This window comes from Gaetbulibacter sp. NE (genome assembly GCF_025548475.1).
Classification (GTDB): Bacteria; Bacteroidota; Bacteroidia; order Flavobacteriales; family Flavobacteriaceae; genus Gaetbulibacter_B; species Gaetbulibacter_B jejuensis.
In genome coordinates this window covers 57,672-173,014 of the sequence record NZ_JAOQHY010000003.1, presented here as the reverse complement: position 1 = coordinate 173,014, position 115,343 = coordinate 57,672, and the positions used below count along the sequence as shown (strand labels likewise).

The window sequence follows — 115,343 nt, the reverse complement described above, 5'->3', positions numbered from 1 at the left end:
TTGTTTACTAAACTGAAAATCCAATCTATTTACTCCACCATAGTAAATGTTATTGTTTATTTCAGATGAATAATTAGTAGTATTTAATAAGGCTTCATGACCTTTTCTGTTTAAAGAAATATGTTGCTCTTCTTCGTTGAAGAATATGGAAAGTTTATCAATTAATCGGTTAATTTGAATATCTCCAAACCCAAAATAACCTTGATAATTTAAGGTGTAACCCAAAAGATGATGTCTAGATTTTATATCATTATCTCTAACAATAGCTAAAATATTATGCTCTAAAACACTTAGGCCACTTTTTGAATCAGGAAAACGCTCTAAATGCGCTTTTAAGCAATTGCTTAAATATTTAAACGATGATTTTTTGGTGATGTAAGGCTTTAATAGGTTGTGGTCTTTACCACAATAGGTTTTCCATACAGTTGTTGCCAAATCTAAATCCTCTTCAGAAAGCTTTATTTTATTTTTATAGTGGTTTAAAAGCTGGCTTTGTGTAAGCTCTGGCAATCCTTTGAGGCTTTTTTCGCCTTCAATTCTACCAGAACATACTAAATACACAGGAAGATTAATTTGTTTTTGTTTGATTAAGCTTATTACAGCAACAAGGTTGATATGGCAGAATAAATCGTATTCAAACCAAAGGACAATTTCTTTGTAGGTATCAGCATTATTGAGCTTGTTGATGTCTTCAAAGAATTTTTCATCATGAAAATCTAGATTATACACATCGTTAAAAAAGTCTTTTCTGATTTTTAAATACTCTTTAGCATCGATACGCTCAGTAGTTGGACCTTCGCAAAGCATTTCATCCCAAGTTAAAATATCACCTTGTATTGAGAGTTCTAATAACCTTTCGGTTAGGCTATCTCCATTTGTAATATGCAATGTTTCCATAATTATCCGCCTACACGTTTTACAGCAAATCCCTTGTCTTTAAGTATTTGCATTATTTTATCTCTATAGTCGCCTTGAATAATGATTTTATCATCTTTAAAACTACCACCAACACTCAATTTGGTTTTAAGTTCTTTTGCAAGTGCTTTAAAATCTTCGGTAGCTCCAGTATAACCTTCTAAGATAGTAATAGGTTTACCTTTTCGCTTTTCGTATTTACAAATTATAGGATCGTCCTGCATCCATAGTCCATCTGCATCGTCATTGGTGTCATCAGACGCTTCTGGGACATGGTCTGGAAAAAGGTTTTTAAGTTGGTCTTGTAAGTCCATTTATTAATTTTCAGTACGCAGTTGTTGGTTATTTTTTAATTAAACCTAGTTCAACTAAACGCTCATGAAGGAATTCTCCAGCTGAGATATCATCATACAGTTTTGGATGGTCTTCGTCAATACAACTCTCCAATACGTCTAATCTCATTTCACTTACAGGATGCATAAAAAATGGAATAGAATAACGTGATGTTCCCCAAAGTTCTTTTGGTGGATTGATAACTCTATGGATAGTAGATTTTAATTTGTTGTTAGTGTGACGCGACAACATATCTCCAACATTAATCATTAATTCATCAGGTTCTGCAATGGCGTCAATCCATTCACCTTTATGATTTTGTACTTGTAGTCCTCGTCCTTGAGCTCCCATTAATAATGTAATAAGGTTAATATCACCATGAGCAGCAGCTCTAACAGCTTCTTTTGGCTCTTCTTTAATAGGAGGATAGTGGATAGGTCTTAAAATAGAATTTCCGTTGTGGATGTATTGGTCAAAATAGGTTTCTTCTAAATCTAAATGAAGTGCAAGCGCTCTTAAAACATATCTAGCTGTTTTTTCTAGCATTCTATAGGCTTCTTTACCAATTTCATTGAATTTAGGCAATTCTTCTACAGTCACATTACTTGGATATTCTTCTTCAAGTTTCGGGTTGTCTTCAACATATTGTCCAAAATGCCAAAACTCTTTTAAGTCACCTTCTTTTTTTCCTTTAGCACTTTCTTTACCAAAAGACACATAACCTCTTTGACCTCCAATTCCAGGAATTTCATATTTCTGTTTAGTGTCAACTGGTAAGTCAAAAAAGTTTTTTACTTCTTTATATAGGTTGTCAACTAGTTTATCATCTAAAAAATGACCTTTCAATGCTACAAAGCCTATTTCTTCATAAGCCTTACCAATTTCTTTAATAAATTTTTGTTTTCTATCAGGATCTCCAGAAATAAAATCTTCGAGATTTACACTAGGTATTGAATTCATTGTTTGTATTTTTAAGTAGTAATAATACAAAAATAACGAAAACATCGCTAAAATTTCACTTCTTTGATTGGTTGTTAAAAAAAATCCTGCTTAGATATAAATCTTTCAATTTTTAGTTACTTTTGAAATACGAATGAAAAATGACAAAATGCTAACTTCATCAAAAAGCAATATTACTTACGACAAAAAGAATTTAGACTCTAAAATACTTTTACAACTTTACGCTAACATGCTAAAACCACGCATGGTAGAAGAAAAAATGCTTATCCTTTTACGACAAGGTAAAATTTCAAAGTGGTTTTCAGGAATTGGACAAGAAGCTATTTCTGTTGGTGTTACAATGGCTCTTAACAAAAAAGAGTATATTTTACCAATGCATAGAAATTTAGGTGTATTTACAACCCGAAAAGTACCTTTAAACAGATTGTTTAGCCAATGGCAAGGTAAAGCCAATGGTTTTACTAAAGGAAGAGATAGGTCGTTTCATTTTGGAACGCAAGAGTATAATATTGTAGGGATGATTTCGCATTTAGGTCCTCAACTAGGAGTTGCAGATGGTATTGCACTTGCAAGCGTACTGAAACACAAAAACCAAGTAACAGCAGTATTTACTGGTGAAGGCGGAACTAGCGAAGGTGATTTTCATGAAGCTTTAAACGTGGCCTCTGTGTGGCACTTGCCTGTTATTTTTTGTATTGAAAATAATGGTTACGGACTTTCAACTCCAACAGACGAGCAATACAACTGTAAAGATTTAGCAGATAGAGGTAAAGGCTACGGAATGGAGTCGTTTATTATAGATGGAAACAATGTTGTTGATGTTTATAGTAAAATTTCAAAGCTAGCTGAAAGCATAAGAAAACGACCAAGACCAATTTTAGTGGAATTTAAAACCTTTAGAATGCGTGGTCATGAAGAAGCTAGTGGTACAAAGTATGTTCCTGAGCAATTAATGACTGAATGGGCTAAAAAAGATCCTGTACGAAATTTTGAAGTTTACTTAAAGGAACAAAAAATACTTACTGAAAAAGAGGACACTATTTTACGTGATAATATTCTTAACGAAATAAACGAAAACTTACAGTTAGCTTACGATGAAGAAGAGATTATTCCAAGCGTAACTAATGAGTTAAATGATTTATTTAAACCTTTTAATTATCAGAAAGTTAATCCTAGTAGTAAAACTAACGAATTACGATTTATCGATGCTATTTCTGAAGGTTTAAAACAGTCTATGCAACGCCATAAAGATTTAGTAATTATGGGTCAAGATATTGCTGAATATGGTGGTGTATTTAAAATTACTGAAGGCTTCGTAGAAGAGTTTGGAAACGACAGAGTAAGAAATACGCCTATTTGTGAATCGGCAATTGTTGAAGCAGGAATGGGACTGTCTATTGCAGGTATGAAAGCAGTTGTAGAGATGCAGTTTGCTGATTTTGTTAGTTCTGGATTTAACCCAATAGTTAATTATTTAGCTAAATCGTATTACCGTTGGAACCAAAATGCCGATGTTGTTGTAAGAATGCCTTGTGGTGCTGGTGTTGCTGCTGGTCCTTTCCACTCGCAAACCAATGAAGCTTGGTTTACAAAAACACCAGGTTTAAAAGTAGTATATCCAGCGTTTCCTTATGATGCCAAAGGTTTATTGGCAACAGCAATTAATGATCCAAATCCTGTATTGTATTTTGAGCACAAAGCTTTATACAGAAGTATACGACAAGATGTGCCAAAGGATTATTACACACTACCATTTGGTAAAGCGTCATTGCTAAAAGAAGGAAATACAGTAACCATAATTACTTATGGAGCAGGAGTACATTGGGCTTTAGAAACTCTAGATAAAAATCCTGATATACAAGCAGATTTATTAGATTTAAGAACTTTACAACCTTTAGACACTGAAGCTATATTTAATTCAGTTAGAAAAACAGGAAAAGCCATTATCTTACAAGAAGATTCGCTATTTGGTGGAATAGCAAGTGATATTTCAGCACTGATAATGGAAGAGTGTTTTGAGACTTTAGATGCTCCTGTTAAACGAGTTGCGAGCTTAGAAACACCAATACCTTTTGTAAAGCAATTGGAAGATCAGTACTTAGCTAAAGGTAGATTTGAAACGGTTTTAAAAGAGTTGCTTGAGTATTAACTTCCTTTTTGTTGTATCTTAGTCATTATGATGCAACAAAATACTTTTAAGTTATTCAGTGTTTTTTGTGTGATTTTCTGTTTGTCTTGCAACGAAAAAGAAGTTGCTACTCACGAATGGAAAACACTCAAAGTAACAGCTACAGCTTATAATTCTTTTGAGTATCAAACCAATACCAATCCACATATTACTGCTTTTGGAGATAGCCTAAAACCAGGTTATAAATACATTGCTGTTTCAAGAGATTTGTTAGCTTTAGGGTTGGAGCACAATACACCTGTTACCATCGAAGGTCTTGACGGATTGTATCTTGTAAAAGACAAAATGAACCGTCGTTGGCGAAACAGGATAGATATTTACATGGGAACAGATGTAAAAGCTGCCAAAGAATGGGGACGAAAAAAAGTAACTATTAGCTATCAGGTTGAAATAGAAAAAGATTCTATTTCGTCACAGCCTCTGAAAGAATAAAAGGATACGCTTTTTTTACTGCTGCAATATCTTCATCAGTTACTGTTATTGCAGTTTTACCTAATACATCTTTTGTGTATACTTCTCTTAATTCATAATAAGCTTTAGTAAGTTCATCTTGTACTGAAATGTAAAAGTTATAGGAGGTAAGCTTATCATTCTGCAAAGAAATTACAGCTTTTTTAGGATTGTCAGATAAAAACGATAGTCCTTTTCCGTTGCAATACGTACAACTATCATCTCCATTATTATCTAAAAAAGATTTAGCAATATCTTTTAGTTCTGGTAAAGTAACTAACTCATCTTCAACAAAGATTTCGTCTTTACTGTTTAAAACAATCCTTAAAATGTTTCGTTCGTTAATGGGTTCGCTGCATTCAGTGTTTGGCGGACAAGGCTTAGGCAATTTTCGGTTAATACCTTTATCCATTGATATGGTTGTGGTTACCAAAAAGAAAATTAATAATAAAAATGCGATGTCAGCCATAGAACCAGCATTTACTTGTGGCGAATTGTGTCTTGAAGTTCTCATAATAAAAGGATTAGAAGTTTTACTAGTCCTCTCAAAAACAATACCATAAAATTTTGTTAAAAAGAAAAACCAGCATGATCAAGATTCATACTGGTTTTTCTAACTCGCTAATTGATTGATGATTTCTTTTATCGTAGCGTCTCCAAGTCGTCGTCGCTACTGTGTGTTGTGTCGATAATTTTTGATAAAGTTTTCATGATTGATTGATGGTTTTGATTGATGAAATTAAGACTGTTTGAATTAGCTTCTAAAACGTCTTTTACTGTTCCAAGAATTACTTCTTGTGTTCTCTAAAGTTCCGCTTAATTGATTTGTGTTTAAAGTTCTCATAATATTTTGTTTTAAATGATTGATGTTTATACCTAATAGACGAGCATTTTTAATTTTTGTTACAGTACTATGTATAACAAAGTAATAAATTAACAAATTTTAACGTTTAAACAAATAACTATCAAACGAATAGAGTAGAGGTGCCTAACTTAATGTAAACCAATTTTGTGAAAATCTTTTTAATAAATGTTGAAAGATTACTGCGTTATAACCTTATAAAACCTTAGTTTTGTACGAATTTTTTAAGAGGGAGATTTATTTATGTCTGAGACGCTACAAGCAGCAAAAGAACAAGAGAGTAAAAAACGGTTATACGATTATCAATTAAATGACTTAAATCGCATTTTTGATGTGATGGATAAGTCGCCAGATAACTATAATTTATTGTATCAATTGCCAACTGGTGGAGGAAAAACAGTAGTGTTTTCTGAAATTGTGCGTCGCTACATTAAAAATCACAACAAAAAAGTAGTAATACTTACACATCGAATTGAGCTTTGTAAGCAAACCTCTAAAATGCTTTCTGGATTTAATGTTAAAAACAAAATCATTAACAGTAAAGTAAAAGATTTACCAGACCAAGACCAGTACAAGTGTTTTGTTGCAATGGTAGAAACTTTAAATAACAGACTTAATGATGACAAGCTAAAGCTTGAAGATATAGGTTTAGTGGTTATTGACGAGGCACATTACAATTCCTTTAGGAAGTTATTTAAGTTTTTTGATAAGTGCTTTATTCTTGGAGTAACAGCAACACCTTTAAGTTCTAATATTAAATTGCCAATGAAGGACAATTATCAAGAACTTATTGTTGGTGATGATATTGCGACACTTATTAAAAACGGATTTTTAGCAGATGCTGAAGTATATAATTATGATGTTGCCTTAAATACTTTAAAAATTGGTATTAATGGTGATTACACTGTAAAATCATCAGAAGCACTATATACTAATTCCATCATGCAGAGTAAATTGCTGCATGCTTACGAAGAAATGTCAAAAGGAAAAAAGACATTAATCTTTAATAACGGAATTAATACTTCTAAAGAAGTGTATTATGTGTTTAAAAGAGCTGGTTACAATGTTCGACACCTAGATAATACAAATACTAAGCAAGAACGTAAAGAGATTTTAAAGTGGTTTAAAAACACACCTGACGGGATTTTAACTTCTGTAAGTATCTTAACCACAGGGTTTGATGAACCTTCAGTTGAAACAGTAATTTTAAATAGAGCAACACGTTCGTTGACGCTTTATTTTCAAATGATTGGTCGTGGTTCTCGTATTTTTGGAGATAAAAAAACATTCATGGTTTTAGATTTAGGGAACAATGCCATTAGGTTTGGACCATGGAATCAACCTGTTGATTGGCAACACATTTTTAAATATCCAGACCTATATTTAGAAAATATTAGAAACGACGAAGATATCGAGCGAGATTTTGTTTACGTTATGCCAGATGTAGTAAAAGCTCGTTTTAAAGGTGCTAAAATGACTGACTTTGACATTAAACAAGTGTATAAAGAAGTTATTCAAGAAGGTCAAAAATCTATTGTTGCTATTGAGCGTTCTATTGAGCAACATTCGCAAATGTGTATTGAAAGCAGTGAGGATGTTTTTGAAGCTAGAGCATTAACCAAGCTACTTCAAGACGATATTGCTTACCGCATAAAACAATACTCATATTGTATAATGAACAGCACGCAAAACTATAAAGATTGGCTAATGGAAGAGTACAACCGTAAGCTACGCTTAAGTTTTAATGGTAAGTTTTAACTCTTTTTTAAAATTTATCTTATTAAAAGTCGTTATTTTCGAAAATAGGTATAGTTTTTGATTTTTAGAGATAAACCCATTTATCATATGCCCAAAGTGAATCTTAAATTAGTAATAGCTTTATGTATGTTGTTCTCGTTTCAGCTTAATGCACAAGTTGATAACCAGAAGAAATCAATACCTATTCCTGCTGAAGAAACCAAGAAAAAAGATTCGTTACCTCATGATTTAAAGATAAAACCAAACGAGAAGGCATCCATTACCAAAGGCGAAAAGCACATTAGTGGAATTCCGTATAAAAGTAAAGTTGAAGTTAAAGAGTTGAAAAACGAGTTTTCAATGATTGACGACAATAAACTTTTAAATCCTGGAACCATTTTTGAAAAACGCTGGAACAAAACAGCAGTTGACCAAGCGATAAAACCAGCTTCAATGGATGATGTCTTTTTAGGTGATTTTAGGGTTAACGGAAAATTTGTAAACATCATTTGTCGAGACCACCAGTTTCCTGATGGAGACAGAGTAAGAGTTTATGTTAACGACGACATTATTATTCCAAGTTTAGTATTGACTTCTAATTATAAATCTTTTAATATTCCTCTAGTTGAAGGGTTTAACAAAGTCGTGTTTTTAGCGCTAAACCAAGGAGAATCTGGTCCAAATACTGCAGAATTTCAGGTTTATGATGATAAAGGTAATTTAGTATCTTCAAAACAATGGAACTTACTCACAGGCGTTAAAGCTACAATTGTTGTTACCAAAGAAGCTGAAGAGTAAACTTATACCAAACTATTCATTTCTTTAACTTCTCCATAATCAAGTCCTTCAAGCGTTATAGCTCCAATTCTAACTCTAACTAATCGTAGCGTAGGAAAACCAACTGCAGCAGTCATCTTTCTTACTTGTCTAAATTTACCTTCTGTTATAGTTATTGAAATCCATGAGGTTTTACCATGTCTGTCATCACGTATATTTTTACCTCTTTCAGGAAAACCAGGCACTTCAATTAGTTTATAAGCCTTACAGGGTTTGGTAGTATAAGTGTCTTTTTTGTGACTCAAGTCGACACCTTTTTTAAGTTGCTCTAGCGCGTCGTTAGTAATATCTCCATCAACTTGTACATAATATTCTTTTTCAACAGCTGTACTAGTTATTGTATAACTAATTTGTCCATCAGTAGTTAAGAGTAACAACCCTTCTGAATCTTTATCTAATCTACCAACAGCCATAGTACCTTTAGGAAAATCATATAGTTCTCCTAAAAACTTTTTCTTCTGTTCATGTTTTGCATTACTCATAAACTGACTAAGGTAACCATACGGTTTAAATAACTTATAGTGAAAATGTTTAACTGTATCCGAAGACATCTAATATTTTTTTTAAAAACTTATTGCTGAAATCTATTAATAAATTTATAAGATTAAAACAGGTATTCGCTTTTATTTTTTATAAATTCACTAACCAAAAATTTAAAGTTATTTTCTTCATGAAAAAATCAACCATTTTAATGATTGTTGGCTTGAGTTTAGGCTTACAATTTACGCATGCCCAAAAGAACAAAAAAGAAGACAAACAGCCACTTGACGAAATTACTATAAGTGGATTAAAATGGAGGAATATAGGACCTTCATTAACTTCTGGTAGAATATCAGATATTGCTGTAAATCCTAATAATCCTTTTGAATACTATGTAGCTTCATCTTCTGGTGGTGTATGGAAAACTACTAATGCTGGTAACCATTACACACCAATTTTTGATGGTCAAGGGTCTTATTCTATAGGTTGCGTTACCATTGATCCTAACAATACTAATGTGATTTGGGTTGGTACTGGAGAGAATAACAACCAAAGATCTGTATCTTATGGTGATGGTGTTTACAAGTCTATTGATGGAGGTCAAAGCTGGAAACACATGGGATTAAAAAACTCTGAACACATTGGTAAAATTATTGTGCATCCAGACGATTCTAACATTATTTACGTGGCTGCAATTGGTCCGCTTTGGAGTAAAGGAGGAGACAGAGGTTTATACAAGTCTACCGATGGTGGTGAAAATTGGGAAGCTGTGCTTACTATTGACGAACATACTGGTGTTACCGATTTAGTAATGGACCCAAGAGATCCTGATGTGCTTTATGCAGCAACACTTCAAAGAAGAAGACACGTTTATACCTATGTTGGTGGTGGTCCAGGATCTGGATTACACAAAACTACTGATGGTGGAAAAACATGGCAAAAAGTTGAAAACGGATTACCTAAAACTGAATTAGGACGTATTGGTTTAGCTATTTCTCCTGCAAACCCTGAAATTATTTATGCTATTGTTGAAGCTGCTGAAGGTAAAAGCGGATTCTTCAAATCTACAAATCGAGGTGCAAGCTGGGAAAAGCAATCCAACCACGTTACAAGCGGAAACTATTATCAAGAAATTATAGCTGACCCAATAGATGAGAACACAGTGTACTCTATGGATACTTGGATGAGTGCAACTAGAGATGGAGGTAAAACCTTTAATATGGTTGGTGAAGTGACTAAGCACGTTGATAACCATAGTATTTGGATTGACCCTAACGATAACAAGCACTGGCTTGTAGGTTGTGATGGCGGAATTTACGAAACCTTTGATGCTGCCAACAACTGGGATTTTAAAGAAAATCTTCCTGTAACACAGTTTTACAAAGTAGCAGTTGATAATGCTGAACCTTTTTATAATGTGTATGGTGGAACCCAAGATAACTTTAGTCTTGGAGGACCATCAAGAGTAGTTACAGATCATGGTATTACAAATTTTGATTGGTTTATCACTAATGGAGGAGATGGTTTTGAATCTCAAATAGACCCTTACAATCCAGATTTAGTATATGCACAATCACAATATGGGTTTTTAGTACGATACGATAAAAAGAGTGGTGAAATTGTTGGTATTCAACCTAAAGAGCGTGAAAACGAAAATGCATACCGTTGGAATTGGGATGCTCCATTAGCAGTAAGCAAACATGCTAAAGGTCGTGTGTATTTTGCAGCTAATAAAGTGTTCAGATCTAACGACTATGGAAATAGCTGGGAAGTTTTAGGAGATGATTTAACGCAACAAATTGACAGAAATACATTAAAAGTGTATGATAGAGTAGTGAGTATGGACGCAGTTGCTAAAAATGGTTCAACATCACCTTACGGAACTATAGTTGCATTGTCTGAATCTCCAATTGATGAAAACCTTATTGCTATTGGTACTGACGATGGTTTAATCCAAATCACTGAAGATGGTGGTCGCACATGGCGAAAAGTATCTAACATTTCAGGAGCGCCAAAGCAGTCTTATGTCAACAATGTGTATTTATCAAGACATGATGCAAATGTTATATATGCTGCATTCAATCATCATAAATATGGCGATTTTAAGCCTTATATATTTAGATCAAACGACAAAGGAAAAACATGGTTTAGCATAAGCAATAACTTACCAGAACGTGGTAGCGTGTATGCTATTGAAGAAGATCATGTTAACAGCAATTTGATTTTTTGTGGTACGGAGTTTTCAGCATATTTCTCTCCAGATGGTGGTAAACGTTGGAAAAAACTAGCTAACGGACTACCTACTATTGCTGTTAGAGATATTGCAATTCAAGAACGTGAAAACGATTTGGTACTTGGTACTTTTGGTCGTGGATTTTATGTGTTAGATGATTATTCGTCACTTAGAGAAGTAAAAAATAGCACACCAACTGAAACTGCTACCATCTACCCAATACGCGATGCTTATATGTGGGAAAAGAGTTTACCTTTAGGCTTACCAGGAAAAGCATTTCAAGGAGATAACTTTTTTAGCGCTCCAAACTTAGGTCCTGAAGTTATGATAACCTATTATTATAACGACGATTACAAATCTTTAGAAGACCAAAGAAAAGCGAAGGAGAAGAAACTTATTGAGTCAAATAGCAACACACCTTATCCTACATACAGCGAGTTAAAAGCTGAACGTGATGAAATGGAAGTACAGCTTGTATTCACTATTAAAGATGAAATGGGTAATGTAGTAAAGAAAGAGTTTGTAGCTCCAAGCAAAGGATTGCAACGTTTTCACTGGGATTTGAGATACACACTACAAGACCCAATTAATTTTAATAGTTCCGATTTTTACAATCCTTGGGCAAATAAAGACGAAGGTACTTTAGTACAACCTGGTAATTATACTGTTGACATGCAACTGTATAAAGATGGAGAAATGACTAGCTTAGTTAACCCTGTAACTTTTAAGGTTAAGCCTTTAAATAATACTATTTTACCTGCAGAAGACCGAGCGTCTAAAGTTGCTTTTCAAAAGCAGATTTCTCAATTGGAATCAGACTTAGGAACTTGCCAAAGTATGATGAGTGAAATGAACAACAAAATAAGATATATGAAGAAAGCTGTTAAACGTTCAGAATTACCTTTTGCGCAATTAACCGCTTCAATTAATGCTATAGAAAAGAACTTAGAAACGATTAGCACTAGCCTTTATGGAGATAGTGTAAAATCTAAGTTAGATATTGACCAGTTATTAAGTCCTGCAAACCGATTAGGAACCATAAGTTATGAGCAAAAGTATTCAACATCAACACCTACTGAAACTCACAAAACAAGCTATACAATTGCAAAAAAACAAATTGATGCTATAAAGAAACAGTTAGAAGTGATTTACAATGTTGATATTAAAAAACTTGAAGAGCAACTCATAAAATCAGGAGCTCCATATACTCCTGGTCGTGGTTACGAAAACGAAGACTAAAACTTAAATTTCAATGTCAGATAAAATCGTTACTGTTTCGCAAAAAGTAAACACTTCAATTGAACGTGTTTGGAAAGCAATAACACATAAAGACCAGATGAAAAACTGGTATTTTGAACTTGAAGAGTTTTTACCTGAAAAAGGGTTTAAATTTGAATTTATAGGTTATGGACACACAGGTGAGCAATTTAATCACCTGTGTGAAATTACCGAAGTTATTCCTTTAAAGAAGCTACAGTATAGTTGGGAGTATAAAGGTTATGTAGGGAAGTCCTTTGTAACGTTTTATTTAGACGAAAATGCAAAATCTACTACAATTACTGTAACGCATGAAGGTATTGAAACGTTTCCTGATCATCCAGATTTTGACAAATCTAATTTTACTGGAGGCTGGAAACACATTATTAAAAAATCATTATATAACTATTTAACTAAATAAAGTTACCGAACACATTAAATGAGCCAACCTAAAAGCAAATTACTCATTGTATTGGCGTTCTTTTCTATATACGTCATTTGGGGATCTACCTATTTACTTAACAAAATTGCAGTAATGGAGTTACCTCCATTTATGCTAGCGTCAATTAGATTTACAGTTGCAGGCATCTTAATTTTTGGGATTGCAAAAACTATGGGTATCTCTATAAAAATAACCAAAAAGCAACTGCTTAATACAATGGTTGCTGGCTTTTTGTTTCTAACTTTTGGAAATGGAGTAGTGGTTTGGGCTTTAAAATATGTAGATAGTGGTTTTGCAGCTTTAGAAATTTCAGCACAACCTTTGGTTATTCTTATTTTAATGAGAGTTTTACAAGGCAAAAAAATACAACCTATGTCATTAATAGGTGTTGCTCTAGGTATTGTTGGTATTTACCTTTTAGTAAGTCAAAAACAAATTATAGCTAAAGAAAACTCCATATTAGGTATGATTATGATTTTTGCTTGTATGCTAAGTTGGGCTTATGGTAGTTTGTTTGTAGGTAAAGCCGATTTACCAAACAATTATTTTATAAATACAGGTTATCAAATGTTTACTGGTGGCATTATGCTTTTCATTGCTAGTTTAGCTTTTGGAGAAAGGTGGTCCACACCTAATGTTTGGAGTTTAGATGTCCAAATATCTATGGTATTGCTTATTCTATTTGGAAGTATTGTTGCGTTTACCTCGTTTAATTATTTATTAAAAGCCGTATCTCCTGAAAAAGTAGCGACATCTACTTATGTGAATCCAATAGTTGCGTTGTTTTTAGGATGGTATTTTTTAGATGAAGCTATCACAGTTCAATCATTATTAGCAGCTGTAATATTACTTACAGGAGTGTACTTTATCAATACCAAAAAGAAACTTGTTCTATTTTCTAGATTCAATAGAAAGCAAGTGTAATTAATAGCACACATTGTTTTTAAGAGTTATGGTATTCAGTTCATTCCAGATGCTATCATCAAAAGACTTTGGTGAAAACCTAAAAAGGAGTAGAGTAGTATTCTTGTCTTTACAGTAATGCTCTTCTACAGTGACATTTAATGTTATTATTTCTTTAGTTTTTAAACGGTCAAATGTTTTTAGTTTTCCTTTATAACTTGTCTTGGTTTTAACTAATAATACATTAGTTTTTAATATACCATTGTCAACATTTCCATTTGTGTTCATAGCCATTAAGCCATCAAAATAAAGCTGTAAATCATTTTCCAAAGTATGCTCATTAATGTCAATTTCACCTTCTATATGCCAAACAAAAGCATAAGACCAAAACGTAGGACTATCTTTAGTTCCCCAACCTTTTGGAAATTGAGCTTCTTCAAAACCTGAATATGGAATATCCTGAGCAAAACCAATAGGAAACTTAAATACTTCCTTAGCCCAAGTGCTATCTGTTACCAAAAGATTTTGATGCGTTTCATCTTGAGCGCTAACTAGTGTAGTTATTAAAATTGCAAAGCATATTAATAAATGTTTCATTTTGTTTCAGTGAGTTTTAGAGTATAGTCTTTAACGGTATCTATGTTATTCAAATAATCATCAATAGGTTGCATTAGTGTAATATCAGGCAATATTCCAGTAGTATCAGGTAATGTTTTAACAGCAACTCTACTTGCTGTATTAGCGACATAGTATTCTAGTTTTGTGTTTTTCAGCCTACATACTGTTTGTCCTGCTGTACAAAGCTGATTAGAGCCTAATTCTTCTCCTACTATAGTTCCTAAGCTCAACTCTTTTGCTAAAGCCATAAAATGGCCTGTTGTTGATTTTCCGTTTCCGTCAATCATAAAATACAAGTTACCTTTAAAGGTATTGGAAACTGGTTGGTGAATTTCATGTTCTAAGGAATGCACAGAGTTTACAAAGTATTTAAAAGGAGCCTTCACTAAATGCTTCAATAAGTAAATACTAGACTCCGCAGAACCACCTCCATTTAAACGTAAGTCAATAACTAAGTTTTCAATGTTTCTGCTTTCAATCCTTTTAAAACTAGAATCTATAAAATCCTTAAACTCCTGAAGGTTATTCCATGGGTAATAGTTAAACGAACTAATAGTCATAAGTGCAGTAGCTGTATTATCATAAAACTCTAAACACAAATTAGCTTCACATGATGTAATTGAATTATCTCTGTAAGGCGCCTTAAAATCTTTTGCTTTGTTTAGTATAATTGGATTCTCATTGCCTTTAATAGTAATCGTATACGTTTTAGGAAAACTAAGTGCATACGGAATAAGTTCAGTAGACCAACTATTAAAGAAATGCTTCTTGGTAGTCTCTGTATATCCTTGTGATTCAATATGTTTATAGATGTCGTTAATAAGTTTTGAAACTGTTATACCATTAATACTCAGTAGTTCGTCTTTTGGTTTTACCATATCAGAATTGCTCATTGCATCTACCACATAGAGTTTATCGTTTACCCAACGTGTTTGCAATGGAAAAATAAGGCTAACATCCTTTAGCATTTCACTCTCTTGCCAAAATCCTCCCAATGTAGTATGTGAACAATTGATACTTGCTATAATTTCACTACAATGCCATATAAACTGACCATAAGTAGTTTGTGGTGTTATCAGTGCCTTTTTTTGATTGATAATAGCCCAAAAGTCTTCTTTAGAAATAAACTTAAGCGCATTAGGATTAATCTCTATTAATTTGTGTCCTAGTTGGTCTAAGTCTGCTTTATAGTCTTCAACCGAATACACCTTAACAAACTTTTCTTGTGGCGTAATAGGTTTCTTGTTTGGAAACTTAATGCGTTCAATCTGGTCTTCAGCATTAAAATTATCAGGATTCATAGCTAAAGACTTCTCGTAATTTTTTAGTGACAACTCCATATTTCCCTTTTTCATATAAGCTTCTCCTAAACTATCATATGCATTGGACGAATTAGGAAACTGAGATGCAATCAACTTAAATATTTCTAAAGCTGCATTTGTTTGATTATTCCATAAAAACCCATAACCATACATGGTTAGTTCATCTTCATTATCAAAATTATAAGCTGTAGGATTTTCCTCTTTTAGCTTTAGGTAAAGCGCTACTTGTTCTTCAATTGGCAAATGACCATTAGCTTTTAATTCTGCAGAAATGGAACGCTTTTCAGTATTATCATTAGTTGAAGCTTCAACTGTAACCATAGGTGTTGCAGTCTTATTGGTGTTACCACAACCTAGCAGAGAAGTGGCAACACCAAATAAAATAAGGATAAATGATTTTAGCATAATTATTTAGTAAAATAGTTCAACTTCAAACTCAATAGCATCAGAAATAGCATAATCCTTAATATCTATAATGCTTTTGGCACCATACATAATATTCCATTTTGTACGGTCAATCTTAAACTTAGTAACCAGCTTTCTGTTATTTCCCATCATGCTAAACTCGTTCTCCACTAAAGCTTCAAAACGTATAGACTCAGTAATGCCTTTGATAGTGAGATTTCCATCCATGTGTATTTTACCATTGTCCATATACTTTGCTTTGGTAATTACTAGAGTAGAAGTAGGGTACACTTCAACATCAAAAAAATCGTCATTCTTTAGATGGTCAACTAAGTTTTGACTAAACTCTCCATCGGTATTGATAATGGTATTCATATCCACTGTAAAGCGTCCACCAGTAATATAGCCTTTATCACTTTCTAGATAGCCATCTTTAAACTTAACTGTTCCATGATGACCTCCAAAACTAAACAGCATAGAACTATTCCAGTTTATGACACTCTGTTCAGTATCTATAGTAAAGTTGTTTTGTGCGTTAAGGGTTAAAATACTTGACACTAGTAATAATGCAATAACAATTCGTTTCATGATGATGTGATTTAAAATTCATCAGTAAAACTAGCAGGAGCAGTGTTTTTAAATGTCAAAAAAGTGTAAAAGAAGTGCAAATAGTTTCAAAAAGTAGATGGAGAGGGCAATTATCAATAATTCGGCAATGCATTATAGCGGTGATTTTTTCCTTTAATGGTTTTTGGTGTCCTTTTATCGTAAAATTATTACGTTCATAAGATTTTTATGTTTAAAGCGTGTTAGTGCGTTAATTTTGAAAGGATTAAAAGTATGATGTCCCATGAAAAATGTATTTACACTTTTGTTTTTAACGTTATTTGCAAGTACTGCTTTTGCACAAAACACACTATTAACCGCAAGTATTGCAGATGAAATTCCAACCAACTATAAAAAGCGTAGTCCTGTTTACGATTACACCGAAGTTAACTTAAACAATGTTGACACAATTCCAGGGTTTGACGCTACAACCAACAAACTTAAGCTTACAGGAACCATTTATTTAAGTGATGGTGTTACACCTGCAAAAGATGTTGTGTTGTACATTGAACATGCTGATGAAGCAGGAGAGTATGACATTAAAAAAGAACATGGTAAAAAGTATATTGAACATAGAGGTTGGGTAAAAACTGATGCAAACGGAACATATACTTTATACACTTTCATGCCTGGAGAAGCCATTATTCCTATAACACAACCTGAAAGACGAAGCCCAAAGCAAATCTTTCCTATTGTTAAAGTTCCAGGAGAAAAAGCCTATAACTTATCTGCGTTCATGTTTGACAATGACCCATTAATCACGAAAACCTGTCGTAAACGCTTAAAACGTAAAGGTATTGATTGCTTATTGACTACCACTCAAGAAGGCGATATGCTTGTTGCTACAAAAGATATTATATTAAAAGCAGATGCTGCTGCTTATTAGCAAATTGTTCTTTTTCAAAACTTAGTATTCTTATAGTAAAGACAAGTTGTTTGATTGATATTTTGTATTTTTAGTATTCACTAATAATCCATTGTATTATGAACACAACAGTAGTTAAGGCTTATGGTTCAGAATCTCCTGAAGCCGATTTAAAACCTTTAAAAATAGATAGAAGAGCAGTAACACCAACAGATGTTGAAATCGATATTTTGTATTGTGGTGTTTGTCATTCTGACCTACACTTTGCTAAAAATGATTGGGGAATGACACAGTACCCAGTAGTACCAGGTCATGAAATAGTTGGAAAAGTTACCAAAATAGGACAGAATGTTGACAATTATAAAGTAGGTGATTTGGTGGCTGTAGGTTGCTTAGTAGATTCTTGCAGAACCTGTAATAATTGTAAAAACGACTTAGAACAATACTGCCCTGAATGGATTGGCACCTATGGTGGTTTTGATAAACACTTACAAACCAATACGCATGGAGGCTATTCAGAAACTATAGTTGTTGATAAAGACTTTGTACTCAAAGTCCCAGAGAATTTAGATTTAGCAGGCATTGCTCCTGTATTGTGTGCAGGTATTACCACATGGTCACCTTTAAGACATTGGAATGTTGGTAAAGACAGTAAAGTAGCTGTTGTAGGGCTTGGCGGTTTGGGCCATATGGCTATTAAACTAGCACATGCTTTAGGTGCGCACGTTACATTATTTTCAAGGTCTACTAATAAAATAGAAGATGCTAAAAGTCTAGGAGCAGACCAAGTTGTGATTTCAACAGATGATGCACAAATGCAAAGCGTTGCAGGTGCGTTTGATGTTATTATTGACACAGTTCCTTATGCACATGATTTAAACCCATACATAGGCACACTAAACACCAATGGCACATTAGTAGTGGTTGGTTATTTAGGACCATTAGACCCAATGTTGGTAACCGTTCCAATGATTATGGGACGTAAATCGGTTGCTGGTTCTTTAATTGGAGGAATTGCTGAAACCCAAGAGTTACTGGATTTTTGTGGAAAGCACAATATTACTTCAGATGTTGAGGTGATAAACATCCAAGAGATAAATACAGCTTATGAACGTATGTTAAAAAGTGATGTGAAGTATCGCTTTGTAATTGATATGAAATCTTTAAAGTCTTAACATTGAAAATACAAACCATAAATCATAACCAGTTAGAATACTACCAGCTAACTGGTTTTTTTATGATTTACCATTATTTTGCTAAACAGAGTAGCTTTTGCATTATTCTATTTTACATAATATAAATTATAAGACAATAGTAATATCTATGAAATATAGCGAATAGAACCTTAAAATCTATTTATGGTTTATATCAAACAGCAATTATGTAACAGCTTTTTTAAGTGCTATAGAAATTATATTTAAGGTATTTGATATAAGGCTTGATCAAGACTATTTAAAATCAATGTTTATGTATAGGAATGTTAATGTAGCTATCGTTATACCACCTAATTGTTAGAGGCTCTTTTGCATCTTTAATGGTTTCGTCGCTTACGTCTTTTCCAGTACCATAGTTTATTTGTGAAAAAGGATGTTTAATTCCATTAACAAGAATAACTATTCTACTTCCTTTTTTTAGCATCTTACTCGTCATTCTAAAATTACTAATAGGTATTGCGGTCTTTTCATTTGGTGCTAACAAGTTTCTGTTTTCAATGTCTTTAGACATACTTGCTCTGGTTGTAAATGGCAGTGTTAAACTAAAAAATTGGCCGTCAGCGGTTTGTTCATAAAGCAACACATTACAATCAAAATCCTTTTTATTGATAGACAGATTTAAAACGCCACTTATCGCTCCTGTAAGCTCTGTATCTTCTTCAAAAGGTTCTGTTGCAAACGAGAAGCCTTGACCTACAGTTAAAGTATTTGATACAAGGTTACGATTACCACTTAAATTCCAAGAGAATTGACTACGATCAGACATATCAATTGTTTGTTCAATATAACTTGTGGCATCAGCAGTATGAGCTAAACTAAAGTGTTCGTTGACACCTAGATTTCCTGTGTCATAAGTCGACTTAAACGCTACACCAGAACGTTGCTGACTTAAATACACCTTTAAAGTATCTGTAGCCATTTTATCTAATGAAGATGCATGTTTCCAAGTATTTGTACCCATGACTTGATAATTGATTTTATCCTTTAACAAAGCAGGCTTATTGGCTTCTTTAAAAATGTAATCAAACCATTGAAAGATGATGGCTTTAATATCTATTTGAGCTACTGGGTCTATATCATAACCTAGAATGTGTTTTTCAGGATGTTCTTGCGCTCCAAAATGTGAATAAGGTCCTATTAAAAGATACTGCTCAGCATTGGTATGGTATTGATAATGGGATTTTAAATAATGCATTGTTCCAAATTGTCCACCATCATAATACCCTGTAGTACTTAAGATAGGTATATCTATTTTAGCAAAATCTGTTTTGTTATACAGTGTCATACCTTTCCAGTAGTTGTCAAATGTTGGATGTTTTAATTTTTCATTGAATCCTGGATTTGGCAGACCATCTAAACTATCTAAACGTTTATAAGCAACACCTTTTTTATACCAATTTAAATATAACTCATTCCAGCGTTTACCATTATAATACGAAGTGGTATCGAGGGTTTTGTTATTGGTTACATAATGCCACCAAGGATAATGAAAGTTAAAATAAACACCATTTTCCATAGGTTCAGCAATACCAGGAGCCGCAGCTACTGAAGGTACAATAGTTTTTAAAGCTGGATGTACTTTTTCTTTCATTGAAGCCCATTGTACAAAGCCAGCATAACTACCACCATACATACCCACTTTGGCATTGCTCCACTCTTGCTTTGCAATCCAATCAATAACATCGTACACATCGTTACCCTCATGGACATAAGGTGTTATTGTATTTGGACTTAAATGTTTTCCTCGAGTGTATGATACCACACCTACATAGCCTTTATCGGCTGCTTCATAAGCTCTATTGATATCATCTTTACGCGTATATATGGTATGAAATAGTATGGTTGGCTGTGGTTTTGTTTCAGCTTTACTCCTAACAATTATAGCTGATATTTTTGCACCATCTCTAGTGGTGATTAGCACAGAGTCTTGTACCAAATATGCTTTTCCTTCTCTATTTACAGTTCTAGGTTCTTGTTGTGCTTCGGTTATTGAATTACAAGCAACCAACACTAATAGCAGTAAAAAAAATGTGCCCTTTAATAGTTTAAATACTCTCATTTAATTGTATTGGTTTTATTTTGAATACTCAATTAACTCTTCGGTATAAGAAAAACCGTCTTGTACTTGGGTCATTTTTATAAAGTTCTTGATTTTTGGAGCATACAACCATACTTCATCTGTTTTGGCACTATAGCCTCTTGAATTAGAAATAGTTCCTTTATATGTTATGGTGTAAGCCATAAATGTCCCTGCTCCTACTGTTTCTTCTTTAAAGGATAATACTTCTACATCCTGACTTTGTTTTCCGGTAGTACCATCTTGACTAGTCCAGTCTTTTTCATAGGTCCATGTTTTACCAACTTCCAAAGGCCATTTATATCTTGGTGTTTCACTGTCTTCAAGCTTTACAATATCAGAGACTAAAACGGTATCCTTGTCTATAGTCATTCCTAATTCACCATTAAAATTAACAATGGTTCTAGTATCTGTTCCATCAGATCGTACTTCGCCTTCATCAGTAACGCCTTTGTATTTCCATACCCATTTTTCTCCCAAGTTATAATCAGATAGTACAGGTTGATTAGTGACTGTTGCTTCTGGATTGTTTTTGCAAGATGTTAGAAGCAATACTATTATAGCTACTACTAATTTTGCCAAAAATTTTTGAACTGTAAAAGATTTCATAATGTTCGTTTTTAATGATTTACAATACAAATTAAGGGCAGGTTTTACATTTATAAAACAAAAAGTACAGGAGCGTAACATAACAGCATTGAACGTCAAAAATTGGCGTCATTAATATTTTAAAGACTATTCCAATTCCTAAACTTAACAGATTGACGACTAGACACATCGATTGTTTCTCCCGAAGTTAATTTAATTTGCAATCTATTATTAAAGTGCGGATAAATCTCCTGTATATAGTGTATGTTAATAATTTGACTTCTATTGGCTCTAAAAAATACGTTAGGGTCTAATTTTTCTTCTAAAAGATTTAATGAACGTTTAATCATTGCTTTTTGAGTTCCAAAATATAAACGTGCGTAATTTTCGAGCGATTCAATGTAGCGAATATCAGACAGAGGAATAAAATGACACTGTTCACCATCTTTGATAAAAATTTTGCGATGCATTGGGAATACCTCAGGAGTGGTCTTTCTTTTCTTAAAAAGTTCTTGTTTTACCTTTTCTATAGTTTTAGCAAAACGTTCTTCGCGCAAGGGTTTCACCAAATAATCTAATGCGTTTAATTCGAAAGCTTTTACTGCATACTGATCATAAGCTGTAGTAAACACAACCTCTGGCACAGTTCCAAGTTCTTCTAATAAATCAAAACCAGACTTTTCAGGCATATGAATGTCTAAGAAAATAATGTCTGGTGCTTCAGTCTCAATAATTTGTATGGCTTCATCTACATGCGATGCCTCTCCAACAACCTGAAATTCTTTGTGTGGCTTTAAAGTACGCTTTAACTCTTCTCTCGCCAAACGCTCATCGTCTATTATAATGGTTTTAAATGTCTTCATTGGTTGTTAAAGGTAAAATTATCTTAGCCTCTACTGTATTTGCGTCAATTTCTGTTAAGTGAAATGAAGCTTTAGTTTTATATTGAATTTCTAATCGTTCTTTTAAATTTTTAAGGCCTACACCTTTAGAATGCTTTGACGTTATTTTACCTGGGTTTTGTACGCTGATTATAATCTGTTCTTCATTTTTTACAATCACTAAATTAATAACGCCTCCCTTAATTAGCTTATCTATGCCATGTTTAATGGCATTTTCTATTAATAACTGGATACTTAATGTTGGTATTTTAACTTGCTCTAAACTATCGTCTAAAGTGCTATGTAATGATAAACGCTCTTCAAATCGTAATTTTTCTAATTCAATATAATCATTTACTAAGGCTAACTCATCCTTTATTGGAATTAAATCTTTATCCTTTTCATATAAAGATGAACGTAACAAATCTGATAATAGGTCTATAGCTCTTCTTGCTTTACTTGGATTTTCTTCTATTAGTGACTTGATTGAGTTTAATGAATTAAATAAAAAATGTGGATTTAATTGAGCTGATAAATTATCTAATTGAATTTGTTTTGAAAGAATAGACAGTTGTGCATTTTCTCTAGCAGTAGCAACCTCTTTTTGGTAATAATGGTATAAGTGATATGCTAAAATCCATATTGACATCAAACGTAAACCAGTAAGTAAAATTGGGTCCCAATACACAAGAGCTGTCCAAAACTCTTTATCCTCTCCTGCAATGACAGTCCAATAAAGATACCACTTAATATTGTTTAGCAACACATATAATACTGACAATATAATAATGCTTGGTACTACTCTATAAAGTAATTTTTTAAGAGGCAGTTGATTCCATTGTTTATGTAAAGCAAAGCGTCTGTAACAATGCGTTAAAAATACACCAATAGCAATATCTAACACATAATTCAACAAGGTGTAAAACGCTCCGTAGTTATCGCGTGTATACACAGTATATGCCCAATAGATAGATACAATACTCCATCCTAACAATTGACATGACCAATAAAGGGATGCTTTACTCTTATTATATACTTTATGACTAGTATTCATTTGTTAACAAAAAAAGGAAATACTTTTAAATAGTAAAAATAAAAGTACAGGAACGTAATTTACAAGGTTTAAGCGTATCAGTGAAATTATATAATTCAAAACACATGCTTTCCTTTTATTGATATTGTTGCGCTGTACTCTTACTTGTTTACCCTTTTTCATAAGCACAAGATGACAAGATAGACATGAGATTACTTTGTTGTAGTATGTTAAATTTTAATTAAATAACTAGACTTGGGAAACAAAATGATAGTAATACTATTATATTTGCAAGTAATAATTGTAAATTATGAATAACTTACTATCAAATATTAAAATTGAAGTCCCTTCAGGCACCTATTTAAAGGATCCTGAATCCTCTACTTTAGGTAAAAAAATACTCACTCACAGTATTATTTTAATTGATGAGATGGGATTTGAGAGTTTCAACTTTAAAAAGTTAGGTGCTGCTATACAGTCCAACGAAAGCTCTATATACCGCTATTTTGAAAGCAAGCATAAGCTGTTAGTGTATTTAACCTCTTGGTATTGGGGCTGGTTAGAGTATCAATTGGTTATTGAAACCTATAGCCTTACTTCTATTGAGGATAAGCTAAAAAAAGCGATTGAAGTTTTAACACGTACTACAAAAAACGACAATACCTATACGCATATTAATGAGGTATTGCTAAACACTATCGTTATTAACGAAAACTCAAAATCATACCTTACCAAGGATGTTGACGACGATAACAAAGAAGGATTTTTTATGCCTTATAAACGTGTGGTGAAACGTTTTTCTGAACTCATTTCAGAGTATCAACCAGACTACGACTATCCGTTAAGTTTAGCAAGTACTGTAATACAAAGCGCATTACACCAACAGTTTGTTAAAGATCATTTTAAAACCATTAGCAATTTTAACAAACAGCACACGCCTACTCAATTTTTTACTGACCTCGTTTTAAACGCTTTAACATATGGCAAATAACAGTTTAACGCCTTGGCAACGCTTTATTGGATTATTAGAGTTAGAAAAAAAGGACATCTTTCAAATTTCGTATTATGCTATTTTTGAAGGTATTGTTGCTTTATCATTACCTCTAGGTATACAAGTTATTATAAACTTATTACAAGGCGCACAGGTTTCGGCATCGTGGGTGGTATTGATTATTTTAGTAACTACAGGAGTTGCTTTTACTGGTATTTTAAAATTGATGCAATTGCGTATTATAGAAACCATAGAGCAACGTATATTTACCAGAGCCTCTTTGGAGTTAAGTTATCGTTTTCCTAAAATAAAAATGAACGAACTGCGTAGGTATTACCTACCAGAGTTAGCCAATAGGTTTTTTGATACGCTTACGATACAAAAAGAACTGTCTAAAATTTTAATTGATGTGCCTTCGGCATTATTGCAAATTATTTTTGCGCTTATCTTATTATCGTTTTACCATCCGTTTTTTATTATATTTGGGTTATTACTCATCCTATTAGTGTACATCGTGTTTAAGTACACTGCCAAAAAAGGCTTGGAAACAAGCTTAAAAGAATCTAAGCACAAGTATAGGGTTGCACACTGGTTACAAGAAGTATCGAGAGCTGTAATAAGCTTTAAACTTTCAGGGAATACGAATCTTGCAATGCAAAAAAGTGATGCACTCGTTAATGATTATCTAAAATCTAGAGAAAGCCATTTTAAGATTTTAATACTTCAGTTTATACAAATGATAGGCTTTAAAGTACTTGTAACTGCTGGGTTATTGCTTATTGGTGGATTTTTAGTACTTGATCAGCGTATGAATATAGGACAGTTTGTAGCTGCTGAAATTATCATCATCCTAGTGATTAACTCAGTTGAGAAATTAATATTAGGACTTGGGTCTTTTTACGATGTCTTGACGAGTATAGAAAAACTAGGACAAGTTATAGACAAACCTATTGAAGCGCAAACAGGAGAAGTTGTAAAGTCTGGAAACAATTTAAATATTGAACTTAAGAATGTGTTTTACGAAGTAAAAGAGCGTAACACTCCTATTTTAAAAGATATAAATTTAACCATCGCACCAAAAGACAAAATACTCATTAAAGGAGAAAGTGGTGCTGGTAAGTCTAGTTTGCTACAACTTATTACAGGTGTTATCATGCCAACATCAGGATATATTTATGTGAATGGCCTATCTATGGAAAGTTTATATATTAATAACTATAGAGCACAGTTAGGCTTATCATTATCTACCGAAACACCTTTTGAAGGTACCATTCGAGAAAACATCACTTTTGGAAACCCTAATATTAGTGATGATGCCATTTATGATGTTTTTGCTCAAATAGGTCTTACCGAATTTTTACAACAGCAACCAAAAGGATTAAATACTATACTAAAACCTGAAGGTAAACAGATAGCTTATACCACAGCAAAGAAAATAGTACTCGCTAGAGCTATTGTTAAAAAGCCTAAGGTATTGATACTAGAAGATCCGTTAGATCAATTTAAGAAAGCAGAATCTAAACAAATTATAGACTTTTTAATATCAGAAAACCAAACTTGGAGTCTTGTAGTCATTAGTAATAATGATTATTGGAGTTCAAAGTGCAACAAACAAATTACCCTTAAAAAAGGTGAAATTATAAACGTTAAATCTTAGTGTATGTTAAACATTTCAAAGAATAGTGTTTCAGAATATGTAGACCTAACCAAGTTTAAGTCTTGCCAAGAGATTTTTCATAAAGAATACCACAAGCGATTTAAAAGCTTTTTAATGGTATTTACTGTGATAATGATTATGATATTATTTTTACCTTGGACACAAAACATTACTAGTTCAGGTAATGTAACTACACTTAAACCAAACCAGCGACCGCAAACCATTCAATCGCAAATACCTGGACGTATAGAACAATGGTTTGTACAAGAAGGCGACTTTGTAACCGCAGGTGATACTATATTGCGAATATCTGAAGTAAAAAGTGAGTATTTTGATGCACAACTTGCTGAACGTACTAACGTGCAGCTTAACGCAAAATCATCGTCAGTAGACGCTTATAAAAACAAGATTAATGCGTTAAACAATCAAATTTCTGCATTACAACGTGAACGCACCTTAAAACTTGAGCAAGCACAAAACAAGTTAAAGCAAGCCTACTTAAAAGTAAAGACAGACAGTATTGACCTTGAAGCCTTAAAAATTAAAGCAGCTATTGCCAATACTCAATTTGAGCGAACATCTAGTTTACAAACCGAAGGTTTAAAGGCTGTAAAAGATGTTGAAGATGCCAGAAACAAATTGCAAGAAGCTAGTGCTAAGTTGGTTTCAGCAGAGAATAAGTTTTTAGTTGCAAAGAATGAAGTTATCAATAGTCAGTTAGACATTTCAACATTACAAGCAACCTATGCTGATAAGATTTCAAAAGCGCAAAGCGATTTATACGCTACACAATCTAGCGCTTATGATACCGAAGTTCAGGTGTCAAAACTAGAAACTGATTTGGCAAACTACACCAAACGTAACAGTTTACTTTATGTAACTGCACCACAAGACGGTTACATTAACAAAGCTATAAAATCTGGTATTGGTGAAACCTTTAAAGAAGGCGAACAACTTGTAAGCATTATGCCTTCTAATTATGAATTGGCTGTTGAAATGTATGTAAGACCAATAGACTTGCCACTTATTCATGTGGGCGAAGATGTACGCGTACAGTTTGATGGTTGGCCTGCAATTGTATTTAGCGGTTGGCCTAATGTATCGTATGGTACTTATGGTGCAAAAATTATAGCGATTGAAAACTTTATAAGTAACAATGGAATGTATCGTGTTTTACTAGCTCCTAACAAAGAAGATGTTGAATGGCCTAAAGACATTAGAGTAGGTTCAGGAGCGCGAACCATTGCGTTACTGGACAATGTACCAATATGGTTTGAAATATGGAGGCAAATTAACAGCTTCCCTCCTAACTTCTATCAACCAGAACAAGCCACAACTAAATAAAACAAATTATTGTAATATGAAAACAGTATTAAATTATTTGTTAGTACTCATGTGTTTTAATGGATTTGCGCAAGAATCGTTAACTACATTAACCCTTGAGGAGTATTTAGGATACGTAAAAAAATACCATCCTGTGGTTAAGCAAACTCAATTACTGGTTAGCGAAGGTGAGGCAAAATTGTTAAAGTCTAGAGGTGCTTTTGACCCTAAAATTGAAGTTGATTTTGACAGAAAAAAGTTTAGCGAAACTACTTATTACAATAAGCTTAACACTACATTTAAACTTCCAACATGGTATGGTGTAGAACTAAAAGCTAACTTTGAAAACAACGATGGCATATATCTCAATCCTGAATTACAAACTCCTAATGATGGTTTATACAGTGCAGGTGTTTCGGTATCTTTAGCCAAAGGGCTGTTTATGAATGAGCGTATGGCAACATTAAAGCAAGCAAAACTGTTTACCCAACAAGCACAAGCCAACCAGCAATTGTTGGTCAACGATGTAATTTATAATGCTTTAGTAACCTATTACAATTGGCTTAAAAACTACCAATCATTAAAAACCTATGAAGGCTACACTCAGAATGCTAAAACACGATTAGATATTATAAAAAAGAGTTACCTAGCAGGAGACAAACCAGCTATTGACACCTTAGAAGCAAGTATTAATTTAAAAAACAGAATGGTTGATTTAGAGAAAGCTAAAATTGGCTATATCAAATCTAAGCTTGAGCTTTCAAACTATTTGTGGATTGATAACAACATACCTTTAGAGCTTGAAGAAGCCATTATACCAGACTTAAACACTATTAGCATCATTGATCAGGTTTTGAACAGTTCACTTTTAAACAGTGATGCTATTGACATTACTAATCACCCAAAACTAAAAGCACTACAAGTAAAAAAAGATATTTTAACTATAGATAAAAAACTTAAAACAAACAATCTACTTCCTACTGTTAACTTACAGTATAATTTTTTAACGACAGACTATGACAATTTAAACTCGTTAAACACTGCTAATTACAAAAGTGGGTTACAAATTAATTTTCCTTTATTTTTGCGAAAAGAACGAGGCGATTTAAAACTAGCACAAATAAAACTACAAGACATTAACTTTGAACTTGCTACTACTGAAGTAACTTTAAAAAATAAGATTAACTCCAACTTACAAGAAATAGAATCTTACAACAACCAGCACATCATACTACTTGACTTGGTTGAAGATTACAAATCCCTTATACAAGGTGAAGAACGCAAATTTGAAATTGGTGAAGGCTCTTTGTTTTTGGTAAATTACAGAGAGGTAAAACTTATTGAAAATGAATTAAAACGTATTGATGCCGAATACCAGTTACTAAGTAGTAAGTCTAATTTATCAAGAACTATTAATACACTGTTTTAATACCAAGTCTTAAATATTGCTTGTATTAGTAAAGAATATTTTTACGCGCTCTTCTTGCAAAAGTGCATTAGTATATTCGTCTACTGTTTCAGAGGTTAATTGAGGGCTTTTAATTTGTAATGACCTCAATGTACCATCTTTTTGTGGCGCTATAAAAATGGTATTTCCAAAATTTAAGTCAAATAATCGTGTGTTTATAATAGCATAGCTATTGCTTTCAGCTGTATCAAACGCAAAGTAATCTATTCTATTTTCTTTAGTTTTCACAAAACCCTGCGTAACATAGTCTGGATGGTTTCTAGAAATACCTATATTTTTGTTCAGGTTATAATTTATGGTATCTAAAGTATCAGTTAGTACCAACAATTGAAAAAACACTTCATTATTTTTACCTTTTAGTCGCTTTTTGTTTATTTCGTTATCAGCTACAAAAAAACTATTCATGATAACCGTTTTATCGCCTATTTGATAGTTTTCGCCTTTACTACCCAATCCTTTAAAGCTATCTTTTCCTAAAAGGTCATATTTTGGCACAGGAAAAACTCCAATCTCAAACGGACCAAAATCACCAATACCAATCATTTGCTTATCAGTTTCAAGCATTTTAATGTCCCATGTTGATGAATCGTTTCGGTTGGTAAGGTATTGTTCTCTTTTTTGTTGGTTCCAAGCTGAATCAGTTTCTATTGAATTTGAAGACCTATGACTTCTATCACAGCTAACAACACACAGAAATAGAATGACAACTAAATTTTTCATGTATTTAGAGTTTAATTGCAAGATTAATCTGCCCAATTAATGGCGTTGGTTTTATCAAGATAAATAATAGCATCAAAAGCGCTTCCAAATGCTTTAGATTCTGTTTTAGAACTTCTAGCACGTGCTCCTGCTCCACTCATTGACATCAATGGCGAATTAAGAGTATACGCTAAATTTTTATTTGCTCTTGCTGCTCTAAAGTTTAGGAAAGTGTTAGGGGTTCCAAAGTTTTTTAGACATTGTGTAAATGTATCTTCAACTACTTTATCAATGGTAATTGTTTTAAAACGCCAATCGTTTGTTTTATTAGCATCATTAGGATATGCTATAAAATTGCCTGTACCAAAATCGGTAGCTATATTAAAGTAATAATCGTCATACAGTTTTCTTAACTGGTGACCTGTAACATCTACAATGCCATTATCTACCCAATCACCTACATGCGCATTATGTGCCCAATACATTGCTTTTTTATTATGGTTATAATAATTCATAATCCATAGTATGTTTTCACCCATGTAAATATCTCTAAAATCGGATTTTCTCTGTTCGTTATTTTGATTGATGGTAGTGGCAAACTGACCAAGTATTTCCACTAGATGAAAGTTTAAGTTGAATTCTTCTTCAGATGACTTGCTTTTAAAGTTCTCATGGTTTTCAACAAAGTGTTGTTTTAAATTTGCATATGCCATGAAATACATTGTTTTTTCCTGTTCATTAAACGCTTGCCAAAGGTGTTTTTCAAACCCTTCTACTTTATAATCAGAACCTACTTTTAAAAGGTATTCTTTAATTCTATTCACTTCTGAAGCTACGTACTGCATCTCACAACCATATAGATACAATTTATCTTCATTATTTTGATTGTAGGTTCGCATCCAATCCATTAACTGATAAAACTCTTTGGTTCTATACCTCCAAGATGAATTGTACTGATTTAGGATCGTTTTTAAATCGTCTCTTTTTCCTTGTATATAATCATTGAGATACAAGCCTTCACCAAAACCGGTTTCGATAATCAGTATTTTAAAATCGTGTTGTTCAGAAAGGTATTTCATTAACTCTTGAGCTAGTAAGGTGAACTCAGCTGTTCCATGAGTATCTTCACCATAACCCACAATTCTTATATCGTTGAGTACATTGTCTAGAAACGAAAACTCACTAGCTTGAACTGACTTAAAGCCTGTGGTGTATTGTTCTAATTCGGTATGGCATTGTGCAAGACTTATTTTTGTTGCCAGTACAAAAGCAAGCAGAAAAATGTAGTTTTTCATAGTTTATCTTGTTTTAAACTCTATTAAATAAGGCTTTAACGGTCTGTTGTCTGGTGTCCTAAAATTATTTGTTATAAATATTTGATAGGTTTTGTTAGGTTCTAACTCCACAGGAATTGTCCAAGACCTGTTGTCTTCAGCCCATGTTCTTCCGTTTAAAGTTCCTTTTGGGAATGCTTCTCTTCCTAAGTTACCCAAATCCACACTTGTATGATAGCCATTTAAAGCTTCAGAAAATTTTATAGTTATGGCTTTTATACTTGGGTTTACATTTTGACTTTTATTTTCAAATTGTTCAATACCTATAACGGTTGGTCTTTTGCTTTCAAAGCTTTGCTCCAATTCATTTAGGGACGTTGAAAAATAATTTGCTTTTTGGACAAACGCTTCAATTATAGATTCGTTTTCATAATCCAATTCAATCATAGACTTTATAGCAGCTTGCTTATCCTCTGCTTGATTATAATAGTTTTCGCAAATTTGATACCCTACATAATAGCCTAAATCTCGCATACCAAATTCGTTAGACTCATTACTATTTAACCATTTGCCAAAGTTAGCGACATAAAACATTTCGTCTTCAAACACTTCTCTAATACGTTCTGCGTTGTTTTTTCCGAATTCTATTTGCGGATTTGGTGATGGCTGATTGAGTGCTTGTACTGTTACAAACTCTGCAACACCTTCATAAATCACTGAAGATAATAAATTATTAACTCTCGGTTTTTGTTGGGTATGTACAAACTCGTGGATGTTTAAAAAGCCTAAATTTTTATTAGGATTGGTAGCGAAATATGCTTTTAAATGCGATATGTTTTCAGGAAACTCACTTGTATCTGTATTAGGATTACCCATTGCTAATTCTGCACCTATAAGCACCAAACTGTCTATTGTAGTTCCTGGTGTACGGAAAGTTCCAATTGTAAAATATATTTTGGCTGGTTTTAGTTCTGGATATAATGTTTTTAGTTTTTCAATTCCAACTTGTAATTTTGAACTGACTTTAGGAGCCTCTAATGTGTTCTCTCTTATAGAATTCCAAAATTTTGGATAGTTGTTGATAGCCTCAATATAATCTTGTGCTGTATAGTTTCTTACTTGTCTGACACCTTCTAACCCTACAGTTCCTTTCTTGAAATATAAGCTATCTAAATAGTTATATTGTAATACTGAATCTTGGGTTGTGACGATATGATCATAGGCATTCCAAAAGTTTATAACATCAGAAGTAATAACGTTGTTGCTTTGCGGATTTTCTTTTTCAGGATTTTTACAAGCTATTGCAATAAATACTAAAAAGAATAATAGAATTGATTGATGCTTCATTTTATTTCTTTATGATTAACAGGCTTTTAGAATAACAACTCATAAAACCTAATTTTATGATATTGTGAATTATTTCTCTGGTTTAATATTCCCTTCTTCATCAATCTGGAACTGCTCTACAGTTATTTCCTTGTCTTCGAGCCATAAGGTATATGTTCTTTCAATAGTGTGGTTTTCAATTTTTGAGGTTATTCTTGCAATTCCTTCAGCAGTTTCATCATAAGCTACAACTTCATAGTCGATAATTTCACCATTAAGATCGTAATTAATTAGTACAGACTCCATTTCATTATTGCCTTTACGAACTGTTATTACAGCTGTATGAAAGTTATGAGACATTTCAATTTTGTATGAGGCTATCGCTTTGAAATTATAACCTTCTTTGTAAAAGTTTGGATAAACATTTATTAATTTAAAACCTTTAACATCAACTACTTTATAATCATCTTCATCAATAAAATCATCAAAATTTGTGCTATCTGTTATTGGTAGCGTTCTGGTTTTAGTATTGGCAATTAGTGTATCAAAATTTACTGTGTTTTCTTCTGCAGTGGCTTTTTTAGCTTCATATGATTCATTATTAAATTTTAAAACATACTGCTGTTCACTTTTACTTTTCTCAATTGGATTACACTCCTCGTTTTCATCCTTGGCATAATTAATTTGTGTTATGGTTTGTAAGACTGTTATATCGTAATACCCATTTGTTGTTATATCGCTTATTTTTAGTTCATTTTTTTCTTTAACTATATCAGCATAACAGTCACTAAAATTGACATTTACCTCTCCTGAACTTTCGTAAGTTGTAAAATTGTCTAATAGTTTTTGCAGAGTATGATTTTTCTTAGCGTATAAAGATACTATTGAGGTACTGTAAGGATTGGGTTGGGAATTATTTCTAAACTGGACCATGATTCCAAAGGCAGTAACGGAATCGTTAAGTTTATATTCTAAATCTTCTATCGCAATGTCTTCAATAAATACCGCATCGGAAATCCAACCGTTGGTTTTAGAGCTTTCAAAATACTTGTGTTTGATGTTTGCCGTAGTAGTATTAGCTATAACAATATGACTGTTGAGTTCATAAATATCTTCTTCTTCATTTACTATTTCAGGAATAATTATAATTATTTCATCTGAATTACTTGGGAATACTTTAGATACAATAGTTCCTAATTTGATTTCGTCTTGATCTAAATGAAGTGTTTCAACAACAGAATTTATAATTTCCTCCTGAGATAATGCAGTTTCTTCTGCTGTTTTTTCTTTTGGTTCTTTTATGTTTTGAGCACAAGAGCTTAATAGGCACAGAAATAAAACGTAAACGATTTTCATGATTTGCAATGTTAAATCCCTTAAAGTTATTCTATTAACGCTAAAAATAAGCTTAAAAGGTATCATTTATAGTAATTCAATACGGTTATAAAAAAGAAATGAGCAGTAATTAACCCAAATATTACTGCTCAATCTTGCAACAAACTAAAGCACTACAACACAATCCATAAAATAATAGCAGTGTAGAATACTAGTAAAAACAATTCTAATTTATATTCTTCTAATAGTTTAACCATGTTTTAAAGTATTATAGTTATTGAATGGCATAAGACTCCAAGCGTTTTTCAATGAAGTGCTCAGATTGGGTTACAAAAGACATAGTACTTAACACCTCTCCTATCCCATCTTCTCTATAGATATGATCTAATGCATTAGCGATATTACCATTGAAATCTTTAAAATAGTAATGATTATCATAGCAGGTAAAACTGCCTGCGTTGGTTGTGATGTTATCCATGACATTAGATAGCGCCAAATGATACGAATAATCAAAATCTAAATTGAACATGAAATACTCATTATAATCGCTATTGTTGTATTTGATAAGTCCAACCTCGTCTATTAGAAATCCTAGAGAGTCTCTTAACGTGTAGTTTCTTTCGCCATTATCAGGAAAGTAAGGGTAAGTTCCATCATTACCTGTTACCACATGCTTAAAATTAAAGTAGGTATTATTATCAATTTCTACAGTCTCAGTAATATTAACCGTTTCGATTATTGTTGTGGGCAAAAAGGTGTTTGTGTCGTTATCTTTGAGGTAATAAACATACTCCCAAGTATTCCCTACCGTTAAGGCATAAAAATTGTCTGGTTGTTCATTTGGGTTTGTGTTGTCATCTGAACTACAAGCGTAACCCAGAATAAGCACACACAGAATTAACATTTTTCTTTTCATAGCATTTTATTTTAATTAAACATTTCGTTACAATTTTTGTTAGAACGTTAGTTTCTTTAGGACAGTTCCTATATTAAAATCTAGTTTTACAAAATAAATCCCTTTAGATAACTGAAACGTTTCTATCTTAGACTCATTTCCTTCTTTTACTTGATTACCAGATATATCGTACATAGTATATTTATACAAGTGCGCACCAGAATTGAGAGTATTTATCTCAATAGTGTTTGAGTTTTTACTGTAACGTAATTGCACACTATCATACAATAAATAAGACTGATTATGTAACGTTGAGGATGACCAGTTGATATTGTCAATACCTAGGTTACCCAAATCGGCACAAGTAATTACTATTTTATCTACATCATCAAAAGCAGCATTGGGAGTAAAAATTGAATTCATTCCTCCAACCGAGAATGCTTGGGAGCCTGTTGATACATTGTTTTTAAAACCCTCAATTGTCAATTCGTAAGCGAAAACATAACATTGAAAAAAGTTATCAAATTGTATAGTTCCAAAATCAACTTCATTTCCACTTTGAGTCTCTATAGTCCAAGTTGTAGCAGGAAATGTTCCTGAACTCAAGTGACTTAAACCTGTATTACCACAACCAAAAGAATCGGTAGTTCTATACCTATGAGTTGTTGGTCCTCCTGTTACTCCACTAACAGTAAACACAAAGGTTTCTCCGTTATTTGCTATCATGTATGGGTTTCCCAAAGATTGCCCATCAACACTACCTTGATCATCAAAAGTAATGACCTGTGCCCAACTTATTGTAGACCCTAAGAATACACATAACAATGTTACTATTACTTTCATAACGTCGATTAATTAATCATTACTTTTTTAATCAGCATTCCTTGATCAAAATCTAATGCAAGGATGTAAATACCTTTTGACATTGTACTCGTTGAAATTTCGGTACTTGCACCAGTATGTATTTTTGCTCCAGTAATAGTATATAGTGTATAGCTATTCAACTGTAGGTTATTAGTTGAAGTTATAGTTAAGCTTTCAGGGTTTGTTATGATTTTCACAGCATGTTGTAGTTGAAACTCACCAACACTTAAAGCGTCTTCGGTTACTGGATTAAACCCAGTCCATAATGCTCCAGGATCAGTCACATACGCTCCCATGGTACCAGGAGGTATATGTAGATGAATGTTACTTCTATTAAAAGCAAATGTATCGTTAGTACCAGTAGTAATAGTTGGTGGTATTACAGCAAATGACGTTACACTAGCTAATGGATTATTACCAAATGCTATCAAGCCAATAAAAGTAACATTGCTAGGAATAGTAACATCAGTTAAATTATTATCTACAAAAGCTCCAATACCAATATCTGTAACATTAGCACCTAATGTTAGATTTGATATAGAATTAGTTGCAAAAGCTGCTGTACCAATAAGTGTAACACTATCTGGTATAGTCACACTTGTTAAGTTATTTAATTCGAATGCTGAAATTCCAATTTCAGTAACACTATTTGGAATAGTAACACTTGTTAAACCAATATTTTGAAATGCTGAATTATCAATTTTAATGACATCGAATACATTAGGACCTGCTGTAACAGATGATGGTATAACCACATTAGTACCATTAGCTGGATCGTAATTTGAAACTTCAACTGTAGTTGGTGAAGTGGCCTCAAAAACCATTTTAAATCCTGTCCATAATGCTCCCGAATCTGTAACATATTCGTCAGTACTATTATTGGTTACAACCAAATTAATATTACTTCGATCATGACTAAAAGAATCAACAACGCCTGGATAAGAAGGGTCAGTAATTATTGTTGGAGGCGTAGTTGGTAGAGAAATCACAGTTTCTAATGGGTTATCTCTGAAAGCACCAAGCTCTATGTTTGTTACTCCACTACCAATAATTACGTTTGTGATTTGATTGTCATCAAAAGCCCTAGTTCCTATATTTGTAACACTATTAGGTATAACTATTTGATTAGCTATTTGGTTATTAAAAAATGCATTAAATCCAATACCCGTAATGTTATTACCAATCGTCACACTCGTTAAGCCTTTATTCATAAAAGACTGTTGTCCAATACCAGTAACACTATATGTGGTTATTGTGTGAGTAACAGTATCTGGTATATCAACTATACTACCACCAGCAATGTCATAATCTATAGTTCTAACATTATTAGGCGCTAAAGACATAACCTCATAGGTTATAAAATCAACAACAAAGGTATCGCCTACCGAAGGTGTTGCAGCCTCAGTCACCGAGTTAAAACCAGTCCAACCTCCTGCTGCATATGCAGCTGATGTACCTGCTGGAATCGTTAAGTCAATAGCGGCTCTGTTCCAAAAAGAATCATTAATTCCTGGTACAAATATGGTTGCTGGTGTTGTGCCTTGCGCTGTAACAGTTGCTAATGGATTATCTCTAAACGCAGCAAAATCAATATCAGTAACACTTGCTGGAATCGTAACATGAGTTAGATTATTACCTCTAAAAGTACTATTTCCGATAGTTAATAAACTATTAGATAATGTAAGATTTGCTATTTGATTGTTATTAAAAACAGCATTACCAATACTCGTTACACTATTAGGAACAATAACATTAGTTAATTGGTTACTTTGAAAAGTACCAAATTCTATTGTTGTCAAATTATTTGAAAGTGTCACACTAGTTAATTGGTTACCTGAAAAAGCAAACTGACCAATACTGGTTACACTATCAGGAATAACAACATCTACTATTTGATTACCTTGAAAAGCATTATCACCAATACTCACCAAACCCATTTCAAAAGTAATACTAGTTAAATCATTGTTCACAAAAGCTGAATTTCCAATACTTACCACACTACTAGGTATGGTAACATTTGATAAATTTTGAGCACTAAAAGCATTATTCCCAATGGACGTAATACTATTAGGAATAATAACACTTGTTAATCGTAAGGCACTTGGTCCATTAAACTCAAAAGCTAAATCACCAATGCTAGTAACACTATAAGTTGAACTACTATTTGTAACTGTAGCAGGTATATTTGCATCAGTACCAGCATTATTATTGTCATAATTAATAACACTCACTGTATTTGGTGAAATAGAAGTAACTTCATAGGTTATAAAATTGTCTATAAAAGTATCTCCAACAGTTTGAGCGTAACTTATTGAAAATAATAAAGTTGCCATTAAAAAAAGTAATTGTTTTTTCATGATTTAAGGTTTATAATTAATAACTATTTTTTTAGTAATCCATTTTAATTAGGTTGCCATCTAAAGTGTAGAAAAAGCTAAATGCTGTTCCTCCATGTTCAGGCTCTAGCGTTACCAGGTACTCTGCTTTAGAGACATCACCATTTTTAGGAAATTTTATAGACGCAATACTTAATTTTGGGTTTTTAAGGTTTTTCATATCCTTTAGCTTTTGTGTAGACGTTTCTACCAAACCACCCAATTTTGTCAGGTTAATATTATCACCTAGTTGATACATATAATCGGTAGCTTTTGTGCCTTGAGGCACTTCAATTACAATATCAGAACTTTGTTTCCAGTTGTTTTGCACCACATTCCACTCTTCCATTTTCATGGATTCTGGATCTTGTGCAACAGTTACATTAATAGTATTACCAATTGTTTCATTGTAAATAACACTTAAGTTGGTATAGTATGCATCTTCACCAAATTTGCTTTTTAGCTCTTGCTCTATAGCACTAAAGCCTTTTGCTGTTGTAGGCTGTTGACTTAAATTATCGCTACATGCCATAAAAAGTAGTGTTGTAATACATACGATTACAACCTGCTTGTTTAATTTTGAAATCTTGTTTTTCATACACTTATAGTTTTAGGTAGTATAAATGTATGTTACGATGATTGTCTATGAAATAGGAAATGGATTTCTACTATTTATGAATCCATAAGCGTGGTACTTCAAAACATATTTGAAAAACAGAATGTGCTAGATTTTCTAATTCTTGTTTAAGAACGCAGCTACAAATTGGTCTTTCTTTCGAGAAGATACTGGTATTTTTTTACCGTTTTTTAAATAAATGATACCAGATTTATCATATTTATCAATAAACTGAAGATTCACCATATACGATTGATGAGGACGCGTAAAGTTCGCAGCACTAATCTGGTCCTCAAAGGCCTTGAGTGTTTTTGAAACTACATGTTTTTTACCATCACTACAATAAAAAGACGTATAACCTTTATCAGACTCGCAATACATAAGTTCTTTTAAGTCTATAACCTGAAAACTGTCATGAAGCGACAAAATAATTTTAGAATCTTCATTGTTCCAAACAGACTTAACAGTTTTAATTTGTTGTTTTTGCTCAGCTACAGTTAAGTTAGTCACTTTTTTTAAAGCAACTTCAAGGTCTGATATATCTACAGGTTTAAGAATATAGTCTACAGCTCCTATTTTTAAAGCTTGTAGCGCATATTCTTCATAAGCAGTAATAAATATTATTTTGAAGTTGAGGTGTTCTGTTTGATCCAGAAAATCAAAAGCAGTGCCATCAGTAAGATTAATATCTAGGAAAATTAAATCTGGTTTACAAGCATTGGCTACTACAACTGCTTCTTTAACCGATTCGCACTCACCCAATACATTCACATCATTATCAATAAGTTGCAGAAGATTTAATAACCCTTTTCGTATGTACGCTTTATCTTCAACTAATAGTGTTTTCATGAAATAGCAATGATTTTATGAGGAATTACTAAAGTAACTAAAGTTCCTTGCTCATCAAACTTTTTTCGATCTTCAATAGTTACCGACCCTTCCATGTTATAATCTTTTGATAATACTGCAAGACGTTCGGCAGTAATAACTGTCGCTAATGAACTTTTATTTTTGTTCTCAGATTTTTTAACACTATCAATACCAATACCATTATCAGCAATGGTACATAACAGTTTTTTGTTAGTGTATGCAAGTTTTATATCTATACGCTTGTTATCTGTTTGGTCTTTAAACGCGTGTTCAATAGCATTTTCCACAAAAGGTTGAATGAGCATTGGTGGAACTTCAAACAATGTCACATCTATAGCTTCATCTACCAAAATAGTGCAATTAAAAGTGTCATTCTCTAAATTTTGAAGCGTAAGATAATTTTGAATAGCCAATAATTCCTGCGAAAGCGATACCATTTTATCTCGTGAATTTTCTAAGGTTATACGCAGTAACTTTGAAAACTTAGATAGATACTGAATGGATTTTTTTTCTTCTTTGTTTAAAATCATTCCTTGTAGTACTGACAACGAATTGAATATAAAATGAGGTGTCATTTGCGAGCGTAATAGTTTTTGCTCCATAACCACGTTTTGGGTTTTTGACTTTTCGTTTTTTAATCTTTGACTAAAAATTATAGACCCAAGGATAATTGACACCAATAACACACAAATAATTGCCCATAAATAATTACGCTTTGACTTTTGTAAATCTTGAGACGTAGCTTGTACTGTTTTAGTTAATTTAAGCTCTCTTATACTTGCAGAGTCTAGTGCTTGTTTGTATTTGTATTCATACTCTAATTGCGTCATCTTTTCAATATTATCTTCATTGAAAATACTGTCATTTAATATTTTGTATTGTTGATGACTTTCAAATGCTTTTTTATAATTTCGGGTTTTCCCATAGATATCAGAAAGCAAACCATAGGCATTTTTTTTATGCCTTAAAAGACCATGCTTCTCCGATGAATCTGCTAATTTTTGGGCATTCTCCAACGCCAGATCATATGTTTTCAAACGATAATAGGTGTCTGCTAAACCATGATAGGAATCCATCAAATCGTACGATTGGTTAATTTTCAAATTTATGTTTAAGGCTTGTTCAAAATAGCTCAAAGCTGTCGCATAATCTTTCCTTTGAAAATAAGCAAATCCCAAACCGTTAAGTGCAGTAGCTAAATTTACTTTGTCATCAATTTCTTTACTCAATACTATAGATTCCTTAAAATAAGTTATGGCTTTGTCCAACTCATCATTATCATAATAAATACCCGCAATATTATTTTTTAAGGCTGTTATGTTTTTTACATTGTATTTAGCATTATCTATGGCATGCGCTCTGTTATAATAGCTTAATGCCTTATCATTTAAGCCTTGAAATCGGTACAAATTCCCTAAATTAATCAGGGATTGGAATATACCAATAGAGTCTTTGCTTTTTTGCGCTATGTCTAAAGATTGATTGTGATAATTTAAGGCTAATGGATAATTGCTTTGCTGGTAATACACATTCGCAATCGAATTGTAACAATTCAAGATACCCAATGAATCTCTGTTTTTTATATTATTCTCTAAGGCTAGTTTAAAATTTTCAAGAGCTTTTTGATACTCACCAGTCTCTGAATAGACATTTCCAATATTATATAAATAACTATGTTTATTGGAATTATCTCCTAACTGTTCTGAAATGCTTAAGGTTTCTTTGAAATGTTTTAAGGCCAAATCATAATTACCTCTATATTGATGCAAAACGCCTAAACCATTGTTGCATTTTTTCAAACCATTTAAATCATTTATGGAGTTGTAAACTTCTAGGGCTTTGTTGTAATTCTTTATGGCAACTTCAAAATTGACTTGCTCTGTGTAAACAACGGCTCTTATGTAGTAACTGTGAGCTATAAACTTCTTAGCGTTTAATGTTTTGGCTAGATTTAGTGCTTCATCATTATATGCTATAGCTTGAGGTGGATTGTTTCTATAATTATAAAACGCCAAATAATTGAGTGTATTAACACGAATCGTGTCTTGCTTTTGATAAGTTTTCAATACATTTTCCAAGCTATCTATTGCTCTATTTTGGGAGTAGATTGAAATTGATTGAAATAAAATGCAGACTAAAACAAAACAAGACAAATGGATTCTTTTCATAAGTAGATTAGATAGATATTCTGTAAAATTTTCCGTACAAAAACAAAATAGAAAATTAATGGTTTTTAAGTATAAAGTTTTAATATAGACTTTAAAATTTAAATAAATAATCAAAATAACACTATAAAATGTACTAAAGTATATAGGGAATCTATTTTAGTAAACTTTGAAGACATAAGTGCTAAGGTTGGTTACATATTTGTATTATACTAAAAAGCCACTACATATTAGCGGCTTTTTACTACTATCAATCAATCACTTAAAATACATCACTTTACTCAGTGTTGTGTATTATGGGCTACTTCCAGGTTACAATGTCTTCTAAAGGTCTTCTGGTTTTGGGGTGTGGTGGATCTGCTTTTCTGTAACCAAAAGCTACCATGTATGCTAATCCATATTTATTAGTATCAATATTGAACTTATCTTTAAGTAAAGCTTCGGCCTTTTCTTGATGGAATCCTTCTATAGGGCAACTGTCTATACCTGTTAGTGCAGCTGCTGTCATCATGTTTCCTAATGCGATATAGGTTTGTTTTGAAGCCCAATCAAACAGGGTTCTATCAGAATCTAAATTGAAATCGCGCTCTTGAAATTCTCTATAAAACTTTGAATACATTTCAATAGCATCTTCTGGTAAGTGCTTTACGTCTTTCATCATATAATCAATATATTTGGTATTGTGCTTTACCATAGGTGCTTTCATGGCTAGACCTAGTATAAAATGGCTAGCTGTATCTAGCTTTAATGGTGCTCCCCATGCTACAGGTTTTATTAGTTCTCTTAAATCTTTGTCTTGAATTATTACAAAGTGCCATGGCTCAAACCCAAAGGAGCTAGGTGATAAATTGGCTGTTTTAAGTATAAAGTTTATCTGCTCATCAGTTAGTGATTTGCTAGCATCAAACTCTTTGGTTGCATGACGGTATTGAAATGCATTTATGATATCTTCTTGGGAAATGTTGGGTGTATTCATTTGTACTGTGGTTATTGGTTTTACTATTTTAAACTATCAAAAGTATAGTAACAAAAGTATTTCCCTTTTTAATTTCATGCAATAACGGTCAAAAATGATAGTAACTAGCAAGTATTGTTTTATCGACTTAAATTACTGATAAATAAATATTTACTCAAATGTTAAAATTACTATAAAAAGTATAGTTGTATAATTTATGATAGTATAGTACTTTTGCTTAAATACAATAGTACAGCTATGGAAATTGCGCAAAAAAAACGACTGATTAAGTTTAAAGACAAATCGTTCTCTTGTTCTACCAGTGTTGCGATGGAGCTAATTGGAGGCAAGTGGAAAAGTGTGATTCTTATTTATTTGCTTACCGGAAAAAAGAGATATAATGAACTTTATAAACTTATATCTACTATTACTGAGCGTACGTTAAGCCTTCAATTAAAGCAGCTTGAACAAGATGGCCTTATTGTTAGAAAAGTATATACCAAGAAGCCACCACTACGTGTAGAGTATGAATTAACTGCCTTTGGAGAAAGTTTAAAGCCCGTTTTATTGGCTATTGCTGAATGGGGAACTTATGTAGTTGCTGAAAAAGGTGAAGTTATTGCTTAGGTTAGTCTTACTTTTTACTATTATAACATTCTTTCAGACCACTCGCCTCTTTATTTAGACCGCTTTTAGAATTTTTAATGATACTTGTTACTTGTTCAACTCTTCAACAAGATCTGGGTGACAAGACGTATTATAATAGAGATAAATGTTATGTTATATTCAGAATTACAGAACTTTAGAATTGCTGTTTTCGTATTTATAATGACTATGAATAGAAGTAATCGTTAGGTAATTTTATAAAATTTTTCCTACATTTATGTACATGTAGTTTTGTATATGAAAAACACCAACGAACATACACATTTCGCAAGCAGGTTGAAGCTTTTTGACCTGCTTTTTTTATTGCTACTTGTTGTGTCGGTTGTTATTGGTATAGTAGCAGAAATGCAAGATTTAATATATACTATGCCACTTGTTGTATTAAGCATAATAGGGAAATATATCTATGAAACTAAACGGAAGTTTAAGGTCTTATTTTTAATTGCATTATTGTGTATTCTTGTTTCTGATGTGTTGGTCTTTACTTCTTTTAAAGATTATCTTTTATGGATTTCGCTACTTAACACATTTTTTTTGATATGCTCTGCGCTAGTATTAAAGCCATATGTTAAATATGGAAAAACAAGAGCTTCGATGACTATTTCAGTATTTATAAGTATCGCTTTTGTTGTTTACATTTTATATACTGTTTTTAATTTAATTATTACTGAAGTGTATGGTATAGAGGTGTATTTTGCTGTTTTATGTGAGCTAAGTATGCTTTTATTTTTATTTCCTATTGGAAAAATTTATTTGAGTGATTACTATGACACAGGTACAATACTGTTAGCTTCAGGTATTTTCTCTTTATTTCAAGTAGCACTAAGTATTATTAATGAATTTCTTTATTTCGACTCCACCTTTACAGTATTGATTATTATTTGTCATTCATTGTCATTATACTTACTTACCAAGTTTTTAACAAACACTAAGGCACTAAAAGACGAAGCCTTACGCGAAAACTATTTGTAGTAACAAATTTTCATTTTACCAACTTCATATTTATCAATCAATTAACAGCTTTTTTGTTAACTAATTTTTGTACACTAGGACTCACAAATTATCTTCATAAAAATATAAAATTGGGATGCCTAAAGTCTATATACTGAGTTTGTGCGTACATATACATATAAACCAAAAACGATAAACAATTCAATTATGAAAAAAACAGCAATTATTTGTTTTAGCGCTTTAGTATTAGCTTCTTGTGTATCAAAGAAAAAATATTTAGCTCTAGAGCAAGACAATGGCGAACTAAAAAGCGAACTGACCAAAACCAAAGTAGAGAATGAAGAACTGGAAGCAAAGTTTGCAGCAATACAAGCACGTGTAGACCAGTATAACTCAAAAATAAACTCCCTGACGAAAGACAACGACTCTAAACTAGTGAATGTAGATGGCGTAGTAATGTCTGAAAACACTAAAGCGCAAATGCGCGAAACCTTAAAGAGCGTCCCTCCTGCTTACTTAATGGGTTCAAAAACTTTAAAGGACTCTATGAATGCTGCAATATCCTATAACCTTAAAAACTCGGTAGATACTATTGATGAAAGTGATGATATTGCCATTAATATAGAAGAAACTGTAGTGATGATTTCTATTTCGGACAAGATGTTATTTAAATCGGGAAGTTATAAAGTTAGCGATAAAGCTGATGCTATATTACAACAGATTGCTGATGTGATAAACTCTGAAGAGAGCTTAGACGTTATGGTTGAAGGACATACTGATGATAAAGCAATGGTACAAAACGCATCGGTAAAAGATAATTGGGACTTAAGTGTATTGCGTGCTACATCGGTAGTAAAAAAATTACAAAACGACTTTAATATTGCACCTGAGAAGCTTATTGCTGCAGGTAGAAGTTTTTACCAGCCTATTGCTGCTAACGACACCAAAGAAAATAGAGCTAAAAATCGTAGAACACGTATTGTGATTTTACCTAATCTTGATAAGTTTTTTGCACTTATGGCTAGCAACTAATAGCTCAAACCATATTAAAACTTAACCACGTTAATTATTCCATTTAATAAAAGGACCGTTATTAGTTTAACGGTCTTTTTTGTTAGTTCTTCTTAAATGTTAGGGTTTTGTTAAAAAAACTTTTTACATTTGGTTTACTTTGATTACCAAACCCTAACGTATTTGCTTATGAAGAACATTACTTTACTCTTATTAGTTTTTGTATTATCATTTAACACAACTCGTGCTCAAGAATCTGTTGCTAGAGAATGGAACGAGACTTTACTTAGTGCTATACGACTAGATTTTGCAAGACCTACTGTACATGCTCGTAACTTATTTCATACTTCAATAGCTATGTATGACTCTTGGGCTATTTTTGATACTACTGCTGAAACAGTATTTTTAGGAAAAGTCTTTGGTGGCTATAACTGTGCTTTTAATGGCATAACAACACCAACAGACGTTGCTACTGCACGCCATGAAATGATGAGTTATGCTATGTACCGATTGTTAACCCATAGATTTGCCAATTCGCCTAACCCAGGAACAACACAACAATTGTTTGATGATCATTTTTCTAGTTTAGGATATGATAGCAGCTTTACTTCTACTGACTATTCAACAGGTTCTTATGCTGCACTTGGTAATTATTTAGCACAAGAACTTATCGCTTTTGGATTGCAAGATGGTGCTAATGAGCAAGGTGGCTATGCAAATGTATATTACACACCTAGCAACACACCATTAATTATGCAGTCTGGTTATTATGATGACATGAACGATATGCAAGACCCAAACCGCTGGCAACCTTTATCGTTTGACACGTTTATAGACCAAAGTGGTAATGTGTATCCTGTAGATACACCTTCGTTTTTAAGTCCTGAATGGGGAGCAGTTACACCGTTTTGCTTAAAACCAACCGATCTTGATATTTTAAACGATGGTTTTGATTGTTATGTATATAACGACCCAGGACCACCAGCTTATATTCAAAATTCTAATGAAGATGGATTTGATGACCCTTACAAATGGAACTTTTCATTAGTAGCTTCATGGTCTTCACATTTAGACCCTGACGACCCAACACTAATTGATATATCACCAGCATCTATAGGTAATATTGATTTTGCAAGCTTACCAACTACTTTTGAAGAATATAAAGTATTTTATGACTTTATGGAAGGTGGTGACCCAAGCCCAGGATATACCGTAAATCCGTCAACAGGATTACCATATACACCACAAATGGTAAAACGAGGTGATTATGGACGTATACTTGCTGAGTTTTGGGCAGATGGACCAGACTCTGAAACACCACCAGGACACTGGTTTACAATATTAAATTATGTAAGTGACCATCCTGAATTAGAAAAACGTATAGGAGGTGTAGGCCCAATTGTAGATGACCTAGAATGGGATGTAAAGAGTTATTTAGCTCTTGGTGGTTCAGTACACGATTGCGCAGTAAATATTTGGGGAATTAAAGGTTATTATGACTATGTACGACCAGTATCTGCTATTCGTTATATGGCTTGGAAAGGACAAAGTAGTGATATGTCGTTACCAAGTTACGATCCACATGGGTTACCATTAATACCTGGACGTATTGAACTTATTGAAGCTGGAGATCCGCTAGCTGGTTCGGGAGATGAGAACGTAGGAAAGATTAAAATATATGCTTGGAAAGGACCTGATTATATTAGTGATCCTGAAACTGATATTGCACATGTAGATTGGATATTAGGTACACGTTGGTGGCCCTACCAAAGACCTAGTTTTGTATCTCCTCCATTTGCTGGGTATTTATCTGGTCACTCAACATTTTCAAGAGCTGCAGCAGAAACTTTGACTTTATTTACTGGTGACGCTTATTTTCCTGGAGGGATGGGAATTTTTGATGCTGACCAAAACCAATTTTTAGTGTTCGAAGAAGGTCCGTCGCAAAACATTGAGCTACAGTGGGCAACCTATAAAGATGCATCAGACCAATGTAGTTTGTCTCGTATTTGGGGTGGAATTCATCCACCTATTGATGATATAAGAGGACGAATTATAGGTAACAAAATTGGCGTAGAAGCTTATAATTTAGCTACTCAGTATTTTAACGGAACACTTAACACTCAAGAACAGGAATTTCAGACTAGTAGTATTAAGCTTTATCCTGTTCCTTTCAAAGAAGAATTACACGTATCTCATAATTTTAGTGATGCTTTACAGTTGTCATTGTATAGCTTAGATGGTAAGCAAATACTAGATACTATCGTTACTAATAATGGTCCTACTTCCCTATCCTTAAACAATTTATCAACTGGTGTGTATGTAGCAAAGTTTATTGACGCCAACAACCACATTGTAGACGTTAAAAAAATTGTTAAAAACTAGATAAAACACTTTACATAAGGTACTTTTGTAGTAAAATAAAGTACCTTATGTTTTCATTGTTTAACACCTTTAGAATTGTCGCCTTTTTAGAAGGTCTTTCTTACATTTTATTACTATTTATTGCAACTCCTATAAAGTATCTTGCTGACGACCCACAGTATGTAAAACTATTGGGTATGCCTCATGGTTTATTATTTATTGCTTATATTATCCTAGCGATAATGGTAGGAAGTGAAATGAACTGGAGCAAGAAAACATCAGCAATAGTACTCGTAGCTTCAATTATACCATTTGGTACTTTTTACATTGAAAAAAAATATTTAAAGACTGCTAAGTAATGCAAGACATTCAGTGCTTTTTTTATGATCTTTTTGTAGCCTCTGGAGTTTCAGAAACTGCTGCGAAGTATTTAAACATGCTATGTTTATTGGTAATATTATCAATACTCTTGTTTATTGCTGATAGAATAGCACGCAGAATTATTATTCGGTTTTCTACTGCTTTTTCAGAAAGAACTAAAACCGATTTTGACAACCTTTTAGTAAGCCATCGTGCACCAAGGCGCATTGCACATCTTGTTCCGTTAGTGCTTACCATTAATTTGTTTCCTATTGTTTTTCAAGATTTTCCACATTTTGAAAAATACATCATAATGATTCTTAAGGTGTATGGTATTTTACTCACCATCTGGATTATAAGAAGTGTATTAAAAACTTTTGAATCATACTTTAAAACCTTACCACGACTAAAAGACAAGCCTATTGACAGCTACATACAAGTAGCTATGTTATTTATTTGGATTATAGGTGTAGCTTCTATTCTTGCAATATTAATCAACCTGTCGTTTATTAAGTTCTTTACCACATTAGGAGCAGCTTCGGCAGTATTGCTTTTAATTTTTAAGGATACTATTTTAGGTTTTGTAGCTAGTATACAAGTAGCCATAAACGATACTGTACGTATTGGTGACTGGATTACTATGGAAAAATATGGCGCTGATGGTGATGTGATTGAAATTAACCTGTCTACTGTACAAGTGCAGAACTTTGACATGACCATCACTAATATTCCAACCTATGCACTAATCTCTGATTCGTTTAAAAACTGGAGAGGTATGCAAGCTTCAGGTGGTAGACGTATAAAGCGCTCTATACTACTAAAAGGAAAAAGCGTTAGCTATCTTACTGATGAGCAAATAGAACGTTTTAAAAAAATACAATTGATTACGGACTACCTAAACCAGCGTCAAAATGATATTTTAAAATCTAATGAAGAACGTGGAGCAGATAAATCGGTTTTAATTAATGGTAGAAACTTAACAAACCTAGGTGTATTTAGAAAGTATTTACAATCGTATATTGAAGGTCACTCGGCAATTAATAAAGACATGTTTATTATGGTACGCCAATTAGCGCCAACACCACAAGGTTTACCATTAGAAATCTATTGTTTTAGTAGTGATAAACGCTGGCAAAACTATGAGTATATCATGTCTGATATTTTTGACCATGCTTTAGCAGCAGTACCTTATTTTGACTTAGAACTGTTTGAGCTAACAACAGGGATTATTAACGAGTAAACGCTACTCTTCTAGCCTATCTTTTACAAACTCTACTTTGGTTTTACCATGAGGAGCAGGTTTACCGTCTTCACCAAGGTTTACCATAATGATGTTATCAACCGTTAAAATGGTTTCTCTAGTCATTTTGTTACGCACTTCACATTTCATTGTTAAAGAAGTTCTACCAAATTTTAGGACTTCGATACCAATTTCGATAATATCACCTTGTTTTGCTGATGACATAAAATTGATTTCAGAAATGTATTTAGTTACAATTTTAGAGTTTTCTAACTGAATGATAGTATACAATGCGGCTTCTTCGTCAATCCAAGCTAGTAACTGTCCTCCAAATAAGGTTTGGTTTGGATTTAAGTCTTCGGGTTTTACCCATTTGCGTGTGTGAAATCTCATCTATTAAAATAATGTGTTTGTACTTTGATTACCCATTTGCGGAACGACTAAATCGGTTCCTAATGTGGCGTTTAATTGTTTTATAAAATATGCTGATAATAAAGGTGATGCCTTTTCAATGTTTTGATGCACAAAAAAATCTATTTCCTTAATGCCTTGTGATTTCCATTCGTTGAGACGTTTTACCCAATCGTCTAATCGTGTGTAATCGCTTTCATGGTTGGCTCCTACATAACGTACAAAAGCTGTAGCGTTGGTTAATCGCATGTGCATAAGATCGCGACGACCTGCAGTATCAACAATTACATTTGAAATATTATTGGATTCCAATAAATCGTATAACTGATTTGCTACTACTTCGTCGTTGTACCAATTGGTGTGTCTAAACTCAATAGCCAAAGGGACTTCTTTAGGCCAACTTTCAACAAAATGAACTACTCGTTCAAAATCTTTTGGTGCAAAATTATTATGCATTTGTAAAAAGATAGTTCCTAACTTCTCTTTTAAGTTAGACGCATTATACAAATAGTTTTCTACAACTGCTTTAACCTCGTTTAAACGTTTCCAATGGCTAATTTCTTGATTTAATTTTGGAAAGAATTTAAAGTTCTTAGGTGTTTTCTCATACCAAGTTTCAAACTGTTCCGCAGGAAAAATACGATAGAATGTTGCATTAAGCTCTATAGAGTTAAACTGTGTAGAATAATACGCCAGTTCATCTTTTGTACCTCTTGGGTAAAAACCTTTAAGGTCTGCTCTATTCCATTTTGCGCAACCTACATAAACGCTTGGAAAATTATCATCCTTTACTGCGTTTAGCACTCTTAGTGTATCTGTATGGTCGTTAGGAAAGGTAAAGTCTATATCTTGAGGGTTGCTAACACTTCCAAATTTCATTTTGAACTCATTTTTAAATGCATTCAAAGATACGCAAAAGCAGTCATACCGCTTATTGCAATCCATATCAAAGACTTATATTATTATCAGTAGAATCAATATTGTTAATAACGCAGTTAACAACATATTTCAAGGACACTCTTATGCAGAGTCTTAATTTATATTTTTAATAAAACAAAAGTTCCATGTCAAACAGATCTACACAATTAGAACAGATTCGTCCTGTTATTTCTTCGGCTTTAGTACATGATAATATGAGTAGCGATGAACGCTTCCAAAACAACACTTTACGACCAGTAATAAAATTGCAAAGTGACTTGTTTATTGAAGTGTTTAAAAACTATGTTGCAAAACACAAAAATGTGTTTTACGACTTGTCGCATACCAAACAATTGGACTATATAGAAAATGCCATACACAAGGATATGAAATTTAGAAACTCCTTAAAGGGTATGATTATAGGACAATTTACAATTGAAGAGTATCGTATTTATATTCAAAACTCTTCAGCTTTAAACAAACGCATGATGAACATTGTAAAAGAAGGTTTTATAAATAATATTCAACTTTTTCAGCATCCTATTGCTAAGGCTATATAATGATTAAACACGAATTACTAGACGCTTGTTTTAGCTACGTTAACAAGCGTATATCGAGTTATAAAGACGAGATAGAGACCATAAAAGAGTCTATTGAAAATAATGACAAAAGCAATGATGAGGATGACGACTCAGGTAACGGAAAGCTTTTTAACGACTTAGAAAAAAACGCTCAGTACCTTAGTGATGCTACCAAAATGCTAGACACTTTAAAACTTATTAACCCAAAAACGATAAATGACTATGTGGTTTTAGGTAGCTTGGTAAAAACCAATAGCACTTCTTTTTTTATTGCTGTAAGCGTTGGTAAAGTTGAACTTGCCAATGATAGCTTTTTTGTGATTTCTAAGTCTTCACCTATTGGTGAACTCTTGATGGGAAAAACCAAAGGCGATGTTATTAGCTTTAACGGAACCACGTATACTATTACTGAGGTTAGTTGATATTTGAGAAAGTGAATTTATTAGGACAGTAACCAGCAGTTTAATTTAGTGTTTTACTCCATTAAGCTATTTATAAATTAGTTATAAAAGAACTATCTAAAAACACAATGAATAGAATAATACTCATAGGAAATGGATTTGATTTAGCTCATAAAATGAAAACAAGCTACAAATCATTTATTGATGATTATTGGACAAATACAATTGCAGCAATTCAAGAAACAGCTTTAGGTAGACCTTTTGAGAATGGTGAAATAAAAATTAACCATTCTCCTTCTCGATATATTGCAGGTACAACTATAAAAGATTTAGAAAAAAGTTTAAATGAACATAATTCAACTCTTGAATTTAAAAATATATTCTTAAAAGAAATAACAAATAAGACATATCTAAACAATTGGGTTGATGTAGAAAATGAATACTATTCTCTTCTAAAAAAAACATTTCAAGACTCAAAGAATTCTGAAAATTATGATATTTCAAATTTAAACCTAGATTTTAAAAGAGTTAAAGATTTACTAGAGCTTTATTTGACTAGAATAGAAAAAGAATTTAATTCTAATATAAGCCCTAATATTTTGAGAATTAAAACTAATATAGGTAATAAAGTATATTCACCTTTCAAATTAAAAGACTTTTCCGAGACATCTGTTAATCAAAGAGCTGAAATTGAATACAATTCTTTAAAAGAAAATATAATAGCAGTACAAGCAAATCATATTTCGATAAATGAAGTAAGTGAATATCAAAGAAATATTATCAAAAAATTAGGTAAAAAAGACCACTTAAATCAAATAAAAAAAATGTTATTATCTGATTCTGCTATTAACTATTTTGACCTTATACCAGAACAAACCTTGTTTTTGAATTTCAATTACACCTTTACTGAATTGTTATATGAAAACCCAAAAAGTTTTTATAATCCTTTAGAACATAAATATACATCTGTGAAATTTAACCATATTCATGGAACGACTGACAAAATGGATAAAAATCCAATAATCTTTGGGTTTGGAGATGAGATTGACAAAGATTATAGTGTAATTGAAGAGCTCAACGATAATAGATATTTAGAAAACATTAAATCAATTAACTACTTAGAATCTGATAATTACAAACGACTCTTGGAATTTATAAATAGTGATTACTTTCAAATATTTATATTAGGACATTCTTGTGGGATTTCTGACAGAACACTTTTGAATACAATGTTTGAACATGACAATTGTGCTTCTATTAAACTATTTTACCATCAAAAAGAAAATGATGTTGACAATTACAGTGATATAATTAGAAACATTTCACGAAATTTTAATGATAAGGCAAAAATGAGGGACAGAGTTGTTAATAAAACATATTGTGAATCATTAAATTAAAAACAATTGCAAAACTTTTAAATAACAGACTCTCCATTTATGTTTGTTGTTAACACATCGCTCATATAATCAAAATAAGGTCTTATGGCTTTAAAAGCTATATTGACTTCGTCTATAAAGTTATTGCTTAACACCTCTTTATCAGTGTAGTTTTTGGTGAAGATGTATTGCTTTTTTCGTATTAAGTCTATTGCAGGATGTTCTTTATCAAAACCTTTAGGTGCAGTTTTAAGTTCGTCGCCAACAAAGTCTCCCCAAACTGCTTTAAATGACTTGTTGTTTATGATTTCGCGAATTTCGGTATCGTCAGCTTCAAACTCTTTTCTAATACGCATTAAGTCTTCTTTATTAGGTTCCCAAAATCCTGTAGCAATAAACGATTGGTTGTTTGGTGCAATATGCAAATAATAACCACCACGTAGCTCAGGCTTTTTTCTATGGAAAGAGCCACCAAAATGCGTTTTGTAAGGAGTTTTGTTTTTTGAAAAACGTACATCGCGATAAATACGAAACAGTTTAAGACGGTCAATTTCATCATGTGTTTTTAAAGCTTCAAACAATTCGTTGTACACCTTTTTGGTATTGGCTTCAATGGTTTTGAATTCTTTTTTATGGTCGTTAAACCAATCTCTATTATTGTTTTGCTCTAATCTGTTTAAAAAATCGAAAGTGTCTTTAGAAATCGAACTCATTAGTGTTGCTTAAATTTTTATTTAAAAGTACAAAAAAAGTCCTGCATAACGCAGGACTTTAATTGAACTGATCATAAGAGAATTCAATTTAGTTATTAATTATCATCAGTTACTTCGTCAACAGCATCTTCTACCTCGTCTCCTACATCCTCAATGGCTTCTTCTACGGTTTCGTCTGCTGATTTCTTTTCTCTACAGCTTGTAAATACTGTAGATAATGCGAACATTAATGTTAATGCTAAAACTATTTTTTTCATGATATGGTTTTTAATGGTTATTAATTGTTTTATTGTTTTGGAATACAAATTAGCTTTTCTTCATAAGCCCTCTAAGTAGTGATACTACAAAGAGTATTAAAAAGATAAAGAAACATATTTTAGCTATTCCAGCTGATGCACCTGCAATTCCACCAAATCCTAAGAATCCAGCGATAAGCGCAATAATAATAAAGGCAATTGTCCAACGTAACATAATTTTATTGTTTATATGATTACACTAAAAGCTTTGTGAATACAAAAAGCTACTCTAACGTTTAGAGATTTTAAATACGTAAAATAAAGCTTAAAAGGGGAAAATACTTGAATAAGTAATTACTGTTAGCTAAGCAGATAATACCAACAGCATTTACCTCTAAATTACAAACAGTGAGCGAATTACCATAGTTTTTAACATATGTTAACTGAATAGAGACACATTTAACACAAATTATGTTAAAGCCAACGTTTTCTTCTAAAATAAATTAACATTAAAATAAACAGAATAATCATAACAGCCCACACTACATAGTAGCCATATTTGTAATGCAGTTCTGGCATATTATTGAAATTCATACCATACACACCAGCTATAAAGGTTAACGGAATAAAAATAGTAGCAATAATGGTAAGCACTTTCATAACTTCGTTCATCTTATTGCTAATAAGCGTCATGTACATATCCATAATACTCCATATCATTTCGCGATACAAATCAATGGTTTCACTCACCTGAATGGTATGGTCATACAAATCTCTAAGGTAGCTTCGGGTTTTAATGTCTATGATTTTACATTCAGACTTTTCTAAACGGTTAATGATTTCCCTAAACGGAAATATAGAGCGTCTAATTTTTAGAATTTCTCGTTTTAACCCTTGTATTTGACTTGGTGTACTTCCATTTGATTCCGAAGCAAAAACATCTGTCTCCAAATCCTCTATCCTATCGCCAAAATCTTCAATAACTGACATATAGTTATCCACAACAGCATCTAAAATTGCATACATTAAATAATCGGAACCTTGAGACCTAATACGACCTTTAGCGTTAGAGATACGCTCTCTCAATTCATCAAAAACATCACCATCGGCTTCTTGAAACGTAAGTACGTAGCTTTCACCAACTACCATGCTCACCTGTTCATAGTTTAACACACCATCATCTTTAAAATAAAGCATTTTAAAAACGATAAATAAGTAATCTTCAAACTCATCAATTTTAGGACGATGTGTGGTATCAACTACATCTTCGAGTGTTAGTGGATGTAAGTGATAATGCAAACCAAGTTTTTCAATGTTTTCAGTTGCGTTTAACCCATTTACATTAATCCAAGTTACCTGATTGGTTTCTTTAAAATTAAAGGCATCCTCAACATTTTTAGAATCTAACTTTGTGTAAGAATCTATACTGTAATTGATAATTTCAACAGTAGTAACATCAGAAAACTTTTTCCCTTTATAGGAAATAGTTCCAGGTGGAAGGTTGGATGCTTTGTTGGGTTTTCTACGCTTTTTGACTTTCATTATTGAAATTACTTGGAGACTAAAAGTATAAAACTTAGAGCAATTGAACACATCAATTTAAGAATAACTAATAACAATTGAAATTTGACTGTAAAAAAGTTAAAACCAGCTATTTTTGAATAATTGGAATTCGACTTGCATTTTGGATAAATTTTTATTATTATGCAAATTAAATCCTTCAAATAGAATATATGGGAAGACCAGCGACAAAACCTAAGAAACTCAAAGATGGTTTTTATTTAGAAATTAGAAACAAAGGGTCAAAAACAGGAATTAAACTTTACAGAGACACTAAGGCTCAAATGCTTAGAACAATTAAGGAGTATGAACAAGCCAAAGAAGTTATTATTTTAGGAGAATCTAAAAACGGAAAATGGGTTAACAAAGAACCTGTTTTACACGTTATGGAAGATTAACTTCTTATACTTTTTTATTCATTTCGCAATTATTTAGATATACTTTTAGATTATTTTCATAAATTGTTTTAAAATTTTACTAACTAAACAAAACAATTTATGAATCATTCAACTAGAACAAAGCCACCAATTTGGTTTTGGATTATTAGTGTTATTGCATTAATATGGAATTTAATGGGTGTTATGGCCTACTTAGGTCAAGCCTATATGTCTGATGCTGATTTAAGCGCTTTACCTGAAGCCGAACAAGCTCTTTATACCAATGTACCTGCTTGGGCAACTGCTGCATTTGCTATTGGTGTTTTTGGAGGTGCGTTAGGATGCTTACTTTTACTTTTAAGAAAAAAATGGGCTAAAAGCCTATTTATTATTTCATTAATTGGTGTATTGATACAGACTTCTTACAATCTTTTTGTAAGCGATGCTTTAGATGTTTATGGTACTAAAGGATTAATTATGCCTATAATTATATTGATTATTGCGCTATATCTTATTATGTTTTCTAACAAGTCTATAGCTAAAGGTTGGATTTCGTAATGAAAATAGTATTGCACAAGATTTTGAAATACTCATCAGCGTATTGAATGAAAAAATGGATTTTAACATTAGTCGTAATAATCCTATTTGGAATTGCTGGAATCGGAATTAAAATTAACTCCGATTTTGACAAATTTTCAAAAGCCTTTCATTCAGAACACTCTCTAAAAGAGTCTAGTTTTATTTTAATTTCCGAATCTACTTCTCCAAATCTAAAATATAGATATTACGAATATCAATTTGACAATGGTGGATTTGGACATTCAAGAGTTTTTTGGTCAGTTGTTGATAATAATGAAGACAAGGAACAAGACCTCATAAAAGGTTTAATTCCAGATGGATATAAAATTAAAGGTTGGACAAATAACGATAAACTGATTATAGAAAAGTGGGAACCATATTACAAAATCGAAAAAACAGAATTGAAAAGCGGGACAGAAATAAATGGTGTAATAATTACTCTAACTGAATAATAAAAGTACTTAAAACAATTTATAACCGCTAAACTATTCCAATCCACATAAGAATAAAAAAGCATCTTATTTATAAGGTGCTTTTTTATTTAAACAACATCTTGTTAAGAATTAAACCTGAGGCAGGTGCAATGTAGTCAATTGCTATATCACTATCTTCTTGCAAACTCGCAGTAATATCATCTAATGTCATTTCTCCCTTTCCTAGTTTTATCAAAGCTCCCATCATTAACCTTATTTGATTTCTGCCAAAACCTTCTCCTCTAACCCTTAGCATGTATGTGTTTTTTGGAAAGAAACTTGCTGTATATTCTTTGTTTTCTATAAGCTCGCAGCTCTCAATGGTTCTGGTGTATAATCCATTTCCTGTTGCTTTATAGCAATAACTTTTAAAATTGTGCTCACCTTGAAAAATTTTAGCGCCTTTAATCATTACATCTATATCCAGTTCATCTAAAATAGTTGTGAGTATTGGTGCACAAAACGGATGGCATTTTTCGCCATGAGCAAACAAGTAAATGTATTCTTTAACTTTTGGATGTTGAATGATATTAAACTCCTTATCGACTTCTTCAATTGATAAGGCTCTAACATCTTGTGGTAAGTTGTAGTTAAACCATTTTAAAAAATAGTCTTTATCGTCAATTTCATGCTTTAAAAATAGCTCTATAGCTGTTTCATTTGCTGACACCATTGCATCGGTTCGACCTGCAACTAAGGTTTTAAAATATTTGCCTTCAAGTATGTAATTAAATGTACGATCCACCATAAGGTGAAGGGTTTTTAAGTTGGGTTGTTTTTGCCAACCATGAAACCTATAGCCTAAATATTGAATTTTTATGAGGTAGTAATAGCGCTTATCAAACATAATGGCAAGAACGTTATTTTATTGAACAATCCAAAGTCTAATATTTATAAAAAAAGACCATCAAGCACGAAGCTTGACAGCCTTTTAAAAAATTACTAACTAATTATTAATCTATAACTACTTTCTTAACTTTTAGTTGAGATTGGTTTGATACTTTTACAATGTAAATTCCACTGTTTAAACCTGATACATCAATACTGTTTCTTGTTGCAGAAGTATCTAACATTTTAGTTTTAACTAAACGACCTTGAATATCGTATAAGTTAACTGTTGATTCACCAAACAACTGTCCTTTTACAATTAATTCATTATTGGTATTATCAGAAAAGATATTCAATTCACTAGCATTAGCTTCACCTATTGATAGTGTTCCTGGTTCAACATAAATTGTATAGTCCTCAGTTTGTCCATATACTAAAGAGGTGTAACACGCTGAGTCTATTAAATTAACTCCTCCAAATCTATCATCAACATCAGTCATCAATCTTAATCTCACATAACTATCATAAGGAATGCTCGCAGGATATGCTATTGTTACTGGCACAACTGCACCACCAGCTATATCTTGAGTAAAACTTTGCGTTTCTGCATCGTCATCAAAATCACCATCATTATTCCAATCTATCCACACACCTAACTGATGAAAGTTACCAGGCGCAACTTCAACATTCATTGTATAAGAATTTGCTGCATCAATATTGAAAAGACCAGTGCAATTAACACTTCTATCAAGATTACCACCATCAATACCTGTAGTAGATGTTGTATAAGTTGTATTGTTTAATTCAACACTCATCACACCTGAGTAATTGTTTCCAGCAGGTGAATTAGCTAAACATACTGCTGCAGGAGCTGTAAATCCTGGTGATGGAGCTTCATCTCCTTTAGATGCTACAATTCCTGTATCAGTCATTGCTGCTCTTGCTCTTGTTTTTTGGTCTTCGGTTAATCTATCAGTACAATAATAATAACTCATTATATTATTAACAGTATTGTTATCAACCCAAGGACTACCTGTACATGTGTTATTTGCTGGACAAGTACTTGTTTCTCTTAAGTGAGGAACAGTATCTGCACAACCATCACTATCTACACCTACAGTAGCATCGGCAGGACAAGTATCACCTACTCCATCACTGTCAGTATCATCTCCTTGAAACGTGTGATATAAATGGAAATAGTGACCAACTTCATGCACTACAGTACTATTGTCTCCATTGGAGTTTAATCCCCAACCATTAGTATTTCCAGGATCGTAACCAAAAACGGTTGACATCATTACCGATCCATGGCTACTAGAACTTTCGCTATAGAAATATGCATATCCTTGGTAACCAAACCCTCCATTATTATCGTCTAATTCAGTTACAACCCAAACATTAAAATAATCAGTTTGCGGCCAGCTAATTAAAGTCTTAATATCATTGTAACTAGCTCCATTTGACTCAGCAACATTAACACCATATTGTGAGTAACCTGGTAAACTAGAAGCATTAATTCTATTAATACCTGTTGTAGCGTTACAGTTCGGATCTCTTTGTGCTAAAGCAAATTCTATTTCAAAATCAATAGAACTATTAGGAGTTAGACCTCTGTAAAAATCGTTTAAGTTGTTTATACTACTTAAAATTTGAGCATCAGAAATATTAGATCCTGTACCTTCTGCTTCTCCAAGATGCAATACATGCACAACAACAGGAATAGTATATACTGTTCCATTACGTTGAGTTAACGTATTGTTTGAAATAAAGTTTTGAATTTTCTGTTCAGCAAGTTGCTCTTGTTGAACATAGTTAGGGTCTTGTAATAATAATTCTCTTTGAGTATCAAATGCACATTGCTGAGCAAAAGTAGAATAGCTAAACAAAGAAAACACTACCATTACAACATAAATAGTAAAGTTTTTCATGAAATCTAGTTTATAGTTTTGGGCTTGCAATATACACTTTTTTACAAAAAAATAACGCTTTATCGAAAATATTTACGTTTAATCGATGATTTGAAGCTTAGTGTCTTTGTTTAAGAATAGATACAATATCCTCTAACTTAAACCCTTTAGCCTGAAGGAGAATTAGATAGTGAAACAACAAATCTGCACTTTCATTTAAAAATAAATTGTCATTATCATCCTTTGCTTCTATCACAACTTCAACAGCTTCCTCACCAACTTTTTGAGCAATTTTATTTATTCCTTTTTCAAAAAGTGCAGCAACATAAGATTCATTAGATTTGGAATTATGTTTCCTATCAGAAATAATATGTTCTAAACTAGACAAAAACCCATAAGTTTGTGAGTTATCTTCATCCCAACAAGTATCAGTTCCTTTATGGCAAGTAGGACCCAATGGCTCAACTTTTACAAGCAATGTATCATTATCACAATCTACTTTTATGTCTTTTAAAACAAGTATATTCCCACTTTCTTCTCCTTTAGTCCAAAGACGTTGCTTACTTCTGCTAAAAAATGTTACTCGCTTTGTATCGATTGTTTTTTTATACGCTTCTTCATTCATATAACCCAACATTAATACTGTTTTGGTTTTTCCATCTTGAATAATAGCTGGTATTAATCCGTCGTTGTTTTTATTGAAATTTATGTTCATTTTTTTCTGTCATTCCTGCGCAGGCAGGAATCTATTTAATTGTTAATTATTTTTTTGGATTCCGCATCAAGTGCGGAATGACAAGTTATAATCTTACAGAAATACCTTCCTGCATTAATTTTTCTTTTAAATTTTTTATTTCAATTTCACCAAAATGAAATACGCTTGCAGCCAAAGCAGCATCAGCTTTTCCTTTAGTAAATGCATCAGAAAAATGCTGAATGTTTCCTGCTCCTCCAGAAGCTATTATTGGAATGTTTACCATGTTGGATAATCTTGCTAAAGCCTCATTTGCAAAACCGTTTTTTGTTCCGTCATGATCCATAGAAGTAAACAAAATTTCACCAGCTCCTCGTTGTTCTACTTCTTGAGCCCAATCAAACAGATTTAATTCTGTTACAATTGTTCCTCCTGCTAGGTGTACTTTCCATTCTCCATTAACTTGCTTCGCATCAACAGCAACAACTATACATTGACTACCAAACTTTTCAGAAAGCTCGTTAATAAGTTGAGGTCGCTTAACCGCAGAAGAATTTACCGAAACTTTATCTGCTCCATTTTTCAATAATATACTTACATCTTCAATGGACGAAATACCACCACCTACCGTAAACGGAATATTAACTTGTTCAGCGACTTTAAGCACCATGTCTTTAGTGGTTTTTCTCGCTTCTTGAGTTGCTGAAATGTCTAAAAACACCAATTCATCAGCTCCATGAGTAGCATATTCTTTAGCTAACTCAACTGGATCTCCTGCATCAATAAGGTTTACAAAATTGACACCTTTTACAGTTCTACCGTTTTTGATGTCTAAACAAGGTACGATTCTTTTTGTTAGCATTTTAAAACTGTTTTTCTAAGTCCTTTAAGTTTATAGCGCCTTCATAAAGTGCTTTTCCTATTATAACTGCTTCACAACCTAAATCTTCGAGTTTATTAATATCATCAATTGAGGTTACACCACCTGAGGCGATTAGTTTAATAGATTGACTTTCACTATTAGAACAGTTGTCAATAATTTTTTTATACAAATCAAACGAAGGACCTTCTAACATGCCATCTTTACCAATATCAGTACAAACAACGTATTGTATTCCTTTCTTTTGGTATGTTTTGATAAAGGGAACTATTTCTAAACTACTTTGCTCCTGCCAACCATTGATAGCTACTTTTTCGTTTTCACAATCGGCTCCTAATATAATTTTTGCTCCTCCATATTTTTCAATCCATGTTTCAAAAGTTACACTGTCTTTTACAGCTATACTACCTCCTGTAATTTGTTTTGCTCCAGAATTGAAAGCGATATGTAAGTCTTCGTCAGATTTTAAACCACCTCCAAAATCTATTTTAAGACTAGTTTTAGAGGCAATAAGTTCCAAAACTTTATAGTTTACTATATGTTTTGCTTTTGCACCATCTAAATCAACTAAATGCAAATACTCAATACCTGCACCTTCAAATTGTTTTGCTACTTCTAAAGGGTTTTCATTATATATTTTTTTGGTATTGTAATCGCCTTTGGTTAAGCGTACACATTTACCGTCTATGATATCTATTGCTGGAATTATCCTCATGATTTCTTTCCTGCAAAAGCAGGACTCTTTTTTAATTAATAATTTATTTTGAGATGCTGAAACTGATTCAGCATAATATTATAGTTCTATAAAATTCTTTAAAATTTGTTCTCCTGCTGTACTACTTTTTTCTGGGTGAAATTGTACTCCATAAAAGTTTTTATTTTGTAATGCAGAAGAATATGTTAACCCATAATTAGTTTTAGCAATGGTTTGATTACATACTTCCGCAAAGTAGCTATGCACCAGATACATATAATATTGCTCATTACTGTTTTTAAATAAAGGTGACTTCAAATCAGTAATGGAATTCCATCCCATTTGAGGTACTTTTAAAGTATCAGAAAACCGTTTTACACTAACATCAAATATACCTAAACCTTGAGTGTTACCTTCTTCAGTAGAATTACAAAGCAATTGCATTCCTAAACAAATCCCTAAAACAGGTTGCTTTAACTCTGGAATTAAAAGATTGAGTTTTGATTTCTTCAACATATTCATTGCTGATGATGCTTCTCCAACTCCTGGAAAAATCACTCTATCTGCTGATTTAATTTCTTCAGAATTGCTTGTTAATATCGCTTCTACTCCTAGTCTATTAAAAGCAAACTGAATGCTTTTAATGTTTCCTGCTCCATAATCTATAATAGTTACTTTCATTTCTTATCGATATAATTTTTGTTGTACAAAATCACTCGAAGTGACATTTACAAAACTCCTTTAGTTGATGGTAAAATCATTTTTTCTACATCTCGTTTTACTGCCATTTTAATAGCTTTAGCAAATGCCTTAAAAATGGCTTCAATTTTATGATGTTCGTTAGTACCTTCAGCTTTTATATTGAGATTGCATTTGGCACCATCAGTAAACGATTTAAAAAAGTGAAAGAACATTTCGGTTGGCATTTTACCTATCATTTCTCTTTTAAAATCAGCATCCCAAACCAACCAATTTCGCCCTCCAAAGTCAATAGCTGCTTGAGCTAGACAGTCATCCATTGGTAAACAAAACCCATAACGTTCCATTCCTAACTTATTGCTTAATGCTTTTGAAAACACTTCGCCTAAAGCAATTGCTGTATCTTCTATAGTGTGGTGTTCGTCAACTTCTAAATCACCATTGACTTTAATATCTAAATCAAGCTGACCATGTCTTGCAATTTGATCTAACATGTGGTCAAAAAATGCAATTCCTGTATCAATATTACTTTTACCAGTTCCGTCAACATTAAGATTGATTGCTATTTGGGTTTCTTTAGTATTTCTTTCAATACTAGCCGAACGATCTTTAACTTTTAAGTGTTGATAAATTGCTTTCCAATCTGTCGTTGTAATTGAAATACAATCTGTAATACTCTGTAAAGATGTTTCAATTTCATTGGCTCCTAAATTTGGGTCTTGAGACAAATAAATCCCTTTAGCTCCCAAGTTTTTTGCAAGTTCCATGTCAGTAATTCTGTCTCCAATAACAAACGAATTTTCTAGGTCATACGCATCAGAAAAATACTTAGTCAGTAAGCCTGTTCTAGGTTTACGAGTGTTAGCGTTTTCTTCAGGAAATGTTTTATCAATATAAACTTCAGAAAAAACAACACCTTCATTAGCAAATGCATTGATTATCTTGTTTTGAGCTGGCCAAAACGTATCTTCAGGAAATGAATTAGTACCCAAACCATCCTGATTAGTAACCATAACCAATTCGTAATCGAGTTCATTAGCTATTTTACTCATATACTGAAACACCTTTGGATAGAACTCCAATTTCTCTAAACTATCCAATTGATAATCTACAGGAGGCTCAAGCACCAACGTTCCATCTCTATCTATAAACAATACTTTTTTCATTAGTCTAAATGTTTTAATGTCTTAATTAATTTTTTGTTTTCATCAGGTGTTCCAACTGTTATCCTTAAACAGTTTTCACATAATGGTTGATTAGTTCTATTACGAACTACAATTCCTTCTGCAATTAATTGCCTATACCTTAAATTGGCATCATCTACTTTCATCAAGATAAAATTTGCATCAGAAGGGTAAATTTTTCCTATAAATTTCAAATCACCAAGTGCTTTTATCAATACTTCTCTTTCTAAAATTAAAGTCTTTACCTCTTGCTTCACTTTATTAATTTCTAATAATCGTTCAAGGGCTTTTTGTTGTGTTAATGCATTAACATTATAAGGCGGTTTTATTTTGTTTAATATCGAAATTATAGCTTCTGAAGCATAACATACACCTAGTCTTATACCTGCTAATCCGTAAGCTTTTGAAAGTGTTTGAGTAATAATTAAATTAGGAAAATCCTCTAGTTTACTCAACCAACTCTCTTGATTTGAAAAATCGATGTAAGCTTCATCTATAACCACAATACCATTAAACCCTTTAATTAACTCTTCAATATTTTTCACATTGAAACTATTAGCAGTAGGATTGTTAGGTGAGCACAAAAAAAGCAGTTTGGTATTTTCTTTTTGACTCTCTAAGATAGGTTTTACCCTAGGTTGAAATGTTTCATCTAAATTAATTTCAATAACCTTTACAGCATTGGTATTTGCCAACACTTCGTACATGCCGTAAGTTGGAGGTAAAACAATGACTTCATCTTTAGTTGGTTCACAAAATGCTCTAAAAATCAAATCGAGTATTTCGTCACTTCCATTTCCTAATAAAATCTGTGAACTTTTAACCTCTTTAATTTCTGATAGTTCTTCTTTTAAGCTGTTTTGTTGAGGATCAGGATACCTATTTAATCCGTTGTTAAAAGGATTTTCATTAGCGTCTAGAAACATCATGTCTTTATTGAACTCTTTAAACTCATCTCTTGCTGAAGAATATGGTTTTAAGGCCTTAACCGACGGTCTTACTATATTATTTATATTGAAGCGTGTTTTCATTTTATTGATACTTTGTCTGTTCGAGTGATTTTCCTGAAAATCGTATCGAGAACTTATTACATCTCGATACAATTCTTAATTCTTAAGAATCACTCGATGTGACATTTATAACTTAAATCTTTGAGTCTAATGGTAACCGCATTTTTGTGAGCTTGTAAACCTTCAGCCTCTGCCATTAGCTCAATGCTTTGTCCTATATTTTTTATACCTTCTTCACTAATTTTTTGAAACGTAATGCTCTTAGTAAAACTATCTAAATTAACTCCTGAATAGGATTTACTAAACCCATTAGTTGGCAAAGTATGGTTTGTTCCTGAAGCATAATCTCCAGCACTTTCAGGTGTATAGTTACCAATAAATACAGAGCCTGCATTTATAATCCCATCAATAAAAAAGACTTCGTCCTTTGCACACACAATAAAATGTTCTGGTGCATATTCATTAATTAACTCTAAAGCTTCAGTATTAGAATTCAGGTAAACAATTTTTGAATTTGAAATAGACTGTTCTGCAACTGATTTTCTTGGTAGAATTTCCAACTGCTTTTTAACTTCGTCCTCTACTTGTGAAGCCATTGCTTTTGAAGTTGTCACTAAAATAACCTGACTATCTGTACCATGCTCTGCTTGACTCAATAGATCTGAAGCCACAAAAGCTGCATTAGCAGAATCATCAGCAAATACCAATAATTCACTTGGTCCTGCAGGCATATCAATTGCAACACCATATTTGGTAGCTAGTTGTTTTGCAACAGTAACAAATTGATTTCCTGGTCCGAATATTTTATAAACTTGCGGAATAGTTTCGGTTCCAAACGTTAAACTCGCTATTGCTTGAATACCTCCAACTTTATAAATTTTAGTTACACCACACAACTGAGCTGCATATAAAATTTCATTAGCAATTTGTCCATTTTTATTTGGTGGTGAACATAAAACGATTTCTGTGCAACCAGCAATTTTAGCAGGAACTGCAAGCATTAAAACCGTTGAAAACAATGGCGCTGTTCCTCCTGGAATGTATAAGCCTATTTTTTGAATAGCACGTTTTTCTTGCCAACAACGAACTCCTCTTGTGGTTTCCACGTCTACATTTTGGGTTTTTTGAGCTGCGTGAAATGTTTCAATGTTAGCTTTAGCTAATTGAATGGCTTGTTTTAATTCTGAAGGTACACTTTCAACTGCTTTTTGAATTTCTGAGCTTGTAACCAAGCTACTTTTTAAATCTACTCCATCAAAAAGGGAAGTATATTTACTAACAGCTTTATCTCCATTACGCTTAACATCATCAAAAATTTGCGTTACAGTGTTTTCAATGTCGTCAATAGTTTTTGTTGGTCGTTGTAAAATTTCTGACCATTGTGCTTTACTTGGATTTATGATTGTTTCCATACTATATTACCATATTTTCTATTGGACAAACAAGGATGCCTTCAGCTCCATTAGCTTTAAGTTCATCTATAATTTCCCAAAAGTCATTTTTATTGATTACTGAATGTAGTGAGCTCCAACCTTCTTTTGCTAAAGGCATTACTGTAGGACTATTCATTCCTGGAAGAATATTAATAATACTTTCCAAGTTTTTGTTAGGAGCATTTAGTAAAACATACTTGTTTTGTCTTCCTTTTAAAACCGATTTGATCCTGAATTGTAGTTTCTCTAATACCTGTTGTTTATCTTCACTAATATTAGGAGACACTGCTAAAACAGCTTCTGACTTTAAAAGCACTTCAACTTCTTTTAGGTTATTTTTAAACAAGGTGCTTCCGCTGGAAACGATATCTACAATAGCATCGGCAAGTCCTATGTTTGGTGCAATTTCAACCGAACCATTTATTATATGTAACTCAGCATTTACATTGTTTGATTGTAAAAACCCATTAACAGTGTTTGGATAAGACGTTGCAATACGTTTGCCTTCTAAATCTTGAATTGTTGAATATTTGGTAGATTTTGGTACAGCTACCGAAACTTTACAGGTAGAAAACCCTAGTTTTTCAACTATGGAAATATCTTTACCTTTTTCAACCAATACGTTTTCTCCTATAATAGCAACATCAACCACTCCATCTCTAAGGTATTGAGGGATATCGCCATTTCTTAAATAAAAGACCTCTAAAGGGAAGTTTCTAGCCGAAGCTTTTAATTGGTCTTTGCCATTATCTATAGAAATCCCAACGTCTTTAAGGATTTTCATAGAATCGTCGTGTAACCGACCCGATTTTTGAACTGCAATTTTTAATTTACTCATTTTGGTTTTAATGTGTTTGAGTAAATCTTTTTTTGGGAGATATTTTTACGCTTGTAAAAACAAAAAACCGCTTGATTTACTCAAACGGTTTTAAAAATATCTTGTTTTTATTCAATACATTTTCAGCTCGCTTGAGTGCAAGTATGAAAATGATGATGATGTAATTGAATAAAATTCATTTGTTGTTTTTGTCTGTACAAAGATTTAAAATAAAAATTTAAAAATCCAAATCTTATAAGAGGTTTTATGATTTTGTTAGTATTTTAAGTCTAAAATGCGAATTAATCATATTTAGGGCATGTTGTCCAAGGATAAGCACATTGGTCCTTAAAACTTAACCAACCAGACACTGATTTTTTGCCAACATTAAAACTCACTTTAGCCCATAAATCGCTAATTTCTATAATATTGACTTTTTGAAAATTGCTTATTTTATGGATTTTATTGGACGTTTTAGAGGCTAAATCATAAAGATAAACTTTGTGATTATCTCCATAAACATCAACAGAAACTAAAAATCCTGAACTTTTAACCCAATGGTTTTCATAGTCGTAATTTTTGTAAGCGTCAGGTAAACGTTGTATGTTTTTGATTTTAAACCAACCGTAGCTACTTTCAATAATTGCTATTTTGTACCAAGAATATTTTGATTCATTATTATATAAGGTATCAACTATTCTACCATCAATATCGTCATAAATGTATATTGGTTGCTTTGATTCTTTATTGTAGTAGGATTCAACAAACTCTAGATAATGCATTTGGTCATTATCTTGAGCAAATAGCGTGAAACTACACAATAGAAAAAGAATAAAACTTCTCATTTAAAAGACTTACTGATTTCCTAAAATAATTGGCATTCCAGAATCTCCTGAACCAATAACAATTACTTTACTATTTGGTGACTCTGATAGTTTAATAGTTGCTTCAATACCTTTGTCTTGAAGAATTTTATCAGTTAAGGATGCACTTAATATTTTGTTAGCCTCTGCCTTACCTTGTGCTTCAATAATTTGTCTTTCAGCCTCTTTTTCTGCAGTAACCAATCTAAACTCGTACTCTAAAGACTCTTGTTCTTGCTTTAGTTTACGCTCAATAGCATCTTTTATTGTTGGCGGCAAAGTTACATCTCTAACTAAAATTTCATCTAAAACAATGTATTGATCGTCAACAATTTTTTTAGTTTCTTCAAAAATCTCTGCTTGTATAGCATCTCTTTTACTAGAATATAATTGCTCTGGCGTGTAACGACCAACTACACTACGTGCAGCAGACCTAATGGTAGGTAAAATGATTCTTTGCAAATAATTTTCACCAATTTCTTGGTGAAGTTTTCCAAGGTTATCATAATCTGGTTTATACCAAGCAGAAGCGTCTAATTGTATATCTAATCCATTAGAAGAAAGTACCTTCATTTTTTCGAAAATCTCTTGTCTTCTAACTTCATAAACGTGCACTTTGTTCCAAGGTGCAACAATATGAAAACCTTCACTTAAAGGAGGCTTATCAGTCACTACACCTCCTCCAAAAGTTTTATATAACACACCTGCTTCACCAGAACCAATGGTTACTGCAGATTTAGCTAATACAATTATTAAAAGTACTACTCCAATTATGATGGGTAGTCCTATCTTTGGTAACTTATCCATTTTTGTTAGTTTTTAAATTAATCCGTTATATTTTCTGATAAACCACTCAGCAGTCAAGCTTAAAACTATGACAGCGAGTAAGTATTTCCAATCGATTAAAGGTACAACATTTTTGCTGCTTTTTTGTAGTGTTGCAAACCTAGTATCGCTCGTTAACGTTTTTACTAAGCTGCTGGTATTATCAATGAAAAAAGAGTTTCCTTTAGTGGATGCTGCAAGTCTTTCTAACTTAGCAACATCAGCATTAAGAAACTGTTGTTCTACATTATAGTCTAAAATTTTCAGTTCACCAGATTGAGATACATTTTCACCAATAACTGATACCGTAAAACTGTATTCGCCAGCAGGAATTCCACTTAAATCTACCTGATAACCATTATTTTTTAGTACAAAAGGAAGTGTTCTGGAGTTGTTAGTTTCTTTATCTTTTAAAGTGATGTTTAAATTACCACTAGTGTCAAACTCATAGTTTTTATTAAAATATTGAGCATTAATTTTTAAGTCTTCATTTCCGTTGTAAAAAGACTCGTATTCAACGTTTAGTCTTGTACGTCTTTGTTTAGAACTTAAATATTGAACCATCTTACCGATAAAATTATCAAACGGTTCAAAAGATTTTTGTTCAAGAAAACTTTGTGCTCGCCATTTCCAAATACCTTCACCATTAAGTAAGGCTTCTCGTGTTTCATTAATTTCAAAAGTAGCTAACAAAGGTTCTCCTATAGCTATTCCATTTACAGTTTTATAGCAAATGGTTTGAATTGGTAAGTTAAATTCAGTTTCGCCATATTCTGAACGCAAAGGAGGAAATTCATCAAAACTGACATTTTCAATAATAAAAGGTGTGTAATTTAAGTTTAACTCTGGTAAAAAATCTTCGGTTTGATTGGTTATTGTTTGCTTGTAATTACTTTGTAGCGCGTTAAGTGCATTCCAACTTGTTTTTGTACCAGCAATTACCCATTTATTAATTTTTAAACGATTGATTTCATCAAACGCTTGTTTAAACTTCATATTAGGTTGATACACTATTGCTAGCTGATAGTCGCCTGCGTTGGAAACAAACTCTTCAGGTGTTACAAGTGTTGCTTGACGCTGTTCGTTGCTTTCAATACTCTTTTTTAAGGCTCCAATATCAGGATGCAAAATATCAGAAACTATAGCTACGTTTGTTTTTTGGTCTATAACTTCTACAGCAAAGTTTTTGATATTGTTTACTTTGTTTTTTTCGTTCTCTATGGGAACAATTTCAGCTTTATAACTTGACACTCCTGCTCTATTAGCTGGTAAAGTTAAATTAATGACTTTTGAAGTGCTTGTTGCTGTAAAATTGATATTTTGCGAATACACAACTGTGTTTCCTAAAGTGATATTGAAAGTGGTTGAAACCGAACCATCTCCACTATAAACAAGAATAGCTTCAATAGGAAATCTATTTTTTAAGTATGCATATTTATTGACATTAAACTGCTGAATTTTTAAATCAATAAACTGTGTAGTATCTCCTAAAATTATTGGGTAAATAGGCTGCTTATACTTGTTTGTAGAAAACTCATAATCGTTACCGTAGGTTTGGTTTCCATCTGTTATCAATAGCGTTGGAGCTACTGAATTACTATAAATTTCTGATAAGCGGTCAAATGCCAAAGCCATATTAGATTGTCTATCTAAATAGGACAACGAATCTGTTTTAGCTAAGGTTTTTCCGAAGGTATAAAACTCTAGATTAAAATTTTCATTTAAAGAGTCGTTGGCTTTTAAGCGTTCAATCAACTCATTGGTGTTATTGTTTTGGTTTAAATACCTAACAGACTCTGAATTATCAGTGGCTATAACAAGTGTTGGTTTTTCATTGTAATAAGTGGTTTGCTCAAATTTTGGATTGATAAGTAAAAGCATAATAGCAAATAAAGTCACAAATCTTAAAACAGCTAAAAACTTGTGACTATTGCTCTTACTTTTTGATTTATATATATACTGAAAAAGCGCTAATAAAAGCGCTATGATTCCAGATAGTATTATATATATAATGGTGCTTTCTTGCACTATTGTTTAACTTTTATAATTTCAAAACCGTCTAAAAAACGTTCTATTTTACTATTATTATCATTTTCAGGAGTGCAAATTACTTGAGAAATGTACATTGAGTTTGTAACTAAAGCAACACGTATGTATATAAAACCGCCTTGAATTTCAATTTTTACATCTCTTCCTGGATAACCATTGAAGGTGATTTTTTTATCAAATATTAAAGTGCCGTTTACATTACTTACTGCTCCTTTAACTGCTCCATCTAAAACAGTAGTATTATACTTATCATCTGCATCTATAAATTGTTCTTCAGGATAATCAGATTTTATTGTACTATACACAACATTATCGTCTTGTTGAGGAGTACACATAATCATATGCATATCTAGTGTTCCTACTGCTGTATCAACTTGTTGTACAGTACGCTTAGGCGTTTCGGGAAAATATGCTATAAAAGCTAAATCTTCAGATTTGTACTTTTGCCAATCTTGAGCTATTGCCTGGATAGATAATAAGCAACAAATTGCAATTAAATAAGAGAGTTTTTTCATAAGATTTGAATTAATATATTGATTAGGTTAGCATTCCTCCATCAACGTTTAGGGTTTGACCAGTAACATAAGCACTCATATCACTAGCTAAAAACACACATACGTTTGCAATATCTTCTGGTGTACCACCACGTTTTAAAGGTATTGCATCTCTCCATCCTTTTACTGTATCTTCATCTAGCTTTGCAGTCATTTCAGTTTCTATAAACCCAGGAGCAATCACGTTACTTCTAATGTTTCTTGAACCTAGTTCTAATGCAACCGATTTTGAAAATCCTATTATACCAGCTTTTGATGCTGCATAATTAGTTTGTCCTGCATTTCCTTTAACACCAACAACAGAACTCATATTAATGATAGATCCTTTACGTTGTTTTAGCATAGTACGTTGTACTGCTTTTGTCATATTAAAAACAGATTTAAGGTTAACTTCAATAACCTTGTCAAAATCTTCTTCAGTAATACGCATTAACAGGTTGTCTTTTGTAATACCTGCGTTGTTTACTAATATATCAATGCTTCCAAATTCTTTTACAACATCATCAGCCAACTCTTGAGCTTGATTAAAATCTGCAGCATTACTTTGATAGCCTTTAGCTTTAACACCAAGTGCGTTTAATTCATTTTCTAATTGATTAGCAGCTTCTACAGAAGAGCTATAAGTAAAAGCCACATTGGCTCCATGTTGTGCAAAAACTTCAGCAATTCCTTTTCCTATACCTCTACTTGCACCTGTTATAATAGCTGTTTTTCCTTCTAAAATTTTCATTGTTAGTTTTAATATTAGTTGATGTCCAAATATAGCAAATACAAGTTGCACGAAATAAAAAAACCTCACAAATTCTTGTGAGGTTTTTAACATTGTTATTGAGATTCCGAAACCTGTTTGGAATGATAATTTCAATTACAGCTTTACGTCTTCAGGCTTTTCGTAGTTGAATAAATGATCAACATCCATTTCTTGTACTTCACCTAACTTACTTAACGCTTTAAAGTCTATCTCATTTTTGTTACCAATAACCATTACGTTATAGTTTTCACCCTTAATATTTGTATTGAAAAAGTTTCTTAAATCTTCAATAGTCATATCTTTTATAGTGTTATAGATTTCCTCTCTGTTATCGTTATCTATACCTCTTTTTTGAAGCCCTTCATAAGTCCAGAAGATATTAGATTTTGTAATACGTTGTGCAGCAATCTTTTTTAATGTAGCTTCTTTAGCAGCATTAAATTGCTCTTCAGCTTCAGGCATATTAGTCATAAGCTCCATCATTGCATCTACTGCTTGTGGCATCTTGTTTGCTTGAGTACCAATGTAAGCCATTACATAGTTAGACTCGTCTTTATCACTTGCATTACTATAGCTAGAAAACGCTGAGTAAGCTAACGATTTAGACTCTCTAATTTCTTGGAATACAATTGAAGATAAACCACTACCAAAATACGTATTGAATAAAGTAGAAGCTGCCATGTTTTCAGCTTTAAAAGGCTCTCCTTTTGCTAAAAACAACATTTCAGACTGTACCATATCGTAATCTACAAAATACACGTTACCTCCTGTTTCTTTTTCAACATAAGCTGTAGCTTCAGGGTATTCTTTTAACTCGGCAGGTAAAATGTGATGTGTATTTAATGCTGCAATAGCTGCATCAACATCTTTACCATAATAGAATACACGCTGTTTGTAGTTTTTCATGTCTTTAACTAAGTCAACTAACTCTTGTGGATTTACTGTTGCTAGTTCACTAGCTTGCATGATGTTTCTTAATCTTGAATTTTCACCATACTTACCGTAGTTCATTAATCCGTTAAAAAGAATATTTCCTTTTTGAGTTTTACCGTCTTGTCTTCCTTTAATGATTTGATCAACATACTTATCATAAGCTTCTTGGTCTGGAACAGCATTAGCCCATAAATGCTCTAATAGCTCTAGCCCTTTAGGCAAGTTTTCTTTTAAACCACTTAAACCTACATAAGACTTCTCTGAACCTGCACTTACATAATAATCGATACCTAATTTGTAAAATTCTTTCTTGAGATCTTCAGCTGAGTATTTATCAGTTCCTAAGTACTCTAAATATCCAACAGCTAATCCTAACTTTTTATCGTTATCACTTCCCATATCAAAAATGATATTTAAGTCGAAAAGATCGTTCAACTCATTTTCAATATAAGATACTTGAATTCCATTATCGGTTTTGGATTCTTTAATCGCTGTTTTGTAATCAACGTATTGTGGCTGTAATTCAGCAGCTTCAATAGCATTAAAGTTTGTTAAGTACTCAGAGCTCTTATCTCTGTTAAGATTTACAGGAGTAATACCAGGATTTTCAACCTTTACGATTGAGTTATCTTCTCCTTGACGCTTATAGGTTACTACATAATTGTCTTTGTAAAAACCATTAGCAAAATCTACTAATTCTTGTTTAGTGATTTTCTTTAAATCATCTAAAAACTTCACTTTTCTTTGCCAATCTTCGTGGTGAATGAAAGCATTATAATACATTGAAGCTAAAGCAGTACTGTTTTCGTACTGTCTAGTTTCGCTAAGCTTAAGGTCGTTAATAACTGCGTCTAACATCCAATCTTCAAATTCTCCTTTTTTAAGCTTATCTATTTGAGCTAATAGTAAATCTTTAACTTCATCTAGTGTTTGACCTTCTTTAGGAGAACCATTAAATGTATGATATCCATAATCATTTAAAAACATTGGTGAACAACCTGCATTTTGTACTGCTTGTTGCTGATTTAAATTTAAATCAATTAAACCTGCTTTACCATTAGCTAAAATCATATCGGCAAGTGTCATTAATTTTTCTTCATCAGTATTTACACCTTTAGAACGGAAAGCAATAGATACACTTTCTGATTCTGGACCAAACACTTCTTTTACAATTGGAGCAGTTATTGGCTCTTCAACTGGTAACGTAGGATGAGTAACTTCTTTACGCTCTAATTTTCCAAAAGTTTCATTTACCTTTTTTATTGTAGCATCAAAATCTAAATCACCAACTAATACCATTGCCATGTTATTTGGTACATAATATTTATCGAAATAATTATGAATTGCTACCATTGAAGGATTTTTTAAGTGCTCTCCTGTACCAATAGTAGTTTGTTGTCCGTAAGGGTGGTTTGGAAACAAACCATCTAACATTGCTGCGTATGATTTTCTAAAATCGTTATCCTGACCTCTGTTAAACTCTTCAAAAACAGCTTCAAGTTCAGTATGGAATAAACGCAATACTAACTGGCTAAAACGCTCACTTTCTAATTTTAACCATTTATCTAACTCATTAGCAGGAATTTTGTTTTTGTAAACTGTTTCCTCAAACCAAGTATGTGCATTTGTTCCTGTAGCTCCAAGAGAGCTAACCATTTTATCATACTCGTTAGCTACACAATAGTTTGAAGCCTCTAGCGATACTTCATCTATCTTCTTATAAAGCGCTTTTTTCTTTTCAGGATCAGTTTCAGCTTTATGCTCTTCGTACAAATCAGAAATTTGCTTTAAATACTCTTTTTCTTTTTCCCAGTCTAACGCACTAATCTCATCAGTACCTTTAAACACCATGTGCTCTAAGTAGTGTGCTAATCCAGTAGATTCTTTAGGATCATAGTTAGAACCAGCTCTAACTGCTATGTAAGTTTGAATTTTTGGCTCGTCATTATTTTTACTTAAGTATACTTTTAAACCATTGTCTAGAGTATACAAACGTAAACCTGTTGGGTCATTTTCAACAGTTTCATAAGAAAACCCACTAGCGTCTTTATGTGTTTCAACAGCATAAGCCAAAGTGTCATTGCCTTTATCGGTTTTGCAGCTAAACACTACAAACAGTGATAAACACAAGTAAAGTAATTTAAATTGTTTCATTTGTTGATTTGTTAATTGATAAAAAAATTCCGTTGACTAAGATACAGCCAACGGAATGATAACGAGATATTTTTGTATATATTTTAACAAAAAGTTATGATAAAACTTCTGCTACTTTTTTACCTATTTCAGCAGGTGAATCAACTACATGAATTCCACAATCTCTCATAATTGCTTTTTTAGCTTGGGCAGTATCGTCACTACCACCAACTATAGCTCCAGCATGACCCATTGTACGTCCTGCAGGTGCAGTTTCACCAGCTATAAACCCAATAATAGGCTTTTTACTTCCGCTGTTTTTATACCATTTAGCAGCATCAGCTTCTAATTGACCTCCAATTTCTCCAATCATAACAACAGCTTCAGTTTCTGAATCGTTAATTAACAACTCAACAGCTTCTTTAGTCGTTGTTCCAATAATTGGGTCACCACCAATACCTATTGCTGTAGTAATTCCTAAACCTTGTTTTACTACTTGGTCAGCCGCTTCATAAGTTAATGTTCCTGATTTTGAAACAATCCCTACTTTTCCTTTTTTGAAAACGAAACCAGGCATAATACCTACTTTAGCTTCACCAGGAGTGATTACTCCAGGACAGTTAGGACCTATTAAACGACAATCTTTATCTTTAATATAGTTTGAAGCTGTAATCATATCAGCAACTGGAATACCTTCAGTAATGGTGATAATTACTTTAATACCAGCATCAGCAGCTTCCATAATTGCATCAGCAGCAAACGCTGGTGGTACAAATATAATAGTTGTATCTGCTCCTACTGAATCAACAGCTTCTTTTACAGTGTTAAAAACTGGTTTATCTAAATGAGTTTGACCACCTTTTCCTGGTGTAACACCTCCAACAACATTGGTTCCATACTCAATCATTTGTCCAGCGTGAAAAGTACCTTCACTACCTGTAAAACCTTGTACTATAATTTTTGAATTCTTATTTACTAAAACGCTCATCTATATTTTGATTTTTATTTTAAAAAACGTTACAAAAATACTGTTTTAACACCTATAAAAAAGTGTTTTATACTTTTATTTTTGAAAATGATTTAAGACTCTCTAAACTTACATCTGCTTGCTGGCTTATTTCGTAACCACGATAGAGTTTATTGTCTTTTAACTCCCAGATAGTTATAAAATGTGCCATTGGTTGTTCTTGATCAGGATCTTCAATTGTTCTTACATAAACAGTATATCTCGTAGTCACAAAATTTTCATCAGCTAACAGATGACTGATTTCAACTCTAAACGACTCATACGTTCTACTGATATCTAAGAATAAATCTTTAATATCATTAAACTTTAAAACAGAAAACCCTTTACTACTACTCCAATGCAATAAACAATCTTTATGTAGATAATTATCAATTACAGTTGTATCATTGGCAAAATCTGATTCATAAAAACGTTTTACATATTCTTTTGGAGTCATGATTTATTTTTTAATTGTTCTAAAATTTCAGGAATCTTCTTGATAGAAGCTATTTCTTTATATTTAGATCTAAAATCGTCTGCTGGTGTCCCAAAATAGCTATTGTTACCTTCAAGAGATTTACTTACTCCTGATTGTGCAGAAATAACTGCTTTTGAGCCTATAGTAATTCCACTTGTAATACCTACTTGTCCCCAAATAGTTACTTCATCTTCAATTACTACACAACCTGCAATACCTACTTGCGATGCAATGAGACATTTTTTACCAATAACAGTATCATGCCCTATTTGAATTAAGTTATCTAGCTTAGAGCCTTCTCCAATGGTAGTATCTCCTGTAACACCTTTATCAATTGTACAAGAAGCTCCTATATCAACATTATCTTGAATAATTACTCGACCTCCAGAAAGTAAACGATCAAAACCAGTTGGTCTTTTTTTGTAGTAAAATGCGTTTGCACCTAACACAGTACCTGAATGTATTGTAACATTATCACCAATAACAGCATCATCATAAATACTTACATTGGAATGGATAACACAATTGTCACCTATTATAACATTATTACCAATAAAGCAATTAGGTTGTATAACGGTATTTTTCCCAACTTTTGCAGTCTTTGATATTGCAATGTCAGAAGCTTGAAACGGTTTAAAATGTTGTGTGAGTTTATTAAAATCTCTAAAAGGGTCATCACTAATTAATAGTGCTTTCCCTTCAGGACATTCTACCTCTTTATTAATTAATATTATGGTTGCAGCAGATTGTAATGCCTTATCATAATACTTAGGATGATCAACAAACACAATGTCTCCTGGTTCAACCACATGAATTTCATTCATGCCTAAAACAGGAAAGGTCTCTTCTCCAACATAATCACACTTAATTATGTTAGCTATTTCTTTTAAAGTATGTGGTTTAGAAAATTTCAATTAAAGCTATTCTTTAATTCTTTCTTTGTAAGTTCCTTTTTCAGTTTCAATCTTAATCTTGTCTCCTTCATTGATAAACAAAGGAACATTAACCTCTGCTCCTGTCTCAACAGTTGCAGGTTTTGTTGCATTAGTTGCTGTGTTTCCTTTAACTCCAGGTTCAGTTGCAGTAACTTCAAGAATAACGCTTGCAGGCATTTCAACAGATAAAGGTAAATTATCTTCTGTGTTGATAAGCACAGTTACTACTTCTCCTTCTTTCATTAATTCTGGTCTGTCTAATGCAGCCTCCAATAAACGAATTTGAGTATAATCTTCAGTATTCATAAAATGGTAAAATTCTCCATCGTTATATAAAAACTGGAATTTGTGAGTTTCTACTCTAACGTCTTCAATTTTATGTCCTGCAGAAAAGGTGTTATCTATAACTTTTCCTGTAGTTACACTTTTTAATTTTGTACGAACAAACGCTGGACCTTTACCAGGTTTTACGTGTAAAAACTCTATAATTTTATAAATATCATGATTGTATCTAATACACAATCCGTTTCTAATATCACTTGTAGTTGCCATAAATTAATTTGATTTAAAATATCCTTTCATAATACCTCGTTGAGAGTCTTTGATAAATTGAAGTATTTCATCGCGTTCTGAAGTCGCTTCCATTTCAGCTTCAATAATCTCAGCAGCTTGGGTATTGTTATAATTTTTTTGATACAGAATTCTGTATATATCTTGAATTTCTCTAATTTTTTCGGTTGAAAACCCTCTTCGTCTTAGTCCTACAGAGTTTATACCAACATAAGACAAAGGCTCTCTTGCTGCTTTTACATATGGAGGTACATCTTTTCTTACCAAAGATCCTCCTGTTACAAAAGCATGATTACCAATTGAACAAAACTGGTGTACAGCAGTCATACCAGCAAGTACAACATAATCACCAACAGTAATATGACCTGCTAATGTTGAGTTGTTTGAAAAAATACAGTTATTACCTACAATACAATCGTGAGCAATATGGCAATACGCCATAATTAAACAATTGTCTCCTACAACTGTTTTCATCTTATCGGTTGTGCCTCTATTAATGGTAACACACTCTCTTATAGTTACATTATCACCAATAATTGTAAGCGTGTCTTCGTCTTTGTATTTTAAGTCTTGAGGAACTGCAGAAATTACAGCACCAGGGAAAATATTACAGTTTTTTCCTATTCTTGCACCTTCCATAATGGTAACATTACTTCCAATCCAAGTACCTTCACCAATAGTTACATTATTGTTGATTGTTGTAAAAGGTTCTATTACGACATTCTTTGCAATTTTTGCTCCAGGATGCACGTATGCTAATGGTTGGTTCATTTTTGTAATTTTAATTTAAATGAATAGGTGAAAATGTATTCGCCTATTTGATTGACCGAAGCACTTAAAATATAAGTTTCTGTCTGGTTCATATTTATTTCACTTTAGATATTTGAGCCATAAGTTCTGCTTCAGCGCATAACTTTCCGTTTGCATAAGCATATCCTTGCATGTGACATATACCACGACGAATAGGTGTAATTAAATCACACTTAAATATCAATGTGTCACCAGGAACTACTTTTTGCTTAAACTTAACATTATCTATTTTCATAAAGAAGGTTAAGTAATTTTCAGGATCTGGCACTGTACTTAACACCAAAATTCCTCCTGTTTGTGCCATAGCTTCAACTATTAAAACTCCTGGCATTACTGGAGCTCCTGGGAAATGACCTGCAAAGAAAGGCTCATTCATAGTGACATTTTTCATACCTATAACACCACTATCAGTCAATTCAAATATTTTGTCAATAAGCAAAAATGGCTGTCTGTGAGGCAACATTGCCATAATTTGATTGACATCCATTAATGGTTCTTGGTTTAAATCTACACTAGGAACATTGTTACGTCTTTCATTTTTAATGATTTTAGACATTTTTTTAGCAAACTGCGTATTGATATAATGTCCTGGCTTGTTAGCTATAATTTTCCCTCTAATACGAGTTCCAACTAAAGCCAAATCTCCTATTACGTCTAACAGTTTATGTCTAGCCGCTTCGTTAGGATGATGCAACGTAAGATTATCTAAAATTCCGTTTGGTTTTATTGCTAAAGTCTCTTTATTAAAAGCCACTTTAAGTTTTTCGGTAGTTTCTTTTGACAATTCCTTATCAACATAAACTATTGCATTGTTTAAGTCTCCTCCTTTAATAAGTCCATGTTCTAAAAGCATTTCTAGTTCATGTAAGAAACTAAAGGTTCTAGAGTCAGAAATATCATCTTTAAAATCGGAAATATGATTTAAAGTTGCATTTTGAGTACCTAACACCTTTGTACCAAAGTCAACCATTGTTGTAATTTGATATTCCTTAGCAGGCATAACAATAATTTCGCTACCTGTTTCTTCATCAGAATACGACACAACATCAGATACTACATATTCTTCTCTAAAATCGTCTTGCTCTTCAATTCCTGCATTTTCCAATGCTTCAACAAAGAATTTTGAAGACCCATCCATAATTGGAGGTTCTGAAGCGTTTAGCTCAATAATAACGTTGTCAATATCCATTCCAACCAAAGCAGCCAAAACATGTTCAGACGTTTGAATAACAACTCCATTTTTTTCTAAACATGTACCACGTTGTGTGTTGGTAACATAGTTTGCATCAGCTTCGATTACTGGATTACCTTCTAAATCAATTCTTTTAAAAGAGTAACCATTATTTACAGAAGCAGGTTTAAAAGTAAGTGTTACATTTTTTCCTGTATGCAACCCAACACCTGTAAGCGAAACTTCTTTTTGAATGGTTTTTTGCTTAACGTCTGTTTTAATTATTGCCATTTACTTTTTTTTCTATTTCATTAATATCTTTTACAATCTTAGGAAGATTTTTAAAGTATACATAGGATTTATTAAAATCACCATAACTTAATGCTGGCGAACCTTGTAACACCTCATTATCCTTAATGTTTCGTCCAATTCCTGATTGTGCTTGGATTTTTACATTATTTCCTATTGTTATATGTCCTACTATACCAACTTGACCACCTATAATACAGTTTTCACCAATTTTAGTAGATCCTGCTACACCTGTTTGAGCAGCAATAACTGTGTTTTTACCAACTTCAACATTATGTGCAATTTGTATTTGGTTATCAAGCTTAACTCCTTTTCTAATAATTGTTGAGCCTAACGTTGCTCTATCAATAGTAGTAGCAGCACCAATATCTACATAATCTTCAATAATTACATTTCCGGTTTGTGGCACTTTGCTATATTCCCCTTTTTCATTAGGTGCAAAACCAAAGCCATCAGCTCCAATTATAGCTCCTGAATTAATCACACAGTTAGAGCCTATGCAACTTTCAGAATAAATTTTAGCTCCAGAAAACACTATGGTATTATCACCAATTGTAACATTGTCTCCTATGTAAGCACTTGGAAATATTTTTACATTATCTCCTATTTTTACCTTATCACCTATATAAGTGAATGCGCCTACATAAACGTTTTCTCCATAGCTTGCTGTTTCTGAAATAAACGAGGGTTGTTCAACTCCGCTTTTATTAAGTTTTACCTGATTGTAATACTCCAACAATTTTGAGAACGATTTATAAGCATCTTCAACTTTTATTAAAGTTGTAGTGATGTCGTTTTCTGCTTCAAAAGTTTTATTAACTATTGTAATTGATGCCTTTGTAGAATAAATATAAGGCTTGTATTTAGGATTAGCCAAAAAGGTTAATGACCCTTCGGTTCCTTCTTCTATTTTGGAAAGTTTAGAAACTTCAACATCGGGATTTCCAATAATATCACCTTCTAAAATTCCTGCTATTTGTGTTGCTGTGAATTTCATTAATCGCAAAAATAGAAAAAATGTATCACATTTTATCCTTAGGATAACATATATAATATTTAGTCACTTGTTTTGAAAGGGACTTGATGTTGAACTGGTCTGATACTTTAGCGATGTCTACTATCTTTCCATTTTTTTGAAGAATATTAATTCCTTGCTTTTTGGCGTTGTAAGCCTGATTAGAAATTTCGCCATAAAACACAAAATACTCAGCTTCTTCTTTAGATATTGAATGCTTGTTCATTAGGTTTTGAGTGTGTTTTAGCAAAACATCTTTCTTTATCCTTTTATTCTTTATTTTAACTTTAAGTAAATCTCTATTTATAATCATTTCACAAAGATTTCTCAGCACAAAATCTTCATGAAACTGCCATGTTTTCATTGCTGAAACAATATCATAATCGTCTAATCTTGAAAAGGCTTCTAGTGTATCTTTATTAAAATCATCTAGTGAGATTTCATTCTTAAGAAAATACTGCAAAGGCTCACTTGCTTGCAAATGAACTCCTTTATTGGTCAGCTCCTTAGCTCTACTCAACACTCTCATTAACAACTGCTCAGCAGCTAAACTAGTTTTATGCAAATACACTTGCCAATACATAAAACGTCTTGCTACTAAAAACTTTTCAACACTATAAATACCTTTTTCTTCTACAACCAACACATCGTCAACTACGTTAAGCATAGTTATTAATCGCTCACTATTAATATTTCCCTCAGCAACTCCTGTGTAAAAACTATCACGCTTTAAATAATCTGATCGATCCATATCTAATTGACCAGATATTAATTGACATAAAAATTTTCTGGAATAGTTACCTTTAAAAATAGCTATAGCAAGCGTTAAACTTGAGTTAAATTCTTTATTCAACTGCTCCATAAAAAGCATTGAAATATCCTCGTGCGAGACTCCATTAACAATACTATGTTCCATAGCATGCGAAAATGGACCATGACCAATATCATGTAATAAAATGGCAATATAGAGCGCATTTTCTTCTTCTTCAGAAATGGCAACCCCTTTAAAACGAAGCACATTCACCGCTTTTTGCATTAAATGCATACAACCAATTGCATGATGAAATCTAGTATGATGTGCACCTGGATAAACCAAATAAGACATTCCCATTTGGGTTATTCGTCTTAAACGCTGAAAGTATCTGTGTTCAATTAAATCGAAAATTAACGAATTTGGAATAGTAATAAATCCGTAAATTGGGTCGTTAAATATCTTAAGTTTGTTTACCTTATTCAAACTTCAATTTTTACTTTAAATTTAAACAAATATACATGAACAATATAAATATTCTTTGGGTTGACGATGAAATTGATTTACTTAAACCGCATATTCTCTTTTTAGAACAAAAGCAATACAAGGTTACTACATGCAAAAGTGGTACTGAAGCTATCGAGATTATTAACGATACTAATTTTGATATTGTCTTTTTAGATGAAAACATGCCAGGACTTACAGGATTGGAAACCTTGAATGAGATTAAAGAAAAGCGTGCTAACCTTCCTGTGGTTATGATTACCAAAAGTGAAGAAGAGTATATTATGGAAGAAGCTATAGGTAGTAAAATAGCCGATTACCTTATAAAACCTGTAAACCCAAATCAAATACTACTGAGTTTAAAAAAGAATTTGGATCATTCTAGGTTAGTTTCAGAAAAGACAACTTCTAACTACCAACAAGAATTTAGAAAAATAGCTATGGACTTATCTATGGTTAACTCTTTTAAAGAATGGGAAGAATTGTATCAAAAACTGATTTATTGGGAATTACAGCTTGAAGACATTGAAGATGTTGGCATGACTGAGATTTTAGAATCTCAAAAAAGTGAAGCTAACCAACAGTTTGGAAAATTTATAGACAAGAACTACCCTAGTTGGTTTGATGACAATACCGAAGCACCAATAATGTCACATACCTTATTTAAAGAAAAGGTTGTACCTGAATTAAGCGACAAACAACCAACTCTTTTTGTTGTTATTGATAATTTACGTTACGACCAATGGAAAGCATTTGAGCCTATTGTAAACAATTACTACAAAAAAACATACGAAGAGCCGTTTTACAGTATTCTCCCTACAGCTACGCAATATGCAAGAAATGCTATTTTTTCTGGTTTAATGCCAAGTGATATGGAAAAGCTACATCCAGACCTTTGGAAAAACGACACTGATGATGGTGGTAAAAATTTACACGAAGCTGAGTTTCTTGAAGCACAATTAAAACGCTTAGGGCTATCACACTTAAAACATGAGTATCACAAAATCACAAACTTAAAGTCTGGAAAGAAACTAGTTGAAAACTTTAAAGCTTTAAAAGACAACGACCTTACTGTAGTGGTTTACAATTTTGTAGATATGCTTTCTCACGCTAAAACCGAAATGGAAGTTGTAAAAGAGTTAGCTTCAAACGATAAGGCATACAGATCTTTAACACAAAGTTGGTTTAAAAACTCTCCATTATTAGAGATGATCCAACAAGCACAGCTTCTTGGTTTTAAGCTTATTTTAACCACAGACCATGGGACCATTAATGTAAAAAATCCATCAAGAGTAATTGGTGATAGAGATACCAGCTTAAATTTAAGATACAAAACTGGACGTAGCCTAACTTATGAAAATAAAGATGTACTTGCAGCTAAAGATCCAAAGACCATACATTTGCCTTCAATCACGATGAGTAGCTCTTATATCTTCGCAAAAGGCGATGTGTTTTTAGCTTACCCAAACAATTATAACCATTATGTAAGCTATTACAGAAACACTTATCAACATGGTGGAGTGTCCCTAGAAGAAATGATTATTCCGTTTGTTGTCATGAGTCCAAAATAATCTATGTAATGCAAAAAAATCCGATGAAATACACTTTTTATTGGTTTTTCTCGAATTTTATTCTTATACTTGTGCTGAATTTTATACTTAGCAAGTACAATTTTGGAAACAACTTATCAAATATCTGATATTCATTCAATTGCTGAAGCAGTTATAAAACATGCATCTTCTAGAACAATTTTGTTTTACGGAGAAATGGGTGTTGGCAAAACTACACTTATAAAAGCGATTGTTGAACATCTTGGTAGTAATGATTTGGTAAGTAGTCCAACATTCTCACTTGTTAACGAATATTCATCTCCTTCTGATACGATTTTTCATTTTGATTTTTATAGAATTGAAAACGAGGAAGAAGCATTAAATTTTGGTATTGAAGATTACTTCTACTCTAGTGCATGGAAACTTGTAGAATGGCCAGAAAAAATTCCAAATTTAATACCAGATGACGCAGAAATTGTAACAATTGTTTCTGATGAAAATAGTAAAAGAACCCTCAAATTTGACCAAAACATAAAATTAACCAAAAAAAAACCTATGGAGCAGCAAAATTTTTTGTAAAAAAAGTGGCATCCTGCCATTAGAGCACAATTGCAAAGTACGGAAAAACCGTAACGTTCAAGCGATTTCTGAAAATTATTTTAACATTTCTTTAACAGAATTTACACCTTGTTGATTCTAAATTTGAAGTAATTAATTAATTAAATCCCTTGAATTATGAAAACAAAAAAGTACGTATTAGCGATCGCGCTTTTCGGTGGAATGTTATTTGCAGCTCAGGCTACAAATTTAATTGACTTAAATGATCAAACAAAATCAGAAATCGAAAAAGGACCAAGAAAGCTTATTAAAAACTGCTAATAAGATTAACAAGAGTGTTGTTGTTGGTAGTATTATTGCAACCTTAATAGCAATCACTCCTTTCTTATTTTCGTTACATGAAAGTGTCCCTCAAACTAAAGTTTGGGACACTTTTTTGTTTACATACGATAGCAACCTTTGGGAAGATGCCAATTATGCTATGTGGGTTTTTACTGGTAAGTTTATACCTCTTATCCTTTTAATTATATGGTTTGTTACTTGCAGACACTGGTGGTATCATGCACTACTGGTTCCAATAGTGATGTATATCTTTCAAATTGTAGGCACTTATAATGGTGACACTCAAAATATTGATGAATACCAATTTATTTACTTATTACCCGTAATGGCTATTGTGGTTCCTTCAATATACCTCATTAGAGTAAGGATTTTCAATAAAATAAATGATGCCGATAAAACTATGCAGGAGCTTGAAGACGAGTTTAAAATTAAACCAAAAGGTATTTTAGGAAAACTTAAAGATTACTTTTAAAGAGTTCTTTTAAAATTCAAATTATTATTTGTAATTTGAATATTATTTCAATCACAAATGAGTAAATCTTTATCTCCTTTTACAAGGGCTCAACTTTTGCCTCAAGAAGAAAAACTAGAAGTTTTAAGAAAAAAAGGCAATCTATACATTGGTATTCCAAAAGAAACTTATTTTCAAGAGAAAAGAGTTTGTTTAACTCCCGATGCAGTATCTGCTTTAGTGTCAAATGGACATAGAGTAATGATAGAATCTGGAGCTGGCGAAGGTGCTAACTTTAAAGATAAAAACTACAGTGAAGCAGGTGCCGAAGTTACTAAAGATACAGCTAAGGTCTACTCTAACCCTATTATTCTAAAAGTAGAACCACCTTCTCTTGACGAAATAAAACTCATTAATCCGCAAACGCTTCTTATTTCTGCATTACAGTTAAAAACTCAAAGCAAAAAATACTTTGAAGCTCTTGCTTCTAAACGAATTACAGCTTTAGCTTTTGAATTTATTAAAGATGAAGATGGTGCATATCCTGCTGTGCGATCACTTAGTGAAATTGCTGGAACAGCTTCAATTTTAATTGCTTCAGAATTACTCTCTAATGTTAATGGTGGTAACGGATTAATGTTTGGTAATATTAGTGGTGTTCCTCCTACTGAAGTTGTAATTATAGGTGCTGGTACTGTTGGTGAATTTGCTGCACGTTCAGCTATTGGGCTTGGAGCCAATGTAAAGGTTTTTGACAACTCTATTACCAAATTACGTTGTTTACAGTCTAACCTTGGAAGAACAATATATACCTCAACCATTCAACCAAAAAACTTAATTAAAGCCCTAAAACGCTGTGATGTTGCTATTGGAGCTGTAAGAGGAACCAATAGAGCTCCTATTGTTGTTACTGAAGAAATGGTTGGCAGCATGAAAAATGGATCTGTTGTAATAGATGTTAGTATTGATATGGGAGGTTGTTTTGAAACTAGTGAAATCACAAATCATGACCACCCAACTTTTGAAGTCAATGGAGTTACTCATTATTGTGTACCTAATATTCCTGCTCGATACTCTAGATCTGCATCAGTTTCTATCAGTAATATTTTTACACCTTATCTACTAAAAATTGCTGAAGATGGTGGTATTGAAGATGCTATCAGGTTTGATAGAGGTTTAAAAAATGGTTTATACTTATATCATGGTGTTTTAACCAATAAGTCGGTAGCTGATTGGTTTGGTCTTAACTATAATGACGTAAACTTGCTTATTTTTTAGTTCAATTCAGCTTTACTAAGTTGGAGTTTTGCTAAGGTTAAAAAGGGTTGTATTTTTACAGAAAATTTTCAATTTAACTAATGAAATTAATACAACGTATAGGTTACTACTTAGGAGGATTTTCAATAGGTTTAATACTTTTAGCCTTTTTTTTAAGAGGAAAAAACACTTCGTGTGATTATGGTCCAAACGCAAGAACCATTAAAAACATTTCAATTAAAAAACGATTGCTCTCTGATGAAACGAAAGCAATTATGAATACTCATGATATAGACACTACTACTATCACTAATTTAATTTTAACTGGAGATGTTAACTTTCAAGAAAGTGATACAAAGTCTGAAGATTGCAAAACTTATGTAATTGAAAACAAGTTAAATAAAAATGATATTGCACTTCATATCAAAAACTGTGATTCAGTAGCTACTGTTCTTTCAATAGATTTTAAATAAAAAAGACTTAGATAACCAAGTCTTTTCTTTTTTTATCGAATAGGAATTTTTTTAACGAGTGCTTTATCATCGTATATCAACCTAATGATATAGATTCCTCTAGAGAATGAGCTTGTATCTATTTCTTTTTCAACAATTGACTCATCTTCTTCTTCAAAATCAATAGAAAACACGTGTTTTCCAGTAATATCAAATATAGACATGTTATTCACAATAACACTTTGATAACCTGATACGCGTACTTTTAACACATCTGTTTGTGGGTCTTGATATACAAGAAAATCAAACTCTTCAGGCTCATCAGGAGTTTCAATTGATGAACAATCAACCACTGAAACAATTACTGAGGTCTCATCAAAATCTAACGCATTAAATACTGTTACTGAATATTCTAAACTCTCTTCAGGCGATACAGTTATGCTTTCAGTTGTATCTCCTGTACTCCATAAATACTCATCTCCTCCTGAAGCTGTAAGTGTAACAGTCTCTCCTAAACAAATTTCATTTTGCTCAACATCAACAACTGCTGTAACTTCTTCTAACACATTAACTGTTATTTGCTTCTCATCTTCACAATTGTTTATAAATCCTGTAACTGAATATGTTGTTGTAACACTAGGATTAACAGCTATATTGGGTTGAGTTGCACCATTGCTCCATTGGTAACTATTAGCTCCTGTTGCTGATAAAGTAATATAATCACCTTGCAATATCATAACTTCATCTCCATTTTGAATAATAACATTTGGATTAGGATTAACAGTAACTGTGACTTCATCTTCATCTTGTTGATCACCTACATAAGCAATAACCGAATAGGTTGATGTTGAACTAGGACTTACTGTTATACTTTGTGTAGTAGCACCTGTACTCCATAGATAACTTTCACCTCCAGAAGCTGACAAAACAGTTTCGTAACCTTGACAAATACTAACATCATCTCCTGCGTTGGCAATTACTAGGTCTTCAACTGATACTAAAACAGAATCTGATGCTTCACAGCCATTTGTAAATCCTGTAACTGAATAAGTTGTGGCCTCTGCTGGACTTACTGTTATACTTTGGGTAGTTTCTCCTGTACTCCATAAATAAGCATCTGCTCCTGTAGCTGTAAGCGTAGTGCTTTCTCCTACATTTATTGTAACATTGGAACCTGCATCAACAATTGGTAATTCATTTACAGTAACCATCACTTGATCAGTACTTGAACAATTGTTTTCAAAAACTTCAACTGAATATGTTGTTGTTTCACTTGGTGACACAGTTATACTTTCTGTAGTTTCTCCTGTACTCCATAAATATGTACTTCCTCCTGAGGCTGTTAACACAATAGAATCTCCAAAACAAACAGACACATCGTCTCCTGCATTAGCTATGGGAAGTGCATTTACTGCTACTGTAACATCATCTTGATCTGAATTACTTCCTGATTCATCAAAAACTGTAACAGTGTAGATTGTTGTTTCAGCTGGACTTACTGTAATACTTTGTGTGGTTTCACCTGTACTCCATTCATACGTTGCGCCTCCTGTAGCTATTAAAACCACCTCTTCGCCTTCGCAAATCGATACATCTTCTCCTGCATCAGCAACTACAGTACTACCTTGCAAAAAAACAGTAACAGTGTTCGTGTTTTCACATCCATTTGTAAATCCTGTAACTGAATAAGTTGTTGTTTCACTTGGTGATACTGTTATACTTTGGGTAGTTTCTCCTGTACTCCATAAATAAGCATCTGCTCCTGTAGCTGTAAGCGTAGTGCTTTCTCCTACATTTATTGTAACATTGGAACCTGCATCAACAATTGGTAATTCATTTACAGTAACCATCACTTGATCAGTACTTGAACAATTGTTTTCAAAAACTTCAACTGAATATGTTGTTGTTTCACTTGGTGACACAGTTATACTTTCTGTAGTTTCTCCTGTACTCCATAAATATGTACTTCCTCCTGAGGCTGTTAACACAATAGAATCTCCAAAACAAACAGACACATCGTCTCCTGCATTAGCTATGGGAAGTGCATTTACTGCTACTGTAACATCATCTTGATCTGAATTACTTCCTGATTCATCAAAAACTGTAACAGTGTAGATTGTTGTTTCAGCTGGACTTACTGTAATACTTTGTGTGGTTTCACCTGTACTCCATTCATACGTTGCGCCTCCAGAGGCTGTTAAAACCACCTCTTCGCCTTCGCAAATCGACACATCTTCTCCTGCATTTGCAACTACACTATTATCAACAACTGTTACAGTTACAGTATCAGAAGCTTCACAATCAGCCACAAAACCTGTTACTGTGTAAGTAGTTGTTTCGATTGGACTTACTGTTATTGACTCAGATGTCTCATCAGTATCCCATAAATATGTATCTCCTCCTGAAGCTGTAAGCATTGTACTTTCTCCAAGATTAATTGTTACATCTTCTCCTGCATTAATCACAGGAAGCTCACTAACAGTTACTAGCACTTCATCACTACTAGAACAATCGTTTTCAAAAACTTCAACTGAATATATTGTTGTTTCACTTGGAGATACAGTTATACTTTCTGTAGTTTCTCCTGTACTCCATAAATATGTACTTCCTCCTGAGGCTGTTAGCGTAATAGAGTTACCAAAACAAACAGACACATCTTCTCCTGCATTAGCTTCGGGTATTGCATTAACAGTAACTATTACATCATCTTGATCTGAATTACTTCCTGATGCATCATACGCAGTAACAATATAGGTTGTTATTTCAGTTGGACTTACTGTAATACTTTGTGTAGTTTCACCTGTACTCCACTCATACGTTGCTCCTCCAGAAGCTGTTAAAACCACCTCATCTCCTTCGCAAATCGACACATCTTCTCCTGCGTTTGCAGTTATGCCTGCTGAATCTTGTGGTGCTTCTACAACCCACAACAAGGGATAAGAATTGTTTTCTAAGCTAGCGTTATCCCAATTACTTGCGAATATCACCTTAGAACCATCTCTATTTGGTACTGCATGAGCTTGATGGCTATATCCTGAATTTAAATTAGTATTATGCTTGGTAAATCTTTCTATAGTTTGAGAATTATCTAACTTAATAGCAAAAATCTCTCTTGTTGCTTCATAATTATTTACATTAGACGGATGCCCTTGTTCACTTACATAAGCCCATCCTGGTCTGTCTAAATTTCTAGTACTAATATGTCCTCCCCAAAGACCACTATCACCTGCTCCTCCTGAGAATGGAAAAATTCCTTGTTTTGCTCCATTGTCTAATCTTGCATAAGACAAACTATAACCACTAACACCTTGGTATGCCACATAAACTTCATTTCCTTGAGCATCGTATCCTATATCTCCATGAGGTCTTCCGCTATATAAGTGTATTTCATTATTCATATACTTATCATAAGCTTTAATGCCCTGCAATGGTCCTGAGCCATCAGAGTATCCACTCATTACTACATATTCACCAGATTGTGATACAGACACCCAATCAATATTAGCAGTTCCTAGAGACTTTGTTCCTAGAATTTCATCATTAAATATATCATAAACTAATATCGTTTTTTGTGATCCACTAGTTGCTATTAAAGCCACATAACGATCATCATTGGACAAATTACCTTCTCCATCTCCAACACTTACAGATGAATACCCTGAAAATGTTTTTAAAACAGTTTCATTTTGTGTAACTATATTTCTTCTGAATAATTGGTTCTCATGTGAATCATACGTAATGTCTGGTTCAACATTACTCCATAATGAACGACAATAAGCAGTAGTTAACACCTCATAAGTATTACCATCTAAAATTTTTGATGGCCAACCTGCAGTCATAATTTTAGTGCCATCAGCATTCCAAGGTTGCTTTTTGGCATAAATATGTCGTAATTGAGAACAATCACAACCAAATACATTTTCATCACTTATTCGGGTAACATTATTACCTGTTAATGGGTCCGTAAACGTAGCTAAATAATCAGGCACACTAATTGGTACTTGATAAGTTCCCCAATCAACTGAATTAACATTAACATCAGGTGGGTAAACTTGAGCTATACTATAATACGATACAAATAAAATTAAACACAGTGCTTTTTTAAAACACAATAGGCCATAATTATGGCAACCAAAATTTAGGGGCTTCATCTACTATTAATCTTTGGGGCTTGCTATTATACTGGCAATCTATATAAATAATATCTAAAAATACGTTTTAACGCATTAATATTCGACAAAAAGAAAATATTTGAAATACTTTTCTTACAAATAAAGATTTTTCAGGATGAAATAGTGATTTTAGCGTCAACAAATATACGTGCAGAATGTAAAAAAAGTCGACTAACTACATAATTTTAACGTTTAAAAGTAAATTCCTACATAATTGATAATGAACAAAGAACTATTAAATTAACTACATTTACATAAATTATTAGAATTTGAAGCCCAAAAAAAATATTGCTTTTGTTGTGTATAGTTTGAACTCTGGAGGAGCAGAACGCGTAGTAACTACATTAGCCAATTATTTTGCATTACAATACAATGTTACCATAATAACAATTGTTAATACTACACCATTTTATACCTTAAATAAAGAAATTACATTGAAGTCTTGTGTCAATGAGATTAACAATAGTAAAAACTTAGTTAGTGCTTTAAAGAATAACACAAAGCTCATTAAAACAATAAAAAAATATTTAAAGAGTGAAGATATTGACTTAGTATTAAGTTTTATGACCACATCAAATGTATTAAGTTTAATTGCTTCAAGATCTTTAAAAATACCATGCATAATTTCAGAAAGAAGTAACCCATACATATACACAAACAATTCTTTTTGGGATAAACTTGTAAGATACACCTACCCTAAAGCTAACTTCTTAGTAGTTCAATCAAACTTGATTAAAAATTATTATCAAACTTTTGTTAAGAGCAATAAAGTTTTAATCCTTCCTAATCCTATTTCTGAAACATTAAGTTCTCAAAAAAATATTTCTAAAAAAAGAACACCTACTATAATTAATGTTGGACGGTTAGACAGTAATAAAGCTCAAGATGTATTATTAAAAGCATTTGCGAGCATAAATAAAAAGGACTGGAAACTTGTTTTAATTGGCGATGGTGAATTACGAAAAGACTATGAAAAACTCACTAAAAAGTTACATATAGCCAACAACGTTATATTTACAGGCAATATTAACGATGTTCAAAATTATTACAATACAGCTAGTATTTTTGCTTTTACTTCAAAGTCTGAAGGTTTTCCTAATGCTTTAATAGAAGCTATGTATTTTGAAATGGCATGCATATCAACAGATTGTCCGACAGGACCTTCAGATATTATTGAAAACACCAAAAATGGCTTCCTAATTGAAGTCAACAATCAATCACAATTAGAAAGCAGACTTATAGAACTAATCGATAATAATACCCTTAGAGATTCACTAGGAAAAGAAGCTTTTAAAACCGCTAAGGCATACGAAGTAAATCAAGTTGCTGAAAAATGGAACGAACTCATAATTAAACTTATATAATGTTTAGAGATTTAATTCCAAAATACATTGAACAACCAACTAAGGCATTTAAGTATAAATTTACTGTTTTTACACCTGTATATAATTGTGAAAAAACAATTGAACGTGTTCACGACTGTTTAGTTAAACAAAGTTTTAAGGATTTTGAATGGTTAATCATTAATGATGGCTCTACCGATAGTTCTCACAACATCATTTCAAGCATTATAAAAAAGTCGTCTTTAGAGATTAAGTATATACATAACACCAAAAATAAGCATAAGATGAGCTGTTTTATGCAAGCCATTAAATTAGCCGATGGTGATTTTTTTTTAACATTTGATGCTGATGATGAATGCGTTAATAACGCTTTAGAGGTGTTTAATAATACTTACAACAGTATACCTATTGAGAAAAAAAACACTATTGGTGCTATTACAGCTTTATGCATTGATCAAAATGGTGACCAGGTAGGTGACTCTTATCCTACGAGTCCATATTTTAGTAATACCTTTGAATCATATACTGTTAAAAGAATTTTAGGTGAAAAATGGGGTTTTACTAAAACTAATATTTTAAGGAATATAGTTTACAACAAAGCGTTTATTAGCAACGGTTTTATGCCTGAAGGACTTGTTTGGAATCTATTAGCTAAAAAAGGTTTTATAACTGTTTATATTAATAAGGCATTACGTATTTATCATACTAACATTGAAAACTCAATATCTAGTTCTAACATTGAAAAAACTGCTTTAGGATCTGCTACACAACTCATTGCTAACTATAATTGGTTCTTTAAAGAGAACTTTTTTAAAGCACCAACATACTTTATAAAAAGCTTATACTTTTTACTAAGATTATCTAATTATTTAGATTTCAACCTAAAAAACTACACAACATCTATTGATTCACCTATTATCAAGTTTTTCTTTGTACTATTATGGCCAATTAGAAGATTTCTAAAATAGACTTAACCAATACCAGTACAATTGAATTCAAAATTCGATTTAAAATCTTTTATAAGTAACTTACTTAAAAACTCAACGGTTACTAATGTAATTACCGTTGGAGTAACTACTTTAATTGTAAGTGGACTTGGTTTTTTTAAAGAAATAGTTGTAGCTAATAGCTTTGGTCTCTCGGAATTACTCGACACTTTTTACATAGCTATATTGTTTCCTACATTTATAAGTGGTGTTTTTCTAGATTCGTTTAAAAGCGTTTTTATACCAAACTATGTTAGCGAATTAAAAACAGGAAAAAACATAGGAGCGTTTCAAAGCACCAGTTTTATTGTGACAATTGTAATATCCTTAGTGTTTTTACTTATTGCTATACTTTTTACTGACACTTATTTAGAAACATTTTTTAAAGGTCACACTACACAATACTATAGTTTAATTAAAACACAATTTTATTATGTAGCTCCTTGTATTTTATTTTGGGGACTTTCTTCTTTAATAAGTGGATTATTAAACATTGATGATGAGTTTAAATTTTCTTCAATTGCAAGTATTTTTACGCCTATATCAATTATTATATGTCTTGTTTTTTTTAAAGAGGCCCTTGGAAGTTTGGTACTTGCTTTAGGTACATTATTTGGAAGCATCCTAAACTTCTTGTTTTTGTTGATAGTAGCACTTAATCGAAAAATTATCACATTACAAACACCTGATTTTATTTCGGTTAACATTAAAGTATTATTTAAGCAAATACCTGCTAAAGTATCATCTAGCTTGCTAAGTGGTATTAACCCACTTATAGACCAATACTTTTCAGCTCAATTAATTGTTGGTTCAATAGCTGCTCTAAATTATGGAATCAAAATTCCTGCTTTTGCCATCTCAATTGTAGGTATTGCAGTTGGCAATGTACTTCTGCCCTATTTTTCTAAAAATGCTATTGATAATAAAGAAGCTACTTTTAAAAAACTAAAACTAATACTTAAATACCTTATAATTAGTAGTTCTATTATAGTAATTATACTAGTTCTTCTCTCTTCTCCAATTATATGGCTTGTTTTTGAGAGAAATGCTTTTACAAGTTCAGACACTGTAATTGTATCAAAAATACAACAAATGTATATTTTACAAATACCTTCTTATATTAGTGGTTTAGTGATGGTTAAGTTTTTAACATCAATAAATAAAAATAATTTTATGGTATTAACTTCTTTAGTAAGTTTAATTCTAAATATAGTGTTCAATTTTATTTTAATAGATGTAATGGGAGTTTATGGATTAGCATTAGCTACATCGTTAGTTTCTATAGTTAATAGTATCATTTTATATGTCTATATAAACAAATTAAACAGTTCCTATGTTTAATATAATTACACCAACATATAATAGAGCGCATACATTACCTAGAGTATACAAATCTTTAATACAACAAACCTCCAAAACATTTGAATGGATTATTGTTGATGATGGTAGTACTGATAACACATATCAACTAATTAGTGAATGGATAAAAAACACTACCGAATTTAAAATTACTTACCATAAACTAAATATTAATAAAGGAAAATCTAATGCTGTAAACGTTGCAATAGATTTATGTAAAGAAAAATACACCATAATTGCAGATAGCGATGATACTTTTGTTCCAGAAACAATATCAGATTTAAAAGATATTTGGACTAACAATACTGATAATAGCATTGGAGCTATTTGGACACTCACTAAGGATGAAAGCGGTCAAATTATTGGAGATAAGTTTCCTGAAGATTATTGGAAAGTAGATTTTAAGACTAGAGTTCTCAAACATAACATTGAAGGCGAAAAATGGCATTGTTGGAAAACTAATGTTTTAAAATCTAACAAAATGATTTTAAGCGATGAATGTCATATTGGCGAAAGTCACACTTGGAACCATATTAATAGATCATTTGATTTTTTATGCATAAATATTGCCCATAGAATTTATTTCCATTCTAACGATGGGCTTATTGCCACAAAAACAAGTAAAGAAAGAAAAGCCAAAGTCTATTACAACAGTGCTTTGATTGAGTTAGAAAACGTATCCTTAAATGATATTATAAAATACAAATTTTATAGGTTTTATGCATTTCAATACATAAAATCTAACCTATATTTAAAACGAAGAACCAATCGCTTGTCTTTTGTAAAAAAGCTTACATGCTTTGTGATATTTATGTTGAATATTCCATTAAAATTAGTAAGAACTTAATATGAAAATCCTAAAATACATAATTCTAATTTTAATTCTTTGGGGTATTGATAGCTTCTCATTTTTTGTGTTTGGAGAAACCATAGGTGGTTATGTTAGTCATCTTACTTTTATACTATTACTTGGGTATTATTTCTTTGCAAGAAAGCGTCCTGTAATTATCCCTTTAGCCATCCTAGGGGTTAGTTATTTTATAATTTCAGGTCTAACATATATTGATAATTATGAAGTTTACATCAATGAGTTTATCAAATACGGTATTCTAATTATTTGTGGTGCTGAAGTAGCTAGAGACACATCTTCAAAAGAGTTAATACTTTTTCTTTTAATTGGAGCAACAAGTGTATTAATTCATTCTTTATTTTTTGCTGATAACTATGGTAGGTATAGTGGCTTTTATTTAAATCCTAATGGAGCAGCTTTTGTATGCCTAATAGGCTACTGCTTAACATTTAACATTAGTAATAAAACTACAAAGTATTTATTTACATTCATTTTTACTTTTGCAGGTATTTTAACCTTTTCAAGGTTCTTTTTTTTAATGTGGTTTCTAATAACCTTGCTTTCTGTAATAAGTAACAAAAAAAACTTGCAATTATTTGGAATTGGTATTGGCACATTGGCTCTATTAATAAGTTTTGCCACAATATTACAAGTTAACACTACTCGATTTTCTCTATTAATTGGATTATTAAATAATAATGCACAAACAGAACGACTAACTGAAGATAGCCGAATGAGCAGATGGTCTACCTATTACAATGATATTTTAGATAAGCCAATTTTTGGTAATGGTTATAAAAGTTTTAGCGGTATAGACAATGTTAAACAAGGTGTGCATAACACCTACTTAATGGTTTTAGGTGAAGCAGGTATCATCCCCTTTTTGATTATTATAGGTATTTATTTGTATTTAATTAGAAAAACTATTTACGGCTACAAAACCAACACTGATAAATTACTCCTAGCCATATCATTAAGCGCTATTTTATTAACAATGCATAATTATTTTAATTACTACCTAATACTATTTATAACTATTTGGTTATTTAATAAAGTGAGTACAAATAACTCTCAAGAAAATGAAATAACTTTATAAAAGTAAACTCAAATCATACTATGTGCGGTATTTACGGAACAACATTAAATTATAACGAACAGCAAGTTAAGGACAAACTCAAGCGAACAGCTTTTAGAGGTCCTGATCAAATGGGTTGGCAGTTTTATAAAAAAGATAATAGACAAGTCATTTTTGGTCATAACAGACTTTCAATAATAGATTTAGACCCTAGATCAAATCAACCATTTACTTATTACGATACAATTCATATTGTTTTTAACGGAGAAGTTTACAATTTCAAAACAATTAAAGAAACACTTAGTAAAAAAGGATATAGTTTTAAAACAACTAGTGATACCGAAGTACTTTGTGCTGCATATTTAGAGTATGGTGAAAAATGTGTAGATTACTTTGTTGGAATGTTTTCGTTTGTAATTTACGATGAAAAAAACAACATACTCTTTGGCGCAAGAGATAGACTAGGTAAAAAACCATTTTATTATTACCACAATGGTAAAGATTTTGAATTTGCTAGTCAAATATCCTCAATTCAATTACACTCCAACAACCTCACAATTTCTGAACGCGCAATAGCTTATTATTTATCCTGGGGAAATGTACCAGATCCTCAATCTATTTTCAGTCAAGTTAAAAAACTTAAAGCAGGACATAAGTTTACATTTAACCTTAGTTCTGGTGAGTTCAAATCACAACCCTATTGGGATATTGATTACACAAATAAAAACCCTTATAAAGGAAGTTATGAAGATGCTAAACAAGAACTTAAAACAATTTTAAATGACGCTGTAAAAAGCAGGTTATTTGCCGATGTTCCTGTTGGTGTATTCCTATCTGGAGGAGTAGACTCTTCATTAGTTGCTGCTACTGCAACGCAAACATCTAGCGCTAAGGTTAAAACATTTTCGGTTAAATTTAACGAAAAAGGCTTTGATGAAAGTCATTATGCACAGCAAGTTGCAGACCACTTACAAACAGATCATCATGTAATTGAATGTAATTACAACGAAGGCATCGATTTAATTAAGAATTTTTGCCATTATTACGATGAGCCTTTTTCTGATTCTTCAGCAATCCCATCAATGCTTTTAGCTAAACATACCAAAAAACATGTAACAGTAGCTCTTTCTGGTGATGGTGGTGACGAAAGTTTTATTGGATATCACAGATACAATTGGGCAAAAAAAGGAGGAGTTTATTACAAACTACCATTACCTATCAGAAAACTTGGTGCAGGAGTCTTATCTCTATTACCTCACTATAGACTAAATGTTATTGCTAAAGCTTTACAGTTTAAAGACGTAAATGAAGTTTACTTAGGCGCTATGACTGGTGTAGATTTATCTCATATAAACACGAACTATAACACTAGACTAGTTGACGAATCAAAATACTTAATGCACAATAATAAAAACCTATTTGAACGTATTAGTGATTTTGACACTAAAACCTATCTTAATTGGGATATAAACACTAAAGTAGATAGGGCTTCGATGGCTTTTTCACTAGAAGTTAGAGCTCCATTGCTAGACCATCAAATAGTTGAGTTTGCAAATTCGCTACCAACATCTTTTAAATTTCATAAAAAAGAAATGAAACGCATTCTAAAAGATGTGTTGTACGAATCAGTTCCAAAGCACATATTTAATAGGCCAAAAGCAGGCTTTACTATGCCTTTCTCTGAATGGTTTAGAGAAGATTTAAAAGACTATGTTTTAAGTGAGTTAAATGAAGACACTTTAAAATCGCTACCTTGTATTGACGCCAAAAAAGTGCAGTTTATGATTAACCAACATATGGATGGCACCTGGAATAGATACCCTTTAATATGGTCTTTATTAGTATTAAAACAATGGTTAAGTACTAATGGAAAAGGAATAAGTATAAGCTAACTTATGTCTAAGTCTAAAATAAATATACTTTTTGTTTTACCATCATTAAAGGCTGGTGGTGCCGAAAGAGTTATTTCTTTTATTGCTAGTAATTTAAACCCAAATAAATTTACATGCACGCTAATTGTTGTTGGTCAAAAAAAAGATGCTATATACAACACTGAAGCTATTGAGGTTCTTTTTCTTAATAAACGAAGAGTCTTAAATGCAATACCTAAATTATTTAAACATATACTAATAAAAAATCCTGATATAGTTGTTGGGTCTATTGCTCATGTTAACAGAGTGCTAGCTATGTTATCTATCTTTTTCTTTAATACTAAATTTGTTGGTAGAGAAGCTAGTGTATTAAGTATTATGAATAGTTTCAATACAAAAAAAAGTGTTTTTCAATTTCCTTTTTTTAAAAACTACCACAAGTATTTAGATGCTGTAATTTGTCAGTCTATTGACATGGCTAATGACCTAATATTAAACAATTCATTTTCCAAAGAAAAAATACACATAATCAACAATCCTATATCTGGTTATTTACCTATTAAATCTTCTAAGCCTATCACTACAGTAAAAGAATTTATCACAATAGGACGATTAAGTAAAGAAAAAGGTCATCTCAGAATTTTAGAAGCAATTTCTAAACTAAGCTTTGAATTCAATTATACAATTATTGGAACTGGAGATGAAAAAGATGCAATTATACAGCATGCAAAACATTTAGGAATTATTGATAATATAAAAATTATTCCGCATACCAATACTGTAGCCCAATATTTATCTAACAGCGATATTTTTATCCAAGGCTCATATGTAGAAGGTTTTCCAAATGCTTTACTAGAAAGTTGTGTGGTTGGAACTCCTGTGATAGCTTTTAATGCTCCTGGTGGAACCAAAGAAATTATTGAAGAGAGCATAAATGGTTATATTGTAGAAAACACCACTCAATTTATTGAAACGTTGAATATGATGGTTCAAAAAGATTGGGATCCTAAACGCATCAATGCTTCAGTTACAAAAAAGTACAATAAAGAGTTAATTTTAGAAAAGTATGAAGCTTTGTTTAACAGTCTTTCATCTAAATCAAAACCATGAAAGTACTAATAATCATTCCAAATGATGCACTTGGTGGTGCAGAACAATACTTAAAAATGGTTGCATCCTACTTTAAAGAAGCAACTGTAGATATTTATTTTATCACAGTCTATGAAACAAAGCTTTGGGACGATATAAAAAATAACACAAATCAACACTTCTGCTCTACTGGCAATAAATTTTTGGGTGTTTTAAAATTTCTTTCTCTAAGTCAAAAACAAAAAAAAGAGTATGATTACGTTTTTACATCTCATATCTATATTAACGCTTTAGTAGGAATACTACTAAAACTTAAAATTTTAAAAACTAAAAAGTTTATCGCAAGAGAATCAACCTCAATTTTCCTTAGGTACAAAGGATTAAAACTATTTTTATATAAACTAGCATATAAAATTGGGTATAAAAAAATAGACTTATTGATTTGTCAGACTGAACTGATGAAAAACCAGTTAATACAACATTTTAAAAGCATTGAAAAGAAAACAAAAATAGTAACCATCCCTAATCCATTAAATTTTGAATATTTACTTAATGAACGAGCAAAAGAAGGCTTAAATCTTCCTTTTGAATTTATCGTATCAGCTGGTAGATTCATTCCAGAAAAAGGGTTCGATTTATTAATTAATGCCTTTTATCATGTTAAGATATCCTACCCAAATTTAAAATTGATACTTCTTGGTGATGGCGAATTAAAACCTGATTTAGTAGCGCAAATTAAATCTTTAAGTTTGGACAACGATATAATATTACCTGGTCATGTAAATAATGTGTTATCCTATTTTAAGTCTGCAAAACTATGTGTTGTATCGTCAAGAATCGAAGGTTTTCCTAATGTTCTTTTGCAAATGATGTCGCAAAACAACAATGTAGCATCTACAACATGTGCTGGTGGAATTGATAAAATCGAAGGTATCTACTTATCAAAACCAAATGATGCTGAAAGCTTAAAAATTGCTATTGAGAAAGCACTTTCTACATCAAACAGTACAAGCAACAGAAGTAAATTTGACAATTATCTTAGCGAAAGAGACATTGACAAGTTTATTAAAAAAATTATTGCAATAACTTAAATCACAAACAATCTTTTAAGTTGTTTTTACCTTCATCCTATAAACCTTTCCTTACAACTAATTAATCCTTTTATCATTTATTACAATTTAAATATTTGATATCTTCGGCTAATAGTTTTTAGTGATAAAAAGATGTTCAACAACAACTTACATCTTAAAAAAATTAAATGAAAAAAATAATTCGAGTAACAACAATGCCAGGATCAATAAATTCACTTTTAAAAGGTCAATTAGGCTTCATGAGTCAACATTACAACATCTTAGCTGTGTCAAGCGATGAAGGTGGAAGACTCAAAAGTATTGGTGAGGAAGAGGGCATTCCTACTTATGCTGTAGAAATGACTCGAAAAATTACTCCTATTAGAGATTTAGCTGCTACCTATTCTCTTTATAAATTATTTAAAAAAGAAAAACCCTTTATTGTACACACGCATACTCCTAAAGCAGGTATAGCAGGTATGCTTGCTGCCAAATTAGCCAAAGTACCACATCGTTTACACACTGTTGCTGGGTTACCTCTATTAGAAAGTAAAGGCTTAAAAAGAAAGCTGTTGGACATTGTTGAAAAAAGCACTTACAACTGCTCTAGCCTAGTACTACCTAACTCTTTTGGTCTTAAACAAATTATCATTGATTTAAAATTTGCAAATCAATCTAAATTAAAGGTTATAGGTAATGGAAGTTCTAATGGCATTAATGTTGAGCACTTCAATCCTGAGGCAATATCTGAATCACAAAAAGAAAAATTAAGACTAAAGTTTGGTATTCAACCCAATGATTTTGTATTCATATTCGTAGGACGTATAGTTGGAGACAAAGGTATCAATGAGTTAATCAAGGCTTTTAACTCATTAAACAAAGAATACAGTACTATAAAGCTACTTCTGTTGGGTCATAAAGAAAGCCACTTAGACCCAATATCCAAAAAATCTCTAAAAGTTCTAAAAGAAAATAAAAACATTATAGAACTAGGTTTTCAAACCGATATTAGACCTTATTTATCAATTTCAAATGTTTTAACTTTTCCTAGTTACAGAGAAGGTTTTCCAAACGCAGTACTACAAGCATGTGCAATGCAAGTGCCTTGTATTGCCTCAAATATTAATGGTTGTAATGAAATTATAAAAAATGAAATTAATGGGATAATAATTCCTCCAAAAGATACCAAATCACTAAAAAACGCAATGGCGTTTTGTTTAAACAACCCACAAAAAGTGAAAGAAATGTCTCGTGTATCCAGAAACACAATTACAGATTTATACAGTCAGGATATCGTTTGGAAAGAATTACTATCTCTTTATAAAACGCTAGAAGAATGAAGATGTACCAACATTTTTTCAAACCATTACTCGACAAGCTAAGCGCTATACTTGGGTTAATAGTTATATCTCCTATTTTCATATTAACAACTCTACTATTAACTATAGCTAATAAAGGTAAGCCCTTTTTCATTCAAGAACGTGGTGGTAAAAACAAAACCGTTTTTAAGATAATAAAGTTTAAAACCATGAACGATAAAAAGGATGCAAATGGAAATTTACTTCCAGATAAGCAAAGACTAACGAAAATTGGAAACTTTGTTAGAAACACTTCTTTAGACGAAATACCTCAACTAATAAACATAATAAAAGGTGACATGAGCCTTATTGGTCCAAGACCTATGCTTGCTGAGTACCTATCAATTTACAATGACCACCAAATACAACGTTTAAATGTAAAACCAGGAATAACAGGTTGGGCGCAAATAAATGGTAGAAACAACTTAACATTTAATAAAAAATTTGACTTAGATATTTGGTATATAAACAACCTAAGTTTTAAGCTAGATATTAAAATACTTTTTTTAACTTTGATTAAGATTTTCAGCACGTTAGATGTAAATCAGGATGGTAATTTAGAAGTAACTGCCGAAAAATTTAATGGTAAAAACTAAAGATATGAATTTCTACAACAACCTAAACTTACGCACTAACGACCCAGTTGAAAGTGCTGAAATGATAAAAGAAACTCTAAAAAACACAAAAGTACTCAAAGTTACTCCTGAGTGGTATTTAGGTGATTTGCGTCTTTTCTACGATAAGCTTGTAGATTATTTAGGTCCCGTAGTAAATGGTGGTGAAGATTTTACAAAAGGAGGCGTTTTAACTGGTGAACGTTGGTTAGAAATTAGATATGATGACGACATTCCTGATCTTGCTGCATACAGGCACAGTAAAAATGCGCAGCCATTACATACTGATGAGTCTTACCTAACAAATCCTGCTGATATAATGCTGTTTTACTGCGTTAATAAAGCACCTGCTGGTGGAGCCACTACTTTTATTGATGGACAAATTCTAGTAGACTACATGAAGAAAAATGCGCCAATTATGTTGGATGACTTAACATCAAAATCTATATGCTACAGAAAAGCAGATGAAGCACGAACCGAAAAAATTATAGACATTCAAGACAATGGTAAAATTACCTTAAACTTTAACTACTATTGTATTGACCCAAATGAAACAGAAGAAAATAAAAAGCTTAATAAAGAGTTTTTTACATTTTTACAAGAATACATAGCTCACTCACATTTAGTTGAAAGAGTATATCTTAATCCTGGTGAATCTGTTTTATGGTGGGATCAATATGTATTACATGGTCGCACATCTTATGATGCAAAAAAAACCAACGACCGCTACATCTGGAAAACCGGCTTTAAGTGGGTAGGATGATGAATACTTTAAATCTGGGAAAAATCACTTTAGGAACAATGCGTTTCGTTGATAAAAACCTCAGTATCAAGGAAACAGTAAAACTTATTGAAGAGAGTTTTAATCTAGGCATTAATACTCACCATTCTTCATTTGAATACAATTCTTATTCCTTATACGCAAATGCCTTAAATAAAAGCAGTTGCAAGCCTCACATCAAACACATTGTTAAACTATCTTCTCCTCATTTTGGAGAGTCAAAATTTTCAGCTGAAAAGCTAGAAAAACTTATTGATAATGAGTTAAAACATTTAAAAGTCGACTGTATTGATGTTCTGCAATGGCTAGTAAGATCAGAACCTATTAATGACAACGACAGACTATCAGTTCTACTCCATCAAAAAGAAACCATAGAAGCAAGTTTATCAAACTTAAAAGAAAAAGGCAAAATCAAACACGTGTTTGCTTTCCCCTACTCTGTAAACTTTGCACATGAGGTCATAAAACTAAAATCTGTTGATGGAATTATTTCTTATCTCAATAAATCTGAAACTGATTATTCCCACTTTGCAAATTCAGTACCTTTTATAGCCATAAGACCATTTTTTGCAGGAAAATTTTTTAATGATGCTTCTAACTCCTCTGAAAGCATAATTAGTGATTGTTTAGATTATGTGTATAAACACAAAAGCGTAAAAACCTCTATAATAAGCATAAACACTATACAACAACTAAGTCAGTATAAAAACTATTTAAAAAAGTCTTAATCGATTTTAGAAAATGATAAAAGAAATAACTTCAAAGCAAGAATGGGATAATGTTCTCAGTAAAGTTGATACTTACGACTTTTATCACACTTATGACTATCATATAATATCCAAACAAGAAGATGAAGAATGTGTACTCTTACAATTTGAAAAAGACAATTACCTAATAGCCATACCTTTAATTATAAGACCAATTAAAGGGACTGATTATTTCGATATCACTTCTGTTTACGGTTATTCTGGTCCTGTTTCTAAAAACATATCTTACAGTTTTAACAACACACAATTTATAACTGAATTTAAAGAATACCTCTTTAATAAAAAGATTGTTTCTGTATTTAGTAGATTAAACCCATTTATCAATCATCAAAAAGACATTTTAAAAAATTTAGGAGACTGTGAAGACTTAAGTTCTGTTGTGTTTATCGATCTCACTAATGATATTGAAGTACAGCGTCAAGGATATCAACGTAGAATCAAATCACATATCAATAAATCGAGGCGATTGTGCACTATTAAAAAAGCCCAAACACAAGAAGAAATTGAAGCATTTATTGACATTTATTATGAAAACATGAATCGTGTAGATGCCGAAGATTCTTATTATTTTGACAAAGATTATTTCTTCAAGTTTCTAAAATGTAATGATTTTAAAACTGACCTGTTATTAGCTATTGATAATGAAACCAATCAATACATATCAGGTGTAATGTTCGTTAAAACAAACCAAATTGTGCAATATCACTTATCTGGAACTAAAACAGACTTCCTTAATATTATGCCTGTAAAAATGCTGATTGACGAAATGAGAATATTGGCTACAAACAAAGGTTATAAATACTTAAACCTTGGTGGTGGTCTTGGTAGTAAAGAAGACTCATTATTACGCTTTAAGAAATCTTTTTCCAAAGAACTAGAAACATTTAGTCTATGGAAATATATTGTTAATGTAGATGCTTACAATAAATTATCATCTAAAAACGAAGTAACAAACACCAATTACTTTCCTGCTTATCGTTCAAAATAGATTTTATTGGCTTTATCAAATCTTTTTTAACAAGAAAAACACTACAACAAATTAATTATCAATATTTTACAGACAAATAATCGTTTAAAGAGTATATTTTACCGATTTTAACCAACCTACCAAAGTAGTTAACACTTAATTAGCTAAATTTAAACAACTTAAAACAAGTTCATCTCCTTATTAATAGCATAAGTAATTCAAAATAAAATGGGACACCATGACTAATGCTTTTGAAATTGACAGACGAGAAGGACTGTCTAAAAAAGAATTTTACAATTCTTACGTAAAAAAATCTTTACCAGTTGTATTAACCGACAAAGGTGAATGGGTTTCGTCTGACAAGTTTTCAACTGACTACCTAAAATCACACTATAATCATTTAACACGAACTGTTAACGGTAAAAGTTATTCTTTATCTGAAATTATAGAACTTTGTAAGAAATCTACAAAAGAGAATAAAGCTCCCTACCCTAACATTTATGATGTCAAAAGAGATTTTCCCGAATTACTTAATGAAATACCAGAGTTATTGTATGGAAAATCAAATAGACTACAAAGCAAAATGCTACCAAAATTTATTGCTAAGTACACCAACAAAAGAGAGTTGTTTTTTGGAGGAAAAGACTGTTCATTTCCAACGTTACATATAGATTACCTTGGTGTTCATACGCAATTAACACAAATAATTGGAGATAAAGACTTTTATTTATACTCTCCTGATCAGTCAGCATGTTTTTATCCTGATAAAATAAGAAGAAACCAAAGTCCAGTAAATATTTTTGAACCTGATTTAGAAAAATATCCGTTGTTCAAAAACGCAGTAGCTATAAAAACCACACTAAAACCAGGAGAAACCTTATTTATACCAGCTGGTTGGTGGCATACAACATATATTCATGATTTTAATTTAACCTATGCCATAGACCATGTAAACTCTTTTAACTGGAACTTTTTTATGGATGAATACTACCTTTCAGCTAAAAAAAATTATCCAAAACTAGCATCATTGGTTAAAGTCTATAAAGTTATCATGGGTAAAATATTTAATGCTAAAGAAGCAATACTCAACTAGAATTTAACAGCTAAACTTCATTTCAAAGTATAAAACTGTATAATAAACTAATATTTAGTGTTTTTCATTTAATAATTAGCAATAAAACATAACTTTACGTTATTCAACTGCCTAAAAATTATTATGTTCGATATCATGAAATCAAAGTTCACACGAACTATTGCAAAACATATTGGTAATGTACTTGTATTTTTAAGACCTAAAAAAGCTCAAGAACTTTCAGAAAACAGAATTACACTAGTTCATAAAAACAAAAATAATTTAAGCTTTCAAGAACGTTTAATGCGTTTTGCCCTAGTACAAAACCTAGAAACATTAGACGATCACAATAAAATAGCCGAACAAAACAAAACTTTTTGGATAAATGAAAGCGCTACAGAGTTGTTTACCGAAACTAAAGATTCAATTAATACGTTTTTCATTCCGCATTGTACTTTTATTTTTGATTTGTTAAAACAAGAAATTTCAAATCAAGATCAAGAAATTGACACACTGGTAGAAATAGGTACTGGAAACGGCAATATTCTTAACCACTTAAGCAATGAGTTTCCAAATTTTAAAAAGCTTATCGGAATTGATTTAAGCGCCAATCAAATTGAGATAAACAAAAAAAAATATAAACAAAACACTAAACTTGAGTTCGTAACAAGTGACGCCTATGATTGGATTAAAAAAAATGGTAAAAAGAATACTGTTTTTGTTACTTACAATGGTGTTTTAGAATACTTTTTAGAACAGCAATTACAAGAGCTTTTAATAGAAATAAATAAGTTAAAAAACATTTTTTTTGTATCCATAGAGCCCAATGGAGCTAGTCACGATTTTGATAAAGACCCAAATACTCAGCTTTATGGTGATGAACCTTCTTTTTCACACAATTACCCGAAACTATTTAAAAATGCAGGTTTTACTTTATGGCATTTTTCACAGATACAACTAGAAGGAGAAAGTAAACAAACTTTTATTGGCGCTAAAAATTAGACTAATAAATCTTTAAGGTTTGTGCTAAAACGAATTAAAGTGCTGTATAACTATTTTTTTTTAGTAAAAATTATTTTGAGTTTACTTTTAATTACCCTTTAAAATTCTTTACATCCCCTTTAATTTTGATTAATAGCTTAATGAAATAAAATATTTAGATTTAAAATATCTTATAATAATTTAAATTATGGTTTCAACTGCAACATATTCACTATTTGAAAAAGCAGTAAAATTATATCCTAATCATGATTGTTTAATCGAAGGAGACAAAGCTATAACCTACAATCAATTAAACGATAAAATACTAAGTGTATTCAATTTAATTATTGAACATGCCAATGATGAAAAAATAATAGGATTATCAACAACACGAGGCATAGATCAAATTGTGTTTATGCTTGCTATTTTAAAAGCTAAAAAAGCATATTTACCAATAGATTTTAAGTACCCTAAAGACCGAATTCTTAAAATCATAAAGAACTCAAATCTCAATTTCTGTTTAACCAACCTTAAGGAATCCACACTTGCTGAAGAAATGGGCTTATCTGTATTATCTAATGATAATTTTAAAGCCCCAAAACATCTATTACAACAGTCTTCTATGGCTGATAATAGCACTTATATTTTATATACTTCAGGGTCAACAGGAGAACCAAAAGGAGTTTGTATGGGAAATACCGCAGCAGTTAATCTAATTAACTGGCAGCATAAAAACTCTAAAGCAACTCAAGGAACTAGAACTATTCAATTTGCACCTTTAAGTTTCGATGTGTCTTTTCAAGAAATAATGACAACACTTACAAATGGTGGATGTCTTGTTCTAATTAACGAAGAACAAAGACTGGATGTGGTGCAGTTGTTAGAAAGAATAAACAAACATGAAGTCAATCGGTTATTCCTTCCGTTTGTTGCATTACAAGCACTTGCAGAAACAGCTGTAAGCTTAGACAAGTATCCTGATAGTCTAAATGAAATTATGACCGCAGGTGAGCAGCTTAAAATCACTAAAGAATTAAGAACATTTTTCACAAAACTAAACCACTGCACGCTTTACAATCAATATGGTCCTACTGAGTGTCATGTAGTTACTGAATTGAAGCTTGAAGGACAGCCTAAAGAATGGCCTGGGTTACCCAATATTGGAAAAGCTATAGATAATACAACTATCTATATTTTAGATAAAAACCAAAGCATACTTCCTAACGGTGAAGTTGGAGAATTATGCATCACAGGAGATTGTCTTGCTGAAGGGTATTTAGGCAATGAGACATTAACCAATGAACGCTTTACAACATTAACACTTCCAGATGGAACAAAAACTAGAATGTATCGTACAGGTGATGTCGCAAAGTTTTTACCTGATGGTAATATTGAATTTTTAGGTCGTGAAGACGAACAGGTAAAAATTAGTGGACATCGTATTGAATTAGGCGAAGTCGAAATTGCTATTAGCAAACTACCTCATATAAAGCAGGCAGTAGTTGTTGCAAGCACACATTTTTCTTCGCAACCACAGTTAATCGCCTATATACAGACCGATAATATTACTTTAAAAAACGATACTAGTTTTAGAGAAAAAGTAAGTTCTGTTTTGCCTGAATACATGCTTCCTAACTATTATGTTTGGGTCAATGAATTTCCAAAAACATCTAGCGGAAAAGTTAACAAAAAAGCACTACCTGTTCCTGAATATAAGCGTCCAAGTAATGCACCTATCTACAAGAAACCAAAAACTGAAGCACAAAAGCATATTGCAAAAATTTGGTCTGATATTCTTCGTATTCCAAAAATTGGTATTGCAGACAACTTTTTTGAAATGGGAGGAACTTCTCTTCTAGCCCAAAAAACGGTTTCTGCTTTACGTCTTAATTATCAATATGAAGTACCTATTATAAAATTATATCAACATCCAACCATTGCTGAGTTAGCAAATTTCTTAGAGCCTAAAAAAAATACTGGAATTCAGTATAAAAAAAATAATAAACGAAATCAAGACACTTCAGATGTTGCAGTAATTGGAATGGCAGGTCGTTTTCCTGGAGCTAATACAATTCAAGAATTGTGGAATGTATTAAGAGAAGGCAAAGACACGATTACATTCTTCTCTCAAGAAGAATTAGACCCTTCAATTCCTGATGCAATTAAAAACGACCCTCTATATGTTCCTGCTCGTGGCATTGTTCCTTCTGCTAAAGAATTTGATGCTGCTTTTTTCGGACTCAATCCAAAAGTAGCAGAAGCTATGGATCCGCAACAGCGTATCTTTTTAGAAATTGCTTGGGAAGTTTTAGAACAATCAGGTCATTTACCAGAGCATTACAGTGGTAACATTGGAGTTTACGCAGGAACCGGAATGAATACCTATTACAAAAACAATATTCTTCCCAATACAACAGTAATGGATAGAATAGGAAGTTTCCTTGCCGATACGTTTAATGAAAAAGATTACATCGCGTCTCGAACAGCATATCAACTTAATTTAAAAGGGCCTGCAGTAAGCGTACAATCTGCTTGCTCTACTTCATCGTTAGCTATTGCTCAAGCTGTTGAAGCTATTAGAAGCGGACAATGTGATGCCGCTATAGCTGGTGGCTCAAGTGTAACTGCTCCAATTCATACTGGTCATTTATACCAAGAAGGGTCAATTATGAGTCCTGATGGTAGATGCCGACCATTTGATGCAAATGCCAAAGGAACTATTTTTAGTGATGGTGCTGCAGTTGTTTTATTAAAACGACTGAAAGATGCCGAACGTGATGGAGATACTATTCATGCTGTAATAAAAGGTGTTGGAGTTAATAATGATGGCGGAAATAAAGGAAGTTTTACAGCTCCTAGCACTGAAGGGCAAGCCAATGCTATTGTTAGGGCACTTCAAGATGCCAACACCAACCCTTCTGAAATAAGCTATATAGAAACCCATGGAACTGCAACTCCGGTTGGTGACCCAATAGAAATTGAAGGCCTTAAAATTGCTTTTGGAGAACAAGAACAAAAAGGATTTTGCGCTATTGGCTCTATAAAGAGTAATATGGGACACCTTACTGGTGCTGCTGGTGTTGCTGGTGTTATCAAAACGATATTAGCATTAAAACATCATGAGATTCCAGCATCTTTAGGTTACGAACAACCTAACCCATCAATCGATTTTGATAATAGCCCGTTTTATGTCAATAGTACTTTAACTCCATGGAATGCTAAAAACAAACGTAAAGCAGGTGTAAGTTCCTTTGGTGTTGGAGGCACAAACGTACATATCATTCTTGAAGAATATGAACAAAAAACCAACACATCAAACGCTAGTCGACCTTTACAACTATTGACTTGGTCTGCAAAGACAAAAAACAGTTTAAATGGTTACCAGCACGCATTAAACAGTTATTTAAACACTTCTAAGTCTATTGAACTAGCTGATGTATCATATAGTTTAAATACTACAAGAGCTACTTTTGCAGAACGACGCTTTTTAATAGCTAACTCAACATTACAAGCTAAGCAGCAATTAGCAACATTAGAAACCAATACAATCAAATCTAAGACGTTATCGTCTGATCCAGATGAATTAGCATTTTTGTTTCCAGGTCAAGGGTCGCAATATCTTCAAATGGGTAAAGCACTTTATGAACATGAAACCGTATTTAAAACTGCTGTGGACACTTGTGCTCAACTCTTAAAATCAGAATTAAAACTAGACATTAGAGATATTATTTATCCAAAAGAACATTCTGAAAAAGCTGAAGAACAACTAAAAGACACACAATACACTCAACCTGCTCTATTTGTTATTGAATACGCACTTGCTCAACTTTGGATGAGCTGGGGGATTAAACCCACTTTAGTATGCGGTCACAGTATTGGCGAATTTGTTGCTGCGCATTTGGCTGGTATATTTTCTTTAGAAGATGCTTTACACTTAATTACGCGACGCGGAAAACTAGTTAGCGAACTCCCTAAAGGAAGTATGTTGTCGATTCGAAAAAGTTTAGAAGATGTCAAACACTTAATTCCTTATCATCTTTCTATTGCTGCGATTAATTCTGATCAACTAATTGTGGTTTCTGGACCAGATAAACCTATAGCAGACTTTGCAAAACAGCTAGATGATAAAGGTATTGCAAACCGATTATTGTTTACAAGTCATGCATTTCATTCTACCATGATGGATCCTGTTTTAGATACTTTTGAAGCAGAAGTTAAAAAAGTAACATTAAATGTTCCTCGTCTTCCATTAGTATCAACAGTTACTGGCGATTGGATAAAGGACGAAGAAGCTATAGACCCAAAATATTGGGCTAACCATTTAAGAGCTACAGTGAATTTTTCTGGAGCTATGGAAACAGTTTTAAACCTTGAGGACACTATACTTTTAGAAATTGGACCAGGTCGTGCTTTAACAACCTTATCCAAGCAGAAAAAAGGGTTAAAAGCACTTGCATCGATTTCTACTTTAACTATTCCTGATGAAGATGAAACCGCGTACCATACTGTTTTGTCTGCTCTTGGTGAACTTTGGTTAAATGGCGTTGAAATAAACTGGAATGCGTTTTACAAACACCAAAGTCAACAACGTGTTTGGTTACCATCATATGTTTTTGATCGTAAACCATGTTGGATCAACCCACCTACAAATCAATCAACAACTATAAGTTCAACACCTAATAATATTACTACAGCAATACCACAAGAACAATCTGTAGAACCTATACCAAACCAAAACACTCAAATTATGAGAAAACCCATAATTCTTGATAAAATAGCTGAAATTGTAGAAGATAATTCTGGAATCGAAATAGAAGCAAGCGAGTATAATCTGAGCTTTTTAGAACTTGGGTTAGATTCATTAGTACTTACTCAAATGGCAATCAATCTGAAAAATGAATTTAATACACCAATAACTTTTAGACAATTAAATGGTGAATTAGGTTCACCCGACTTATTAGCAACCCACATTGATAGGATACTACCTAAAGAAGAGCTAGCTCCTGCTCCAATAGCCCAAGCTAGTCATACCATTTCAACTACCAATAGCTCAAACCAACAAATTCCATTGTCGCAACCCATGGCCAATATTGGCATTGGAGACCCTAATACAGCATTAAGTCTTATTGCACAGCAAATACAATTGTTAGGTCAACAAATACAATTAATGCAAGGCACAAGCCAACCTATTGCTTCTCCTTCTATTAATCATACTACTCCTCAAACTACACCAACGCCTTTAGCCAACAATATAAGCACAACATCAAATGATGATTTAGATGAAGACGAAAAGAAAGAGCATGAAAAACCGTTTGGTGCATCTCCAAAAATTCAAAAGCAATCTACAGGGTTAAATAAAGAACAACAAGCATTTTTAAACGACTTAATTGCTAGTTACAATAAAAAAACTGCTAGCAGTAAAGCCTATACGCAAAAACACAGAGCTCATATGTCAGACCCAAGAGTGGTTACAGGTTTTAAACCTGAAACCAAGGAATTAGTGTATCCTCTTGTGGTAGATAAATCCTCTGGTAGTCGTCTTTGGGACATTGATGGCAATGAATACCTAGATGTGTTAAACAGTTTTGGAGCTTGTTTATTTGGTCATCAACCAGACTTCATTAAAAAAGCTATTAATGACCAAGTAGAACGTGGTTTTGAAGTAGGTCCTCAACATCCATTAGCAGGAGAAGTTTGTGAATTATTATGTGAGTTTACCAATCAAGATCGTGCTGCGTTATGCAACACAGGATCTGAAGCTGTTTTAGGTGCTATGCGTATCGCAAGAACAGTAACTGGACGCTCATTAATTGTAGCCTTTTCAAGATCATACCATGGTATTAATGATGAGGTTATTGTTAGAGGATCTAAAAAATTAAAATCATTCCCTGCTGCCTCAGGTATTTTACCTGAAGCCGTAAAAAATATGCTCATATTAGATTATGGCACTGAAGAGAGTTTAAACATCATTAGAGAACGTGCTGATGAAATTGCAGCGGTATTAGTAGAACCAGTACAAAGTAGAAGACCAAACTTTAGACCAATAGAATTCCTTAAGGAAGTTAGAAAAATAACCGAAGCATCAGAATCTGTACTAATATTTGATGAAATCATTACTGGATTTAGGATGCATCCTGGTGGCACCCAAGCTCTATTTGGTGTAAAAGCCGATTTAGGAACCTATGGAAAAGTTATAGGTGGTGGTATCTCAATTGGTGCAATTGTTGGGAGTAAAAGATGTATGGACGCACTTGATGGTGGTTTCTGGTCTTTTGGAGATGACTCTATTCCTGAAGCAGGTGTTACCTATTTTGCAGGAACTTTTGTACGCCATCCACTAGCCTTAGCTACTTGTAAAGCTTCTCTTTTACACATGAAAGAACAAGGTGTTGCGCTTCAAGATGAATTAGCTAGAAAAACAGAACGCTTTGCTACCGAAGTAAATAATTATTTGAAATCACACAAACTTCCAATGGAAATTGTATACTATCGTTCGCTTTGGAAACTAGTAATGCTTGAAGATGTACCTTACGCTGAATTATTCTTTGTGTTAATGAGAGAACGTGGTATTCATGTTTGGGATGGTTTTCCTTGTTATGTTACAACAGCATACACAGAAGATGATATCACACGCTTAATTAACACTTCTATTGAGTGTGTAGAAATCCTTTCTGAAGTTGGCATTCTTCAACCTGAAACAATTTCTTCAACGAATTCAAACAATAGTAATAAGACTACAACAAAAGACTTAAATCAACCTCCAGTTTCTGGAGCACGTTTAGGAATTGACAGAGAAGGCAATCCAGCTTGGTTTGTTGCTGACAAAGATAATGTTGGAGAATATTTACAAATAGATTTATAACAAAAAATTATGGCGACAAAAGTTATTGAGTTAGTAAACAATGGAAATCTTGTAGTAGAGAAGAAATATGGCATGACCTACGAAGAATTTGCCAAAGACCATCTTTTTGCGTGTAAGCCTGTTGTAATAGGTGATGCCTGTAAAGACTGGAAAGCAAAAGATAAATTTACACCAGATTTCTTTAAATCTGAATACGGAGACCGAAAGGTTACAGTTGAAGGTAAAGACTATCTTTTGAAAGATTTTATTGATTTAATGGAAAAGTCTTCAATTGAAAATCCAGCACCTTATCCATGCAAGCTACAACTAGATAGGGACTACCCAGAGCTTTTACCAGATATTTCTCCTAGGTTTAAATTTTCAGAACCAGATTGGTGTCACAACAAACTTATAGAACCACTCCTTGGTAGTGCTGATACTTATGAGGTTTTTCTTGGAAGTCCTGGAGGTCAATTCCCATATGTACATTATGATTATATGGGATTACACGCTTTTATCACTCAACTATATGGTGTAAAAGAATTTACGGTAATCCCTCCTGAACAAACTGAATATGTTTACCCAAAACCCAATGACCCATGGGTTTCTGAAGTACCAGACATTAAAAACATAGATTTAGATAAATTTCCTCTATGTAAAAACATTACACCTGTCACCTTTACTGTTGGTCCTGGTGAAACCTTGTTTATTCCTAATGGATGGTGGCATACAGCACACTCATTAAGCATTACACTTTCAGTGGCTTTAGATTCTTTAAACAATTCTAATTGGAAAAGATTTAAAAATGAAGTTGTAACAAAAGTTTCTAAAAGAAATAAAATACTAGCTAAAATGGTTAGTGTATATCTCTCTGTTGTAAAGCCTATAATTAAATAAAAACCAGTATCACTGATAATTAAACTAATCTAACTTTTTAAATTATTATATTCATCTTATTTTTCGAATTAATTTGATGAACTCTTCAAAGAACATAATCAGTTTTAATCCATTTAAAGGACCTCAAATTGAAAAGGTAGTACCTATTACTCAGCCACAAGCTGAAATCTGGATTTCTTGCACTCTTGGTGGTGACGACGCCAATAGAGCTTATAATGAGTCTATCTCTCTAGTTTTTAATGGTCAATTGCATTATAAAGCTTTAGATACTGCTATTCAACAATTGATACAACGACATGAAGCAATTAGATCTATATTTAGTGCTAATGGTCGTTTTATGAGTGTTTTAGAATATGTACCGTTCAAACTAGAGTATTTAGATATTTCAAATCAAACTGAGTTAGAACAAAAATCATCAATATCAAATTACCTGAAAGCTGAAGCCAACTATGTTTTTGATTTGGTTAACGGTCCATTACTAAAAATGGGATTACTAAAAACAAAGGCTACTGAGCATCATCTTGTCATAACTGGACACCACATTATTTGTGATGGTTGGTCATTAGGTACTATTTTATATGAATTAGGTATATTATATTCT

The 115,343-nt window shown here is 32.4% G+C and carries 102 protein-coding genes (2 of these 102 cut by a window edge); 48 read left to right on the top strand and 54 right to left on the bottom strand.

The features are described 5' to 3' along the window. The 3 genes in view from OD803_RS06680 to OD803_RS06670 are tightly spaced (at most 28 nt apart) and all read right to left on the bottom strand, a layout consistent with a single transcriptional unit that may run on beyond the window. Positions 1-897, bottom strand: partial view of a DUF1835 domain-containing protein gene (locus OD803_RS06680; RefSeq protein WP_238155784.1) — the 5' portion only. 39 nt of this gene lie to the left of the window's left edge; the window shows 897 of its 936 coding nt (coding positions 1-897); the start codon lies at positions 895-897; the stop codon falls past the left edge of the window. Positions 898-899: 2 nt separating this feature from the next. Continuing rightward, complete coding sequence (locus tag OD803_RS06675) at positions 900-1,229, bottom strand: translation initiation factor (protein WP_262732851.1); 330 nt, start codon at positions 1,227-1,229, stop codon at positions 900-902. 28 nt (positions 1,230-1,257) lie between these two features. Next, positions 1,258-2,208 (bottom strand): isopenicillin N synthase family dioxygenase, encoded by a 951-nt coding sequence (locus tag OD803_RS06670; protein WP_129760046.1) that lies wholly within the window; start codon positions 2,206-2,208, stop codon positions 1,258-1,260. Between the two features lie 148 nt (positions 2,209-2,356). On the opposite strand from OD803_RS06670, the gene OD803_RS06665 reads away from it, so the two are divergent. Both OD803_RS06665 and OD803_RS06660 read left to right on the top strand, forming a co-directional pair. Next, complete coding sequence (locus OD803_RS06665; protein ID WP_442899860.1) at positions 2,357-4,357, top strand: alpha-ketoacid dehydrogenase subunit alpha/beta; 2,001 nt, start codon at positions 2,357-2,359, stop codon at positions 4,355-4,357. A gap of 30 nt (positions 4,358-4,387) precedes the next feature. Next, a complete protein-coding gene (locus tag OD803_RS06660) occupies positions 4,388-4,828 on the top strand; it encodes a 3D domain-containing protein (RefSeq protein WP_442899859.1) in 441 nt (146 codons plus the stop codon). Here the strand turns inward: OD803_RS06660 and OD803_RS06655 are convergent. Then, positions 4,800-5,360 carry an ExbD/TolR family protein gene (locus tag OD803_RS06655; RefSeq protein WP_262732848.1) on the bottom strand — a complete coding sequence of 187 codons (561 nt, stop codon included), beginning with the start codon at positions 5,358-5,360 and terminating at the stop codon, positions 4,800-4,802. The two genes, OD803_RS06660 and OD803_RS06655, sit on opposite strands and share 29 nt — an antisense overlap. A 591-nt stretch (positions 5,361-5,951) precedes the next feature. Between OD803_RS06655 and OD803_RS06650 the strand changes: the two genes are divergently transcribed. Then, positions 5,952-7,466, top strand: a complete 1,515-nt coding sequence (locus OD803_RS06650; RefSeq protein ID WP_129760050.1) for a DEAD/DEAH box helicase — start codon at positions 5,952-5,954, stop codon at positions 7,464-7,466. A gap of 87 nt (positions 7,467-7,553) precedes the next feature. After that, positions 7,554-8,243, top strand: coding sequence for a hypothetical protein (locus OD803_RS06645; protein ID WP_262732847.1), 690 nt, complete (start codon positions 7,554-7,556; stop codon positions 8,241-8,243). A gap of 2 nt (positions 8,244-8,245) precedes the next feature. Here OD803_RS06645 and OD803_RS06640 read toward each other — a convergent pair whose 3' ends face one another. Continuing rightward, positions 8,246-8,833: a pseudouridine synthase gene (locus OD803_RS06640; protein ID WP_262732846.1), complete on the bottom strand. Its 588-nt coding sequence runs from the start codon at positions 8,831-8,833 to the stop codon at positions 8,246-8,248. A gap of 119 nt (positions 8,834-8,952) precedes the next feature. Here OD803_RS06640 and OD803_RS06635 point away from each other — a divergent pair, with 119 nt between their 5' ends. The 3 genes from OD803_RS06635 to OD803_RS06625 are packed head-to-tail and all read left to right on the top strand — an operon-like array spanning position 8,953 to position 13,618. After that, positions 8,953-12,234: a glycosyl hydrolase gene (locus tag OD803_RS06635; RefSeq protein ID WP_262732845.1), complete on the top strand. Its 3,282-nt coding sequence runs from the start codon at positions 8,953-8,955 to the stop codon at positions 12,232-12,234. Between the two features lie 13 nt (positions 12,235-12,247). Continuing rightward, positions 12,248-12,673 (top strand): SRPBCC family protein, encoded by a 426-nt coding sequence (locus OD803_RS06630; protein ID WP_262732844.1) that lies wholly within the window; start codon positions 12,248-12,250, stop codon positions 12,671-12,673. A gap of 18 nt (positions 12,674-12,691) precedes the next feature. Further along, the gene (locus OD803_RS06625; RefSeq protein ID WP_262732843.1) at positions 12,692-13,618 is read left to right on the top strand and encodes an EamA family transporter; all 927 of its coding nucleotides are present in this window, start codon (positions 12,692-12,694) and stop codon (positions 13,616-13,618) included. On the opposite strand, the gene OD803_RS06620 is transcribed toward OD803_RS06625, so the two are convergent. From OD803_RS06620 to OD803_RS06610, 3 genes are read right to left on the bottom strand one after another with little or no spacing between them, the layout of a single operon-like run. Next, positions 13,619-14,194 (bottom strand): hypothetical protein, encoded by a 576-nt coding sequence (locus OD803_RS06620; RefSeq protein ID WP_262732842.1) that lies wholly within the window; start codon positions 14,192-14,194, stop codon positions 13,619-13,621. Beyond that, positions 14,191-15,942, bottom strand: a complete 1,752-nt coding sequence (locus OD803_RS06615; protein WP_262732841.1) for a S41 family peptidase — start codon at positions 15,940-15,942, stop codon at positions 14,191-14,193. Before OD803_RS06615 ends, OD803_RS06620 begins: the two co-directional genes overlap by 4 nt. A gap of 6 nt (positions 15,943-15,948) precedes the next feature. Then, positions 15,949-16,530 (bottom strand): YceI family protein, encoded by a 582-nt coding sequence (locus OD803_RS06610; protein WP_262732840.1) that lies wholly within the window; start codon positions 16,528-16,530, stop codon positions 15,949-15,951. 262 nt (positions 16,531-16,792) lie between these two features. Here OD803_RS06610 and OD803_RS06605 point away from each other — a divergent pair, with 262 nt between their 5' ends. Continuing rightward, the gene (locus OD803_RS06605) at positions 16,793-17,434 is read left to right on the top strand and encodes a hypothetical protein (protein ID WP_262732839.1); all 642 of its coding nucleotides are present in this window, start codon (positions 16,793-16,795) and stop codon (positions 17,432-17,434) included. Positions 17,435-17,532: 98 nt separating this feature from the next. Continuing rightward, positions 17,533-18,588, top strand: a complete 1,056-nt coding sequence (locus OD803_RS06600) for an NAD(P)-dependent alcohol dehydrogenase (protein WP_262732838.1) — start codon at positions 17,533-17,535, stop codon at positions 18,586-18,588. Between the two features lie 283 nt (positions 18,589-18,871). On the opposite strand, the gene OD803_RS06595 is transcribed toward OD803_RS06600, so the two are convergent. The 4 genes from OD803_RS06595 to OD803_RS06580 form a co-directional block, all read right to left on the bottom strand. Further along, complete coding sequence (locus tag OD803_RS06595; RefSeq protein WP_262732837.1) at positions 18,872-20,686, bottom strand: CocE/NonD family hydrolase; 1,815 nt, start codon at positions 20,684-20,686, stop codon at positions 18,872-18,874. A gap of 15 nt (positions 20,687-20,701) precedes the next feature. Then, positions 20,702-21,313 (bottom strand): hypothetical protein, encoded by a 612-nt coding sequence (locus OD803_RS06590; protein ID WP_262732836.1) that lies wholly within the window; start codon positions 21,311-21,313, stop codon positions 20,702-20,704. 119 nt (positions 21,314-21,432) lie between these two features. Further along, the gene (locus OD803_RS06585) at positions 21,433-22,155 is read right to left on the bottom strand and encodes a LytR/AlgR family response regulator transcription factor (protein WP_134198950.1); all 723 of its coding nucleotides are present in this window, start codon (positions 22,153-22,155) and stop codon (positions 21,433-21,435) included. Further along, complete coding sequence (locus tag OD803_RS06580; protein ID WP_262732835.1) at positions 22,142-23,227, bottom strand: sensor histidine kinase; 1,086 nt, start codon at positions 23,225-23,227, stop codon at positions 22,142-22,144. The genes OD803_RS06585 and OD803_RS06580 overlap by 14 nt, the downstream gene beginning before the upstream one ends. Before the next feature lie 289 nt (positions 23,228-23,516). Between OD803_RS06580 and OD803_RS06575 the strand changes: the two genes are divergently transcribed. Genes OD803_RS06575 through OD803_RS06560 form a run of 4 tightly spaced genes read left to right on the top strand, consistent with a single transcriptional unit; the run spans position 23,517 to position 28,606 of the window. Continuing rightward, a complete protein-coding gene (locus OD803_RS06575; protein WP_262732834.1) occupies positions 23,517-24,197 on the top strand; it encodes a TetR/AcrR family transcriptional regulator in 681 nt (226 codons plus the stop codon). Further along, complete coding sequence (locus OD803_RS06570) at positions 24,187-25,854, top strand: peptidase domain-containing ABC transporter (RefSeq protein ID WP_262732833.1); 1,668 nt, start codon at positions 24,187-24,189, stop codon at positions 25,852-25,854. Before OD803_RS06575 ends, OD803_RS06570 begins: the two co-directional genes overlap by 11 nt. 3 nt (positions 25,855-25,857) lie before the next feature. Beyond that, on the top strand, positions 25,858-27,198 hold the full coding sequence (locus tag OD803_RS06565) for an HlyD family secretion protein (RefSeq protein WP_134198954.1): 1,341 nt from the start codon (positions 25,858-25,860) through the stop codon (positions 27,196-27,198). Positions 27,199-27,214: 16 nt separating this feature from the next. After that, positions 27,215-28,606: a TolC family protein gene (locus tag OD803_RS06560; protein WP_262732832.1), complete on the top strand. Its 1,392-nt coding sequence runs from the start codon at positions 27,215-27,217 to the stop codon at positions 28,604-28,606. A gap of 9 nt (positions 28,607-28,615) precedes the next feature. On the opposite strand, the gene OD803_RS06555 is transcribed toward OD803_RS06560, so the two are convergent. The 11 genes from OD803_RS06555 to OD803_RS06505 all read right to left on the bottom strand — a co-directional run bounded on the left by OD803_RS06555 (position 28,616) and on the right by OD803_RS06505 (position 42,040). Next, positions 28,616-29,365 (bottom strand): hypothetical protein, encoded by a 750-nt coding sequence (locus OD803_RS06555; protein WP_262732831.1) that lies wholly within the window; start codon positions 29,363-29,365, stop codon positions 28,616-28,618. 23 nt (positions 29,366-29,388) lie between these two features. Next, complete coding sequence (locus tag OD803_RS06550; protein ID WP_262732830.1) at positions 29,389-30,639, bottom strand: erythromycin esterase family protein; 1,251 nt, start codon at positions 30,637-30,639, stop codon at positions 29,389-29,391. A gap of 3 nt (positions 30,640-30,642) precedes the next feature. Beyond that, complete coding sequence (locus OD803_RS06545; protein WP_262732829.1) at positions 30,643-31,965, bottom strand: gliding motility protein GldB-related protein; 1,323 nt, start codon at positions 31,963-31,965, stop codon at positions 30,643-30,645. 69 nt (positions 31,966-32,034) lie between these two features. Continuing rightward, a complete protein-coding gene (locus OD803_RS06540) occupies positions 32,035-33,300 on the bottom strand; it encodes a hypothetical protein (protein ID WP_262732828.1) in 1,266 nt (421 codons plus the stop codon). 253 nt (positions 33,301-33,553) lie between these two features. Further along, positions 33,554-34,195 (bottom strand): hypothetical protein, encoded by a 642-nt coding sequence (locus OD803_RS06535; RefSeq protein WP_262732827.1) that lies wholly within the window; start codon positions 34,193-34,195, stop codon positions 33,554-33,556. 39 nt (positions 34,196-34,234) lie between these two features. After that, positions 34,235-35,017 carry a T9SS type A sorting domain-containing protein gene (locus OD803_RS06530; RefSeq protein ID WP_262732826.1) on the bottom strand — a complete coding sequence of 261 codons (783 nt, stop codon included), beginning with the start codon at positions 35,015-35,017 and terminating at the stop codon, positions 34,235-34,237. A gap of 8 nt (positions 35,018-35,025) precedes the next feature. Continuing rightward, the gene (locus OD803_RS06525) at positions 35,026-37,395 is read right to left on the bottom strand and encodes a leucine-rich repeat domain-containing protein (protein WP_262732825.1); all 2,370 of its coding nucleotides are present in this window, start codon (positions 37,393-37,395) and stop codon (positions 35,026-35,028) included. 31 nt (positions 37,396-37,426) lie between these two features. Then, positions 37,427-38,011, bottom strand: a complete 585-nt coding sequence (locus OD803_RS06520) for a hypothetical protein (RefSeq protein ID WP_262732824.1) — start codon at positions 38,009-38,011, stop codon at positions 37,427-37,429. A gap of 135 nt (positions 38,012-38,146) precedes the next feature. Continuing rightward, the gene (locus tag OD803_RS06515) at positions 38,147-38,878 is read right to left on the bottom strand and encodes a LytR/AlgR family response regulator transcription factor (RefSeq protein WP_262732823.1); all 732 of its coding nucleotides are present in this window, start codon (positions 38,876-38,878) and stop codon (positions 38,147-38,149) included. Next, positions 38,875-41,067: a tetratricopeptide repeat protein gene (locus OD803_RS06510; RefSeq protein ID WP_262732822.1), complete on the bottom strand. Its 2,193-nt coding sequence runs from the start codon at positions 41,065-41,067 to the stop codon at positions 38,875-38,877. The genes OD803_RS06515 and OD803_RS06510 overlap by 4 nt, the downstream gene beginning before the upstream one ends. Before the next feature lie 298 nt (positions 41,068-41,365). Then, positions 41,366-42,040 carry an NAD(P)H-dependent oxidoreductase gene (locus OD803_RS06505; RefSeq protein ID WP_262732820.1) on the bottom strand — a complete coding sequence of 225 codons (675 nt, stop codon included), beginning with the start codon at positions 42,038-42,040 and terminating at the stop codon, positions 41,366-41,368. A 237-nt stretch (positions 42,041-42,277) separates the two neighbouring features. On the opposite strand from OD803_RS06505, the gene OD803_RS06500 reads away from it, so the two are divergent. The 6 genes from OD803_RS06500 to OD803_RS06475 all read left to right on the top strand — a co-directional run bounded on the left by OD803_RS06500 (position 42,278) and on the right by OD803_RS06475 (position 48,611). After that, complete coding sequence (locus OD803_RS06500; protein ID WP_269468219.1) at positions 42,278-42,646, top strand: winged helix-turn-helix transcriptional regulator; 369 nt, start codon at positions 42,278-42,280, stop codon at positions 42,644-42,646. Positions 42,647-42,922: 276 nt separating this feature from the next. Beyond that, on the top strand, positions 42,923-43,657 hold the full coding sequence (locus OD803_RS06495) for a hypothetical protein (protein WP_166667447.1): 735 nt from the start codon (positions 42,923-42,925) through the stop codon (positions 43,655-43,657). Positions 43,658-43,843: 186 nt separating this feature from the next. Next, positions 43,844-44,668, top strand: coding sequence for an OmpA/MotB family protein (locus OD803_RS06490; protein WP_129760067.1), 825 nt, complete (start codon positions 43,844-43,846; stop codon positions 44,666-44,668). Positions 44,669-44,836: 168 nt separating this feature from the next. Beyond that, the gene (locus OD803_RS06485; protein WP_262732819.1) at positions 44,837-47,032 is read left to right on the top strand and encodes a DUF6851 domain-containing protein; all 2,196 of its coding nucleotides are present in this window, start codon (positions 44,837-44,839) and stop codon (positions 47,030-47,032) included. Positions 47,033-47,079: 47 nt separating this feature from the next. Then, positions 47,080-47,370: a DUF3817 domain-containing protein gene (locus tag OD803_RS06480; protein ID WP_262732818.1), complete on the top strand. Its 291-nt coding sequence runs from the start codon at positions 47,080-47,082 to the stop codon at positions 47,368-47,370. Further along, positions 47,370-48,611 (top strand): mechanosensitive ion channel family protein, encoded by a 1,242-nt coding sequence (locus OD803_RS06475; protein WP_262732817.1) that lies wholly within the window; start codon positions 47,370-47,372, stop codon positions 48,609-48,611. Before OD803_RS06480 ends, OD803_RS06475 begins: the two co-directional genes overlap by 1 nt. A gap of 3 nt (positions 48,612-48,614) precedes the next feature. On the opposite strand, the gene OD803_RS06470 is transcribed toward OD803_RS06475, so the two are convergent. After that, entirely contained in the window at positions 48,615-49,004 is a 390-nt protein-coding gene (locus tag OD803_RS06470; protein ID WP_131506709.1) for an acyl-CoA thioesterase, read from the bottom strand. A 3-nt stretch (positions 49,005-49,007) separates the two neighbouring features. Further along, positions 49,008-49,901 (bottom strand): DUF72 domain-containing protein, encoded by an 894-nt coding sequence (locus OD803_RS06465; protein WP_262732815.1) that lies wholly within the window; start codon positions 49,899-49,901, stop codon positions 49,008-49,010. A gap of 185 nt (positions 49,902-50,086) precedes the next feature. Between OD803_RS06465 and OD803_RS06460 the strand changes: the two genes are divergently transcribed. The 3 genes from OD803_RS06460 to OD803_RS06450 all read left to right on the top strand — a co-directional run bounded on the left by OD803_RS06460 (position 50,087) and on the right by OD803_RS06450 (position 52,319). Continuing rightward, positions 50,087-50,500: a glyoxalase gene (locus OD803_RS06460; protein ID WP_129760072.1), complete on the top strand. Its 414-nt coding sequence runs from the start codon at positions 50,087-50,089 to the stop codon at positions 50,498-50,500. Continuing rightward, a complete protein-coding gene (locus tag OD803_RS06455) occupies positions 50,500-50,943 on the top strand; it encodes a transcription elongation factor (RefSeq protein ID WP_262732813.1) in 444 nt (147 codons plus the stop codon). The genes OD803_RS06460 and OD803_RS06455 overlap by 1 nt, the downstream gene beginning before the upstream one ends. Positions 50,944-51,050: 107 nt before the next feature. Continuing rightward, positions 51,051-52,319 carry a bacteriophage abortive infection AbiH family protein gene (locus OD803_RS06450; protein WP_262732811.1) on the top strand — a complete coding sequence of 423 codons (1,269 nt, stop codon included), beginning with the start codon at positions 51,051-51,053 and terminating at the stop codon, positions 52,317-52,319. A 17-nt stretch (positions 52,320-52,336) separates the two neighbouring features. Here OD803_RS06450 and OD803_RS06445 read toward each other — a convergent pair whose 3' ends face one another. The 4 genes from OD803_RS06445 to corA all read right to left on the bottom strand — a co-directional run bounded on the left by OD803_RS06445 (position 52,337) and on the right by corA (position 54,789). Then, entirely contained in the window at positions 52,337-53,011 is a 675-nt protein-coding gene (locus tag OD803_RS06445) for a DUF2461 domain-containing protein (RefSeq protein WP_262732809.1), read from the bottom strand. Between the two features lie 95 nt (positions 53,012-53,106). Next, positions 53,107-53,268 carry a hypothetical protein gene (locus OD803_RS06440; RefSeq protein ID WP_165353676.1) on the bottom strand — a complete coding sequence of 54 codons (162 nt, stop codon included), beginning with the start codon at positions 53,266-53,268 and terminating at the stop codon, positions 53,107-53,109. 49 nt (positions 53,269-53,317) lie between these two features. Further along, positions 53,318-53,482 carry a DUF1328 domain-containing protein gene (locus OD803_RS06435; protein ID WP_131506716.1) on the bottom strand — a complete coding sequence of 55 codons (165 nt, stop codon included), beginning with the start codon at positions 53,480-53,482 and terminating at the stop codon, positions 53,318-53,320. A 239-nt stretch (positions 53,483-53,721) separates the two neighbouring features. Then, positions 53,722-54,789, bottom strand: coding sequence for a magnesium/cobalt transporter CorA (gene corA, locus OD803_RS06430; protein ID WP_262732808.1), 1,068 nt, complete (start codon positions 54,787-54,789; stop codon positions 53,722-53,724). Between the two features lie 191 nt (positions 54,790-54,980). On the opposite strand from corA, the gene OD803_RS06425 reads away from it, so the two are divergent. From OD803_RS06425 to OD803_RS06415, 3 genes are all read left to right on the top strand, one after another. Continuing rightward, positions 54,981-55,205 carry a hypothetical protein gene (locus OD803_RS06425; RefSeq protein WP_129760079.1) on the top strand — a complete coding sequence of 75 codons (225 nt, stop codon included), beginning with the start codon at positions 54,981-54,983 and terminating at the stop codon, positions 55,203-55,205. A gap of 99 nt (positions 55,206-55,304) precedes the next feature. Further along, positions 55,305-55,742, top strand: coding sequence for a hypothetical protein (locus tag OD803_RS06420; RefSeq protein WP_262732807.1), 438 nt, complete (start codon positions 55,305-55,307; stop codon positions 55,740-55,742). Positions 55,743-55,789: 47 nt separating this feature from the next. Continuing rightward, on the top strand, positions 55,790-56,215 hold the full coding sequence (locus OD803_RS06415; protein WP_262732806.1) for a hypothetical protein: 426 nt from the start codon (positions 55,790-55,792) through the stop codon (positions 56,213-56,215). A gap of 85 nt (positions 56,216-56,300) precedes the next feature. On the opposite strand, the gene OD803_RS06410 is transcribed toward OD803_RS06415, so the two are convergent. The 24 genes from OD803_RS06410 to OD803_RS06295 form a co-directional block, all read right to left on the bottom strand. Next, entirely contained in the window at positions 56,301-57,083 is a 783-nt protein-coding gene (locus OD803_RS06410; protein WP_262732805.1) for a tRNA pseudouridine(38-40) synthase TruA, read from the bottom strand. 106 nt (positions 57,084-57,189) lie between these two features. After that, positions 57,190-58,992 carry a zinc-dependent metalloprotease gene (locus OD803_RS06405; RefSeq protein WP_262732804.1) on the bottom strand — a complete coding sequence of 601 codons (1,803 nt, stop codon included), beginning with the start codon at positions 58,990-58,992 and terminating at the stop codon, positions 57,190-57,192. Positions 58,993-59,089: 97 nt separating this feature from the next. Continuing rightward, positions 59,090-59,686 carry a bifunctional phosphoribosyl-AMP cyclohydrolase/phosphoribosyl-ATP diphosphatase HisIE gene (gene hisIE, locus OD803_RS06400; protein WP_262732803.1) on the bottom strand — a complete coding sequence of 199 codons (597 nt, stop codon included), beginning with the start codon at positions 59,684-59,686 and terminating at the stop codon, positions 59,090-59,092. An 85-nt stretch (positions 59,687-59,771) separates the two neighbouring features. Beyond that, positions 59,772-60,527 carry an imidazole glycerol phosphate synthase subunit HisF gene (gene hisF, locus OD803_RS06395; protein ID WP_262732801.1) on the bottom strand — a complete coding sequence of 252 codons (756 nt, stop codon included), beginning with the start codon at positions 60,525-60,527 and terminating at the stop codon, positions 59,772-59,774. Position 60,528: 1 nt separating this feature from the next. Further along, on the bottom strand, positions 60,529-61,260 hold the full coding sequence (gene hisA, locus OD803_RS06390) for a 1-(5-phosphoribosyl)-5-[(5-phosphoribosylamino)methylideneamino]imidazole-4-carboxamide isomerase (RefSeq protein WP_262732800.1): 732 nt from the start codon (positions 61,258-61,260) through the stop codon (positions 60,529-60,531). Between the two features lie 78 nt (positions 61,261-61,338). Further along, positions 61,339-61,920 carry an imidazole glycerol phosphate synthase subunit HisH gene (gene hisH, locus OD803_RS06385; protein ID WP_262732799.1) on the bottom strand — a complete coding sequence of 194 codons (582 nt, stop codon included), beginning with the start codon at positions 61,918-61,920 and terminating at the stop codon, positions 61,339-61,341. A gap of 47 nt (positions 61,921-61,967) precedes the next feature. Then, on the bottom strand, positions 61,968-63,104 hold the full coding sequence (gene hisB, locus OD803_RS06380) for a bifunctional histidinol-phosphatase/imidazoleglycerol-phosphate dehydratase HisB (protein ID WP_262732798.1): 1,137 nt from the start codon (positions 63,102-63,104) through the stop codon (positions 61,968-61,970). Next, positions 63,104-64,153, bottom strand: coding sequence for a histidinol-phosphate transaminase (gene hisC, locus OD803_RS06375; protein ID WP_262732797.1), 1,050 nt, complete (start codon positions 64,151-64,153; stop codon positions 63,104-63,106). The genes hisB and hisC overlap by 1 nt, the downstream gene beginning before the upstream one ends. 89 nt (positions 64,154-64,242) lie before the next feature. Next, positions 64,243-65,544 carry a histidinol dehydrogenase gene (hisD, locus tag OD803_RS06370; protein ID WP_262732795.1) on the bottom strand — a complete coding sequence of 434 codons (1,302 nt, stop codon included), beginning with the start codon at positions 65,542-65,544 and terminating at the stop codon, positions 64,243-64,245. 1 nt (position 65,545) lies between these two features. Then, positions 65,546-66,403, bottom strand: a complete 858-nt coding sequence (hisG, locus tag OD803_RS06365) for an ATP phosphoribosyltransferase (RefSeq protein ID WP_131506728.1) — start codon at positions 66,401-66,403, stop codon at positions 65,546-65,548. 281 nt (positions 66,404-66,684) lie between these two features. Beyond that, on the bottom strand, positions 66,685-67,227 hold the full coding sequence (locus OD803_RS06360) for a hypothetical protein (RefSeq protein WP_262732794.1): 543 nt from the start codon (positions 67,225-67,227) through the stop codon (positions 66,685-66,687). A 9-nt stretch (positions 67,228-67,236) separates the two neighbouring features. Then, complete coding sequence (locus OD803_RS06355; protein ID WP_262732793.1) at positions 67,237-68,052, bottom strand: prohibitin family protein; 816 nt, start codon at positions 68,050-68,052, stop codon at positions 67,237-67,239. Between the two features lie 12 nt (positions 68,053-68,064). Continuing rightward, positions 68,065-69,951, bottom strand: coding sequence for a VWA domain-containing protein (locus OD803_RS06350; protein ID WP_262732792.1), 1,887 nt, complete (start codon positions 69,949-69,951; stop codon positions 68,065-68,067). Between the two features lie 146 nt (positions 69,952-70,097). Continuing rightward, the gene (locus OD803_RS06345; RefSeq protein WP_129760092.1) at positions 70,098-70,634 is read right to left on the bottom strand and encodes a hypothetical protein; all 537 of its coding nucleotides are present in this window, start codon (positions 70,632-70,634) and stop codon (positions 70,098-70,100) included. Between the two features lie 22 nt (positions 70,635-70,656). Further along, positions 70,657-71,403, bottom strand: coding sequence for a 3-oxoacyl-[acyl-carrier-protein] reductase (fabG, locus tag OD803_RS06340; protein WP_131506733.1), 747 nt, complete (start codon positions 71,401-71,403; stop codon positions 70,657-70,659). A gap of 135 nt (positions 71,404-71,538) precedes the next feature. Beyond that, positions 71,539-74,511 (bottom strand): M16 family metallopeptidase, encoded by a 2,973-nt coding sequence (locus OD803_RS06335; protein WP_262732791.1) that lies wholly within the window; start codon positions 74,509-74,511, stop codon positions 71,539-71,541. Between the two features lie 94 nt (positions 74,512-74,605). After that, complete coding sequence (sucD, locus tag OD803_RS06330) at positions 74,606-75,478, bottom strand: succinate--CoA ligase subunit alpha (protein ID WP_129760095.1); 873 nt, start codon at positions 75,476-75,478, stop codon at positions 74,606-74,608. 67 nt (positions 75,479-75,545) lie between these two features. Continuing rightward, on the bottom strand, positions 75,546-75,953 hold the full coding sequence (locus tag OD803_RS06325) for a nuclear transport factor 2 family protein (RefSeq protein WP_262732789.1): 408 nt from the start codon (positions 75,951-75,953) through the stop codon (positions 75,546-75,548). Beyond that, on the bottom strand, positions 75,950-76,888 hold the full coding sequence (locus tag OD803_RS06320) for a UDP-3-O-(3-hydroxymyristoyl)glucosamine N-acyltransferase (RefSeq protein ID WP_262732787.1): 939 nt from the start codon (positions 76,886-76,888) through the stop codon (positions 75,950-75,952). The genes OD803_RS06325 and OD803_RS06320 overlap by 4 nt, the downstream gene beginning before the upstream one ends. A gap of 6 nt (positions 76,889-76,894) precedes the next feature. Next, on the bottom strand, positions 76,895-77,461 hold the full coding sequence (efp, locus tag OD803_RS06315) for an elongation factor P (protein ID WP_129760098.1): 567 nt from the start codon (positions 77,459-77,461) through the stop codon (positions 76,895-76,897). 3 nt (positions 77,462-77,464) lie between these two features. Then, on the bottom strand, positions 77,465-78,250 hold the full coding sequence (gene lpxA / locus OD803_RS06310) for an acyl-ACP--UDP-N-acetylglucosamine O-acyltransferase (protein ID WP_129760099.1): 786 nt from the start codon (positions 78,248-78,250) through the stop codon (positions 77,465-77,467). Between the two features lie 94 nt (positions 78,251-78,344). Further along, positions 78,345-79,751 (bottom strand): bifunctional UDP-3-O-[3-hydroxymyristoyl] N-acetylglucosamine deacetylase/3-hydroxyacyl-ACP dehydratase, encoded by a 1,407-nt coding sequence (locus OD803_RS06305; protein WP_262732785.1) that lies wholly within the window; start codon positions 79,749-79,751, stop codon positions 78,345-78,347. Continuing rightward, positions 79,738-80,766, bottom strand: a complete 1,029-nt coding sequence (gene lpxD / locus OD803_RS06300) for a UDP-3-O-(3-hydroxymyristoyl)glucosamine N-acyltransferase (protein ID WP_129760101.1) — start codon at positions 80,764-80,766, stop codon at positions 79,738-79,740. Before lpxD ends, OD803_RS06305 begins: the two co-directional genes overlap by 14 nt. A gap of 25 nt (positions 80,767-80,791) precedes the next feature. After that, a complete protein-coding gene (locus OD803_RS06295) occupies positions 80,792-82,021 on the bottom strand; it encodes an HD domain-containing protein (RefSeq protein WP_262732784.1) in 1,230 nt (409 codons plus the stop codon). A gap of 35 nt (positions 82,022-82,056) precedes the next feature. Between OD803_RS06295 and porX the strand changes: the two genes are divergently transcribed. From porX to OD803_RS06270, 5 genes are all read left to right on the top strand, one after another. Next, positions 82,057-83,610 carry a T9SS response regulator signal transducer PorX gene (porX, locus tag OD803_RS06290; protein ID WP_262732782.1) on the top strand — a complete coding sequence of 518 codons (1,554 nt, stop codon included), beginning with the start codon at positions 82,057-82,059 and terminating at the stop codon, positions 83,608-83,610. 102 nt (positions 83,611-83,712) lie between these two features. Next, positions 83,713-84,168 (top strand): tRNA (adenosine(37)-N6)-threonylcarbamoyltransferase complex ATPase subunit type 1 TsaE, encoded by a 456-nt coding sequence (tsaE, locus tag OD803_RS06285; protein WP_262732781.1) that lies wholly within the window; start codon positions 83,713-83,715, stop codon positions 84,166-84,168. A 241-nt stretch (positions 84,169-84,409) separates the two neighbouring features. Beyond that, a complete protein-coding gene (locus OD803_RS06280; RefSeq protein WP_262732780.1) occupies positions 84,410-84,961 on the top strand; it encodes a hypothetical protein in 552 nt (183 codons plus the stop codon). A gap of 57 nt (positions 84,962-85,018) precedes the next feature. Further along, positions 85,019-86,218, top strand: a complete 1,200-nt coding sequence (locus OD803_RS06275; protein ID WP_129760106.1) for an alanine dehydrogenase — start codon at positions 85,019-85,021, stop codon at positions 86,216-86,218. 80 nt (positions 86,219-86,298) lie between these two features. Next, positions 86,299-86,670 (top strand): hypothetical protein, encoded by a 372-nt coding sequence (locus OD803_RS06270; RefSeq protein WP_262732779.1) that lies wholly within the window; start codon positions 86,299-86,301, stop codon positions 86,668-86,670. Between the two features lie 32 nt (positions 86,671-86,702). Here OD803_RS06270 and OD803_RS06265 read toward each other — a convergent pair whose 3' ends face one another. Beyond that, entirely contained in the window at positions 86,703-90,800 is a 4,098-nt protein-coding gene (locus OD803_RS06265; RefSeq protein WP_262732778.1) for a T9SS type A sorting domain-containing protein, read from the bottom strand. A 290-nt stretch (positions 90,801-91,090) separates the two neighbouring features. On the opposite strand from OD803_RS06265, the gene OD803_RS06260 reads away from it, so the two are divergent. The 18 genes from OD803_RS06260 to OD803_RS06175 form a co-directional block, all read left to right on the top strand. After that, the gene (locus tag OD803_RS06260; RefSeq protein ID WP_262732777.1) at positions 91,091-92,185 is read left to right on the top strand and encodes a glycosyltransferase family 4 protein; all 1,095 of its coding nucleotides are present in this window, start codon (positions 91,091-91,093) and stop codon (positions 92,183-92,185) included. Beyond that, positions 92,185-93,132, top strand: coding sequence for a glycosyltransferase family 2 protein (locus OD803_RS06255; protein WP_262732775.1), 948 nt, complete (start codon positions 92,185-92,187; stop codon positions 93,130-93,132). The genes OD803_RS06260 and OD803_RS06255 overlap by 1 nt, the downstream gene beginning before the upstream one ends. A 21-nt stretch (positions 93,133-93,153) precedes the next feature. After that, the gene (murJ, locus tag OD803_RS06250) at positions 93,154-94,491 is read left to right on the top strand and encodes a murein biosynthesis integral membrane protein MurJ (RefSeq protein WP_262732774.1); all 1,338 of its coding nucleotides are present in this window, start codon (positions 93,154-93,156) and stop codon (positions 94,489-94,491) included. Next, positions 94,484-95,356, top strand: coding sequence for a glycosyltransferase family 2 protein (locus OD803_RS06245; protein ID WP_262732773.1), 873 nt, complete (start codon positions 94,484-94,486; stop codon positions 95,354-95,356). Before murJ ends, OD803_RS06245 begins: the two co-directional genes overlap by 8 nt. A 1-nt stretch (position 95,357) precedes the next feature. Beyond that, positions 95,358-96,455 (top strand): O-antigen ligase family protein, encoded by a 1,098-nt coding sequence (locus OD803_RS06240; protein ID WP_262732772.1) that lies wholly within the window; start codon positions 95,358-95,360, stop codon positions 96,453-96,455. A gap of 20 nt (positions 96,456-96,475) precedes the next feature. Next, a complete protein-coding gene (asnB, locus tag OD803_RS06235; RefSeq protein ID WP_262732771.1) occupies positions 96,476-98,326 on the top strand; it encodes an asparagine synthase (glutamine-hydrolyzing) in 1,851 nt (616 codons plus the stop codon). A gap of 3 nt (positions 98,327-98,329) precedes the next feature. Beyond that, complete coding sequence (locus OD803_RS06230) at positions 98,330-99,415, top strand: glycosyltransferase (protein ID WP_262732770.1); 1,086 nt, start codon at positions 98,330-98,332, stop codon at positions 99,413-99,415. Further along, a complete protein-coding gene (locus tag OD803_RS06225) occupies positions 99,412-100,485 on the top strand; it encodes a glycosyltransferase (RefSeq protein ID WP_262732769.1) in 1,074 nt (357 codons plus the stop codon). Before OD803_RS06230 ends, OD803_RS06225 begins: the two co-directional genes overlap by 4 nt. A gap of 167 nt (positions 100,486-100,652) precedes the next feature. After that, positions 100,653-101,804, top strand: coding sequence for a glycosyltransferase family 4 protein (locus tag OD803_RS06220; RefSeq protein ID WP_131506751.1), 1,152 nt, complete (start codon positions 100,653-100,655; stop codon positions 101,802-101,804). Between the two features lie 2 nt (positions 101,805-101,806). Then, on the top strand, positions 101,807-102,418 hold the full coding sequence (locus tag OD803_RS06215; protein ID WP_131507215.1) for a sugar transferase: 612 nt from the start codon (positions 101,807-101,809) through the stop codon (positions 102,416-102,418). A 4-nt stretch (positions 102,419-102,422) separates the two neighbouring features. After that, positions 102,423-103,199 carry a TauD/TfdA family dioxygenase gene (locus OD803_RS06210; protein WP_161566737.1) on the top strand — a complete coding sequence of 259 codons (777 nt, stop codon included), beginning with the start codon at positions 102,423-102,425 and terminating at the stop codon, positions 103,197-103,199. Next, on the top strand, positions 103,196-103,945 hold the full coding sequence (locus OD803_RS06205; RefSeq protein WP_262732768.1) for an aldo/keto reductase: 750 nt from the start codon (positions 103,196-103,198) through the stop codon (positions 103,943-103,945). Before OD803_RS06210 ends, OD803_RS06205 begins: the two co-directional genes overlap by 4 nt. 13 nt (positions 103,946-103,958) lie before the next feature. Beyond that, positions 103,959-104,972, top strand: a complete 1,014-nt coding sequence (locus OD803_RS06200) for a peptidoglycan bridge formation glycyltransferase FemA/FemB family protein (protein ID WP_262732767.1) — start codon at positions 103,959-103,961, stop codon at positions 104,970-104,972. Between the two features lie 217 nt (positions 104,973-105,189). Beyond that, positions 105,190-106,044: a cupin-like domain-containing protein gene (locus OD803_RS06195; RefSeq protein ID WP_262732766.1), complete on the top strand. Its 855-nt coding sequence runs from the start codon at positions 105,190-105,192 to the stop codon at positions 106,042-106,044. Positions 106,045-106,179: 135 nt separating this feature from the next. Continuing rightward, positions 106,180-107,025, top strand: a complete 846-nt coding sequence (locus OD803_RS06190; protein ID WP_262732765.1) for a class I SAM-dependent methyltransferase — start codon at positions 106,180-106,182, stop codon at positions 107,023-107,025. 187 nt (positions 107,026-107,212) lie between these two features. Continuing rightward, positions 107,213-113,866 (top strand): polyketide synthase, encoded by a 6,654-nt coding sequence (locus OD803_RS06185; protein WP_262732764.1) that lies wholly within the window; start codon positions 107,213-107,215, stop codon positions 113,864-113,866. 9 nt (positions 113,867-113,875) lie between these two features. Next, a complete protein-coding gene (locus tag OD803_RS06180) occupies positions 113,876-114,742 on the top strand; it encodes a cupin-like domain-containing protein (RefSeq protein WP_262732763.1) in 867 nt (288 codons plus the stop codon). A 76-nt stretch (positions 114,743-114,818) separates the two neighbouring features. After that, positions 114,819-115,343: the beginning of a non-ribosomal peptide synthetase gene (locus OD803_RS06175; protein ID WP_262732762.1), read on the top strand. 3,462 nt of this gene lie beyond the right edge of the window; only the first 525 of its 3,987 coding nucleotides appear in the window; the start codon lies at positions 114,819-114,821; its stop codon lies beyond the right edge, outside the window.

Bases quoted from the DNA above. Each gene is read 5' to 3' on its own strand.
- OD803_RS06675 (WP_262732851.1), bottom strand. From the start codon at position 1,229: ATGGACTTACAAGACCAACTTAAAAACCTTTTTCCAGACCATGTCCCA.
- OD803_RS06670 (WP_129760046.1), bottom strand. From the start codon at position 2,208: ATGAATTCAATACCTAGTGTAAATCTCGAAGATTTTATTTCTGGAGAT.
- OD803_RS06665 (WP_442899860.1), top strand. From the start codon at position 2,357: ATGCTAACTTCATCAAAAAGCAATATTACTTACGACAAAAAGAATTTA.
- OD803_RS06660 (WP_442899859.1), top strand. From the start codon at position 4,388: ATGCAACAAAATACTTTTAAGTTATTCAGTGTTTTTTGTGTGATTTTC.
- OD803_RS06655 (WP_262732848.1), bottom strand. From the start codon at position 5,360: ATGAGAACTTCAAGACACAATTCGCCACAAGTAAATGCTGGTTCTATG.
- OD803_RS06650 (WP_129760050.1), top strand. From the start codon at position 5,952: ATGTCTGAGACGCTACAAGCAGCAAAAGAACAAGAGAGTAAAAAACGG.
- OD803_RS06645 (WP_262732847.1), top strand. From the start codon at position 7,554: ATGCCCAAAGTGAATCTTAAATTAGTAATAGCTTTATGTATGTTGTTC.
- OD803_RS06640 (WP_262732846.1), bottom strand. From the start codon at position 8,833: ATGTCTTCGGATACAGTTAAACATTTTCACTATAAGTTATTTAAACCG.
- OD803_RS06635 (WP_262732845.1), top strand. From the start codon at position 8,953: ATGAAAAAATCAACCATTTTAATGATTGTTGGCTTGAGTTTAGGCTTA.
- OD803_RS06630 (WP_262732844.1), top strand. From the start codon at position 12,248: ATGTCAGATAAAATCGTTACTGTTTCGCAAAAAGTAAACACTTCAATT.
- OD803_RS06625 (WP_262732843.1), top strand. From the start codon at position 12,692: ATGAGCCAACCTAAAAGCAAATTACTCATTGTATTGGCGTTCTTTTCT.
- OD803_RS06620 (WP_262732842.1), bottom strand. From the start codon at position 14,194: ATGAAACATTTATTAATATGCTTTGCAATTTTAATAACTACACTAGTT.
- OD803_RS06615 (WP_262732841.1), bottom strand. From the start codon at position 15,942: ATGCTAAAATCATTTATCCTTATTTTATTTGGTGTTGCCACTTCTCTG.
- OD803_RS06610 (WP_262732840.1), bottom strand. From the start codon at position 16,530: ATGAAACGAATTGTTATTGCATTATTACTAGTGTCAAGTATTTTAACC.
- OD803_RS06605 (WP_262732839.1), top strand. From the start codon at position 16,793: ATGAAAAATGTATTTACACTTTTGTTTTTAACGTTATTTGCAAGTACT.
- OD803_RS06600 (WP_262732838.1), top strand. From the start codon at position 17,533: ATGAACACAACAGTAGTTAAGGCTTATGGTTCAGAATCTCCTGAAGCC.
- OD803_RS06595 (WP_262732837.1), bottom strand. From the start codon at position 20,686: ATGAGAGTATTTAAACTATTAAAGGGCACATTTTTTTTACTGCTATTA.
- OD803_RS06590 (WP_262732836.1), bottom strand. From the start codon at position 21,313: ATGAAATCTTTTACAGTTCAAAAATTTTTGGCAAAATTAGTAGTAGCT.
- OD803_RS06585 (WP_134198950.1), bottom strand. From the start codon at position 22,155: ATGAAGACATTTAAAACCATTATAATAGACGATGAGCGTTTGGCGAGA.
- OD803_RS06580 (WP_262732835.1), bottom strand. From the start codon at position 23,227: ATGAATACTAGTCATAAAGTATATAATAAGAGTAAAGCATCCCTTTAT.
- OD803_RS06575 (WP_262732834.1), top strand. From the start codon at position 23,517: ATGAATAACTTACTATCAAATATTAAAATTGAAGTCCCTTCAGGCACC.
- OD803_RS06570 (WP_262732833.1), top strand. From the start codon at position 24,187: ATGGCAAATAACAGTTTAACGCCTTGGCAACGCTTTATTGGATTATTA.
- OD803_RS06565 (WP_134198954.1), top strand. From the start codon at position 25,858: ATGTTAAACATTTCAAAGAATAGTGTTTCAGAATATGTAGACCTAACC.
- OD803_RS06560 (WP_262732832.1), top strand. From the start codon at position 27,215: ATGAAAACAGTATTAAATTATTTGTTAGTACTCATGTGTTTTAATGGA.
- OD803_RS06555 (WP_262732831.1), bottom strand. From the start codon at position 29,365: ATGAAAAATTTAGTTGTCATTCTATTTCTGTGTGTTGTTAGCTGTGAT.
- OD803_RS06550 (WP_262732830.1), bottom strand. From the start codon at position 30,639: ATGAAAAACTACATTTTTCTGCTTGCTTTTGTACTGGCAACAAAAATA.
- OD803_RS06545 (WP_262732829.1), bottom strand. From the start codon at position 31,965: ATGAAGCATCAATCAATTCTATTATTCTTTTTAGTATTTATTGCAATA.
- OD803_RS06540 (WP_262732828.1), bottom strand. From the start codon at position 33,300: ATGAAAATCGTTTACGTTTTATTTCTGTGCCTATTAAGCTCTTGTGCT.
- OD803_RS06535 (WP_262732827.1), bottom strand. From the start codon at position 34,195: ATGAAAAGAAAAATGTTAATTCTGTGTGTGCTTATTCTGGGTTACGCT.
- OD803_RS06530 (WP_262732826.1), bottom strand. From the start codon at position 35,017: ATGAAAGTAATAGTAACATTGTTATGTGTATTCTTAGGGTCTACAATA.
- OD803_RS06525 (WP_262732825.1), bottom strand. From the start codon at position 37,395: ATGAAAAAACAATTACTTTTTTTAATGGCAACTTTATTATTTTCAATA.
- OD803_RS06520 (WP_262732824.1), bottom strand. From the start codon at position 38,011: ATGAAAAACAAGATTTCAAAATTAAACAAGCAGGTTGTAATCGTATGT.
- OD803_RS06515 (WP_262732823.1), bottom strand. From the start codon at position 38,878: ATGAAAACACTATTAGTTGAAGATAAAGCGTACATACGAAAAGGGTTA.
- OD803_RS06510 (WP_262732822.1), bottom strand. From the start codon at position 41,067: ATGAAAAGAATCCATTTGTCTTGTTTTGTTTTAGTCTGCATTTTATTT.
- OD803_RS06505 (WP_262732820.1), bottom strand. From the start codon at position 42,040: ATGAATACACCCAACATTTCCCAAGAAGATATCATAAATGCATTTCAA.
- OD803_RS06500 (WP_269468219.1), top strand. From the start codon at position 42,278: ATGGAAATTGCGCAAAAAAAACGACTGATTAAGTTTAAAGACAAATCG.
- OD803_RS06495 (WP_166667447.1), top strand. From the start codon at position 42,923: ATGAAAAACACCAACGAACATACACATTTCGCAAGCAGGTTGAAGCTT.
- OD803_RS06490 (WP_129760067.1), top strand. From the start codon at position 43,844: ATGAAAAAAACAGCAATTATTTGTTTTAGCGCTTTAGTATTAGCTTCT.
- OD803_RS06485 (WP_262732819.1), top strand. From the start codon at position 44,837: ATGAAGAACATTACTTTACTCTTATTAGTTTTTGTATTATCATTTAAC.
- OD803_RS06480 (WP_262732818.1), top strand. From the start codon at position 47,080: ATGTTTTCATTGTTTAACACCTTTAGAATTGTCGCCTTTTTAGAAGGT.
- OD803_RS06475 (WP_262732817.1), top strand. From the start codon at position 47,370: ATGCAAGACATTCAGTGCTTTTTTTATGATCTTTTTGTAGCCTCTGGA.
- OD803_RS06470 (WP_131506709.1), bottom strand. From the start codon at position 49,004: ATGAGATTTCACACACGCAAATGGGTAAAACCCGAAGACTTAAATCCA.
- OD803_RS06465 (WP_262732815.1), bottom strand. From the start codon at position 49,901: ATGAAATTTGGAAGTGTTAGCAACCCTCAAGATATAGACTTTACCTTT.
- OD803_RS06460 (WP_129760072.1), top strand. From the start codon at position 50,087: ATGTCAAACAGATCTACACAATTAGAACAGATTCGTCCTGTTATTTCT.
- OD803_RS06455 (WP_262732813.1), top strand. From the start codon at position 50,500: ATGATTAAACACGAATTACTAGACGCTTGTTTTAGCTACGTTAACAAG.
- OD803_RS06450 (WP_262732811.1), top strand. From the start codon at position 51,051: ATGAATAGAATAATACTCATAGGAAATGGATTTGATTTAGCTCATAAA.
- OD803_RS06445 (WP_262732809.1), bottom strand. From the start codon at position 53,011: ATGAGTTCGATTTCTAAAGACACTTTCGATTTTTTAAACAGATTAGAG.
- OD803_RS06440 (WP_165353676.1), bottom strand. From the start codon at position 53,268: ATGAAAAAAATAGTTTTAGCATTAACATTAATGTTCGCATTATCTACA.
- OD803_RS06435 (WP_131506716.1), bottom strand. From the start codon at position 53,482: ATGTTACGTTGGACAATTGCCTTTATTATTATTGCGCTTATCGCTGGA.
- corA (WP_262732808.1), bottom strand. From the start codon at position 54,789: ATGAAAGTCAAAAAGCGTAGAAAACCCAACAAAGCATCCAACCTTCCA.
- OD803_RS06425 (WP_129760079.1), top strand. From the start codon at position 54,981: ATGGGAAGACCAGCGACAAAACCTAAGAAACTCAAAGATGGTTTTTAT.
- OD803_RS06420 (WP_262732807.1), top strand. From the start codon at position 55,305: ATGAATCATTCAACTAGAACAAAGCCACCAATTTGGTTTTGGATTATT.
- OD803_RS06415 (WP_262732806.1), top strand. From the start codon at position 55,790: ATGAAAAAATGGATTTTAACATTAGTCGTAATAATCCTATTTGGAATT.
- OD803_RS06410 (WP_262732805.1), bottom strand. From the start codon at position 57,083: ATGTTTGATAAGCGCTATTACTACCTCATAAAAATTCAATATTTAGGC.
- OD803_RS06405 (WP_262732804.1), bottom strand. From the start codon at position 58,992: ATGAAAAACTTTACTATTTATGTTGTAATGGTAGTGTTTTCTTTGTTT.
- hisIE (WP_262732803.1), bottom strand. From the start codon at position 59,686: ATGAACATAAATTTCAATAAAAACAACGACGGATTAATACCAGCTATT.
- hisF (WP_262732801.1), bottom strand. From the start codon at position 60,527: ATGCTAACAAAAAGAATCGTACCTTGTTTAGACATCAAAAACGGTAGA.
- hisA (WP_262732800.1), bottom strand. From the start codon at position 61,260: ATGAGGATAATTCCAGCAATAGATATCATAGACGGTAAATGTGTACGC.
- hisH (WP_262732799.1), bottom strand. From the start codon at position 61,920: ATGAAAGTAACTATTATAGATTATGGAGCAGGAAACATTAAAAGCATT.
- hisB (WP_262732798.1), bottom strand. From the start codon at position 63,104: ATGAAAAAAGTATTGTTTATAGATAGAGATGGAACGTTGGTGCTTGAG.
- hisC (WP_262732797.1), bottom strand. From the start codon at position 64,153: ATGAAAACACGCTTCAATATAAATAATATAGTAAGACCGTCGGTTAAG.
- hisD (WP_262732795.1), bottom strand. From the start codon at position 65,544: ATGGAAACAATCATAAATCCAAGTAAAGCACAATGGTCAGAAATTTTA.
- hisG (WP_131506728.1), bottom strand. From the start codon at position 66,403: ATGAGTAAATTAAAAATTGCAGTTCAAAAATCGGGTCGGTTACACGAC.
- OD803_RS06360 (WP_262732794.1), bottom strand. From the start codon at position 67,227: ATGAGAAGTTTTATTCTTTTTCTATTGTGTAGTTTCACGCTATTTGCT.
- OD803_RS06355 (WP_262732793.1), bottom strand. From the start codon at position 68,052: ATGGATAAGTTACCAAAGATAGGACTACCCATCATAATTGGAGTAGTA.
- OD803_RS06350 (WP_262732792.1), bottom strand. From the start codon at position 69,951: ATGCTTTTACTTATCAATCCAAAATTTGAGCAAACCACTTATTACAAT.
- OD803_RS06345 (WP_129760092.1), bottom strand. From the start codon at position 70,634: ATGAAAAAACTCTCTTATTTAATTGCAATTTGTTGCTTATTATCTATC.
- fabG (WP_131506733.1), bottom strand. From the start codon at position 71,403: ATGAAAATTTTAGAAGGAAAAACAGCTATTATAACAGGTGCAAGTAGA.
- OD803_RS06335 (WP_262732791.1), bottom strand. From the start codon at position 74,511: ATGAAACAATTTAAATTACTTTACTTGTGTTTATCACTGTTTGTAGTG.
- sucD (WP_129760095.1), bottom strand. From the start codon at position 75,478: ATGAGCGTTTTAGTAAATAAGAATTCAAAAATTATAGTACAAGGTTTT.
- OD803_RS06325 (WP_262732789.1), bottom strand. From the start codon at position 75,953: ATGACTCCAAAAGAATATGTAAAACGTTTTTATGAATCAGATTTTGCC.
- efp (WP_129760098.1), bottom strand. From the start codon at position 77,461: ATGGCAACTACAAGTGATATTAGAAACGGATTGTGTATTAGATACAAT.
- lpxA (WP_129760099.1), bottom strand. From the start codon at position 78,250: ATGAACCAACCATTAGCATACGTGCATCCTGGAGCAAAAATTGCAAAG.
- OD803_RS06305 (WP_262732785.1), bottom strand. From the start codon at position 79,751: ATGGCAATAATTAAAACAGACGTTAAGCAAAAAACCATTCAAAAAGAA.
- lpxD (WP_129760101.1), bottom strand. From the start codon at position 80,766: ATGAAATTCACAGCAACACAAATAGCAGGAATTTTAGAAGGTGATATT.
- porX (WP_262732782.1), top strand. From the start codon at position 82,057: ATGAACAATATAAATATTCTTTGGGTTGACGATGAAATTGATTTACTT.
- OD803_RS06280 (WP_262732780.1), top strand. From the start codon at position 84,410: ATGATCAAACAAAATCAGAAATCGAAAAAGGACCAAGAAAGCTTATTA.
- OD803_RS06275 (WP_129760106.1), top strand. From the start codon at position 85,019: ATGAGTAAATCTTTATCTCCTTTTACAAGGGCTCAACTTTTGCCTCAA.
- OD803_RS06270 (WP_262732779.1), top strand. From the start codon at position 86,299: ATGAAATTAATACAACGTATAGGTTACTACTTAGGAGGATTTTCAATA.
- OD803_RS06265 (WP_262732778.1), bottom strand. From the start codon at position 90,800: ATGAAGCCCCTAAATTTTGGTTGCCATAATTATGGCCTATTGTGTTTT.
- OD803_RS06255 (WP_262732775.1), top strand. From the start codon at position 92,185: ATGTTTAGAGATTTAATTCCAAAATACATTGAACAACCAACTAAGGCA.
- OD803_RS06245 (WP_262732773.1), top strand. From the start codon at position 94,484: ATGTTTAATATAATTACACCAACATATAATAGAGCGCATACATTACCT.
- OD803_RS06240 (WP_262732772.1), top strand. From the start codon at position 95,358: ATGAAAATCCTAAAATACATAATTCTAATTTTAATTCTTTGGGGTATT.
- asnB (WP_262732771.1), top strand. From the start codon at position 96,476: ATGTGCGGTATTTACGGAACAACATTAAATTATAACGAACAGCAAGTT.
- OD803_RS06230 (WP_262732770.1), top strand. From the start codon at position 98,330: ATGTCTAAGTCTAAAATAAATATACTTTTTGTTTTACCATCATTAAAG.
- OD803_RS06225 (WP_262732769.1), top strand. From the start codon at position 99,412: ATGAAAGTACTAATAATCATTCCAAATGATGCACTTGGTGGTGCAGAA.
- OD803_RS06220 (WP_131506751.1), top strand. From the start codon at position 100,653: ATGAAAAAAATAATTCGAGTAACAACAATGCCAGGATCAATAAATTCA.
- OD803_RS06215 (WP_131507215.1), top strand. From the start codon at position 101,807: ATGTACCAACATTTTTTCAAACCATTACTCGACAAGCTAAGCGCTATA.
- OD803_RS06210 (WP_161566737.1), top strand. From the start codon at position 102,423: ATGAATTTCTACAACAACCTAAACTTACGCACTAACGACCCAGTTGAA.
- OD803_RS06205 (WP_262732768.1), top strand. From the start codon at position 103,196: ATGATGAATACTTTAAATCTGGGAAAAATCACTTTAGGAACAATGCGT.
- OD803_RS06200 (WP_262732767.1), top strand. From the start codon at position 103,959: ATGATAAAAGAAATAACTTCAAAGCAAGAATGGGATAATGTTCTCAGT.
- OD803_RS06195 (WP_262732766.1), top strand. From the start codon at position 105,190: ATGACTAATGCTTTTGAAATTGACAGACGAGAAGGACTGTCTAAAAAA.
- OD803_RS06190 (WP_262732765.1), top strand. From the start codon at position 106,180: ATGAAATCAAAGTTCACACGAACTATTGCAAAACATATTGGTAATGTA.
- OD803_RS06185 (WP_262732764.1), top strand. From the start codon at position 107,213: ATGGTTTCAACTGCAACATATTCACTATTTGAAAAAGCAGTAAAATTA.
- OD803_RS06180 (WP_262732763.1), top strand. From the start codon at position 113,876: ATGGCGACAAAAGTTATTGAGTTAGTAAACAATGGAAATCTTGTAGTA.